Origin of the sequence: Candidatus Phyllobacterium onerii, assembly GCF_028331445.1 — a bacterium.
In the GTDB taxonomy this organism is placed as follows: Bacteria; Pseudomonadota; Alphaproteobacteria; order Rhizobiales; family Rhizobiaceae; genus Phyllobacterium; species Phyllobacterium onerii.
The window spans coordinates 112,712-227,360 of the sequence record NZ_JAQMHX010000009.1 but is presented as its reverse complement, the minus strand read 5'-3'; the positions used below and the strand labels follow the sequence as shown (position 1 = coordinate 227,360).

The 114,649-nt window shown below is 57.1% G+C and carries 106 protein-coding genes, 2 pseudogenes and 1 riboswitch (2 of these 109 cut by a window edge); of the genes and pseudogenes, 50 read left to right on the top strand and 58 right to left on the bottom strand.

What is annotated here, in order from left to right:
• Together PHA01_RS20830 and PHA01_RS20825 are read right to left on the bottom strand one after the other, a co-directional pair.
• On the bottom strand, positions 1-873 hold the 5' portion of the coding sequence (locus PHA01_RS20830; RefSeq protein ID WP_271898261.1) for an SGNH/GDSL hydrolase family protein. The gene continues 378 nt to the left of window position 1, outside the view; only the first 873 of its 1,251 coding nucleotides appear in the window; its start codon is at positions 871-873; its stop codon lies beyond the left edge, outside the window.
• 86 nt (positions 874-959) lie between these two features.
• Positions 960-2,198: a lytic murein transglycosylase gene (locus tag PHA01_RS20825; RefSeq protein ID WP_417020996.1), complete on the bottom strand. Its 1,239-nt coding sequence runs from the start codon at positions 2,196-2,198 to the stop codon at positions 960-962.
• Between the two features lie 205 nt (positions 2,199-2,403).
• Between PHA01_RS20825 and galU the strand changes: the two genes are divergently transcribed.
• Positions 2,404-3,306, top strand: a complete 903-nt coding sequence (gene galU, locus PHA01_RS20820; protein ID WP_112531715.1) for a UTP--glucose-1-phosphate uridylyltransferase GalU — start codon at positions 2,404-2,406, stop codon at positions 3,304-3,306.
• 425 nt (positions 3,307-3,731) lie between these two features.
• Positions 3,732-5,318 carry an arylsulfatase gene (locus PHA01_RS20815; protein ID WP_271898258.1) on the top strand — a complete coding sequence of 529 codons (1,587 nt, stop codon included), beginning with the start codon at positions 3,732-3,734 and terminating at the stop codon, positions 5,316-5,318.
• Positions 5,319-5,322: 4 nt separating this feature from the next.
• On the opposite strand, the gene PHA01_RS20810 is transcribed toward PHA01_RS20815, so the two are convergent.
• Positions 5,323-7,008, bottom strand: coding sequence for an outer membrane beta-barrel protein (locus PHA01_RS20810; RefSeq protein WP_271898257.1), 1,686 nt, complete (start codon positions 7,006-7,008; stop codon positions 5,323-5,325).
• A gap of 214 nt (positions 7,009-7,222) precedes the next feature.
• Here PHA01_RS20810 and PHA01_RS20805 point away from each other — a divergent pair, with 214 nt between their 5' ends.
• A complete protein-coding gene (locus PHA01_RS20805; RefSeq protein ID WP_271898256.1) occupies positions 7,223-8,218 on the top strand; it encodes a KpsF/GutQ family sugar-phosphate isomerase in 996 nt (331 codons plus the stop codon).
• 12 nt (positions 8,219-8,230) lie between these two features.
• Here PHA01_RS20805 and PHA01_RS20800 read toward each other — a convergent pair whose 3' ends face one another.
• From PHA01_RS20800 to hemH, 5 genes are all read right to left on the bottom strand, one after another.
• On the bottom strand, positions 8,231-8,428 hold the full coding sequence (locus PHA01_RS20800; protein WP_271898254.1) for a type II toxin-antitoxin system HicA family toxin: 198 nt from the start codon (positions 8,426-8,428) through the stop codon (positions 8,231-8,233).
• On the bottom strand, positions 8,385-8,633 hold the full coding sequence (locus tag PHA01_RS20795; RefSeq protein ID WP_271898253.1) for a DUF1902 domain-containing protein: 249 nt from the start codon (positions 8,631-8,633) through the stop codon (positions 8,385-8,387). Before PHA01_RS20795 ends, PHA01_RS20800 begins: the two co-directional genes overlap by 44 nt.
• A 60-nt stretch (positions 8,634-8,693) precedes the next feature.
• On the bottom strand, positions 8,694-9,152 hold the full coding sequence (locus PHA01_RS20790; protein ID WP_271898252.1) for an NfeD family protein: 459 nt from the start codon (positions 9,150-9,152) through the stop codon (positions 8,694-8,696).
• 23 nt (positions 9,153-9,175) lie between these two features.
• A complete protein-coding gene (locus PHA01_RS20785; RefSeq protein ID WP_271898251.1) occupies positions 9,176-10,168 on the bottom strand; it encodes an SPFH domain-containing protein in 993 nt (330 codons plus the stop codon).
• A gap of 118 nt (positions 10,169-10,286) precedes the next feature.
• Positions 10,287-11,336 carry a ferrochelatase gene (hemH, locus tag PHA01_RS20780; protein ID WP_271898250.1) on the bottom strand — a complete coding sequence of 350 codons (1,050 nt, stop codon included), beginning with the start codon at positions 11,334-11,336 and terminating at the stop codon, positions 10,287-10,289.
• Between the two features lie 253 nt (positions 11,337-11,589).
• Between hemH and PHA01_RS20775 the strand changes: the two genes are divergently transcribed.
• Entirely contained in the window at positions 11,590-13,065 is a 1,476-nt protein-coding gene (locus PHA01_RS20775) for an NCS1 family nucleobase:cation symporter-1 (RefSeq protein WP_271898249.1), read from the top strand.
• Between the two features lie 58 nt (positions 13,066-13,123).
• On the opposite strand, the gene PHA01_RS20770 is transcribed toward PHA01_RS20775, so the two are convergent.
• The 5 genes from PHA01_RS20770 to trhO all read right to left on the bottom strand — a co-directional run bounded on the left by PHA01_RS20770 (position 13,124) and on the right by trhO (position 17,669).
• Positions 13,124-15,004 carry a 5'-nucleotidase C-terminal domain-containing protein gene (locus PHA01_RS20770; protein ID WP_271898248.1) on the bottom strand — a complete coding sequence of 627 codons (1,881 nt, stop codon included), beginning with the start codon at positions 15,002-15,004 and terminating at the stop codon, positions 13,124-13,126.
• A gap of 159 nt (positions 15,005-15,163) precedes the next feature.
• Positions 15,164-15,553 carry an outer membrane lipoprotein Omp10 gene (locus PHA01_RS20765; protein WP_112531683.1) on the bottom strand — a complete coding sequence of 130 codons (390 nt, stop codon included), beginning with the start codon at positions 15,551-15,553 and terminating at the stop codon, positions 15,164-15,166.
• 45 nt (positions 15,554-15,598) lie between these two features.
• On the bottom strand, positions 15,599-15,865 hold the full coding sequence (locus PHA01_RS20760) for a hypothetical protein (protein WP_271898247.1): 267 nt from the start codon (positions 15,863-15,865) through the stop codon (positions 15,599-15,601).
• A gap of 69 nt (positions 15,866-15,934) precedes the next feature.
• Entirely contained in the window at positions 15,935-16,648 is a 714-nt protein-coding gene (locus PHA01_RS20755) for a tellurite resistance TerB family protein (RefSeq protein ID WP_271898246.1), read from the bottom strand.
• Positions 16,649-16,739: 91 nt separating this feature from the next.
• The gene (gene trhO / locus PHA01_RS20750; protein WP_271898245.1) at positions 16,740-17,669 is read right to left on the bottom strand and encodes an oxygen-dependent tRNA uridine(34) hydroxylase TrhO; all 930 of its coding nucleotides are present in this window, start codon (positions 17,667-17,669) and stop codon (positions 16,740-16,742) included.
• A 157-nt stretch (positions 17,670-17,826) separates the two neighbouring features.
• Between trhO and PHA01_RS20745 the strand changes: the two genes are divergently transcribed.
• The gene (locus PHA01_RS20745; protein ID WP_271898244.1) at positions 17,827-18,465 is read left to right on the top strand and encodes a 2-dehydro-3-deoxy-phosphogluconate aldolase; all 639 of its coding nucleotides are present in this window, start codon (positions 17,827-17,829) and stop codon (positions 18,463-18,465) included.
• Between the two features lie 215 nt (positions 18,466-18,680).
• Here the strand turns inward: PHA01_RS20745 and PHA01_RS20740 are convergent, their stop codons facing one another.
• On the bottom strand, positions 18,681-18,770 hold the full coding sequence (locus tag PHA01_RS20740) for a DUF559 domain-containing protein (protein WP_271898243.1): 90 nt from the start codon (positions 18,768-18,770) through the stop codon (positions 18,681-18,683).
• A gap of 267 nt (positions 18,771-19,037) precedes the next feature.
• Positions 19,038-20,912, bottom strand: a complete 1,875-nt coding sequence (locus PHA01_RS20735) for a peptidoglycan L,D-endopeptidase MepK (RefSeq protein WP_465248740.1) — start codon at positions 20,910-20,912, stop codon at positions 19,038-19,040.
• Positions 20,913-21,321: 409 nt separating this feature from the next.
• Between PHA01_RS20735 and PHA01_RS20730 the strand changes: the two genes are divergently transcribed.
• The 3 genes from PHA01_RS20730 (at position 21,322) to PHA01_RS20720 (ending at position 25,698) form a co-directional block, all read left to right on the top strand.
• Entirely contained in the window at positions 21,322-23,199 is a 1,878-nt protein-coding gene (locus PHA01_RS20730; protein WP_271898242.1) for a M3 family oligoendopeptidase, read from the top strand.
• Positions 23,199-24,101 (top strand): heme-dependent oxidative N-demethylase family protein, encoded by a 903-nt coding sequence (locus PHA01_RS20725; protein WP_271898241.1) that lies wholly within the window; start codon positions 23,199-23,201, stop codon positions 24,099-24,101. Before PHA01_RS20730 ends, PHA01_RS20725 begins: the two co-directional genes overlap by 1 nt.
• 151 nt (positions 24,102-24,252) lie before the next feature.
• Positions 24,253-25,698 carry a homospermidine synthase gene (locus tag PHA01_RS20720; RefSeq protein WP_271898240.1) on the top strand — a complete coding sequence of 482 codons (1,446 nt, stop codon included), beginning with the start codon at positions 24,253-24,255 and terminating at the stop codon, positions 25,696-25,698.
• 387 nt (positions 25,699-26,085) lie between these two features.
• Here the strand turns inward: PHA01_RS20720 and PHA01_RS20715 are convergent, their stop codons facing one another.
• The gene (locus PHA01_RS20715) at positions 26,086-26,802 is read right to left on the bottom strand and encodes a GntR family transcriptional regulator (RefSeq protein ID WP_271898239.1); all 717 of its coding nucleotides are present in this window, start codon (positions 26,800-26,802) and stop codon (positions 26,086-26,088) included.
• Positions 26,803-27,080: 278 nt separating this feature from the next.
• Here PHA01_RS20715 and PHA01_RS20710 point away from each other — a divergent pair, with 278 nt between their 5' ends.
• Together PHA01_RS20710 and PHA01_RS20705 are read left to right on the top strand one after the other, a co-directional pair.
• Positions 27,081-27,926, top strand: a complete 846-nt coding sequence (locus PHA01_RS20710; RefSeq protein WP_271898238.1) for a sugar phosphate isomerase/epimerase family protein — start codon at positions 27,081-27,083, stop codon at positions 27,924-27,926.
• Between the two features lie 44 nt (positions 27,927-27,970).
• Positions 27,971-29,152, top strand: coding sequence for a M24 family metallopeptidase (locus PHA01_RS20705; protein ID WP_271898237.1), 1,182 nt, complete (start codon positions 27,971-27,973; stop codon positions 29,150-29,152).
• A 14-nt stretch (positions 29,153-29,166) separates the two neighbouring features.
• Here the strand turns inward: PHA01_RS20705 and PHA01_RS20700 are convergent, their stop codons facing one another.
• The 3 genes from PHA01_RS20700 to PHA01_RS20690 all read right to left on the bottom strand — a co-directional run bounded on the left by PHA01_RS20700 (position 29,167) and on the right by PHA01_RS20690 (position 31,559).
• Positions 29,167-29,880, bottom strand: coding sequence for a GntR family transcriptional regulator (locus tag PHA01_RS20700; RefSeq protein ID WP_224513805.1), 714 nt, complete (start codon positions 29,878-29,880; stop codon positions 29,167-29,169).
• A gap of 111 nt (positions 29,881-29,991) precedes the next feature.
• Positions 29,992-30,810 (bottom strand): sugar phosphate isomerase/epimerase family protein, encoded by an 819-nt coding sequence (locus PHA01_RS20695; protein WP_271898236.1) that lies wholly within the window; start codon positions 30,808-30,810, stop codon positions 29,992-29,994.
• A gap of 8 nt (positions 30,811-30,818) precedes the next feature.
• Positions 30,819-31,559, bottom strand: a complete 741-nt coding sequence (locus PHA01_RS20690; protein ID WP_271898235.1) for an SDR family NAD(P)-dependent oxidoreductase — start codon at positions 31,557-31,559, stop codon at positions 30,819-30,821.
• 154 nt (positions 31,560-31,713) lie between these two features.
• Between PHA01_RS20690 and PHA01_RS20685 the strand changes: the two genes are divergently transcribed.
• The 12 genes from PHA01_RS20685 to aroQ all read left to right on the top strand — a co-directional run bounded on the left by PHA01_RS20685 (position 31,714) and on the right by aroQ (position 43,193).
• Complete coding sequence (locus tag PHA01_RS20685; RefSeq protein WP_271898234.1) at positions 31,714-32,412, top strand: hypothetical protein; 699 nt, start codon at positions 31,714-31,716, stop codon at positions 32,410-32,412.
• Positions 32,409-33,314 (top strand): NAD-dependent epimerase/dehydratase family protein, encoded by a 906-nt coding sequence (locus PHA01_RS20680; RefSeq protein WP_271898233.1) that lies wholly within the window; start codon positions 32,409-32,411, stop codon positions 33,312-33,314. Before PHA01_RS20685 ends, PHA01_RS20680 begins: the two co-directional genes overlap by 4 nt.
• 207 nt (positions 33,315-33,521) lie before the next feature.
• Positions 33,522-34,352, top strand: a complete 831-nt coding sequence (locus tag PHA01_RS20675; RefSeq protein WP_271898232.1) for a transporter substrate-binding domain-containing protein — start codon at positions 33,522-33,524, stop codon at positions 34,350-34,352.
• A gap of 92 nt (positions 34,353-34,444) precedes the next feature.
• Entirely contained in the window at positions 34,445-34,879 is a 435-nt protein-coding gene (locus PHA01_RS20670; RefSeq protein WP_271898231.1) for a type II 3-dehydroquinate dehydratase, read from the top strand.
• A complete protein-coding gene (locus tag PHA01_RS20665; protein ID WP_271898230.1) occupies positions 34,876-35,937 on the top strand; it encodes a Gfo/Idh/MocA family protein in 1,062 nt (353 codons plus the stop codon). The genes PHA01_RS20670 and PHA01_RS20665 overlap by 4 nt, the downstream gene beginning before the upstream one ends.
• Positions 35,938-36,055: 118 nt before the next feature.
• Entirely contained in the window at positions 36,056-36,871 is an 816-nt protein-coding gene (locus tag PHA01_RS20660) for an aldo/keto reductase (protein ID WP_271898229.1), read from the top strand.
• 23 nt (positions 36,872-36,894) lie between these two features.
• Complete coding sequence (locus PHA01_RS20655; protein ID WP_112531664.1) at positions 36,895-37,557, top strand: amino acid ABC transporter permease; 663 nt, start codon at positions 36,895-36,897, stop codon at positions 37,555-37,557.
• Positions 37,558-37,567: 10 nt separating this feature from the next.
• Positions 37,568-38,212, top strand: a complete 645-nt coding sequence (locus tag PHA01_RS20650) for an amino acid ABC transporter permease (RefSeq protein ID WP_271898228.1) — start codon at positions 37,568-37,570, stop codon at positions 38,210-38,212.
• A 77-nt stretch (positions 38,213-38,289) separates the two neighbouring features.
• Positions 38,290-39,012, top strand: coding sequence for an amino acid ABC transporter ATP-binding protein (locus tag PHA01_RS20645; RefSeq protein ID WP_271898304.1), 723 nt, complete (start codon positions 38,290-38,292; stop codon positions 39,010-39,012).
• 34 nt (positions 39,013-39,046) lie between these two features.
• Positions 39,047-40,816 (top strand): FAD-dependent oxidoreductase, encoded by a 1,770-nt coding sequence (locus PHA01_RS20640; protein ID WP_271898227.1) that lies wholly within the window; start codon positions 39,047-39,049, stop codon positions 40,814-40,816.
• A gap of 11 nt (positions 40,817-40,827) precedes the next feature.
• The gene (locus PHA01_RS20635; RefSeq protein WP_271898226.1) at positions 40,828-42,714 is read left to right on the top strand and encodes a bifunctional sugar phosphate isomerase/epimerase/4-hydroxyphenylpyruvate dioxygenase family protein; all 1,887 of its coding nucleotides are present in this window, start codon (positions 40,828-40,830) and stop codon (positions 42,712-42,714) included.
• 29 nt (positions 42,715-42,743) lie between these two features.
• The gene (gene aroQ / locus PHA01_RS20630) at positions 42,744-43,193 is read left to right on the top strand and encodes a type II 3-dehydroquinate dehydratase (RefSeq protein ID WP_271898225.1); all 450 of its coding nucleotides are present in this window, start codon (positions 42,744-42,746) and stop codon (positions 43,191-43,193) included.
• A gap of 37 nt (positions 43,194-43,230) precedes the next feature.
• Here the strand turns inward: aroQ and PHA01_RS20625 are convergent, their stop codons facing one another.
• From PHA01_RS20625 to PHA01_RS20615, 3 genes are all read right to left on the bottom strand, one after another.
• On the bottom strand, positions 43,231-44,694 hold the full coding sequence (locus PHA01_RS20625) for an MDR family MFS transporter (protein ID WP_271898224.1): 1,464 nt from the start codon (positions 44,692-44,694) through the stop codon (positions 43,231-43,233).
• Positions 44,695-44,816: 122 nt separating this feature from the next.
• Complete coding sequence (locus PHA01_RS20620) at positions 44,817-45,170, bottom strand: DUF2200 domain-containing protein (RefSeq protein WP_271898223.1); 354 nt, start codon at positions 45,168-45,170, stop codon at positions 44,817-44,819.
• A gap of 70 nt (positions 45,171-45,240) precedes the next feature.
• Entirely contained in the window at positions 45,241-46,410 is a 1,170-nt protein-coding gene (locus PHA01_RS20615; RefSeq protein ID WP_271898222.1) for a pyridoxal phosphate-dependent aminotransferase, read from the bottom strand.
• A gap of 93 nt (positions 46,411-46,503) precedes the next feature.
• Here PHA01_RS20615 and PHA01_RS20610 point away from each other — a divergent pair, with 93 nt between their 5' ends.
• Entirely contained in the window at positions 46,504-47,181 is a 678-nt protein-coding gene (locus PHA01_RS20610) for a GNAT family N-acetyltransferase (protein ID WP_271898221.1), read from the top strand.
• Between the two features lie 232 nt (positions 47,182-47,413).
• A complete protein-coding gene (locus PHA01_RS20605; protein ID WP_271898220.1) occupies positions 47,414-47,626 on the top strand; it encodes a hypothetical protein in 213 nt (70 codons plus the stop codon).
• Here the strand turns inward: PHA01_RS20605 and PHA01_RS20600 are convergent.
• The 4 genes from PHA01_RS20600 to PHA01_RS20585 form a co-directional block, all read right to left on the bottom strand.
• Positions 47,623-48,687 (bottom strand): nickel/cobalt transporter, encoded by a 1,065-nt coding sequence (locus PHA01_RS20600; RefSeq protein WP_271898219.1) that lies wholly within the window; start codon positions 48,685-48,687, stop codon positions 47,623-47,625. The two genes, PHA01_RS20605 and PHA01_RS20600, sit on opposite strands and share 4 nt — an antisense overlap.
• A 9-nt stretch (positions 48,688-48,696) precedes the next feature.
• Positions 48,697-49,356 carry a DUF1007 family protein gene (locus tag PHA01_RS20595; protein ID WP_271898218.1) on the bottom strand — a complete coding sequence of 220 codons (660 nt, stop codon included), beginning with the start codon at positions 49,354-49,356 and terminating at the stop codon, positions 48,697-48,699.
• Positions 49,357-49,436: 80 nt separating this feature from the next.
• Positions 49,437-50,336, bottom strand: a complete 900-nt coding sequence (locus PHA01_RS20590; RefSeq protein WP_271898217.1) for a LysR family transcriptional regulator — start codon at positions 50,334-50,336, stop codon at positions 49,437-49,439.
• Entirely contained in the window at positions 50,336-51,526 is a 1,191-nt protein-coding gene (locus PHA01_RS20585; RefSeq protein WP_271898216.1) for an amidase, read from the bottom strand. The genes PHA01_RS20590 and PHA01_RS20585 overlap by 1 nt, the downstream gene beginning before the upstream one ends.
• A 538-nt stretch (positions 51,527-52,064) precedes the next feature.
• On the opposite strand from PHA01_RS20585, the gene odc2 reads away from it, so the two are divergent.
• Positions 52,065-53,198 carry an ornithine/lysine decarboxylase gene (gene odc2, locus PHA01_RS20580; RefSeq protein ID WP_271898215.1) on the top strand — a complete coding sequence of 378 codons (1,134 nt, stop codon included), beginning with the start codon at positions 52,065-52,067 and terminating at the stop codon, positions 53,196-53,198.
• A gap of 79 nt (positions 53,199-53,277) precedes the next feature.
• Complete coding sequence (locus PHA01_RS20575; RefSeq protein WP_271898214.1) at positions 53,278-53,892, top strand: GNAT family N-acetyltransferase; 615 nt, start codon at positions 53,278-53,280, stop codon at positions 53,890-53,892.
• A gap of 30 nt (positions 53,893-53,922) precedes the next feature.
• Here PHA01_RS20575 and PHA01_RS20570 read toward each other — a convergent pair whose 3' ends face one another.
• The 3 genes from PHA01_RS20570 to PHA01_RS20560 form a co-directional block, all read right to left on the bottom strand.
• Positions 53,923-54,543 carry an alpha/beta hydrolase gene (locus tag PHA01_RS20570; RefSeq protein WP_271898213.1) on the bottom strand — a complete coding sequence of 207 codons (621 nt, stop codon included), beginning with the start codon at positions 54,541-54,543 and terminating at the stop codon, positions 53,923-53,925.
• Between the two features lie 144 nt (positions 54,544-54,687).
• On the bottom strand, positions 54,688-56,106 hold the full coding sequence (gene gndA / locus PHA01_RS20565) for an NADP-dependent phosphogluconate dehydrogenase (RefSeq protein ID WP_271898212.1): 1,419 nt from the start codon (positions 56,104-56,106) through the stop codon (positions 54,688-54,690).
• 102 nt (positions 56,107-56,208) lie between these two features.
• Complete coding sequence (locus PHA01_RS20560) at positions 56,209-57,060, bottom strand: MurR/RpiR family transcriptional regulator (RefSeq protein WP_271898211.1); 852 nt, start codon at positions 57,058-57,060, stop codon at positions 56,209-56,211.
• Between the two features lie 123 nt (positions 57,061-57,183).
• On the opposite strand from PHA01_RS20560, the gene PHA01_RS20555 reads away from it, so the two are divergent.
• The 5 genes from PHA01_RS20555 to PHA01_RS20535 all read left to right on the top strand — a co-directional run bounded on the left by PHA01_RS20555 (position 57,184) and on the right by PHA01_RS20535 (position 63,909).
• A complete protein-coding gene (locus PHA01_RS20555; protein WP_271898210.1) occupies positions 57,184-58,008 on the top strand; it encodes an N-formylglutamate amidohydrolase in 825 nt (274 codons plus the stop codon).
• Positions 58,009-58,137: 129 nt separating this feature from the next.
• Positions 58,138-59,691, top strand: a complete 1,554-nt coding sequence (locus PHA01_RS20550; protein WP_271898209.1) for an amino acid permease — start codon at positions 58,138-58,140, stop codon at positions 59,689-59,691.
• 79 nt (positions 59,692-59,770) lie between these two features.
• Positions 59,771-61,141: a glutamine synthetase family protein gene (locus PHA01_RS20545; protein ID WP_271898208.1), complete on the top strand. Its 1,371-nt coding sequence runs from the start codon at positions 59,771-59,773 to the stop codon at positions 61,139-61,141.
• 205 nt (positions 61,142-61,346) lie between these two features.
• The gene (locus PHA01_RS20540; RefSeq protein WP_271898207.1) at positions 61,347-62,732 is read left to right on the top strand and encodes an aldehyde dehydrogenase family protein; all 1,386 of its coding nucleotides are present in this window, start codon (positions 61,347-61,349) and stop codon (positions 62,730-62,732) included.
• Positions 62,733-62,742: 10 nt separating this feature from the next.
• Positions 62,743-63,909 carry an iron-containing alcohol dehydrogenase gene (locus PHA01_RS20535; protein ID WP_271898206.1) on the top strand — a complete coding sequence of 389 codons (1,167 nt, stop codon included), beginning with the start codon at positions 62,743-62,745 and terminating at the stop codon, positions 63,907-63,909.
• Between the two features lie 73 nt (positions 63,910-63,982).
• Here the strand turns inward: PHA01_RS20535 and PHA01_RS20530 are convergent, their stop codons facing one another.
• The 6 genes from PHA01_RS20530 to PHA01_RS20505 all read right to left on the bottom strand — a co-directional run bounded on the left by PHA01_RS20530 (position 63,983) and on the right by PHA01_RS20505 (position 71,236).
• Positions 63,983-65,050, bottom strand: a complete 1,068-nt coding sequence (locus PHA01_RS20530) for an ABC transporter ATP-binding protein (RefSeq protein ID WP_112531643.1) — start codon at positions 65,048-65,050, stop codon at positions 63,983-63,985.
• Positions 65,051-65,064: 14 nt separating this feature from the next.
• Positions 65,065-65,856 carry an ABC transporter permease gene (locus PHA01_RS20525; protein ID WP_224513884.1) on the bottom strand — a complete coding sequence of 264 codons (792 nt, stop codon included), beginning with the start codon at positions 65,854-65,856 and terminating at the stop codon, positions 65,065-65,067.
• Positions 65,853-66,758: an ABC transporter permease gene (locus tag PHA01_RS20520; RefSeq protein WP_271898205.1), complete on the bottom strand. Its 906-nt coding sequence runs from the start codon at positions 66,756-66,758 to the stop codon at positions 65,853-65,855. Before PHA01_RS20520 ends, PHA01_RS20525 begins: the two co-directional genes overlap by 4 nt.
• A 171-nt stretch (positions 66,759-66,929) precedes the next feature.
• A complete protein-coding gene (locus PHA01_RS20515; protein ID WP_271898204.1) occupies positions 66,930-68,033 on the bottom strand; it encodes an ABC transporter substrate-binding protein in 1,104 nt (367 codons plus the stop codon).
• 393 nt (positions 68,034-68,426) lie between these two features.
• On the bottom strand, positions 68,427-70,016 hold the full coding sequence (locus PHA01_RS20510; protein ID WP_271898203.1) for a DHA2 family efflux MFS transporter permease subunit: 1,590 nt from the start codon (positions 70,014-70,016) through the stop codon (positions 68,427-68,429).
• Between the two features lie 26 nt (positions 70,017-70,042).
• Positions 70,043-71,236: an HlyD family secretion protein gene (locus PHA01_RS20505; RefSeq protein WP_271898202.1), complete on the bottom strand. Its 1,194-nt coding sequence runs from the start codon at positions 71,234-71,236 to the stop codon at positions 70,043-70,045.
• A 145-nt stretch (positions 71,237-71,381) separates the two neighbouring features.
• On the opposite strand from PHA01_RS20505, the gene PHA01_RS20500 reads away from it, so the two are divergent.
• Entirely contained in the window at positions 71,382-72,080 is a 699-nt protein-coding gene (locus PHA01_RS20500) for a TetR/AcrR family transcriptional regulator (RefSeq protein WP_271898201.1), read from the top strand.
• 5 nt (positions 72,081-72,085) lie between these two features.
• Here the strand turns inward: PHA01_RS20500 and PHA01_RS20495 are convergent, their stop codons facing one another.
• Positions 72,086-72,490, bottom strand: a complete 405-nt coding sequence (locus PHA01_RS20495; protein WP_271898200.1) for a Fur family transcriptional regulator — start codon at positions 72,488-72,490, stop codon at positions 72,086-72,088.
• 157 nt (positions 72,491-72,647) lie between these two features.
• Here PHA01_RS20495 and aztA point away from each other — a divergent pair, with 157 nt between their 5' ends.
• From aztA to aztC, 3 genes are read left to right on the top strand one after another with little or no spacing between them, the layout of a single operon-like run.
• Positions 72,648-73,487, top strand: a complete 840-nt coding sequence (aztA, locus tag PHA01_RS20490; protein WP_271898199.1) for a zinc ABC transporter ATP-binding protein AztA — start codon at positions 72,648-72,650, stop codon at positions 73,485-73,487.
• Between the two features lie 2 nt (positions 73,488-73,489).
• On the top strand, positions 73,490-74,356 hold the full coding sequence (gene aztB / locus PHA01_RS20485; protein ID WP_271898303.1) for a zinc ABC transporter permease AztB: 867 nt from the start codon (positions 73,490-73,492) through the stop codon (positions 74,354-74,356).
• Positions 74,357-74,373: 17 nt separating this feature from the next.
• Positions 74,374-75,312 (top strand): zinc ABC transporter substrate-binding protein AztC, encoded by a 939-nt coding sequence (gene aztC / locus PHA01_RS20480; protein WP_271898198.1) that lies wholly within the window; start codon positions 74,374-74,376, stop codon positions 75,310-75,312.
• A gap of 259 nt (positions 75,313-75,571) precedes the next feature.
• Here aztC and PHA01_RS20475 read toward each other — a convergent pair whose 3' ends face one another.
• From PHA01_RS20475 to PHA01_RS20460, 4 genes and pseudogenes are all read right to left on the bottom strand, one after another.
• Positions 75,572-76,303 (bottom strand): HlyD family secretion protein, encoded by a 732-nt coding sequence (locus tag PHA01_RS20475; protein ID WP_271898197.1) that lies wholly within the window; start codon positions 76,301-76,303, stop codon positions 75,572-75,574.
• A gap of 115 nt (positions 76,304-76,418) precedes the next feature.
• Entirely contained in the window at positions 76,419-77,690 is a 1,272-nt protein-coding gene (locus PHA01_RS20470; protein WP_271898196.1) for a glycosyltransferase family 2 protein, read from the bottom strand.
• Positions 77,687-79,084 (bottom strand): TackOD1 domain-containing metal-binding protein, encoded by a 1,398-nt coding sequence (locus tag PHA01_RS20465; RefSeq protein WP_271898195.1) that lies wholly within the window; start codon positions 79,082-79,084, stop codon positions 77,687-77,689. The genes PHA01_RS20470 and PHA01_RS20465 overlap by 4 nt, the downstream gene beginning before the upstream one ends.
• A 299-nt stretch (positions 79,085-79,383) precedes the next feature.
• Positions 79,384-80,488 (bottom strand): annotated as a pseudogene (locus tag PHA01_RS20460) (alpha-hydroxy acid oxidase).
• Here PHA01_RS20460 and PHA01_RS20455 point away from each other — a divergent pair.
• Both PHA01_RS20455 and PHA01_RS20450 read left to right on the top strand, forming a co-directional pair.
• A pseudogene (locus tag PHA01_RS20455) lies at positions 80,425-81,143 on the top strand (RraA family protein). The pseudogenes PHA01_RS20460 and PHA01_RS20455 overlap by 64 nt on opposite strands.
• Before the next feature lie 162 nt (positions 81,144-81,305).
• On the top strand, positions 81,306-82,148 hold the full coding sequence (locus tag PHA01_RS20450; protein ID WP_271898194.1) for a MipA/OmpV family protein: 843 nt from the start codon (positions 81,306-81,308) through the stop codon (positions 82,146-82,148).
• Positions 82,149-82,155: 7 nt separating this feature from the next.
• Here the strand turns inward: PHA01_RS20450 and PHA01_RS20445 are convergent, their stop codons facing one another.
• From PHA01_RS20445 to PHA01_RS20390, 12 genes are all read right to left on the bottom strand, one after another.
• The gene (locus tag PHA01_RS20445) at positions 82,156-83,454 is read right to left on the bottom strand and encodes a cyclopropane-fatty-acyl-phospholipid synthase family protein (protein ID WP_334312044.1); all 1,299 of its coding nucleotides are present in this window, start codon (positions 83,452-83,454) and stop codon (positions 82,156-82,158) included.
• Positions 83,451-83,876, bottom strand: coding sequence for an EamA family transporter (locus PHA01_RS20440; protein WP_271898193.1), 426 nt, complete (start codon positions 83,874-83,876; stop codon positions 83,451-83,453). The genes PHA01_RS20445 and PHA01_RS20440 overlap by 4 nt, the downstream gene beginning before the upstream one ends.
• On the bottom strand, positions 83,873-85,051 hold the full coding sequence (locus PHA01_RS20435) for a peptidogalycan biosysnthesis protein (RefSeq protein ID WP_271898192.1): 1,179 nt from the start codon (positions 85,049-85,051) through the stop codon (positions 83,873-83,875). Before PHA01_RS20435 ends, PHA01_RS20440 begins: the two co-directional genes overlap by 4 nt.
• Positions 85,032-85,850, bottom strand: coding sequence for an alpha/beta hydrolase (locus tag PHA01_RS20430; RefSeq protein ID WP_271898191.1), 819 nt, complete (start codon positions 85,848-85,850; stop codon positions 85,032-85,034). Before PHA01_RS20430 ends, PHA01_RS20435 begins: the two co-directional genes overlap by 20 nt.
• Positions 85,837-86,712 (bottom strand): fatty acid desaturase family protein, encoded by an 876-nt coding sequence (locus tag PHA01_RS20425; protein ID WP_271898190.1) that lies wholly within the window; start codon positions 86,710-86,712, stop codon positions 85,837-85,839. Before PHA01_RS20425 ends, PHA01_RS20430 begins: the two co-directional genes overlap by 14 nt.
• Complete coding sequence (locus tag PHA01_RS20420; RefSeq protein ID WP_262291572.1) at positions 86,709-87,062, bottom strand: DMT family transporter; 354 nt, start codon at positions 87,060-87,062, stop codon at positions 86,709-86,711. Before PHA01_RS20420 ends, PHA01_RS20425 begins: the two co-directional genes overlap by 4 nt.
• On the bottom strand, positions 87,059-88,009 hold the full coding sequence (locus PHA01_RS20415; RefSeq protein ID WP_271898189.1) for an arginase family protein: 951 nt from the start codon (positions 88,007-88,009) through the stop codon (positions 87,059-87,061). The genes PHA01_RS20420 and PHA01_RS20415 overlap by 4 nt, the downstream gene beginning before the upstream one ends.
• A 4-nt stretch (positions 88,010-88,013) precedes the next feature.
• A complete protein-coding gene (locus PHA01_RS20410; RefSeq protein WP_271898188.1) occupies positions 88,014-89,435 on the bottom strand; it encodes an aspartate aminotransferase family protein in 1,422 nt (473 codons plus the stop codon).
• A 19-nt stretch (positions 89,436-89,454) separates the two neighbouring features.
• The gene (locus PHA01_RS20405; RefSeq protein ID WP_271898187.1) at positions 89,455-90,138 is read right to left on the bottom strand and encodes an MtnX-like HAD-IB family phosphatase; all 684 of its coding nucleotides are present in this window, start codon (positions 90,136-90,138) and stop codon (positions 89,455-89,457) included.
• 102 nt (positions 90,139-90,240) lie between these two features.
• The gene (locus PHA01_RS20400) at positions 90,241-91,617 is read right to left on the bottom strand and encodes a sensor histidine kinase (protein WP_271898186.1); all 1,377 of its coding nucleotides are present in this window, start codon (positions 91,615-91,617) and stop codon (positions 90,241-90,243) included.
• Positions 91,614-92,270 (bottom strand): response regulator transcription factor, encoded by a 657-nt coding sequence (locus PHA01_RS20395; protein ID WP_271898185.1) that lies wholly within the window; start codon positions 92,268-92,270, stop codon positions 91,614-91,616. Before PHA01_RS20395 ends, PHA01_RS20400 begins: the two co-directional genes overlap by 4 nt.
• A gap of 140 nt (positions 92,271-92,410) precedes the next feature.
• Entirely contained in the window at positions 92,411-93,982 is a 1,572-nt protein-coding gene (locus PHA01_RS20390; RefSeq protein ID WP_271898184.1) for a TerC family protein, read from the bottom strand.
• A gap of 532 nt (positions 93,983-94,514) precedes the next feature.
• On the opposite strand from PHA01_RS20390, the gene PHA01_RS20385 reads away from it, so the two are divergent.
• The gene (locus PHA01_RS20385; protein ID WP_271898183.1) at positions 94,515-96,314 is read left to right on the top strand and encodes a calcium-binding protein; all 1,800 of its coding nucleotides are present in this window, start codon (positions 94,515-94,517) and stop codon (positions 96,312-96,314) included.
• A gap of 33 nt (positions 96,315-96,347) precedes the next feature.
• On the opposite strand, the gene PHA01_RS20380 is transcribed toward PHA01_RS20385, so the two are convergent.
• The 4 genes from PHA01_RS20380 to PHA01_RS20365 all read right to left on the bottom strand — a co-directional run bounded on the left by PHA01_RS20380 (position 96,348) and on the right by PHA01_RS20365 (position 100,509).
• Entirely contained in the window at positions 96,348-96,899 is a 552-nt protein-coding gene (locus PHA01_RS20380) for a DUF924 family protein (RefSeq protein ID WP_271898182.1), read from the bottom strand.
• Between the two features lie 16 nt (positions 96,900-96,915).
• A complete protein-coding gene (locus PHA01_RS20375; protein ID WP_271898181.1) occupies positions 96,916-98,751 on the bottom strand; it encodes a monovalent cation:proton antiporter-2 (CPA2) family protein in 1,836 nt (611 codons plus the stop codon).
• A gap of 92 nt (positions 98,752-98,843) precedes the next feature.
• On the bottom strand, positions 98,844-99,695 hold the full coding sequence (locus tag PHA01_RS20370) for an amidohydrolase family protein (protein ID WP_271898180.1): 852 nt from the start codon (positions 99,693-99,695) through the stop codon (positions 98,844-98,846).
• A gap of 13 nt (positions 99,696-99,708) precedes the next feature.
• Positions 99,709-100,509 carry an IclR family transcriptional regulator gene (locus PHA01_RS20365; protein ID WP_271898302.1) on the bottom strand — a complete coding sequence of 267 codons (801 nt, stop codon included), beginning with the start codon at positions 100,507-100,509 and terminating at the stop codon, positions 99,709-99,711.
• Positions 100,510-100,686: 177 nt separating this feature from the next.
• Here PHA01_RS20365 and PHA01_RS20360 point away from each other — a divergent pair, with 177 nt between their 5' ends.
• The 12 genes from PHA01_RS20360 to PHA01_RS20305 all read left to right on the top strand — a co-directional run bounded on the left by PHA01_RS20360 (position 100,687) and on the right by PHA01_RS20305 (position 112,966).
• Entirely contained in the window at positions 100,687-102,003 is a 1,317-nt protein-coding gene (locus PHA01_RS20360) for a type 2 periplasmic-binding domain-containing protein (protein WP_271898179.1), read from the top strand.
• Positions 102,004-102,182: 179 nt separating this feature from the next.
• Positions 102,183-103,079, top strand: a complete 897-nt coding sequence (locus PHA01_RS20355) for a carbohydrate ABC transporter permease (RefSeq protein ID WP_271898178.1) — start codon at positions 102,183-102,185, stop codon at positions 103,077-103,079.
• Between the two features lies 1 nt (position 103,080).
• Complete coding sequence (locus PHA01_RS20350; RefSeq protein ID WP_224514334.1) at positions 103,081-103,947, top strand: carbohydrate ABC transporter permease; 867 nt, start codon at positions 103,081-103,083, stop codon at positions 103,945-103,947.
• Positions 103,948-103,953: 6 nt separating this feature from the next.
• Positions 103,954-105,051 (top strand): ABC transporter ATP-binding protein, encoded by a 1,098-nt coding sequence (locus tag PHA01_RS20345; RefSeq protein ID WP_271898177.1) that lies wholly within the window; start codon positions 103,954-103,956, stop codon positions 105,049-105,051.
• Positions 105,052-105,056: 5 nt separating this feature from the next.
• Complete coding sequence (locus tag PHA01_RS20340) at positions 105,057-106,169, top strand: mandelate racemase/muconate lactonizing enzyme family protein (protein ID WP_271898176.1); 1,113 nt, start codon at positions 105,057-105,059, stop codon at positions 106,167-106,169.
• Positions 106,170-106,173: 4 nt separating this feature from the next.
• Positions 106,174-106,503, top strand: a complete 330-nt coding sequence (locus PHA01_RS20335) for an L-rhamnose mutarotase (protein ID WP_271898175.1) — start codon at positions 106,174-106,176, stop codon at positions 106,501-106,503.
• A 10-nt stretch (positions 106,504-106,513) separates the two neighbouring features.
• Complete coding sequence (locus PHA01_RS20330) at positions 106,514-107,587, top strand: Gfo/Idh/MocA family protein (RefSeq protein ID WP_271898174.1); 1,074 nt, start codon at positions 106,514-106,516, stop codon at positions 107,585-107,587.
• On the top strand, positions 107,588-108,043 hold the full coding sequence (locus tag PHA01_RS20325; RefSeq protein ID WP_271898173.1) for a MaoC/PaaZ C-terminal domain-containing protein: 456 nt from the start codon (positions 107,588-107,590) through the stop codon (positions 108,041-108,043).
• An 18-nt stretch (positions 108,044-108,061) separates the two neighbouring features.
• A complete protein-coding gene (locus PHA01_RS20320) occupies positions 108,062-108,796 on the top strand; it encodes an SDR family oxidoreductase (RefSeq protein ID WP_271898172.1) in 735 nt (244 codons plus the stop codon).
• Positions 108,797-108,950: 154 nt separating this feature from the next.
• On the top strand, positions 108,951-110,228 hold the full coding sequence (locus PHA01_RS20315; protein ID WP_271898171.1) for an L-fuconate dehydratase: 1,278 nt from the start codon (positions 108,951-108,953) through the stop codon (positions 110,226-110,228).
• An 80-nt stretch (positions 110,229-110,308) separates the two neighbouring features.
• A riboswitch (cobalamin riboswitch) is annotated at positions 110,309-110,513 on the top strand.
• Between the two features lie 120 nt (positions 110,514-110,633).
• Positions 110,634-111,875 carry an aromatic ring-hydroxylating oxygenase subunit alpha gene (locus tag PHA01_RS20310; RefSeq protein WP_271898170.1) on the top strand — a complete coding sequence of 414 codons (1,242 nt, stop codon included), beginning with the start codon at positions 110,634-110,636 and terminating at the stop codon, positions 111,873-111,875.
• Positions 111,875-112,966: an FAD-binding oxidoreductase gene (locus PHA01_RS20305; protein WP_271898300.1), complete on the top strand. Its 1,092-nt coding sequence runs from the start codon at positions 111,875-111,877 to the stop codon at positions 112,964-112,966. Before PHA01_RS20310 ends, PHA01_RS20305 begins: the two co-directional genes overlap by 1 nt.
• A 16-nt stretch (positions 112,967-112,982) precedes the next feature.
• Here PHA01_RS20305 and PHA01_RS20300 read toward each other — a convergent pair whose 3' ends face one another.
• On the bottom strand, positions 112,983-113,777 hold the full coding sequence (locus tag PHA01_RS20300) for a 3-methyl-2-oxobutanoate hydroxymethyltransferase (protein ID WP_271898169.1): 795 nt from the start codon (positions 113,775-113,777) through the stop codon (positions 112,983-112,985).
• 1 nt (position 113,778) lies between these two features.
• Positions 113,779-114,649, bottom strand: partial view of an NAD(P)/FAD-dependent oxidoreductase gene (locus PHA01_RS20295; protein ID WP_271898168.1) — the 3' portion only. It continues 368 nt past the right edge of the window; the window shows 871 of its 1,239 coding nt (coding positions 369-1,239); its start codon lies beyond the right edge, outside the window; the stop codon is at positions 113,779-113,781.

Here is a 114,649-nt window from a genome sequence, read left to right as displayed (position 1 = left end):
GTCATTGTTACGCAGCCGCGCCGTCTGGCCGGACATGTCAAAACCAGACAGAGTGAAATTGCCGCTCTGATCAACGAACCCGTCCCAGACGTCGACAAATGTGCCACCGGCTTTCTCGGCCGCATTACGATAGATTTCGTTGAAGGCCAGCACATCATTGGTCATGCTCTTGGTCTTGTAGGAGAGCTGGCCGACCCACACGACCGGACGACCGGTTTTCTTGACGGCTTCGAGGAAGGCGTTGATCCTCGCCTGATATTCCTTGTCCCACTCGTCGCTCAACAGCGTCTGGCCGTCGGCAAATTGCTGGCGATCATTTGCACCCGCCATCATGACGACGACCGCAGGCTTTTCGGCTTCGATAACAGCGCCGATCGTTGCCGGCCAATCGCGATGATCATCGCGGACAAAGCCAGAGGAACCATCGCTTTTATCAACGACGCGAACGCCGGGTGAATCGATGAATGCTTCATCGAGACCCTCCGCAAGGCCCTTTGCCATGAAGTCGCCGACAATGAGGACTGTCTTGGCGTCCGGCAATTTCTCCGGGATACCGGCTTCTTTCACTGTGGTGCTCGGCCGGGCAGAGGCTTGCGGGGCCGCGGAACGCGGGCGTGCGCGCTTGATCGGGCGGTTCCGGGCGGGCGGGCGAACCCTCCTGCCGTTCCCATCTTCAATGAGCCGGTCCGTATCTTCGCGATAGATCTGGCGCGGTCCGAACAGCATGTCGAGGATTGTGCGGGCAGAGGCGGTTTCGGTGAAGATGAGGGTGGCAGCAAGGGCGAGAACCAATGAAAGCAACGGGGGTGCGCGGCGGATCGGCCTAAAACGCTCCCCTCTGTCCTGCCGGACACCGAATTGATTGCAATCCATAAGTCTATCCTGCGACCTTCGAGATTTGCACCGACGACGCCGGAGCTTCTCTCCCACAAGGGAGAGATAATCGGCATCGACTGCTCCTACTTCTTCCTTATCACCGTCAGCACTTCCATGCTCGGGTGGCCGTCGGGATCCAGGCCCATCTGCTTCTGAAACGCCTGGATCGCATTGCGCGAACCATCACCGATCTTGCCGTCGACCTTTCCGTCATAATAGCCGAGTTCGCGAAGGTGATTTTGCAATTCTTCGCGCTCTTTCATCGTAATGGGCGTGAAAGGACGATTCCAGTCTTTGCGCAACCCGGAAGAGCCACCGATCTGGTCGGCCAGAAGGCCGACGCCAAGCGCATATTTATCCGCGTTGTTGTAGTTCTTCAGGACGTAGAAATTGCGCGTCATCAGGAACGCGGGGCCTCCGCGACCATCCGGGACCTTCAACGTTGCCTTTTCGCCACCACGTGGAAAGGCTTTGCCGTTGGCGCGAACAACGCCAATGCTTTGCCATTCCGCAATTGTGCGTGAACCGGCCGGGAATTTGCGGCCAGCCGGCAGAACAACTTCATAACCCCATGTCTGACCGGGCTGCCAGCCATTCTTGTGCAAGAGATTGGCGGCGGTGGCCAATGCGTCAGGCACAGAATTCCAGATGTCGCGCTTGCCATTGCCGTCCATATCGACCGCGTAGGCGAGGTAGCTTGTCGGGATGAACTGGGTGTGTCCGAGGGCGCCCGCCCAGGAGCCGGTCAAATGGCTGCGATCGATATCGCCTTTCTGCAGGATCTTCATCGCGGCGATCAACTGCGTGCGAGCATATTTGGCCCGGCGCGGATCGGCATAGGCGAGGGTGGCGAGCGAGCGGACGGCGTCACGCATCACATCGTCGCGTTTCATGATCTCGCCGAAATTGGTTTCCATCGACCAGATGGCGAGAAGGATATTGCGATCGACGCCAAACGACTTTTCGATAGCGCCAAGCCAGCGGCTATACTTGCGTGACATCTCGCGGCCGGTGGTGATGGATTGTTCGTTGACGCGATTGTCGAGATAGCCCCAGACAGGCTCGGTGAATTCCGGTTGGGACTGGGCCTTCTGCAGGACTTCCGGATCGATTTCGGTGACGCCGGCAAAGGCACGGTTAAACGTGGACGCCGAAACGCCGCTGTTCAGTGCAGTGCCACGGAAATCCGCGATCCAGTTCTGGAACTTTGCATCGGCAGCCGCATTATTGATCGCACCTGCAAAAGCGATGCCAGCTGCCGCGGCAACGATCAGCGCGTGTTTCGAAAACGTTGCTAAACCTCCGATCATGTCTTTCCTCATTTCCGTCATTTGGGTCAAAGGATAAATTACGCACGTCAAAGTTAGGAATTGGTTTACCATGCATGGGCAAACGCACCGCCATTGCCTACATTAACACCGGCAACGATTATTTATTTTACAGACCTGTGCATTTTGGGTCTTTGGGACGAAAAAGTCTATCGAGGAAATTCCCGCAATATCAATCGTAATCAGTAACGAGGTAATGATGTCCGAAGCCAAGAAGATACGTAAGGCCGTCTTTCCAGTTGCGGGCTTTGGCACCCGTGTTCTTCCAGCTACAAAATCCATTCCGAAAGAAATGCTGACGGTCGTCGACAAGCCGGTCATTCAGTATGTGGTGGACGAGGCACGCGAGGCCGGTATCGAGCATTTCATTTTCGTAACCGGCCGCAACAAGGCGGTCATCGAAGATTATTTCGATGTTCAGTACGAGCTCTATCAAACCCTGTCGGAACGCGGCAAGACCGCTCTGCTGGATGAGTTGCAGGGAATCCAGCCTGGTCCCGGAACGACGAGTTTTACCCGCCAGCAGGTGCCGATGGGTCTCGGCCATGCGGTCTGGTGCGCACGCGACATTGTCGGTGACGAACCTTTCGCGCTGCTTTTGCCGGACATGATCATGCAGCCGGAAAAGAATGGCTGTCTCGCGGACATGGTGGAGCTCTATAATCAATCGGGCGGCAATATCGTCGCTGTGCAGGAATGCGATCCGGCAGAGACGCACAAATACGGCATCGTCGGGCAGGGCAAACCTGTCGGCAACGGTTTCGAACTGACGCAGATGGTTGAGAAACCGGCCAAAGGCACGGCGCCCTCAAATCTCTATATCAATGGCCGCTATATCTTGCAGCCGGAGATTTTCAGCATCCTCGAAAACCAGGAACGCGGCGCCGGCAATGAAATCCAGCTGACCGACGCGATGCTGAAGCTGACCAAAGAGCAGGATTTCTTCGGCTATCATTTCAAGGGCCGTACTTATGACACCGGCTCCAAGGAAGGCTTTGTCGAGGCGAACGTTGCATTTGCACTGTGGCGGGAGGATATCCGCAATGGTGTCATCGACAATATCGGCAATATGCTGAAGACGATCCAGCCAAAGAAGGGCTGAGGATTGACGGAAACACTATCTCCCCGTCACAGGGGAGATAGTGGAAGAGCGGAGCTGGTAAGTCAGTTCTTGGCTAGTCCCCCTGTGCGTGGTTCGACAAGCTCACCATGAGGGAGGCGGGTGGGTTGCAAGAAGTCAAGATTTGCAAGGTTGGCGACTATCGTTGCAATCCTCAACCTCCCTCATGGTGAGCTTGTCGAACCACGCACAGCTCGTTCCTTTAAGAGCGGATCGATCCTACCGCTGCAGCGTCACGCCCATAAAAATGCTGGTTTTATTGGTCTGGCGCAATTCAACTTCGCTGCGGGTGAATTCACGCCGCGCCGACGCTCAAGGCACCGGTTTACCGTAACGTACTTTCGTAGCATCGATCCTTATGAGCAGTTGAGCGAACAATTGCGGGATCAAGCGGGAGTCCATCAGTCATGAAGCAACTTTACACCCTCTTGTTGCATGTGATCATGTTTTTGGCGCTTACGACCTTGGCAATGGGCCAATCGGTCCTGTCCAAGGCCGAACGTACGAGTGAGAGCATGGAACCTGCGCTGGTTCACCCCATGCAAAGAGATGCAGCCCAGCAGAAACTTGACGATCTCCTCGCAAGGATCGGAAGACGTCCAAACATCGTCTGGCTCGTTGTTGACGATATGGGCTACGGCGACCCCGGTGCCTTTGGTGGTGGCGCAGCAGTGGGTGCCGCCACGCCCAATATCGATCGGTTGGCGGCTGAGGGTTTGAAGCTGACTTCAACTTATTCACAAGCAACCTGCACGCCCACGCGTTCAGCCATCCTGACTGGACGTCTGCCGGTGCGCACGGGCCTGACACGGCCCATTCTGGCCGGGGACAAGATCACCAAGAATCCCTGGGCGGATGAAATTTCCCTACCAAAACTTCTCGGTAATGCTGGCTATAAATCTGTCCTGTCCGGCAAGTGGCACGTCGGAGAGAGCGAGGGTATGCGTCCCCATGATGTCGGCTTCGACGAGTTTTACGGCTTCTACGAGGCGGAGAAGGAAATCACTCAGGGTGTCGACAAGCGCCGATATCCCGACCTGGTGCTTAACCCCGAGCGTCTCGAGATGCTGCGTCGGACAGGATCGAGCAACGCACTTGTGCATGGTTTCAAAAACGGCGACACGAAAGACGTCGAGGTTATCGACAGCATCGACAAGATGGCCGAGGGCGACAAACTTCTCAAGGAGTTCAGTGTCAGCAAGATCAAGGAGCTCGCGCAAGGCTCGCAGCCTTTCTTCCTTGAACATGCTTTCATGAAGGTTCATGCGGACAATTTCGCCAGCAAGGAATTCGAGGGCAAGAGCGCCAGCAAATATCCCTACAAGGATGACGTAGTCGAGGTCGATGCCTATATCGGCGAGATCGTAAAGGCGCTTGACGATGCAGGCGTCCTCGACAACACGTTTGTCTTTGTGACGTCCGACAACGGTCCGCAGCTCGATAGCTGGCCCGACGCCGGCTATACTCCCTTTCGCGGAGCGAAAGGCTCGGCTTGGGAAGGCGGAGTTCGTGTTCCCGGCATCGCCTATTGGCGTGGCGTAATAAAGCCTGGGCGCCAAAGCGATGACCTCTTTGACCTGATGGATATTTTCAACACATCACTGCATCTTGCCGGCGCAACGAGCATGATACCCACGGACCGTTATATCGACGGCATCGACCAAACGTCGTTTCTCCTCGCCGACGATGGCCAATCCAATCGTGAAAAGGTCTACATCTGGAACGAACATGATTTCATGGCGATGCGCATGTACGAATACAAAATTCATGTCAAAGTCGTGCAAGAGCAGGCCCAGTGGTTGAACATCGACATGACCACCGTCAGCGATGTCGGTCTCGCCCCGTGGCTTTTCAATCTTTATATAGATCCGAAGGAACAGTATCCGGTAGGCCATCGCATGAATGCCTTTCTCGCCTCGATGGCCGCCGAAATGAAAGCGCATGCAGCGACGTTCAAGAAATATCCGCCCAAGAATATTGGCCTGGGGCAGTGATGCGCTACCGCTGCAGCGTCACGCCCATGAAAATGCTGGTTTCATTGGTCTGGCGCGATTCAACCTCGCTGCGGGTGAATTCATGCCGGGCGCTGACATCAAAGCCGAAGAAACGATTGAACCAGTAAGTCGCGCCGATTTCAGCGCCAAAGCCCTTGTCCCAGCCCGATCCGTCCTTGTTGTCACGCAGTGAAGCAATCAGCGTTGCCTTGAGATCGAGATTGGCGCGCGCCTGCCGCTTGATGCCGACCGTGCCTTCGTAGAAAATCGAGCCGCTGTCGCCGGGTGCCGTGGCGCCTTCGACGCGGGTAAGGAGGCCGATATCCACATCGGTTCCGCGCTGCGGTGACCATTTGAGGGCGCCGTCGATGCTAAGCCCATCCACCGGCGAAAGCCGGTCGTCGTCTATGCCCTGGCGCAGATAACCAAGCGCGAATTCTCCCGCCAGCTTCTCGGCAAAGTCGACCTCGACGCCGCCGCGCAGGCCCGTGCGAACGCCGGAGCGCTGGAAGCCGTTCGAATCCTCCTTCTCGTCATACATCAACTTGCCGATTTCAACCTCGGCGAAAGGCTTGATGGCTGGGGACATTTCGAAGCCACCCCGCAATGCAATGCTGGCAAAAGTGTTGTTGCGGTCTTTCTGGCTGACGACGGAGCCATCGGAGAATTCCGCATTGCCATAGACGGTGCGATCGACATTGCCTTTCACATCCGCGAAGAACTTGCCGAATTCCTTGCGGACACCCAGACTCCCATCGAGCTCCTGCACCGCAGGCCGGTTCGAGGTTCCGATAATGGTTGTCGGTGCGCTTGGATCTTCCTGCCGGTAGCGATAACCTGCCTCGCCCTTTACGGTGGTGCGTTCGCCAAGGTCGAGCTGCATTCCGCCGCGCAGGCCGACATTCGGGGCGGAATATTCCTCGCCTGAAATTGTCTTGTCATAGGTGCCATCGAAATCGAGCCAGGCGGAGTGGCGCGCCCAATCCGTGGTGGCGCGGGCGCGAAGGCGGGTTTCCGACAAGAGCGCGGCGCTGCCGTCCGAGCTGCCATCGGCATTGGTGGTGGCGCGCAATCCGGTGCTGATCGAGGGGCGGAGTGTCACGATACCTGCCCTGATACCGAGCGGCGCGAAGGGCTCCGGATCTGGCCGGATGATGCGGCGTTCAAGCGCCGGTTCCGGAAGATTGTCGCGATCGGTGCGCCCTGCCGGCGGGTTGGCTTCCCTGTTTTGCTCGATCGGGCCGTTGTCGAACGTGTCTGCGCGTTCTTCGTCCAGCAGCGATCGCTCGCCGGGACGAAGACGCAGCGGGCGCGCAGCGGGTACAGGCGCGGTCTCGGCGGCGGGCAGGGCGGCAGAATCCGGGTTCAGGCCGCCGCTGTTGTCGGCAGGACCGGCGGGCGGCGAACCATCGTCCAGCGGAACGCCGAGCAGGCCGAGATTGCCGTTGTCATCATCAGGCGGCAGAGCACCTGGACTGATTGGCTCGTAGCGTCGTGACGGTATGCCGCTATCCGTTGGCGAAGGGGTGGCATTTGGTGGATTGGCTGTTGGCGAGCCATTGGAATCATTGTTATTTTGCGCCTGAACCTGCACAGAATTGTCCTGCAGGGTGCCGCGTAGCGGTGTTGTTTGCTGGGCATGGGCCAAGGGCGGGAAAGCAAACACGGTGCTGCTGAGCAATGCTGCCATCAGACAGACATTGACTGCAGTCCTGAAGCTGCCGCCGCCTGATGGCGGTGCTTCCAAGCGTGGTTGAGAAATGTGCGTCAATAGGTTTGCCAGTGTTCGAACGTTAAGGATGGTAAAGAGCCATGGTTAACGACTGGCTAAGAGGTGCGGCTGTATGGTGCTGCGACGAACAAATATTGGACAGCGGCGAGCGGAGGCGTTAACGGTTGCGGCCATGCAGGCAATAAACGATACCGAACTGGATAAAACCGCAGCCGTCGATTCGGCAAAGCGGACAATTTCAACCGAGAAAGACGGACTGGCCGCGCTGAGCAGTGCGCTGGAAGGTCCCTTGGCCGAGGCTTTTTGCAAGGCGATCGAAATGATTGCCGGAGTGCGCGGACGCATCATCGTCACCGGCGTCGGCAAGAGCGGCCATATCGGCTCGAAAATCGCCGCGACCTTCGCCTCGACGGGTACGCCGGCTTTCTTCGTGCATCCCTCCGAGGCCAATCACGGCGATCTCGGCATGATTGCCGTCGACGATGCCATTCTCGCCATTTCCTGGTCTGGAGACACGGCGGAGCTCAAAGGTATCGTCAGCTATTCACGGCGTTTCCGTATTCCCTTGATCGCGGTCACCGCCGGCGAGAATTCGGCGCTCGCGACCGCGGCAGACGTGGTGCTTTTGATGCCTCGGGTGACTGAAGCCTGTCCGCACGGGCTGGCGCCGACGACGTCGACGCTGATGCAGCTCGCCATGGGTGATGCGGTTGCCGTGGCGCTCCTCGAGGCGCGGGGCTTCACGGCGGGCGATTTCAAGACATTCCACCCGGGCGGATCGCTCGGCGCAAGTCTCACCCATGTGCGCGAGATCATGCATCGTGGAGACCAGCTTCCGCTGGTGCCGCTCGGCATGCCGATGCCCGAGGCGATGAAGGTGCTGGCAGACAAGCGCTTTGGCTGCGTGGCCGTGCTCAATGACGAGGGTACGCTCGCCGGGATCATCACCGACGGCGACCTTTCACGCAATCTGCACCGCAATCTGGCGACGATGACCGTCGACGAGATCATGACCCGACAACCCAAGACGGTGCCGCCGACGATGCTGGCAAGCGCGGCGCTGGCGCTGCTCAACGATCACAATATCGGCGCGCTGATCGTGACCGAAAAGAACGTTCCGGTCGGGATCGTGCACTTCCATGATCTGTTGCGGATAGGGGCTGCTTGACTTTGTTAGTGCTCAGAATGCTTTAGGCAGGCCAGCTTGTTTTAAAACGGCGTTGGCTGTGTGGCGTTTTTCGATGTTTGAGGGAACGACAAAGAACCGGTTTGTAATCGGACTGCTCCAGTATTCGTGGCTACCCTTAGCCTGGCGCACGAATTTGCATCCGGCTTTACTCGGTAGATCGGTGAGTTCCCGATAAAGACTTGCACCCACGTATTAGAGTGCTTTTGCGAAGCTTCTTTGGATCGCTTACCCAGCCGTTCAGAACGGCAATCTCCGGTGCAATCTTCCAGACCCTTTCGAGTAGCTCACCATAGCTTGGTGCTTCCGTGGCAATCGGCAAGTCGTCGTTGACGCCGATCCAGACGCTATCGTCCTCGAAAACAGAGATAACAAAGCTTGGTGTTTTGTTCTTCATTGCCAATCATATCACAGGCGTGAAGGGTACAGCAAACAAGACAATAGTCTTATAGCCAGCCTAAGCCGCCTCCACCACGAGCGTTCCACGATCAATACCGGTGATGCGTACGCGCGTTCCCGCTGCCAGATCGGGTCCTGTCACGCGCCACAGGCTGTCGCCAACGCGGGCCCGGCCACGGCCATTGATCGTTGCCTCTTCGAGCGTCACCACTTGTCCGATCAGCTGTTCGCCGCGCCGGTTGAGCAGCGGTTCGTCCGATTCCACGTCCGTTGCGCCGATCAGCCTGCGACCGATGAAGACGGCGATGACGGAGAGGATCAGGAACAGGATGACCTGAATTTGCCAGTGCATCCATGCGGTCTCGCCAAACAGGATGGCGATTCCGCCAACGATGAGCGCGGCGATACCGAACCACAGGAAGAATATCCCCGGCGCTGCTACTTCAAGGATCATCAGGACCAGCCCGAGGACCACCCAGCTCCAGGGTCCAAGCTCGGAAAACAGGCGTTCCAGCATCTAAGCGCCTCCTCTCGCCAGGATCATGAATTTGACCCGGTGCCCGGAACGCTGCGGCCGCGCGCCGGCGGCGTTGATGGGTTTGTCGGGGTTGTCGCAACGTTGTCGCCAAACACCTCACGGGCAATCGCGCCGATACCGCCGAGCGAGCCGATGAGAGCGGACGCCTCCATCGGCATCAGGATGACCTTCTGGTTGGGACTGTTGGCGAACTTGCCAAAGGCCTCGGTATATTTCTGTGCCACGAAATAGTTGAGCGCCTGGACGTTGCCGCCGCTGATGGCTGCAGAAACGAATTCCGTCGCCTTGGCTTCGGCCTCCGCAAGGCGCTCGCGGCCTTCGGCTTCGCGATAGGCGGCTTCGCGCTTGCCCTCGGCCTCGAGGATCTGCGCCTGTTTCAGGCCTTCGGCGCGCAGGATCTGCGCCGCCCTTGTGCCTTCCGCTTCAAGAACGACGGCGCGTTTGTCGCGCTCCGCCTTCATCTGGCGTCCCATCGAGTCGAGGAGGTCCTGCGGCGGATTGATATCCTTGATCTCGACGCGCGTCATCTTGATGCCCCAGGAATGCGCCGCTTCGTCGACGACGCGCAACAGGCGGTCATTGATCGTATCGCGGTTCGACAGAAGTTCGTCGAGAACCATGGAGCCCATGACGGTACGGATATTGGTCATGGTCAGGTTCAGAATGGCATTCTGCAGTCCGCTGACCTGATAGGCCGCCTGCGGCGCATTGAGGATCTGATAGAAGGCGATACCATCGACGGCGATGTTGGCGTTGTCCTTGGTGATGACTTCCTGGGTCGGAACGTTCAGCACCTGCTCCATCATGTTCAGCTTGGCGCCGATGCGGTCGAAGAACGGCACGATGAGATTGAGGCCGGGCGCAAGGGTGCGCGTGTATTTGCCGAAGCGTTCGATCGTATAGTTGTAGCCTTGCGGCACAGTCTTGACGCCCGCAAAAAGAACCACAAGCACAAGAACGACAAGTACTGGTATCGTGAAGTCAAAACCGCTCATCTATGGCCTCCCCTGGCTGACCTTATGGGCAGCGTCAATAATCACAACTCGCCGGCGCGTGCACGATAGACGATAGTTCTGATTCTCGCGAGGGTTTGCGGAACCAATGTTTTGGAGGTTATACCCAGCCCTGCAGTTCGCGGCGCACAAGCGTCTCGATGACCTTCATGCCTTCGTCGCTGTCGTTGAGGCAGGGAATATGGGTGAAGTTGACGCCGCCATTGTGATGGAAGATTTCGGCACCTGCGACCGCGATTTCCTCGAGCGTTTCCAGACAATCCGAAACGAAACCCGGGTTGAAGACAGCAACGGATTTGACGCCTTCTTTTGCGAGTTTTTCCAATGTCTTGTCCGCATAGGGCTGCATCCATTCTTCCGGGCCGAAACGCGACTGGAAACAGGTGATCAGCTTGTCCTCGCTCCAGCCGAGCCGTTCGCGCAATAGCCGCGTCGTCTTCCAGCAATGGCAGGGGTAGGGATCGCCGCGCTTGAAATAGCTTTGCGGAATGCCGTGATAGGAGGCGATCAACAACTCCGGTTCGAAATCGAGGGTCGCGTAGTGCTTTTCGATGGAGGTCGCGAGGGCATCGATATAGACGGCTTCGTCCTGATAGGAGGGAACCGTGCGCGTCGCCGGCATGAAGCGCATCTTGATCAGTGCTTCGAAAAACTTGTCGTTGACCGTTGCGGTCGTCGTCGCCGAATACTGCGGATAGAGCGGAAACATCAGGATGCGCTTGCAGCCCTCCTTGTCCAGCCGCTCCAGCACCTGCTCGATCGAAGGCTGGCCGTAGCGCATACCCCAATCGACGATAATCTCAGAATGAGAGGCAAGCGCCGCGCCGAGCTTTTCACCCTGCGAGCGGGTGTAGGTGCGCAAGGGGGATTCGTTACGCTCCCGATTCCAGATCTTGTCGTAAAGTGCGCCGGATTTTTTCGGGCGGGTGTTGAGCACGATGCCGTAGAGCACCGGCAGCCAGATGGAACGAGGCCACTCGATGACGCGTTTGTCCGACAAAAATTCCTTCAGATAGCGCCGCATCGAGGTCTTGTCGGTGCCGTCCGGCGTGCCGAGATTGACGAGGAGGACGCCGATCTTCGATGTTTCGATGCGTGGGTGATCTTCCGGCTTTGTGACCGCTTTCAACGTCTCGCCAGAAATTGCCATATCTACCAACTCCACTTCCTGGCGTGGAACCTAGTCAGCACGGGGCCGATTGCAAGAGTGCGAAAGGCCGCATGTTGAGTGGGTGGGTCAAGATTAGAGCTCGCTCTAAGTCGTCAAAACAGCAACATGCTGAATTCGCAGGCACAGACACAGCACTTTTGCCGTCTTTGCCGGCTCACAGACAGCTTTCAACTGGCACAGAACTTGCGTTGAATTATTCGTTCATGTTCATCAGACGAAGGAAGCGATTTCCATGGCCAGCAATTCGCACGCGACACCCCCCACCCTCGTCATCACCGGCGCTCACCCGCAACTTTACAGCCAGGATCTGGCACCCACCGCACCGGAAGGGCGCACCTGGGGCGCCTTCAGCCTGTTCGCGATGTGGATGTCGGACGTCCACTCGGTCGGCGGCTATACGTTTGCCGCAAGCCTGTTCTTTCTTGGATTAACTGGCTGGGAAGTGCTGATTTCGATGATCATCGGTATTACAGCGGTCTACTTTCTGATGAATCTCATAGGCCGGCCATCGCTGAAATACGGAATCCCGTTCCCGGTCGCCGCGCGTATGTCCTTTGGCGTCATGGGTGCAAATCTTGCTGCCGTTTTGCGCGGCATTGTCGGGATCGTCTGGTATGGCGTGCAAACATATTTTGCCTCCAAGGCGGTCCAGGCTCTGGCAATAACGCTTTACCCCGCGGCGGCGGATTATACGCACAACGACATATTTGGCCTATCGACGCTCGGTTGGCTCAGTTTCCTGTTTATGTGGATATTCCAGCTTCTGATCTTTCTAAGGGGCATGGAATCGATCCGCAAATTCATCGATTTCTGCGGGCCCGTCGTCTATGTCGTGATGTTCGCGCTCGCACTCTGGATCCTCTCGCAAACCGGTTTTTCCAGTCTTTCGCTGCAGCTTGCACCACCGGCAGAAGGCTCATCGCTGACCCACATGGCGAATGCGTCGATGCTGATCGTGGCATATTTCGCGGCTCTGCTGCTTAACTTCGGCGACTTCTCCCGGTTCTCGCGCGACGAAAAGGCCATGAAGGTCGGCAATTTCCTTGGGCTTCCGGTAAACTTCATCGTGTTCGCCGTCATCGTCGTGATCGTCACTGCAGGAACGGTGCAGGTTTTCGGCGAAGCGATCCTCGATCCGGTGGCGATTGTCGAGCGCATCAACAATCCGTGGGTTGTCATTCTTGGCTCGATTACCTTCATCGTGGCAACGATGGGCATCAATATCGTCGCCAATTTTGTCTCGCCGGCCTATGATATCGCCAATCTCTTTCCCGAGAAGATCAATTTCCGTCTCGGAGGACTGATTACATCGATCCTTTCGGTGCTGGTCTGCCCTTGGCTGTTCGTATCCAGCCCACACGCGATCACCATCTTCGTCAGCATTTTCGGCGCGGTGCTCGGTCCGATCTTCGGCATCATGATTGCCGATTATTACCTGGTGAAGCGGCAGCAGGTCGTGCTCGAGGACCTCTATACCATGTCGCCGGAAGGCTCGCTCTATTTCGACGGCGGCTGGAACAGCAGGGCGCTGATTGCGCTGGCGATCTCCAGCCTATTCTCGATCGGACTTTCGGTGTTTGGTGCGACCGGTGTCATTCCCAACGGGGGCGACTGGGGCTGGCTACTCGGTGCCTTGGCAGGAGGAGCCGTGCATTACGCGTTGATGCGCAAGGTGCCTGGAACTGTTGCGGTCGCGGCCAACGCCTGAGCGGAGCGTGCGAGGGGGCGAGCCACTGGTCTCGCCCCCTTGGCGCGAACTATTGGCTCTAGATCGCCGGTACTTTCATCTGGGCGCCGATCGGCAGTTTCATCACTTTCATGTCCGGATTGGCTCCGGCCAGCTTCTTCCATTCGCTACCCTTGCCGTAGACCTCTTCCGCAATGTCCCAGAAATTGTCACCGCGCTTGATCGTATAAGAATCAGGATGGTGGTTCGCTGCTGAAGCGGCAGCCGCTGTTTCAGCAGGCTTGGCGGCCTCCGGAGGCTTCGGAGTTGTTGCGGGTTCCGAAGATTTGGCTTCAGCCGAAGCGCCGGGTGCCAGAACGGTAATGCGCCCGTCCGTGTATGGCTTGTATGGCGTGTTCTTCCCCAAATAATCGGCAAGGACGAGTTCGAGACCCGGACCGTAGTCATAGGCGTTGACGGCGTTTGTCGAGAAGATCTTATAGCCGTCGCCGCCAGCACGCATGTAATTGTTGGAGACCACGCCATAGGTGGCCTCGACGTCGATCGGCCGCCAGATTTCACCCTGCTTCACCTGAACGTCCGATATGCGGCTGCCCACCGGTTTCGATACGTCGAAGGCATATTTCAACCCTGCGACCTGCGGGAAGCGCCCGGCGCCCTGATCGATCTGGCTCACGCCGTTTTCCAGCGCTGCGACGACATCGGAGCCGCGCAGCTGAAACGTCGCAAGTGTGTTCTGGAACGGCAGTACCGTCAGGACTTCGCCCATGGTGACGTCGCCCGCATCGATGGAAGCGCGCAAGCCGCCGCCATTGATGATGGCAATGGTGACGCCTTGTCCCTTTACACGGTCGAGCATGGCATCGGCGACAGCGTCTCCCATGCTGCATTCCTTGAAGCGGCAAACTTCACGCGCCGCTTCGAGGACGCCGGTGGATTCGCCCACTTTGCGCGATTTCAGTTCTTCGAGCGGCTTGGCAAGTTCCTTGACGCGGGCGACGAAGGCCGGGTCCGGTGTGACGGAGGAATCGAGAAGGATCGGCGCGCCTTCGCTCTTCGTCACATTGCCATCATCGTCGAAGGTCACTTTGAGTTCGCCGAGGTATTTCGAATAGGATTTCGCCTGGACGATAGGTACATCGCGGCCGGAGGGATTCTTGACCAGTGTCGGGTAGGGGCCAAGCGCTTCTGGATCGGTGTTGGACAGAAGCGTATGGCTGTGGCCGCCGACGATCACGTCGATGCCATCGACTTTGGCGGCGAGTTCCTTGTCCCTGAGATAGCCGTAATGGTTGACTGCGATGATCTTGTTGACGCCTTCGGCCTTCAGTGTCTCAACGAGCTTTTTCAACGCCTCGACTTCGTCGGCAAATTTGACATCGGGGCCAGGGCTGGAGATTTCAGCCGTGTCGGTGGTGAGGGCGGAGATGATACCGATTTTCTGGCCGCCGATTTCCTTGATGAGATAGGGCTTGTACTTGCCGGCGATAGGTGAATTCGGCGCGGCTTCCGTGTTGCTGGAAATGACCGGGAATTGCACTTTGTCGAGGAATTTGGCCAGCGTGACCGGCGTATCGTCGAACTCATGATTGCCGAGCGCCATGGCATCGAAACCCATCTGATTCATGAACTCAGCGGTGTCGTCGCCCTTGTAGGTTGTATAGAACAGCGAACCCTGGAACTCGTCGCCTGCGTCAAGCACTATGACGTTGCCGCCATCCTTGGACAGAGCCGCGCGACGTTCATCGATCTTGGCCTTGACGCGGGCAATGCCGCCGAAACACTCGTTCTTGCTCTCTTCTTCGGCCGAACAGGTGGAATCATATTTGTTGATCGGCTCGATGCGCGAATGCTGATCGTTGATGTGCAGGATATTCAGCGTGTAATCCGCCATCGCCGCGCCCGCTGTCATGCCAATGGCTGAGGTCGCTAGCAGAATTGTGGCTATTATTCTTGGCATGGATAGCTCCGTCGTTTTGAGCGTGATGCTGTCATGGCTACTTGGCGCCATTGTGACAAGGCAATGGTTTCATCACTTCACGGGAATGCCGCCGTCCGAGTCAAGCCCGGGTGGAGAAGAAGGAGGCACTCGACATGTGGAGACTGCGACTACCTGGATTTAACCCACTTGCGGGGAGCGGCGCGTCAGCGAGAATTGCTGACCCGATGACGACGTGCAATTGAGCTGAGCAGCGTTAACGAGAGCGCAATTGACCTTGGACTGAGTGCCACGGGCGAGCGAACGCAGGTTGATCTCGATCAGATTGGCAGAGGCGAAACGATAATTGCCCTCGGCCAACTTTTCCTTGGTATCGTTGGCGCGCGTTTCGAACGCCCCGTTGTTGAAATTGGAGAAAGCAACTCCCGACGTGTCGAACCATTGACCCTGCACGGCGTCGGTCGGACGCGTCGTCTGCGCAGGACCACCCTCCTGAACACCGCCGCTCATGCAGCCGGAAAGGATCAGGGCCAGTGTTGCTGTGCCGGTGGCAACCGAAAAGCGTTTCATCCAGACAATCTCCCAATGGATCTCGCTCTTTAAATGCCGTGAAAATCAAGCAAAAACAAGACCTAAGTTTAATTGTAAATTCGAAGGATCAATGTTCCATTGGAACATTGGCATAAGTCGCGGGGAACCATCTTGACCGAGGAAACCGATGGTCTCGAACCAGACAGCGATATTTCGAAAAAGATAAGGGAGCTCAGCGCGACAGACAATACTGACCAACGAACTCGCGAAATATAAAGCCGCTGCATCCGACCGAATGTCCACGGCGGCTATATCAATCGGATTTTTCAGCCCAGCAGCAGCGATCATCATAAATCCCAGCTCAATGACTGGCCTAGATTACGATCGAGGGTTATCGCCCGGAACCGTTTCCGAAAGGTTTCAGGCGGGCGATGTAACCTTCACGTCAGCCACAGTCGCTTCAATATGATCGATGAGATTGTCCGGCAGTTTCAGGCGCCCTGCAAGCAGGTCGAGATAGCCGCGCTCGGCCCGCGTTTGCGGATCGATAGCCAGACGCGAAGCGGTATAGAGCTCGACCTTCTGCGCATCGGTAACCGCAGCCGCGACCAGTCCGTCCACATCGACAGGCGAATTCAGCTCATTCGCCAGGAATGCCTGGGTATCGCTGTTGATGCCGGAGAGTGACAGTTTCTCGATGATGCGCGCCTTTTCGGTCTCGTCCACCATGCCATCGGCACGGGCAGCTGCGATCATCGCGCGTACCAGCACCAGTGCAAACTCATGCTCACCCTGTGGCGCGGTTTCGGGACGGAAGCTTGAATCGTCCGGCGGCGGCGCAAGCTCGCCAGTCGAAGCTTCCGTTGCTTCTGCGGGAGCCTTGCCCGACTGGTAGTTCTGATAGGCCTTGTAGGCGAGCCCGGCGACGGCGGCGAGACCGCCAAGTTTCAGGGCACTGCCAGCCACCTCGCGGCCAGTGCCGGTACCGAGAAGAATCGCAGCGAGCGCGCCAGTGGCGAGCGGATTGTCCTTGGCAAGTTGCGTCGCCTTGCCGGCCGTGTCGCGAACCGATGTTCCAACTCCGGGAATATTGCTTCCCAGGAAATCATCGAGAATCTTCTTCGGATCAAGCATGCGTCTCTCCTCATGGCTGCATGAATTGGCTCCGCTTAGTTAGGACCGGGTTCATGGCATTGCAATGACAGCAGAGGAATTTGTCAGACGCTCAGGAACCTATGTGAGCCTTCTCGCCACGCTCTTTGGCCAAGCGCACCTGCTTCTGCCGCTCGGCAAAACGGGCACGATCTTCGTCCGTACGCTCGTGGTAGCAATTGGGACAGGAGACGCCCTCTTCGAACAACGGCGAGAGTTTGTCCTCCGGCGCAATCGGGTTGCGGCAGGCGTGGCAAAGTTCCGCCTCACCCTCGACAAGGCCGTGGCCCACGGATACCCGCTCGTCGAAGACGAAGCATTCGCCCTCCCAGCGGCTTTCCTCCGCTGGTACGTCCTCGAGATATCTGAGAATCCCGCCCTTCAGATGAAACACGTCATCGAAGCCGAGGCCTTTGACATAGGCCGTCGCCTTCTCGCAGCGGATACCGCCAGTGCAGAACATGGCGATCTTCTTGCCTTCCAGTTCCTCGCGGTGGGTCTCCACCCACTGCGGAAACTCGCGAAACGTCTTGGTCTGCGGATCGACGGCGCCTTGAAACGTCCCGATCGCCGTCTCGTAGTCGTTACGCGTGTCGATGACGATCGTATCCGGATCGGAGATCAGCGCATTCCAGTCTGTCGCGGGTACATAGGTGCCTACGCTTTGCAGCGGGTCGATGTCGTCGACACCCATAGTGACGATTTCCTTTTTCAGCCGCACCTTCATGCGTTTGAAAGGCATCTCGCTCGCGTAGGAATATTTCAGCTCCATCCCGGCAATGGCCGGCTCGAACTCAAGAAAATCAACGAGCATCTTGATCGCCGCAGATGTTCCGGCGACAGTGCCGTTGATACCCTCTGCGGCCAAAAGCAATGTACCCTTGATCCCCTGCCCGCAGCAAAGCTTCGCCAGCGGCTCCTGCAGCGACTGGTAGTGATCCAGCCGGGCAAAGCGATAGAGCGCTGCCACCGTAAAGGGCATATTTGAGGTATGGTCTGTCATGATCGCATCCAACTACTGCGCTAGAGCGTCAAATTCAAGGGTTTTGCGAGGAGACCGTAAGTGGCGCCTCCATTGTGCCCGATCCACGAAATCCAGGGTAGACAAACCGGATGCACACTACTAAATCGATTGAAGTTCCTGTCAGCGGAGAATTGAGATGACCCAGAAGACCGATCTGCTCTTACCCGTCCTCAAGGGCCAGCCGGTTATTCCGGTCATTCTCATCCAGAATCTCGCCGATGCCGTTCCGTTGGCGCGGGCGCTTGCCAAGGGCGGCTTGCCGGCAATCGAGATCACGCTGCGCACTGCTGCAGCTCTCGATGCCATCCGTGCCGTCGCCAATGAAGTGCCGGAGGCCATCGTCGGCGCCGGAACCATTCTCAATGCCCGTCAGTATGACGAGGCTGTCAACGCAGGCTCCCGTTTCATCGTCAGCCCCGGAGCGACACCGCAGCTCATCGAAGCCGCGCGCGACAGCAAGGTACCGCTGCTGCCAGGCGCCATCACGCCGGGCGAGATCATGTCCTTGCGCGAAGAAGGCTACACGATGCTGAAGTTTTTCCCCGCCGAACAGGCCGGCGGCGCAGCTTTCCTGAAATCCTTGTCGTCGCCGCTGGCCGGCACGCTGTTCTGCCCGACCGGAGGCGTCAGCATCGCCAACGCCAAAACCTATCTCAACCTGCCGAACGTCGTTTGCGTGGGCGGATCATGGGTTGCCCCGGAAGAGCTGGTAAAGGCCGGAAAGTGGGACGAGATCACGCAGCTCGCGGCTGAGGCAGTGAAGCTCGCGGGCTGACGCCGGTTATGAGAGTGCCGGGATGAGGCGTGTTTGCAGCGCTGCCCCAATTTCGAGGTAAACTGCCTCTTCAGAAAAAATGATATCGCTGTTATCGAAGCGAATTACGTGGAAGCCTGACCGCGCAAAAATGTATCACGGTCCTGATCGTGCCGGATACCACTGGCGGTTGCATGCGTATCGCCGTCCACCTCAATGATGATGCGTGCTGATAGTCAGGCAAAATCAGCGATATATGGCCCGATCGGTGTCTCGCGGCGAAATCGGGCCCCGCGACCACGGAAACACCGCAGTATGTCCCACATTCGCCGTTCCGCCTTGGTCAGCTCGCGGCGGAGCGTCTTGGCGCGAATTCTAGTTTTTGCCCGAATGTTGCTATGTGGCAGAAGGGCCCCTCCCTGTCGCTTCGCTCCGTCCCTCCCCACAAGGGGGAGGGTAAGGCGCTCAATTCTGCAGTATTTTCAAACGCCGGAATATAGGACTTTAGCGTAACGACAGGCGCGACGGTCTTACCCTCCCCCTTGTGGGGAGGGAGGCTGCGTAGCAGCAGGGAGGGGTTTTTCTTGCCGCCGTTACGATCCGTGCGTCGGATTGAACTTGGCGATCTGCAGGAATGTAACCGCCTTGCCGGTGAACTTGTTGGCGTTGGCGACCGGCAGGCTCTGCTGGAACCCGGCGGTATAGACCGTCGTCGGAGCCGTTCGCATTTCTGCATTGCGCAGGACTGCCGGTGTCACTGCAGGCGCTGTCTCCGCGACCTGCTCGGTCGAAAGAGCGCGGTCCGGAACCTCCGAGGAGACCTGGATCGCTTTCGGAGCCTGGCCCTGTGCGGCCTGCTTGCGCGGCTTGGCGCCCTTGGCCGTCGTGATGACGCCATTATTAAGCGCGGCAACCGGGTCGCCAGAGGCCTGAGCGTCGAGCATGGTCCGGCGTAGCGATGGCTGCGTTTCAATCGACGCCATCTGCGTATTCTGCTGTGCAGCCGGTTTCACACGCCCACCAGTTGTTCCCGGCAATGTCGGCATCTCTGGCGTCGGCTGCGAAGCGGAAATAACATTTCCATGTTCGCCGTCGGCCTGCTTGATAATCGCCTGCAGATCATCATCCGGCGCTGGAATAACCTCTTCGGCGGCCGCAGTTGCCTGAATTGCTTCGGTGGCGGGACGCTGGTCGGGCACGAGCGATGCAACCATCATGTCATTGCGCTTGGGCTTGTCGAAAGGTACCGGAACGAGCGCATTGGCCATTTCGGGCTGCGCCGTATCGGCGCTCGCATTGTTAGGATTGGCCGCGATCATCTCACGAATAGCACTGGCGCTATCCTGCGGCTCCGGCCGCGGCATCGGCAAGGCGGCGATCACAGTCGATTGATCTTCAGCGAGCGCATTGAGCGTTGAAGGTTCTTCTGGTGCCGGCGTCGGCGAATAGTCAGGACGACGCAGCGGTACGGGAACCGCAAAGGCCAAGGCCCGGTTGTCTTCCGGCGATGTCGCAAGCGGCGCGTCAGGTCGCGGCGCGGTCAAAGGCGCAGGTGCACCGCGCACTGGCAGGTCCGGAGCGATCTGCTGCTCTTCGGGTTGAGGCTGGGCACGTGTAGCGACAGCCGGCGCGGCCGGTGCAGCGGTCTCTCCTCCATCCGCGTCTTCGGCTATCGCGGCTGGCTTGGTCGAAAGCGTCTTCGAAGGCTTGGAAGCACTAGCGACAGCAGTTGTGCTCTCGCTGGAATCCTCTTCTTCATCAGCGCCGCCGCCAAAGATCATGCCAAACAGTGTCTTGCCACTGCGGCTCGAACCGGAAGCACTCGCGACCTGAATTGCGCTGCCACCACTGCGCTTGCGGGATTCGTAGGCAGCGACCGCCTGGTCATAGCCGGGTAATGGCTTGCCATCGGAAGGAATATGCATGGTCTTGCCGTCCGGGAATACGGCCAGCAGTTCCCTGCGGCTCATGCGTGGCCAGTGACGGACATTGCCGACGTCCGTATGGACGAAAGGAGAGCCGGAGGTCGGATAGTAGCCAACGCCGCCAGCCTGGAATTTCATCGCCGTGACGCGAAGTGTGGAAAGCTTCACACCCGGCAGATACCAATCCATGGCCTTGCCCAGCATGTGCTGGCTTGTTTTCGCCACACCGCGCGAACGGGAGCGCAGCATGGAATTCGTGGCGGGAGAGCGATAGGCAGATACCACATTGATGTAGTCCCTGCCGCCGACGTTCTGATAAATCTGCCAGACCAGATCGAAGAGGCGGGGGTCCATCTTCGTCGGCTCGTTGCGGCGCCAGTCACGCAGGAACTTGTTGAGTTTGTTCAGACCATCCTGCTGGTATCGGCCATTTCTCTTGAACGTGATCTCGGCACGCTCCTTGGTATGGATGAAATAAAGCCTGAGAGTCCTCGTCTCGGCGGAAGCCTGTGCGGATGCGAACAACATCGGCACAAAGACCATGAGGAACACAAACCAGCCGGCGCGCACAATAGAACTCGCCCACGATCTGTTGTTCTGTGCATGAATCATGTTTGACAATTTCGTCCCCAACCTTGACCGTCTTTTCCAACCCCCGAATAGCTGGATTGTCCGATTTAATGGTTAATGGTCGCTTTACTGAAGAACAAATACGTTGAGAGCATGGCGAAAACGCATATCGAATCCAGTGTTTTGTGACATGGTCAACGGGTTGTTAACAGCAGGATTAAGGCTTTTTTTCAAATGAATCCACCCCTCAAAAGTCTAAAAGTTACTACAAAGTGGGACAAGCAAGACGGAACTGGATCAATTGCCAACCGACTCTTAAGGTTTAGCTCCTTTATCGAGGGCCTCTGATTCGCCCTCCAAACTTCAATATTCTGGTGCCAAAATGCGTTCAAAAATCAATAAATACTCGCTTGATACCGTGGTCACGGCTCCCTCCAAATCGGGCAGCACTGCTGCCGTGAAAGCCGATCAGGCTGCGCTCGGCCTGCTGCCTGAATGGAACCTTGCCGATCTCTATCCATCCACGGAAAGCAGCGAGCTCAAGGCCGATCTCAAAAAGGCCGACGAACTCGCCGCCAAATTCGAGCTGCGCTGGAAGGGTAATCTCGCCTCCGAGGCGGCCAAACCGAAGGGCGGAGAGTTTGCTCAATCTATCCGGGAATTCGAAGCGCTCGAGGAACTGATCGGCAAGATCGTCTCCTTCGCCGGGCTGGTCTATGCCGGCGACACGTCCGATCCCAAGCGCGCCAAGCTTTACGGCGATATCCAGCAGAAGATGACCGATGCGAGCACGCATCTGATCTTCTACAGCCTCGAACTCAACCGCATCGATGATGCGATCATTGAAAAAGCCATGGCCGAAAACCCGACCATCGCCCACTATCGCCCATGGCTGGTGGACCTGCGCAAGGACAAGCCCTACCAGCTCGACGACAAGATCGAGCAGCTTTTCCACGAAAAGTCGATTACCGGACGTGGCGCCTGGAACCGTCTGTTTGACGAAACCATGACGGCGCTGCGCTTTGAAGTGAATGGCGAGGAACTGGCGCTCGAGCCGACTTTGAACCTCTTGCAGGATGCCGATGCATCCCAGCGTAAAGCCGGTTTTGAAGCACTGGCCAAGACCTTCAGGGAAAACCTGCGCGTTTTCACGCTCATCACCAATACGCTGGCCAAGGACAAGGAAATCTCCGATCGCTGGCGTGGCTTTGAGGACATCGCTGATAGCCGCCACTTGGCCAACCGCGTCGAGCGCGAGGTGGTCGACGCACTTTCCGAAGCCGTGCAGGCCGCCTATCCGCGCTTGTCGCATCGATATTATGCGCTCAAGGCCAAATGGCTTGGCCTTGAATACCTGAACAACTGGGACCGCAATGCTCCCCTGCCCGAAACGCCGCAGGCGATCATTTCATGGACGGACGCGCGCGAAACCGTGCTTTCCGCCTATAATGGCTTTGCGCCGGAAATGGCCGAAATCGCCAAGGCGTTCTTCGACAAAAACTGGATCGACGCGCCGACCCGCCCCGGCAAATCGCCCGGCGCCTTCGCCCATCCGACCGTTCCCTCGGTGCATCCCTATGTGCTTCTGAACTACATGGGCAAGCCGCGCGATGTGATGACCCTCGCGCACGAACTTGGCCACGGCGTGCATCAGGTGCTTGCCGGCGATCAGGGCGCGCTCATGGCCTCGACGCCATTGACCCTCGCTGAAACTGCTTCCGTCTTCGGCGAAATGCTCACCTTCCAATCTCTGCTCGAAAAGACCCGCGACAAGCGCGAGCGCAAGGCCATGCTGGCGCAAAAGGCCGAAGACATGATCAACACGGTCGTACGGCAGATCGCATTCTACCAGTTCGAGCGCCGGGTTCACGCCGAGCGCAACAACGGTGAACTCACCTCGGACCGTATCGGCGAGATCTGGCTGGATGTGCAGAAGGAAAGCCTCGGACCAGCGGTGCATTTCGGTCCAGGCTACGAAACCTTCTGGACCTATATCCCGCATTTCGTCCACTCGCCATTCTATGTCTACGCCTATGCCTTTGGCGATTGCCTGGTGAACTCGCTCTATGCGGTCTATCAGAATGCCGAAGCGGGATTCCAGGAGAAGTATTTCGACATGTTGAAGGCCGGCGGCACCAAGCATCATTCTGAATTGCTTGCGCCCTTCGGCCTCGATGCGACGGACCCCGCCTTCTGGCAAAAGGGCCTTTCCGTTATCGAGGGGATCATCGACGAGCTGGAGGCGATGGACGCCGCATAATGACGACTCCCGCCCCCGTGCACACGCCCTATGATGGCTCGGCGCAACCCTTCACCATAGGGTTGCAGCAGCTCGACCTGAAAGACTGGATCGAGATCGACAGCAATCTTCTCGCCTATCTCGCTGAGAAAGAACGGCTTTTTGCACTCTACGGCGACAGGATTTTTGTCGAGGAGCCCGGAACAGAAGCTGCCCAGAAGGAAGTGCTGGAACTTCTCAGCACCCATCTCGTCGAGCACTATCCTGATATCTATTCCAGCGACGGCGGGAACGTCAAAATTGCGGGATGGAACAAACCCATATCGCTCGGCGAAACCGGTATCCCCACCCTGCATCGCGCCGCCAGCCTGGTTCAGGAAGACCTTGTGTTGATGCGCAAAGACGAGACCCGGGGCTGGCATCTCGCCGCCGCGTCGTTATCGTTTCCGTCCTCCTGGACGCTTCTGGAAAAGTTCGGCCGCTCGATGGATGATATCCACGCCCCCGTGCCCGATTTTGGCGCAGGCACCCGCAATGCCGGGCTGATCACCCGCATGTTCGACAATCTGCGCCCGGATCGCTCGGTTCAGCGGATGAATTGGTCGCTGCAGCCCGACGGCAATCTCTATCATCCGCTCGCCAGTCACCAGAAGGGCGCGCGCTACACCGACGAGGATATTGCAGCCCAAAGCTATGTTCGCGTCGAGCGGCAGACGCTGCGCAAATTACCTCTCTCCGGCGATATTCTTTTCACCATCCGCATTTATCTCGATCCTATAAGTGCCCTCAAGAAACACCCCGAATGCCGTAATTTAGCGGAAGCTTTTGCGCGCCAGCTCGAAGCGCTAAATCCTGCGCAACTGCACTACAAAGGTATTATGACAATCCGCGACCGGCTTATCGACGCACTGAAACGGCTATAGCCGCGTTTTAATTAACAGTAGTTCGGAATTTCACCATAAAAGAGCAACTGGTTGTTTGCTCTTTGTCATGTCTATGCTCTATGGTTTCTTTGAAGCGGATTTTAGTCCGCCGCCCTCATTGATGGAGATCAAAATTAGGAGCAACAAACAAATGGCGAAGGCTCAATGGCCTGTACATGGAGAAATTACCGGTCCGATCGTGATGATTGGTTTCGGGTCCATCGGACGGGGTACCCTGCCCCTCATCGAACGCCACTTCAAATACGATAAATCCCGCCTGATCGTTATCGATCCCAGCGATGCCAACAAGAAACTGCTCGACGAGCGCGGCATCCGCTTCATTCAGGAAGCCGTCACAAAAGAAAATTACAAGACGCTGCTCAAGCCGCTTCTCACCGAAGGCGGCGGACAAGGCTTCTGCGTCAATCTTTCCGTCGATACCTCCTCGGTCGATATTCTACGCCTGTGCCGCAAAGTCGGCGCGCTCTATATCGATACGGTCATTGAACCTTGGCCGGGCTTCTATTATGCCAACGACCTCGATAATGCCGACCGCACCAATTACGCCCTGCGCCAGACTCTGCTCGCCGAGAAGAAGAAGCATCCAGGCGGTCCGACTGCGGTTTCGTGCTGCGGCGCCAACCCCGGCATGGTCTCTTGGTTCGTCAAGCAGGCTGTACTTGACCTTGCCAGAGACCTGAACGTCGACCACAAAGAGCCCGCCCGCACGGATCGCGAGAGCTGGGCGCGCCTGATGGACAAGGTCGGCGTCAAGGGCATCCATATTGCCGAGCGCGATACGCAGCGCGCCGGCGAGCCGAAGCCTTTTGGCGCCTTCTGGAACACGTGGTCTGTCGAAGGTTTCATTTCAGAAGGCCTGCAGCCGGCCGAACTCGGCTGGGGCACCCACGAAAAGTGGATGCCGAAAAATGCCCGCAAGCAGAAGAGGGGCAACAAGGCCGCGATCTTTCTCGAGCAGCCCGGCGCCGATACCCGCATCCGCACATGGTGCCCGACCGAGGGTGCACAGTTCGGCCTGCTGGTCACGCACAATGAGGCAATCTCGATCGCGGATTTCTTCACGGTGTTCGACAAGAAGGGCAAGGCCGCCTACCGGCTCACATGCCACTACGCCTATCACCCCGCCAACGTAGCGACACTATCGCTCGATGAGATGTTCGGTGCAGCAGGCCAGCCTCAGGCGATCCAGCATGTGCTCGACGAATCCGAGATCGTCGACGGCGCGGATGAACTTGGCGTGCTGCTCTATGGCCACGACAAGAATGCCTACTGGTATGGTTCGCAGTTGACGATCGAGGAAGCACGCAAGCTTGCTCCCTATCAGAACGCGACAGGCCTGCAGGTCTCGTCGGCGGTCATGGCGGGCATGGTCTGGGCGCTGGAAAACCCGGATGCCGGTATCGTCGAAACCGACGAGATGGATTTCCGCCGCTGCCTTGAAGTCCAGACACCCTATCTCGGCCCGCTCAAAGGCCACTATACCGACTGGACTCCCCTGGAGAACCGGCCGGGCCTGTTCAAGGAAAACCTGGATCTTGAGGACCCCTGGCAGTTCCGCAACATCCTGGTGCGGTAATAGCAGCAGCGATGAGCTACACAAGGAAACGGCAGCCCCTTCGGCTGCCGTTTCATCTTAAGGGCCATCCCTCAATTTGCTCTAGTGGGCCGGAGTCCTGCCACCTTTTCGCATTTCATCGATTTTCTTCTGAAATTCCACGCGGCGTTGTTGAGACTTTTTAACGTCATATATGGCATATATCCAAGCGCCACCGCCGACGGCGAGACAGATGACGAAAGAGTAGATTGCATATTGAAGCATCAGATCAGCTCTTTCCTCAAAACATACCGACCCAGATTATGTAACGCCAAGGATAGCACGAACCAGTTGCACGTCGCAAACATCAGCAATATTGTGGAGGCAATTCCTGGCCAGACACACGTCCGGGTCGGTCCGCCCATACGGCTAAAGGATTGCCAGTGCACTAGCGTAATTCGGCTCCATCGCCTGGATATGCACCTGAAGCAGCTCGCGTAAAGTCGAGATATCTTGCCGTTTGACCGCCTCCGCCATCTGCTGATGTTCTTCGAAGGTTTTCTGCCGATGTAGTCCAAGCTGCTCGGAAAGATGGGCGCGAAGTGCCGCGATGCGACCAGCGGCGATTTCGAAGGCTTCGGTGAACAGGGGGTTGCCGCAGTGTTCGAATATGGCATCGTGGAAGCGGGTATCGGCCTCGGCATAGGCCAACGCATCGTCGGCAGCGCGGGCTTTCTCCATCGCGGCTATCGCATCCATCATCGCGCTGTGCAGCGCCTTGGGCGCCCGCTCAACGGCCAAGCCAGCCGCCAACATCTCGAGATGGAGGCGATATTCCACGAGTGAATGAAGCTCCTCGCGATTCGGCTTGAAGACGAAGCTGCCACGGCGGGCCAGGATGACAATCAGTCCTTGCAATTGCAGAATCGTCAACGCTTCGCGTACAGGCGTCCGGCTGACATCCATGGCGGCGGCGATCTTTTCCTCCGAAAGGGCCTCACCGAGAGACAGTTCACGATTGAGAATCGACGCCTTGAGTTTGTCGGCCACGATGGCAGCAAGCGACTGCTGCCGGCTGATCGGGCTCTTCTTCATCGGATTGATGTTCTTGTTGGCCTTGATGCCTGCGTGTTCCTGTTCGCTCATGGTTTTGTTGTACCCTAAATACCGCGGGCGTCCAGACCGTCAATTCGTCAGTCCTAGTTTAGCGGCATCGACCTCTCCACGATCGATGCCGGACGATAATCTGTGTTTCCCTTTTCCAGATACACCAGCGTTTTGATCGGATTTACCTCCAAACCTGTCCACGATGCTTGTCAAATGAGGTACTGTATGTCAACACTATCGCAGAAGGCGGTATGGAGTGCGGGCACGTATGCGACCGCTGGCAACGCCCCATAGACATCAATCAAAGGACTAAATGCATGAACAGGCTGTATTCGCTTTCGTACATGACGCTCGAGACCAGCCCGCCGAAGATGATCGAATTCGCTGCCGAGGCAGGATACGATCTGGCCGGCATCCGCATGATGCCTACTCTGCCGGGAGGCCAAGCCTTTCCGTTGATGAACGATCCAGCCATGCTTCGCGAAACGCTGATGCGCATCGACGATACAGGCGTCAAGGTGCTGGATGTCGAGATTGCCCGCATTGATGGAGTGTCGGAGGTCGAGCTTTGGCTTCCCATGCTGGAAGCGTCGGCAAAGGTCGGTGCCCGGACCATCGTTGTAGCTGGCGACGATCCGGATGAGGCGCGGATGACAGAAACCTACGGCTTGCTTTGTGATGCAGCAGCGCCATTCGGCCTGACCATCAATCTCGAATTCACACCATGGACGACGCTGAACAATGCGGCCACGACCAGCCGTATCGTCTCCGAGGCCGCGCGCCCGAACGGCGAGATGCTGATCGACATTATCCACGTGGCACGGTCGAAGACAACACTCGCCGACATCCGCGCGATCGATCCCGCCCGCATGAGCTATTTCCAGATTTGTGATGCGCCGCCCGGAATTCCCACGACCAAGGAGGAACTGCTGTTCACCGCAAGGCAGGAGCGGCTTTTACCGGGCGAGGGCGGCGTCGATGTCGCCGGCATCATAGGCGCGCTGCCCGACAACTTGATCGTCAGTGTCGAGGTGCCGAGTCATTCCAGGCTTGCGACCGTGGGGCCGGCGGAGTGGAGCAGGCAGACGCTGGAAACCTCCCGGGCATACATGGACGAATTTGACGCTGCACGAACGACCCGGTCCACACGCGCTGCAGGTTGAAGCCGCCATATTGCGGGTCGCCCAGGCGGAAAAGAATGGAGGGAATGATGACTGCTTCACGGGCGGCGGCGATGCCGCCTTTCGACACGGCGTTGCTTGATCTGTTGATGCAGGAGAAGGGTCTTGACGTGCTTCTCGTGTCGTCGAAACACAATGTCCAGTACATGCTCGGCGGCTATCGTTTTTTCATGTTCGACTACATGGACGCGACCGGCCTCAGTCGCTATCTGCCGATCCTGATCTATCCCAGAGGTCGTCCCGATCTTGCCGCCTATATCGGCAATCCCAACGAAGGTTACGAGCGTGATCTCGGTCGTTTCTGGCCGGGCACCCTCGACCTGAACGCACGGGGATCGGTCGATTCGATGCAATACTGCCTCGAACGGATAGCAGCGTCCGGAATTCCGGTATCCACAATCGGAGTGGAACTGGGTTTCCTGCCGGCTGACGCATTTCAGGTCCTTCGCGCGGGTTTGCCGCATGCTGCGATTTCGGATTGCGTCGAAACTCTGGAATCGCTGCGGGCGGTGAAGACCCCAGCAGAACTCGATGATCTCCGGCAGGCATCGGAGCGCGTGGTCGACGCCATTACGGCGACGTTTTCCCGGATAGAACCCGGCCAGACCAAGCACGATGTCGTCGAGATACTGCGCCGGGAGGAAGTGCAGCGCGATCTGGTGTTCGAATATTGCCTGATTACGGCGGGGACGAGCCTCAACCGTGCCCCCTCGAATCAACGTTTGCAGGAAGGCGATATCATATCGCTCGATTCGGGCGGAAACTATCGCGGCTACATTGGCGATCTTTGTCGCATGGGCATCCTCGGCCGGCCTTCGCCGGAGCTAGAGGATGCGCTGGCAGTCATCGAAGAGGTACAGCAAGCAGCCAGACGACCGATACGCAGTGGGGCCATCGGCCAGGACATCTTCGCGGCAACCGCGCCGCTCCTGTCAGCGAAACGGGACGGACGCATGAGTTTCGTTGCACATGGGATGGGGCTGGTTTCCCATGAGGCACCGCGGCTTCTCGATGACGGGCCGATCCCGTATCCAGCGACGCATCGTGGTCTGGCGCTTGAGACGGGAATGGTGTTGTCGATCGAAACGACCTGGCAGCATCCGCGGCTCGGCTTCATAAAGCTGGAGGATACGGTTGCGGTAACGGCAGACGGTTGCGAAGCCTTCGGCGACGCGGGCAGGGGCTGGAACCGCTGCGGCCGTCGATGAAACGTAGTGGCCGCTCAGTCGAGAAGCGGCCCGATATGGTCCAGTGTCGGGCTGCGGGCGGCCCGGCTTCCCGAGCTTCGCGCAGGCTCTGTCCCTATGCCGTATCGCTTCGACATCATCAGAATATGCGTGCTGAGCAATTCGAGTGCCTTTACCATATCTCCGGCCTCCAGCATTGCGACGATGGCAAGATGCTCGCCACTCGCCTGTTTGCGCGTTGGGAGCGTCGAGCGGTGTGAGCGTAGTGCGGCTACTTTGCTCGATACCAGCCGGTAGGCATTGATGAGGTAGGGATTTCCGCAATGCTCGAGCGAAGCGTCGTGGAAGCGGCCGTCGGCGCGCGCGCTGTTCAGGTTGTCGCCGGCTTCACAGGCGGCGTTCATGTCGTCCGCTGCGGTACGCATGGCCGCCAGGGTTTCGTCGCGCCGGCTCTGCATTGCAAGACGCAGCGCCTCGATTTCAATCATCTTGCGGAATTCGCAGAGGTTCACCGTGTCCTCATGTGTCGGCAGGAAGACGAAGCTGCCTCTTTGGGGACGAACGTCGAGCAATCCTTCCTGTTCGAGCGTCGCAAAGGCCTCCTTGACCGGGCTTCTGCTGACGCCGAGCGTGGTAGCCAGCTTGTCTTCCGACAAGGCGTCGCCCAGTTCGATTTCACCATCGAGGATAGCCCGCCGCAATCTCTCGGTCACCCGAACGCCCAGCGAGGATCGTGGCCTTTGATCCATTCCTACGGTCCTCCCAATGTTCGCCGGTACCCATCCATCGTGCAGAAGAATGCTAGTCCTCTATGACGCAGGCCGCGACGAAAGCAATAGTCTTCAATAACTCCGTTGCCATCAGCTATCGAGCGCGTCAAGAAAACGGCGTGTGGCCGCCATGCCCTTTTCGGCCCGCTCGGCGAAACCTAACGTCGAATCGCCCTTGTGGGGTGTCTCGATGCTGATGGTAATGTCGCGGGGCAGGACGGACATCAGCTCGTTCAGCCACAGTCCGCCATCGCCTGGAAACATTCGCCCAGTTCTTGCTTCCGCGATACAGGCGGCATTATCGGCTGGCTGCCTCGCTGGAGCATCGCAGAGCTGAAGGTAAAGAACCTGGCCCGCTGGCAAAGCAGCGACATCGGCAGGACTTCCACCGGACCGCGACAGATGCAGGGCGTCGAGGAGAATCCCCACATTGTCGCGTCCCGATGCAGCGGCAAGGCGGGCCGCATCCTGGATCGTTGCGGTGGAGCGCCAGCGCATGAATTCGATGGCCATTTTCATGCCGTGCTGTGCTGCAGCGTCTGCGATCCGGCCAAGGTTGTCGCTCGCCCGGGAAAGGTCAGGGTCTTCGCAGGTGATCTGCATCACAGGCATGCCGAATTCAGCTGCTACCTCGATCACAGGCAACCAGCTTTCGACATCGGTCTCCGGTAGCAGCGTGAACACTTCGCCGTCGTAGAAGGATATCCCGAGATCGGCGGCCGTTGTTTTGATTTCTCGGATCAGAGGCGTGTTTCCGACGATAGGATGGGCGAGTTCCAGGCCATGCGGAGCGATGAGCCGCAGCCCAGCCATATCGTAGCCGGACTGGGCGGCTGCCTTCACGTGCTCAAGTGGCGGGCAGCCCTGTACAGTGAGGAAGGCGAGTGAAAGTGGATATTGCTTGTACATGTCAGGCCTCAATACGTCGCACGGCCGCCGGAGACGTCAAAGACTGCCCCCGTCGAGAACGAACATTCCTCCGAAGCCAGCCACGAGACGAGCGCTGCGACCTCATCGGCCTGGCCCAGCCGGCCGACAGGAATTTTCGCGGTCACATAGGCCCGGAATTCCGGCGTCAGCTGGTTCATCATCTCGGTTTCGATTGCCGCAGGCGTGACGCAGTTCACCCGGATCTCGGTGGTCGCGAGCTCCTTGCCCACCGATTTGGTCAGGGCGATGACGCCTCCCTTGGATGCGGAATAGGCCACTGCATTGGGATTGCCCTCCTTGCCGGCGATCGAGGCGATGTTGACGATTCGGCCATAGCCGGTCTTCAGCATTTCGCGGACCGCTGCCTGGCAGCAGATAAAAACCGCGTCGAGGTTGAGCGACATGACAAACCGCCAGCCGTCCAACGGGTATTTCGCGAAGCTTTCGACTGGGCCGTTATGCCCTGCACCGGTGACGAGAATGCCAAGCGGCCCCATGTCGGCCACGACATCTTTCATTGCCGCATCGACGGCCGCTGCGTCCGTCACGTCGACGACATAACCTTTCGCGCCCGGCAGTTTCGCCGCCGCTTCCTCGACGCTCTCGCGATTGATATCCCAAAGGGCGACCTTGTGGCCCTTGGCTGCCAGACGTGCTGCGATCGGAAATCCGAGACCGCCTGCTCCTCCCGTTACGACTGCAACGCGTGGTGTTTCTTTTTCCGTCATTTGGTCTCCCAATCTTGTCCCTGCACGTCTGTTTGGCAAAAAGTGGCGCTTGACATTTGCAACATACTAACATTCTAGTAGCCTACATGGGTCGGAAACGACCTGCTTGTCAAGCGGGAGCAGCAACGGACAGGCGAATGGGAGGAGAAAAAGAATGGGACTGAAGGGCTCTGCCTTTCTCGTTATGTGGCATGACATCGCCGAGGGCGCTGTTGGCGACTACATTGAGTGGCATACGCGCGAACATATGCCGGAACGCTTGTCCATCCCTGGTTTTACCACGGGCAAGCGTTTGCACGCGCCCAATGCGTCCCGCTACGCCTTCGGTACGATCTATGCAGGCGAAAGCCTCGAAACCTTCCGATCGCCCGATTATCTCGAGCGCCTCAACAACCCGACGTCGTGGACGGCCACTATCGCGCCGAGCTTCCAGAATTTCCTGCGCGTTGCCTGCGAGACGATCGCGACAGCCGGCAATGGCGATGGCGGCAGCATGGCGACGATCCGCGTCGACCTCGCAGGCGACGATGGCGAAAAGCAGTTGAAGGAAAAGGCGCAGTTGCTTGCCGAAGCCATTCTGGCCGTGCGTGGCGTCTCCAGCGTTCACATCGGTGTTTCCCGCACCGAGGTTTCCAGCGTGCGCACACGCGAAACCGAGTTGCGCAAGGACATGCGCGAGACTGGATTTGATGTCGTGATCCTGATCGAGGGCTCGTCCAGCCCAGGTTTGCAATCCGCCTTGCCCGAGGTCGAGCGGCTGGCGCTTGCCGGCGGCGTTTTAGCCGGCCCTGTCAGCAATATCTATGAAACGGCATTTTCCCTCACGGCAGAAGACATGAGGGCTCGCTCATGACACGGATATTAGTCACCGGCGGTGCGGGTTTCCTGGGCGGCTGGATCCTCAAGGCGCTGACCGCGCAGGGCCATGCGGTCCGCATTTTCGACCGCGCGACCGATCGCCGTATCCTGCGGGAGATCGCCGGCGAACAGGCTGATCGCGTCGAGTGGTTCCAAGGCGACATCACCGATGGAGATGCTCTGAACGAGGCGGCGCGTGACTGTTCGTCTATCATTCACCTGGCGGCCTTGCTGACCCCGCCTTGCAAGAACGATCCCGTTCTTGGCGCCAAGGTCAATCTGATCGGGACGCTGAACGTCTTCGAAGCAGCTAAGACCAATGGAATCCGGCGTGTTGCGTATGCGAGCAGTGCGGCGGTGTTCGGTCCCGATGACGGCGCCACGCCCTATCCAGTTACGCAATATGGAGCTTTCAAGCTCGCCTGTGAAGGCAGCGCGCGCGCCTATTGGCATGATGCCGGCATTGCCAGCATCGGTCTGCGCCCGACAGTCGTTTATGGCCCCGGCCGCGAGGTCGGGCTTACGGCCGGCCCAACGATCGCCTGCCGCGAAGCAGTTGCGGGCAATGCCTATACGATCGGCTATTCCGGTCCGCAGGATCTGGTTTTTGTTGCAGACGTGGCGGCTGCCTTTGCCGCAGCGGCAACGCGGCCATTTGAAGGCGCCCACGCGGTTTCACTGGGCGGCGCTACAGAAGATGTGCCCGATGTGATCGCCGCGATCGTGGCGGAGGTTCCAGAAGCAAGGATCGATTTCGCCGGAGCGGCCGTTCCGATGGCGTCAAACATCGCTCCGACCGACAATCGCACGCTGCTTGGAGCAATGCCTTTTACGCCATTGCGCGAAGGCATTTCGCATACTGTTTCCCATTACCGGTCGATGGCAGCGAGGTCCTGATGTCCATGCGGAGCAAGATATCGCAGTATGATCCCGGTCGTCGTCTTGAGGCGGTGGGGCACGTAGGTGAACCCGAGGGCCGAAACAGAAATATCAAGATCGAGCGGGTCGACGCTCCGGAAAACGCCTTTGGCGACGCCAAATGGCTAAAGAGGAGTTTTGCCACTCCAAAAAATTTGACCAACGGCAACAAGAGGAGGACTTTTCATGTTGGGTAATTTTTCATTTCGGACCACTGCACTTGCGATGGTGGCGGGTGTCACCATGGCGCTCGCTGCGTCCAACGCCCATGCGCAGGCGCTGGAAAAGATCAAGGAAGCCGGCGTCATCCGCGTCGGCGTCATGGGTGAACAGGCGCCCTGGGGCTCCATCGATGCCGGCGGCCAAAACATCGGCTACGATGTAGACGTGGCGAAGCTCATCGGGGAAGAAATGGGCGTGAAGGTCGAATTCGTACCGAACGCCGTTGCTGCCCGTATTCCAAACCTTTTGACCGGCAAGGTCGACCTGCAGATGGCCGTCATGGGCATGTATCCCGATCGCGCCAAGGCAGTACAATTCACAAAGCCCTATGCCGGCTTGAAGATCATTCTTCTGTCCAGCGCAAAGAACAAGATCACGACCATTCAGGACGCCAAGGACCTTCGTATCGGCGTGCCACGTGGGGCGGCGCAGGACAAGGCGATTACGGCAGCGCTCGGTGACGTTCCGAACATCCGCCGCTTCGACGATGACAGCTCCAATATGCAGGCGCTTGTATCCGGCCAGGTCGATGCAATCGGCGGCAACACCACCTACAAGATCAACCTGGACAAAGCTGCTCCCGGAAACGATTTCGAGCAGAAGGTCGTTTTCAACGAGCAATGGATGGGCGTCACGACCAAGCTCGGCGACAAGGAAATCAATGACTGGCTCAACCAGTTCATCGACAAGATCCGCGCTGACGGCCGCCTGGCGGCCATCAATAAAAAGTGGCTCGGTGAGGACTTGCCGAACTTCCCTGAAAAGCTCGAGGGTGTTCCGTTCACCGTACAATAACGGCTGCAACGATCTTCATTGACGTGATGACGCAATGGGAGCGCGGCCGTTCTACGCAGCCGCGCTTCCGATCAGCCGCAGGGAACTTTGATATGCGTAATATTTTCATTCTGAATGGGCCGAATCTCAACCTTCTCGGTGAGCGCGAGCCCGATATATATGGCCATACCACACTGGACGATATCCGCAGCTGGTGCATGGCGGATGCGGCCGAGCTCGGACTGACCATCGACTTTCGGCAGTCGAACTTTGAAGGCGAAATCATCGAGTCGATCCATTCGGCCCGTCATGAGGCGGCCGGGATCATCATCAATCCGGCCGGTTTTAGCTTTTCGTCGATTGCCATCCTCGATGCATTGAAGACCTTCACCGGTCCAAAGATCGAGCTGCATATTTCCAACATACATCAGCGCGAAGCGATCTATCACAAGTCGCTCGTATCGACGACTGCGACGGCTGTGATGGCCGGCTTCGGTGCCTACGGTTACCGGCTCGCTTTGCGCGCCATAGCGGAGATGACAACATGACACGCATTGCCCTGATGGGTGCCGGCCTCATCGGCCGCGAGCATGCCGAACTGCTGGTATCGAATTCGACCGCGCAGATTGCAGCGATCTGTGATCCGTCGCCGGAAGCGGCGCAGCTGGCTGCTCGCCTGTCCGTTCCCCATTGGGTCGACTACAACACGATGCTGGACGAAGCCAAACCTGACGGCGCGATCATAGCGCTGCCGAACCGCCTCCATGCGCCGGCGGCACTGGCCTGCATCGAGCGTGGCGTGCCCAGCTTGATCGAGAAGCCGATTGCGGAAAGCCTTTCGGCTGCTGCCCGCATCGTCGAGGCTTCCGAACGGTCAGGCGTCCCGGTTCTGGTTGGCCATCAGCGTCGCCATAGTCCAGATATCCGCGCGGCGAAACGCGCGATCGACGCGGGTGAACTGGGACCGCTCGTTGCCGTCAACGGCATGACGCTGTTCGACAAGCCAGACGATTATTTCAATACGGAATGGCGAAAGAAGATCGGCGGCGGAGTGCTTCTCATCAACCTGATTCACGACATCGACGTCCTTCGGTATCTGGTTGGCGAGATCGAAAGCATCCGCGCTTTCACCTCGTCCGCGCGGCGCGGATTCGAGGTCGAGGATACGGCCAGTATCTCGATCCGCTTCGTCAACGGCGTCCTTGGCACATTCCTGATTTCGGACGGAGCGGTCAGCCCCTGGGCCTGGGAATATACATCCGGCCAAGCGCTCTATCATCCGACGCAGCCCGGACCGTGCCTGTTCCTGGCAGGACGCAAGGCGGCTCTTTCGGTCTCCGACATGTATCTCTGGCGTCATGCCAACGAGAACGATCACTGGCAGCATCCACTGGTTCGCGAACACCGCCCGGGCGATGGATCTCTGACCTATGTGAATCAGCTCGACCATTTCGTCGCTGTCATTCGCGGTGAGGCGAAACCGCTCATCACCGCCCGCGATGGCATGTCGACGCTTGCCGCGACCCTTGCGGTCGATGTTGCAGCTCGCGAGGACCGAACGGTGACGCTGTCAGAAATGCTGGCTGAGGGCAGGGCCGCGGCATGACGAGGAAGCTGTCACCAGCCGGCCGGATTGTCGCCGGCGTTTGGGCGGAACGGGCGAAGCAGGCCTCGTTGAATGTCTTGAAACCCGTATTTGCCGAGCGCGCCTGATGAGCGATCTGATGACCAAGACAATTCAAGGCGAAACGGTACCGGTGCTCGGCTTCGGCACATTCGAGCTGAAGGGCCCAGAAGGCGAGGCGGCGATCCGCACAGCGATCGAACTCGGCTATCGCCAGATCGATACGGCGATCCGCTACGGCAACGAGGTAGACGTCGGCCGCGCCGTCCGGACCAGCGGCGTGCCAAGAAATGAACTCTTTGTCACGACCAAGATCTGGTTCGACGACCTGGCGCCGGAAACCGTCGCACGCCGTGTCGATGAAAGCCTCGACAGGCTCGGCTTCGATCAGGTCGAGCTGCTTCTGGTTCACTGGCCCGCCAAGGACATTCCACTCGGCGAGACACTTGCCGCATTCGCCGACGCGAAGGCGCAAGGAAAAACCCGGCTGATCGGTGTCAGCAATTTTACCGTCGCTCTTTTGGACGAAGCACTCGACGTGCACAAGGCAGAGCTGTTCTGCAATCAGGTCGAGTATCATCCGTTTCTGTCGCAAGAGAAATTGCTCGCGCGGATGCGCCAGGCCGACATGCTGCTGAATGCCTATCAGCCGATAGCGCGCGGCAAGGTCTTTGCGTCGGATCTCCTCAATGATCTTGGCCGCAGATACGGCAAGTCGGCGAGCCAGATCACACTGCGATGGCATATCCAGCAGAAGAATGTCGGGGCGATTCCGCGCTCTTCCAAGCTTGAGAACATTATCGCCAATCGGGACCTTTTCGATTTCGAACTATCGCCCGAGGATATGGCCGCCATCCACGGCCTTGCTCGTGGCGAACGTTATACCCGCTTCGATTGGGAACCCGATTGGGACTGAGGCGCAACGCAGGGAGGTAGAGAATGACACTTGATTTCAGCGTGGTCACCGATGCGTGGCAAAGTTTGGCGTTCGGGGCGTTAGGAACCCTGTTCCTCGCCATCGCCGGCATGTCCATCGCCACAGTCATCGGTGTGCTGGGCGTTGCGATCCTCAGAGCCCAGATGCGCGTGCCGTCCTTTCTGGTCACGGCGTTTGTCGAGGTTATCCGCAATACCCCGTTCCTGGTCCAGATTTACTTCATTTTCTTCGCCCTGCCTCTGGCTGGCGTCAGGCTCAACCCTACCATCACCGCCATTCTCGCCCTCGGCTTGAACGGCGGCGCCTACGCCATAGAAATCATTCGTGGTGGCGTCGAAAGCATTCCCACGGGGCAAACGGAAGCTGGACTCGCACTCGGTCTGCACAAACATGAAGTCTTCCGCTTCATCGTTCTGAAGCCCGCAATTCGCGCGATCTATCCGTCGTTGTCCAGCCAGTTCATCCTTCTAACGTTGACAACCTCGATTTGCACTTCGATCTCCGCCTATGAGCTTACGTCCGTCGGACAGCGTATCGAGGCGGAGACCTTCCGCAGTTTTGAAACCTATTTCACGCTGACCGGAATCTATCTGGTGATCTCGCTGGCCACGATGTGGCTCCTGGCTGAAATAGGCCGCCGCGCCTTCAATTACCCGCAACGTTGAGGAGGACGAAATGGGACCGCAAGAGTTTGCCTACCTGTTACAAGGCCTCGCCTGGACGCTTGTTCTGACAGCTATGGGATTTGTTGGCGGAATCGCCTTCGGCATCATCGTGGCGCTTATGCGCGTATCGCAGGTGACGTGGATCCGCATGATCGCGATCGGCTGGATCGGACTTTTCCAGGGCACGCCGCTGCTGATGCAGCTGTTCGTCGCGTATTTCGGCCTGCCGTTGCTCGGCTTCAACCTACCGGCCTGGGCCGCCGTCGGCATCGCGCTTACCGCCCACGCCTCGGCTTTCCTCGGTGATATCTGGCGCGGCGCAATACAGGCAGTTCCGAGGGGGCAGACGGAGGCAGCCATGGCACTTGGCCTTCATACCCGCAGCCTCATGATCGACGTGATCATGCCGCAGGCATTCAAGCTCTCTCTTCCAGCGACGGTTGGCTTCCTGGTGCAACTCCTGAAGGGGACTTCGCTTGCGGCGATTGTCGGCTTCATCGAATTGACCCGGGCGGGATCGATCGTCTCCAATCAGATTTACAGGCCGCTTCTCGTCTTTGGAGTTGTGGGCGCGATGTATTTCGCCATGTGCTGGCCCCTCTCGCTCTGGGGTCGAAACATTGAGCGGCGCATGTCAGCCGGCGCCTCCAGGTAGAAAGGAACAGAACCGTGACACATCCGAACGAGACCATCACGTCCCGCCAACAGAACGACGCTCAGCCCATGGTAATGATGCGAGACGTGGAAAAATATTACGGCACTTTTCACGCGCTCAAGAACATCAATCTGACGGTTGCAAAAGGTGAGAAGATCGTGCTTTGCGGGCCATCCGGGTCAGGAAAGTCAACGTTGATCCGCTGCATCAATGCGCTGGAAGTCAGCCATGGCGGCGAGATCGTCGTGGCAGGACACAGCCTGCATAACGACCAAAAAGCCATTGATGCCGTGCGCCGCGTGGTCGGCATGGTGTTTCAGCAATTCAACCTGTTCCCGCACAAAACGGTTCTGGAAAACTGCATTCTCGCTCCGATGCGCGTGCGCAAACTGTCGCGCGCCGAAGCTGAAGCCACGGCCCGCAAATATCTTGAGCGGGTTCGCATCGGCGATCAGGCCGCCAAATACCCGGCGCAGCTTTCCGGCGGCCAGCAGCAGCGTGTGGCGATCGCCCGGGCGCTCTGCATGGAGCCAAAGGCCATGCTTTTCGATGAGCCGACCTCGGCACTTGATCCGGAAATGGTCAAGGAAGTTCTCGACACCATGGTGTCGCTCGCCCGCGACGGAATGACGATGATCTGTGTGACCCATGAAATGGGCTTTGCGCGACAGGTCGCCGATCGCGTGATCTTCATGGCCGACGGTGAGATTGTCGAAGAGAACGATCCCGAAAACTTCTTCCGTGCCCCCAAGCATCAACGCACACGGGCATTTTTGGGTGAAATTCTGGCTCATCACTGAGTATTCGCCGCCTGAAAACGCGGGAGGCAATGGCATGCACCGGACATTGAGCGAATCCAGTCAAACCTATGACGTGGCTGTCCTCGGGGCGGGCGCAGGAGGGCTGTCGGCGGCGATTTTCGCGGCGCTTGAAGGGGCACGAGTGCTTTTGGTCGAAAGATGCGCGCATCTTGGAGGCACGTCTGCCTTTTCCGCGGGAACGACATGGATTCCTCTGACACGCCATTCGACCGCGCTGGGGGCAGACGACAGCTATGAAAAAGCCTCGCGGTTTCTGGACCACGCCGTCGGAAATCAAAGTTCGGCCGCGCTTCGCGATACATTTCTTGCTGCCGGGCCGGGTGTTATCGATACTCTTGAAGACAAGACGGACGTAAAGTTTCGTGCTCGCCCCTTTCACCCGGATTACATGTACGAACTGGAGGGGGCTTCGAGTTTCGGACGGGCACTGGAGCCATTGCCGTTCGAGGCGGCGTCGCTTGGCGATGACCTGAAGCTGATCCGCCCGCCGATACCGGAATTCACTGTGCTCGGCGGCATGATGGTTGATCGCGATGACATCTCCCATCTGATGAAACTCGGGAAATCCCTGAGTTCGGCGAGCTATTCGGCGAAACTGATCGCCCGTTATTACCTCGGAAAGATGCGCCATGGTCGCGGCACCAGGCTCGTCATGGGCAATGCGTTGATCGGACGGATGCTGATGGCGGCCCTGAAACTCGACGTGACCATCCTGACGGAGACCGAAACGACCTCGCTTGTCATGAATGGGACGAGTGTGACCGGAGTGAGATTGCGGCAGAAGGGCATCGAGCGACAGATTGATGTTGCGGGCGGCGTCATCCTGGCATCCGGCGGCTTTGCCCAGCACAAGCGTCTGCGGCCGGAAAAGCTGCCGCATCCATTACCGGAATTCTCTCCGTCCGCTCCAGGCAGCACCGGCGCTTTGCATGACCTGGCCTTCGCTGTCGGAGCTTTCCATGGCGAGACTGCATCGCAGCCGTGCTTCTGGGCTCCGGTTTCCCGCCGCCGCCGCAAGGACGGATCCATGGCAGTCTTCCCGCATTTCGTCTTCGATCGCGCAAAGCCCGGTATCATTTCTGTCGGACGTGACGGTCGCCGGTTCGTCAATGAAAGCACGAGCTATCACCGTTTCGTCTCGGCCATGTACGCTGTCAACAACGGGGATAGCCACATGCCGGTCTACCTGGTTGCAGATGCGCGTGCGCTGAAGAGATATGGATTGGGCATGATCCGGCCGGGCGGTGCAGGTATCCGGCCTTTCCTGGCGGACGGTTATCTTAGCGAAGGAAAAACGCCGGAAGAGCTGGCCGCCAAGCTCGGCATCTATGCCGAAGGTCTCAAGGACAGCCTGGCGCGTATGAGTTCCTATGGGAAAACGGGTGTCGATGCCGATTTCGCGCGCGGCACGACGGTTTATGAAAGGGCTAATGGCGATCCGGCGCATGGCCCCAATCCCAGCCTTGGTGCGCTGGACACGCCTCCCTTTTACGCCATCCGGCTTTGGCCGGGTGACATCGGTTCGGCAACCGGTCTGGTGGGGGATGAGCATGGACGTCTTGTGCGCCGTGACGGGTCGGTAATCGAGGGCCTCTATGCCTGTGGCAACGACCTGCAGTCGATCATGGGTGGCGCGTATCCGGGGCCGGGAATCACCATCGGCCCGGCCATCGTGTTCGGCGCGTTGAGCGGGCGTCATTCGGCTCGGCGCAAGGTTGCATCAGGTTCCACCCGCCAAGGTTTTTCGCCCGAACGCACAATCGGGGTCCGGGCACACAGATAAGGAGGTTCGTGATGAAGACATCCATTGCAACAGTGTCACTCAGCGGAGATTTGAAACAAAAGCTTGAGGCGATCGCGACCGCCGGATTCGACGGGGTGGAAATCTTCGAAAACGATTTCCTGGCCTTCGATGAAAGTCCGGCCCAGGTTGGCCAGATGATCCGGGAACACGGGTTGGAAATCACTCTCTTTCAGCCATTTCGCGATTTCGAAGGCATGCCTGAACCTCTTCGCTCGCGCACATTCGATCGAGCCGAGCGCAAATTCGATATCATGCAGGAAATGGGCACCGATCTCGTGCTTGTTTGTTCGAATGTCTCATCGGTTGCAATTGGCGGACTGGATCGCGCTGCTGCCGATTTTCATGAGTTGGGCGAGAGGGCAGCAAAACGCGGTCTGCGCGTTGGTTATGAAGCGCTTGCCTGGGGTCGCCATATAAACGATCACCGTGACGCCTGGGAAATCGTGCGCCGGGCCGATCACCCGAACATCGGTCTTATCCTCGACAGCTTCCATACGCTTTCCCGCAAAATCGATGTCAATTCGATCCGCTCAATCCCCAAGGAGAAGATCTTCATCGTTCAGCTGGCCGATGCGCCGCTGATAGACATGGATTTGCTTTATTGGAGCCGACATTTCCGGAACATGCCAGGCGAGGGTGATCTACCCGTGCTCGAATTCATGAAGGCTGTCGCCGCCACTGGATATGACGGGTATTTGTCGCTCGAGATTTTCAACGATCAATTTCGCGGCGGTTCCCCAAGAGCAATTGCCGTCGATGGTCACCGGTCCCTTGTCTATCTGGAAGACCAGGTGAAACGTGCTGAACCAGAAAAGAGGTCAGCCGTCCCTATGATGCCACCACGCGGTGCAGTGGAACGCGTTGCATTTGTGGAATTTACGATCGACAGCGCAGAAGCACCACAGCTTCAGGCATTGATTGCATGTCTCGGCTTCAAGGAAGTTGCCAAACACAAGACCAAACAGGTATCGGTTTTTCGGCAAGGGGATATCAACCTTGTCATCAATACCGAGAAGAAAGGTTTTGCCAGCTCGTCCTATGCGGTCCACGGCACGTCGGCCTACGCCATGGGACTGATGGTCAACGACGCACATGCTGTTGTCGAGCGTGCCATAGCGCTGGGAGCCGAACGGTTCGAACAGCCGCTTGATACCGGCGAGATCGAGATGCCGGCCGTTCGCGGAGTCGGCGGTGGCATTGTCTATTTCCTTGATCACAAGTCACCGCTCGACCGTATCTGGGAAATCGAGTTCAACAAATTTGATGGTGATGTAACCCAGCCGGCAGGCCTTCGGGCTTTCGATCATATAGCGCAGACAATGCGGTATGAAGAACTGCCTACATGGCTCCTCTTCTATACGTCGATATTGCAGGCCCACAAGACGCCTATGGTCGACATCATCGATCCCGCCGGCATCGTGCGCAGCCAGGTCGTGGAAAACGATGCGGGCTCTCTTCGGATCACTCTCAACGGAGCAGAGAACAAAAATACGCTGGCCGGACATTTCATAACGGAGACGTTGGGCTCCGGCATTCAGCATCTGGCTTTTACCACCGACGATATTTTTGCTACCGCAGAAGCTCTCAAGGCGAATGGCTTCGTACCACTCAGTATCTCGCCCAATTATTACGACGATCTGGAGGCGCGTTTCGGTCTCGACCCGGACATGACGGACCGGCTTAAAGGTCATAATATTCTCTATGACCGCGACGAAAACGGCGAGTATTTCCAGCTCTACAGCCCGACCTATGGGGAAGGGTTTTTCTTTGAGATTGTGCAGCGAACGGGCTATCGAGGCTATGGAGCCGCAAATGCCATTTTCCGGATCGCAGCACTTCGAAAGTATTTGCGTCCGGCAGGAATGCCTCACGCATAGCCCCGATTTGTTGGCCCAAGGAGATCTCCGTGAAAACCATCTACATCATCAATGGACCTAATTTGAATTTGCTCGGAAAGCGTCAACCGGAGATTTATGGGTTCGAAACGCTTTCAGATGTTGAAACACAATGCGTGGAACTCGCTACCGAATTGGGTGGGTCAATCCGATTTCTCCAGAGCAACCGTGAATATGAAATCATTGACTGGATTCACCAAGCGCGTGGCACGGCTGCCGGCATTATAATCAATGCTGGAGCATTCACGCATACTTCGATCGCAATTCTGGACGCCTTGAACACCTTCGAGGGGACCGTCATGGAAGTTCACATTTCAAACATCCACAAGCGCGAAAGTTTCCGGCACCATTCTCATATTTCCACGCGTGCGGATGGAGTGATCGTGGGGTGCGGGACGGAAGGGTATCAGCTTGCCTTGCGCAGGTTGATGTCACTGGCGAAAACAGTCCCCCCGGCATAGCGTCGGGAACCGGAGCCCAAGCCGCGCCGGCGGCAGTTCACGCTTCCTGGGTCTCCCGATGCACTTGGGGGCGAGGCACAAGCAGGCAGGTTGGCACGATCAACAGGGCAATGAGAAGCATCGCAATGAAGGTCGCGTGTAGCGCGTGCTGGAGGGCAAGACGGATCTCTTCTGCGCCACTGACCACGGCACTGGTGCCATTCAAAAGGCCGCGTAGCTGCTCCGGCGTTATGGAATGGCCGCTGGCGGTATTGGCCAGCCCGTAAGACAGTACCGCACCAAGCAATGCTGCGCCGAGCGTGCTGCCCAAGTTGCGCGAAAATACATTCGAGGCGGTGGCACTGCCGCGCTCATGCGCGCTTACACTTTCCTGTGTCAGGATCAATGCGCCGATATTGAGCAGGCCCATGCCGAAACCCATGACAAGAGAACCGGCACCGGCCAATACGGCTGAACTTGAGGGGTTGAGCAGGACGAACAGACATGTCCCGGCCGGGATGCAGATACTGCCGGCGACCATGAGAGGTCGCAGACCGAGGCGTGCAAACTGCCGGGAGGCGATCGTCGCGCCCAGGGGCCAGCCCAACAACAGCATCGTCAAGGCGAATCCCGCAACGAGCGGCGAGCGGTTAAGCACCGTTTGTACGTACATTGGCAAGAAGGTCGTCAGGCCCATAATCGACATGCTGGCGAAAAAGACCGCCAGGTTTGCGAAGGCTATCGGCCGTTTCAGCCACAGGTCGGGGGCAACCATAGGCGCTTCGGCACGCCGCTCCTGCCAGATGAAGGCCACAAGCGTGACAATGAAGACCAACAGCGCGGCGATAGCCTCGCCGGATACTGCGCTTTCCATTTCGGTCAGGGCAATCATCAGCGAGGAAATAGAAATGGCAAAAAGTGCGGCGCCTAGTATATCGATGGAGACGACCCGGGCCCGTTTTTCCTCGTGGAGATAAAGCACAAACCCCAGTGCTGCGAAAAGCCCGACCGGAACATTGATCCAGAATATCCATGCCCAGGGAAGGTTGTGGATGATGATGCTGCCGAGCAGGGGTCCAACGACGGCCGACAAAGCCCATACGCTTGCCAAATAACCCTGCACCTTGCCACGCTGGTTTCCGGGAAAAAGATCGGCAACCACAGTCATGGCGACGGGTTGAATTGCCCCGGCACCGATACCCTGCAGTAGCCTGAAAGCGATCATCGACGGCATCGACCATGCGAAGCCGGCAAGCACCGAGGCGAACAAAAAGATGGCAATGCCGACAAGTATCATAGGCTTGCGACCATAAATATCCGCCAGCTTTCCAAACACCACGGTTGTCGCGGTCAGGGTCAGCAAAAACGAGGAAAAAACCCAGGAATAAAGATTGATTTGCCCCAGCTGGGCAGCGATTTGCGGCATCGCCGTTGAAACGATCGTCGCTTCGATGGCGATCATCGCCATGCTTGCCATGATCGCGACTACAACGGGCGCGCGACGGGTAGTTTGCTCTGTCATGGATGGCTTTCAGACCAAACGGCGCGACTCAAGGATCGGCGTTCGGCGCAGATGGGAATAACGATAAGGACCTATCTAATCCTCGACGCTCGCGCGTCAAGCAGCAATTTATCCCGCGGAAATCAAATCTTCGGCAGAATTCTATCCATGGCTTTTCCCCGGGCCACCTCGTCGATGAGCTTATCCAAGTAGCGGATTTCTCGCATAGTCGGCTCTTCGATATCCTCTACCCGAACGCCGCAAACCATGCCTTTGATCAGGATTCTCAAAGGGTTGAGTTTGGGAGCCTCGGCAAAAAACGTCTCAAAATCAGTTTTTTGTTCAAGCTGGGTTTGTAACCCTTTCTCATCGTAGCCTGTCAGCCAGCAAATAATCTGATCGACCTCTGTTTTTGTGCGCCCCTTTTTCTCTGCTTTCGCAACGGAATGTGGATAGACGCTTGCGAAGCTGGTCGTATAGATCCTGTGCTTTGCCATAGACTTCTGCTCCTCGGCTCGATCAGCCCGTCGCCTCGATGCCTTGCCTTCAGCCGCCACGTCCGGCCGACTACTTCGTCAGGAACTTATCCATACGTTCGATGGCGCGGAGGATGTTTTCCTCTGAATTCGCGTAGGACAACCGGATATAGCCTTCGCCAAGAATGCCGAAATCAGGTCCGCCGATCAGTGCAACACCCGCTTCGTCCAGTAACGCCGTAGCCAGTTGTTTTGCCGCCCAGCCAGTCTCCTTGACGTTGGGAAAGGCATAGAACGCGCCCTTTGGCGTGGCGCAGCGGATACCGGGCAGGCTGTTGAGGCCATCGACGACGACCTTGCGGCGGTTGTCGAAAGCCTTGCACATTTTGATCACATCATCCTGCGGCCCATCGATGGCGGCGATGCCGGCAAACTGGCTCGGCGCGTTGACGCAGGACCAGCAATTGACCGCGAGCTTGCGCACCTTGTCATAGAGCTGATTTGGCCAAATCGACCAGCCCATGCGCCAGCCGGTCATCGCCCAGGTCTTCGACCAACCGTTGAGGATGATCAACCGGTCGCGAATTTCCGGGAAGGTGAGCAGCGAGCAATGCTCTTCGCCATCATAGGTCATGACGTCGTATATCTCGTCGGACATGATCGCCACATGCGGATGGGCTTCGAGACCTTTCACCAGCTTCTCGACCTCGGATTTCGGCGTGACGCCGCCGGTCGGATTGGCAGGGGAATTCAGGATCAGGAGCCGTGTCTGGGGCCTGATCAACGCAAGGGTCTCTTCCGCTGAGAAGGCAAAGCCGTTTTCTTCCCGGATAGGTACAGGAATTGGCTTGGCGCCGGTAAATTCGATCATCGAGCGGTAGATCGGGAAGCCCGGGTCCGGATACAGGATTTCGGCACCCGGCTCTCCAAAGATCAGGATCGCGGCGAACATCGTGACCTTGCCGCCGGGAACGATCATGACGTTTTCCGGTGAGACCTCGACACCTGTCGTTGTGAGCGTGCGGCGCGCCACCGCCTCGCGGGCGGCGAGCAGGCCGTTTGCTGGCGTATAGCCATGATGGCCGTCCTTCAGCGCCTTGATCGCCGCCTCCACGATGTGGCCGGGTGTTTTGAAATCCGGCTGACCAATGCCGAGATTGATGATGTCCTTGCCCTCGGCGGCGAGAGCGGTAGCCCGGGCGAGGACGGCAAAGGCATTTTCTTCGCCGATACGGTCGAAACCAGCAATGGTACGCAGCATTTTCTTGTCTCACATACAATTTTCAACTTCTGCTTTGTGTGCGGAGTGGCATAACAAGTCAAATACTCTCAATTTCAGCGAGCAGATTTCACCATGACCGATCTGAAAGACTGGACGCCACGCCCACTCCCGGCCCGAGAACCGCTCGAGGGCCGCTACGTGCGGCTGGAGCCGCTCGACGCCGCCAAACATGGCGACGGGCTCTACAAGGCATCGTCGGTTGCAGACGCAGGCGAACGGTTCAAGTTCCTGTTTGAAAATCCGGCGGAGGATCGCGAAGCATTCGGGGCGTGGCTGGAAAAGGTCGAAGCGAGCAAGGACCCGCTGTTCTTCGCGGTGATCGACAAGGCGAGCGGCAAGGTCGCGGGGCGCCAGACGCTGATGCGTATCGACCCGGCATTCGGGGTTATCGAGATTGGCAATATCTATTGGGGACCGCTGATTTCGCGCAAACCTGCAGCAACGGAAGCACAGTTCCTGTTCATGAAATATGCCTTTGAGCTCGGATACCGGCGTTATGAGTGGAAATGCAACAATGCCAACGAGCCTTCGAAACGGGCGGCGGAGCGGTTCGGTTTCAAGTTCGAGGGCGTATTCCGCCAGCACATGGTGCAGAAGGGCAAGAACCGCGATACGGCGTGGTATTCTGTCATCGACGGCGAATGGCCCGCGCTGAAGGCCGCTTACGAAGCCTGGCTTTCGCCGGATAATTTCGATGCCGATGGCAAGCAGATCAAGCGGCTGGAAGAGTTTCGGGTCGTCAGCGCCTAATTGGCTGGCGCGACTGCTGTGCGTGGTTCGACAGGCTCACCATGAGGGAACTGGTGGGTTGCAGGGAGCCAGGCTCTACACCGTTAGCAATTAAGACGAAGCCCACTACCTCCCTCATGGTGAGCCTGTCGAACCACGCACAATGGTGTTGCATTCAAAAATACCCCTGCACTTGCATAAAACCGCCACGCGGTTACAAACGCGCTGAGATGCATTGAATGAAAGCAACAGCGTGACCGATCCGAAAACCCGAAATGCGGCCATTGCCGCCGCCTGTATCATGCTTGGCTTTGGCTTCGTCGCCTATTGGATGCCGACTCTGATGCTGGCGCTCGGCGAACGATCGACACTCGCGGCAGGCGTTTTTGCCGTGGTCTTTGTCGCGGGTTTCTTTTTCGTCTTCTGGCTGCGCGCCAGGAAACAGCATGAGAATGACCAGCCTTAATATTGCAGCGAGGCGGTCAGCAGCAGGACGCCAAAGAGCACGATGAACAGTGCGCCGCCGATCTCTATGATGTTTTGAACGCGGCCTGAAAGCGCGGAAGCGCCGGAAACGCGTAGCGCGACATTCTTTGCGGTCACAGCCAGCGTTGCCAATATGGCGACGGTAATGAACGTGCCGAGCGCCATGGCGAAGACCGAGAGAACGCCGCCGAGGACGAGGCCATTCAGCAGCGAGAAGGTCAGGACGATCAGTGCGCCGGAGCAGGGGCGAAGGCCAACCGCGATGATTGCCGACCATGCGGTTTTCCAGTTGAAATCACCGGCGATCATCGCAGGATCCGGCGCATGCGAATGGCCGCAAGTTTCGCAGACTTCACCCACCGCGTGATTGTGATGATGGCCGTGGTCATGGTGATCATGGCTGTGGGCGCCGTGCGAATGACCGTGATCGTGGTGGTGATGGTCGTGGTCATGATGGTGATCGTGACCCGCCACGATCTTTTCAGGCATCAGGTGCGCGACACGCGGGCTGAAAAGCACCGGCACCTTGCGCCATAGCAGCGACAGGCCAAAGGCGATGATCAGAATGAAGCTCGCCATCTCCATATAATGCGTGGCATCGTCCATCGAGACGGTAGTGCCGCGCAGCACGAGGAAGGTGAGGCCGATGATAAAGATCGCGGTGAAAGCCTGCAGCATGGACGACGCGAAAGAGAGGACGATACCGCGCTTCAGCGTCGTTTCATTGGCCAGCATATAGGACGAAATTACCGCCTTGCCGTGGCCAGGGCCGACAGCATGCAAAATACCATAAAGGAATGACAGGCCAACCAGGATAGACGCCTGCCATGGGTCTTCGCGCATGCCTTTGAGTGCATGCGTCATGGCAAGATAGAAACTGCGCTGCTGCATGTTGATCCAGAGGATGATTTCCGCGAACGGGCCCGTCGGTTGCATGGCAACCTCGTTCATGCCGATGCCAAGTGAAGTCTTCTGCGCCAGCGCATGGCCACCGCAAAACAATGCGAGGGCAAGTGCGCCGAACAGGGTTCTTTTCCGCATGTTATCGTCCTAACTCTTCGCCGGGCATTCGATTTCAAGCCGCGTCGCGAATATCTTCGACATGTTGGTGCCTGTGGGATCGTTGAAAAAACTATCGGTCAGCGTTGCCTGGTTTTGGGCGATCGCCTGATCTGGATCGGGGCGCACGACCTTCTGGGTGCAGCCTTCCGGGACGCCGGTGACGTGGATGTCGCTATCATTCACATAGTCGATGGCGGTGTAGAATGTAGGGTCATAGACGCCGAAACTTGTCTTCTTGCCGAGCTTCAGCGGCTGTTTCGGCTTGCTTTCGAAGATGATCAGCAACTGATTGTTCTGGAAATCGGCGATCAGACGTTCTGGCGCTGCCATGATGATGGTCTTGCCATTGAGTTGCACCGTCTGGAAATAATCAAACTCGGAAACGGATTCGTTGATGGTGCTGGCCAGATCGGCGAGTTCCTTGTCATCCAGTTTCAAATCGCCGTTCTTGTCGAATTCGACAAGGACAGTGCTGGAGAACAAATCGTCGAAGCGCCAGACATGACCCAGCTTCTCGACGGTGCCGTCCGGCTTGATTGTGATATCCAGCCGCGCTTCGGCAAAGACATGCGGGTGCACATACGCCGGCGTGGCGAAGGTCAATCCCGCCGCCAGTGCGCCGATGAAAACCCCGTATCGTTGGTGCATGGAGTTGCCCTTAATGGTTAGTGCAGAGGACTATGCGAAATTGGCGAAATTGGGACGATATATTATTACGGCATGATTGCTTAAGCGCGGCGATTGTCCTTGAACCACTTGGTCAGATAATCGACAAGAACCCGCACTTTCGCCGGCAGGTAACGACGATGCGGATAGACCGCATAAATTCCGGCGTCATGCATGACAAATTCTTCAAGAACCGCGACAAGTCTGCCGCTCTCGATATCTGGCTGAGCAATGAAATCAGGTAGCAGGGCAAAGCCCAACCCGGCGAGCGCCGCGCGGCGGGTTGCGAGCGGGCTGTTGATTTCCATTGGACCGGATAGCTGGACGGAAATCGACGGCCCATTCTCTTTCTGGAACTGCCAGGTATTGCGGGAGCGATTGTTGGTATCCACGATACATGGCAGGGAGGACAGCTGCTCCGGCCGTTCCGGTTTTCCAACACGCTCGATCAACTCACGTGCGCCGCAAGCGATGACCCGAAAGGGGGCGAGCCGCTTGGCAATGAGAGACGAGTCTTGCATGCGGGTGATGCGTATGGCGAGATCGAAACCTTCCTCGACAAGATCGACAAAGCGGTCGTCCAATCGCACATCGAGAATGATATCGGGCTGCTCGGCGCAGAAATCGATGAGGCATTGGCCGATGTCCGCATCAGCAAAGGATCGCGAGGCAGAGATCTTGATGCGGCCTCTGATATCGCTGCTCGATTCGCGCACCGTTTCCTGCAGGCTCTCGACCTCGCGCAGGATTTCACTGGCGCGCTGATAGTAAGTGTGGCCCGCCTCGGTCAGGGAAAACTGCCTCGTGGTGCGGTTGAGGAGCAACGCACCGAGTTCATCTTCCAGTTCGCGCACATATTTGGACAGGAGAGCCTTGGAGCGCCCGATCTTCCGCGCTGCCGCCGAGAAACCTTCCGCTTCCACTACGTCGATAAATGCGCGCATGCGGGTGAGCGTGTCCATCAGGTTCTTTCGATACCGCTGAGAATAGCGCGGCCAAGCTTGATCAGGGCACGGTCGCTGCCTCTCGGCCCAATCAGCGAAATGCCGAAGGGTGCGCCATGTACTTCGCCGAGCGGCAGGGTGATCTGAGGGAAACCGGAAAGGCAGGAAAGACAGAACAACCGGACGCAGCGCTCGCGATAGGCCTGGCTATCTTCGAACGACGTACTGACGAGCGGCGCTGCACCAGGGACTGTCGGCAGGACCATAATACCGTCGTCCTTCAACAGGCCGGCCAACTCACTGCGGAACAGATCGCGGCGCGTCATTTGCCGCTGGTAGGTTTCAAGATCGATGGTCGAGCCATAGTCGAAACGTTCCTTGACGGCAGGACCGAGATTGCGCTCTTTCGCCGAAATCCATGCGCCATGTTCGCTCCATGCTTCAAACGCCTGGACCTGGCGCAAACATAAATAGAGATCGTCCATGGATGCTGTCGGCTGACGCGCCGAGCGGGCATGGCCGAGATGGCCGCTGACGATCGCATACATGTTCCGGTAGGCCGTATCTTCCGCTTCGCCAAGCAGGAGGTGTTCTAGCAGGGGAAAGAAGATCGGACGGTTGAGTTTGAAATCAGAAGCGTCCGGGCCAAGCAAAACAGCGCCTACCTTTTCATAGAGCGCAATGTCCTTGGCGAACCAGCCGAACGTATCAAGCGAATGCGCGAGCGGCATGGCTCCTTCGAGGGAGATGCGTCCGTGGGTCGTGCGAAGCCCTACCAAGCCGCTGAAACTCGCCGGAGCACGGATCGATCCGCCCGTGTCGGAACCCACTGCAATGGTGGCCAGACCGCCCGCTACCGCCGAGACTGAGCCGGAAGACGAGCCGCCGGTCACGCGGTCAGGAGCCTTTGGGTTTACGGGATAGGGAAAATGCGTGTTCTGGCCCATCATCGAGAAGGCGAGTTCATCTGTTTGCGTCTTACCGATGAAGCGGGCACCAGCATCGAGAAGGTTTTGAACCGCAGGCGCCGTTCGGCTTGCAGGCGCTGATTCGTCATATTTCTGCAGATTTCCGCAACCGGTACGCATGCCGGCAACGTCAAATATGTCTTTGACGCCGAGTGTTTCGCCGTTCAGCGGGCCATCGCCCGATGAAAGGTTAACCAAGGGTAAATCAAGAAGGGCATTTAGCGGGGGAATTGTGCTCATCGTTCAATGATTCTAGGGCATTTATCCCCCGTTGTTCAATGAATAAAAAATTTTACGTTGCCCCATTATTTTCATTGATTGGACACAACTTTCCTCTTATATGCCCCTTGCCCAAAGTCGCACGTGCCCATGGGTGTCCGCCGATCTTCATTATGGTGAGGAAACGGTATGGTACCTGGAACTAACCCCTCCAGTCAGTTTGTCGGCCTACCGCCAAGCTGAGGACATCTGAAGCAACGACGGTGCGGGCCTTTCTGGTGTCTTTCGGCTGTCCATAAGCCGGAATTACTGAAGAGGCACACCTTCATTGCCGGTAGTGCGGATGGGTTCATCCAAGCCAAGGCAGACAAAGCGGACCGACGCTGACTTTAGCGTTGATCCATCGCCGCATGACCATTCGCGTGTTCCAGCATCTCCAAAGGCTGGCTTCACGAGGGACGGATTCATGCACTTTGTCCTTGCGATTTTTCAGGGCGCGTCCCGTGAAATCGCGATTGCTTGAGCGGCCATACCAGCCGCTATGGAATTGGAGCTTAACATGGCTACGCAGCGCATTATCGATTTCATCAACACCCGACGTCCGAACGGCCCTTGCATGGTGCTCGATCTGGAAGTGGTGCGCGAGAATTATCATAATTTCGAGATGGCTTTGCCGGAATCGAAGATATTCTACGCGGTGAAGGCCAATCCTGCGCCGGAAATCCTTCGCCTGCTCGCGTCGCTCGGCTCCAATTTCGACACGGCCTCCGTCGCCGAAGCCGAAATGGCGCTTGACGCCGGCGCGACGGCTGACCGTATCTCTTTCGGCAATACGATCAAGAAGGAGCGCGATATCGCGCGCGCTTTCGAGCTCGGCATCCGCCTGTTCGCCGTCGATTGCATCGAGGAAGTCGAGAAGGTAGCCCGCGCTGCTCCCGGTTCCCGTATATTCTGCCGCGTTTTGACTGATGGTGCCGGCGCCGAATGGCCGCTGTCGCGCAAGTTCGGCTGCGTGCCGGCAATGGCCGTCGATGTTCTCCTCGCTGCGCAGAAACTCGGCCTCGACAGCTATGGCGTTTCGTTCCATGTCGGTTCGCAGCAGACGGACCTTTCTGCCTGGGACCGCGCTCTCGGCGATGCGAAGTACGTCTTCGACAAGCTCGCAATGGAAGGCATCACGTTGAAGATGGTCAATATGGGCGGCGGTTTCCCGACCCGTTACCTCAAGGACGTGCCAACCGCCCAGGCCTATGGCCAGGCGATCTTCCAGGCATTGAGCAAGCATTTCGGCAATCGCCTACCGGAGACCATCATCGAGCCAGGCCGCGGCATGGTCGGCAATGCCGGTGTGATCAAGGCTGAAGTCGTGCTCGTCTCGAAGAAGGCTGCCAATGACAATGTTCGCTGGGTCTATCTCGACATCGGTAAGTTCGGTGGTCTTGCCGAGACGATGGACGAGGCGATCCGCTACCAGATCACCACGCCGCGCGATGGCGACCTCGCCGAGCCTTGCGTCCTTGCGGGCCCGACCTGCGACAGCGCCGACGTGATGTACGAAAAGAACCCCTATCCGCTGCCGATCTCGCTGACCATTGGCGACGAAGTGCTGATCGAGGGAACAGGTGCTTATACGACTACGTATTCTGCCGTCGCTTTCAACGGGTTTGAACCGCTCCGATCATACGTCATCTAACCGGGCTTTCCCGGTTGTGGACTGCTGTCCGGCTTGCCGGACAGCGATGACGCACCCTTATGATTGATTGGTCAAGACAATGAGCGCAGTAGAATTCATCGAACAAAATCTGCATCCGGACGGATCGCAGGCCTTTATCATACGCAATGAGACGGCGCTGGACGAACGTGCCCGCGAAGCTTTGCTCGACCGTGCCATGGGCGAGGGACGCCGCCGCAAGTCGTCGGAAAAGCTGCGCCGCGGCCGGCTGCCCTCCGAGGGACTGGCATTCGTCGCACGCGGGATCAATGGTGCGCTGCTCGGCACAGTGCGGCTGTGGGACATCCAGGCTGGACATGATGCGGCAGGCAAGCCGGTACGGGCATTGTTGCTTGGACCGCTTGCTGTGGAACCCTCACTGAAGGGCAAGGGCATCGGTGTGGCATTGATGCGGCACGCGACGGCGGAGGCTGCACGGCTCGGCCATGGTGCTGTCATTCTGGTGGGCGATCCGGAATATTACGAGCGCTTCGGCTTCAGTGGTACGAAGACGACAGACCTTGCCATGCCTGGTCCGGTGGAACGCCGGCGCTTTCTGGCGTTGGAACTGAAGCCGGGCCATCTTGAAGGGTGCCATGGGTTGCTGACGCCAAGGGGTCGCCGCTCATCGCATTCGATGAGGGTGTTGCCGGTTTCGCTGCGGTTCTCGCGATAGGACAAAAGCCGGCCCTTTCGGGCCGGTTTTTCATTTTAACACCGTAGCGCGAACGAAACGTTCTATGGCGGTGACTTCGCTTTGCTGGATTTCGTGACCGCCGGAATGCCAGACGAGATCAGTCTCGACCCCTTGCTCAATCAGATAGTCTGCTAAGGTCTGCGTCAGAACCGGCGGACAGATCGTATCCAATCTTCCTGCTGTGATCAGAGCGCGCTTGCCGGCAAGGCCGAGCTGCGGCTCAGGCGTCCATGGAACAAGCGGATGCATCAGAACGGTTTCATCGAAAAGCTCGGGATGGGAAAGCATGACGGAGGCGATCATGTTTGCTCCGTTGGAATAGCCAAGCGCCACCGTTTTCGATGGCTTCGCCTTGTCTTTGTGCGCGCGAACAAACTTCGCCATGGCGCTCGTACGCGCGGCAAGATCGTCCATATCATAGACGCCTTCGCGCGTTCGGCGGAAGAAGCGCGCGGCGCCATGCTCGGAGACATCGCCGCGGGGTGAGACAATTCCAGCTTCCGGCAGTAATTGTCTGCCAAAATCGAAGAACTGGTTTTCGTCACCGCCGGTGCCGTGGAACACGAAAAGCAACGGGCTTCCCGGCCGTTCAGCAGAATAAACACGATGTTGGTAAGTGTTGGTCGACATGTCTAACCTTTCAGTGCGGCGTCTTCGTCCGCTTGGCTATTTGGTTGGGTTTGCATGCCCCACAGATGTGGCGGGAGCCAGGGCGGTTAAACCCGGCTCCCGTTTGATGCACTGTCGCTGTCCCATAGACAATCCGATTGACGATTAATCTGCTTCCGCCCAGGGGCCATGAAAATCGCCTTCCTCACCAATCCTTTTAAAGCCGTGCGCGCCGAAGAAATCGCGCTGAGCCTGGATGAGGTTAGCTGTACCGCGCGCCTGCCGGAAGCTATCAAAATAGCTTAGCGCGGCCGCGAGCGCCGGGGTCGGCAGACCTGCGAGAGCGGCTTCAGCGACGATCTTGCGCAACGATTGCGATCCGGTTTTCATCCGTTCGACGAAAGCAGGCACGAGCAGCAGATTCTTACCTTCGCTGCCTTCAAAGGCAGCAGCGATCTGATCGAGGAACTGCGAGCGGATGATGCAGCCGGCGCGCCAGATGCGTGCCGTGGTGGCCAGCGGTACATTCCAGCCATGTTCTTTCGAGGCGCCCGCCATGACGTCGAAGCCTTGGGCATAGGCCGCGATCTTTCCAGCGAGCAAACCCTCTTCCAGTGCATCGATGAATGCCTGGCCGCCATCTAAAAGATTGGCGGTGCCGAGGTCGCCATAAGCTTTTGACGCTTCGCTCCGCTCCTTGACCAGCGACGAGATCGAGCGAGCGGCGACGGCTGCTTCGATAGCGGTTGCCGGAATGCCGAGCATCTGCGCTTCGATCGCGGCCCAGCGTCCGGTTCCCTTCTGGCCAGCGCTATCTAGAATGACGTCGACTGCGGGTTTTCCAGTCTTCTTGTCTGTCGCGAGCAGCACTTTTGCGGTGATCTCGATGAGATAGGAATTCAGCGGGCCGTTATTCCATTTTTCGAAAATCCTGCCGATTGCCTCAGGTGTCAGTCCGAGCCCGTCGCGCAGCACACCGTAGACTTCTGCAATCATCTGCATGTCGGCATATTCGATGCCGTTGTGGATGGTCTTGACGAAATGGCCGGCACCATCAGGACCGAGCAGGGCGGAGCAGGATTCGCCCTGGTACTTCGCGGAAATTGCCGTCAGCACCGGCTCGATGCGGGCATAGGATTCAGGTGAGCCGCCGACCATGATCGACGGGCCATGCCGCGCGCCTTCTTCACCGCCGGAAACGCCCATGCCGACAAAAGTCGGATCGTTGGGCCCGAGTTCGGCAAGACGCCGTACGGTGTCGTGGAAGTTGGCATTGCCGGCATCGATGATGATGTCTTCCTTGGCGAGAAATGGCTTCAGCGCAGCAATCTGCTCGTCGACGGCTTCTCCGGCCTTGACCATCAAGATGATCGGCCGCGGCGCGCGGATGTTCTTCGCCAAGTCTTCGAGGGTCTCACAAGGGATGATCTGGTCTTTCAGGCTACCAGCATCTTCGTAGAACTCGTGAGTCTTTGCCACTGTCCTGTTGAAAACCGCGACGCGATAGCCGTTTTCAGCGATATTGAGTGCCAGATTGGCGCCCATGACGCCAAGGCCGATCAACCCGATGTCAGCTTGCTGCATGATTTTTGTCCTTGCTTATTTCGATGCTTGGGCTCGAAGGGACGTCTTCGATCCGGAATGAGCATCTGTATATCAACGGCAGGGACTGGTTGCATTCACAATCTAATTATCACGCAGCTTTTCCATATCACGGATGCGATCGGCGCCGCTCTTTTCGAGCTTGCGGGTCACTTCCGCGATCAGGGTCTCGGCCACAAGGAAAAGCGTCGCAGACGAATCCCAGGGCGAGGGCACGGCCGTGCGGCCGGCGATGACATGACGGGCGAAGCGGGCGATGGGCGAGAGCCATTGGTCGGTTATCAGGACAATCTCCACTCCGCGTGCCTGTGCCTTTTCAGCGAAGTGGATCAGGCTCTGCTGGTAGCGGCGGATATCGAATATGACGAGGACATCCTTCTTTCCCATGTCGATCAGGTGGTCGCGCCAGTGGCTTTCCTGGCCAGTGAGGTGAGTCACGCCCGGTCGGGTGATCTTGAGATGCGCGGCCATGTATCTGGCAATCGGATCGGTGAAGCGGCCTCCCAGAAGATAGATACGCGCGCGGTTGCGGCTGATGGCATCGGTCACATCGTCCAATTGTTGGGCCGAAAGATGCTGGAAGGTCTCGCGAATATTCTCGATTGCGGCCTCCATGAGAGGGAATGTTGATTTGAGAGGAAGAATTGGGCCGCCCTTCGCGGTCTGGATCGTGCTCGCGCGGTTCCATGGCGATTGCACCTGGGCGGCCAGTTCCTCCTGCAACGCTCCCTGAAAATCCGGGTAGCTCTGGAAGCCAAGACGGGAAACAAAACGGAGAATCGTCGGCGAACTTACGCCGGCCTGAGTCGAAAACTCGGCCACAGTGCGCAAGCCGATCAGTGGATAATTGGCGATCAGCGTCTGCGCGGCCTTGCGTTCCGATGCGGGCATCGCGTCGATTTTCTCAGCTATCAGCTCGGAAATGCTGGTCGTCATCGATGTTTCCCCACGAAATCCGGTTTTCGGATTTGACAATCTTGCCTGTTATGTATCAAATCATACGAGAGTGGAAATAAAAACAGAAAATGTAACGTAAGATACAGTTGTCAAAGAGGGTAGATGGGCCAACGCCTTTCTCACAGGACGCCGCGGACAGTGGCGCATGACTGGAGTCCGGTCCGGGTATCGAACCCTGACGGGCACTCACAATTTGTCATCCTTTGCGACCATGCCTCCAACTATATCCCTGATGGCTTTGGCACGCTTGGCCTCGATCCGGATGACTTGCAGAAGCATATCGCGTGGGATCCCGGCGCACTGGGCGTTAGCCAGATATTGAGCCGGGAGCTCGACGCTCCACTGGTTGAATCCTGCTTGTCGCGTCTCATCATCGATTGCAACCGCCCGCTCGCTGCGCCGGACCTGGTGCCCTCGTTAAGTGAAGTGACGACGATTCCCGGCAATGTGGATCTGGATGAAGCAGCGAAATCGCAGCGTGCAGCACTTTCGCACAAGCCATATCATGCGGCCATCGAGATGCTGGCCCATGAGCGGGCAAGCAAAGGCTTGCCTGATCCGATCTACGTGGCGGTGCATTCCTATACGCCGGTCTATCGCGGAGTTGAGCGCCCCTGGCACGTCGGCATCATCCATGATGACGATGACCGGGTCGCCGCGCCATTGATTGCCGGGCTGCAGATATTGAAGCAGTTCAATGTCGGCATCAACCAACCTTATTCACCGGCAGACCGTGTCTATTACACACTGGAGCGACACGCTTCTGCCTTTGGATTGCCGGCTGTGATGATCGAGATTCGAAACGATCTGATTGCCACACCATCAGAAGAACGAGCGTGGGGCGTCATGCTTTCCAGGCTGCTGAGGGAGAACGTGGAACCCGTCGCGTTCGAAAGCAATGGGTTCGCCAAGAAGGGGACTGCATAAACAAAACTAGAACATTGTTACGCAATTCCGGACGGAAAACCGCTTCAGACTTTTCCTGGAATTGCTTCACGGAGTAACGCTCTCGCGAGTATCTGACGTTGCAACTTACCAGAATAATAGGGGAACGTGATGACACAGCAAGACTATACTGAGACAGATAAATCGGAGGACATAAAGGTCCTCCACAGCATGGGTTATGCCCAGGAACTGGAGCGGCGGCTGAGCCGCTTTTCGAACTTCGCCGTATCCTTCTCAATCATCTGCATCCTTTCCGGCGGCATCAACTCGCTGGCGCAGGCGACCTCCGGCGCCGGCGGCATCGGTATCGGCATCGGCTGGCTGGTCGGTTGTTTCGTTTCGCTGACCTTCGCCGTCGCCATGTCGCAGATCAGTTCGGCCTATCCAACTGCCGGCGGGCTCTATCACTGGGGTTCGATCCTCGGCAATCGGGGCACCGGCTGGGTTACGGCTTGGCTGAACCTACTCGGTCTCATCACCGTTCTCGGTGCCATCAATGTCGGCACCTGGACGTTCTTCGTAGGTGCTTTCGGTCCGACCCTTGGCATCGAGAACACACTGACGACGCAAACGATCTTCCTGATCATCATCACCGGTGCTCAGGCACTGATCAACCATCTCGGCATCAAGCTGACGGCCAAGCTCACGGATTTTTCCGGTTACCTGATCTTCTTTGGCTCGATTCTGATTGCGGTCGTCTGCCTGTTCGCAGCCGAAACGTGGGATTTCAGCCGCCTGTTCACCTTCCATAACTACTCCGGTGAGGCGGGCGGCAATGTATGGCCTGCCGTTTCGAACTGGTGGGTGGTTGCGCTTGGCCTCTTGCTGCCGATCTATACGATCACCGGCTATGACGCTTCGGCCCATACATCGGAGGAAACGATCAAGGCCGCACATTCAGTACCGCGCGCCATGGTCATGTCGGTCGTTTGGTCAGCGATTTTCGGCTACCTGTTCCTTGCCGCATTCATCCTGATGATCCCGAACATGGACGAAGCCGCCAAGCAGGGCTGGAACGTCTTCTTCTGGGCCTTCGACCAACGCGTTGGGACCGGTCTCAAGGAATTCGTCTACCTCGTCGTTTTCCTTGCGCAGCTGCTTTGCGGTCTCGCGACCGTGACATCGGCCTCGCGCATGATCTTCGCCTTCTCGCGTGATGGCGGCCTGCCAGGATCCGCTGCACTCGCCAAGGTGAGCCCGACGTATCGCACGCCGGTCGCGGCCATCTGGACGTCGGCGGTTCTCTCAGTGCTTTTCGTCTGGGGCTCGTCGGTCGTCTCTGTCGCCGGCACCTCGGCCTATACGATCGTCGTATCCTGCACGGTCATCTTCCTGTTCCTCTCGTTCACAGTGCCGATCGTGCTCGGCCTGCTTGCCTGGGGAACGCCGAAATGGGACAAGATGGGTCCATGGAACATGGGGCGCGGCGTCTTCACGCTGTTCGCGATCCTCTCCGTCCTTTCGATGATCCTGATCTTCATCATCGGTATCCAGCCACCCAACGACTGGGCGCTCTACATCACGGTCGGCTTCTTCATCCTGACTGCGATCATCTGGTTCGCATTCGAGAAACGCCGGTTCCAGGGACCGCCGCTCGGCGAAATCATTGCTGCGCGTCAGGCTGCGATTAAGGCAGCGGAGCAGGCCGTCGGCGAACGAACCTGATTTCAAGCAAAGGGGCGACCGGTTAGGCGCCGGTCGCCCCTTTTATTTTGACCCGCAGTGATATTTCAAAGGAAAGAATATGCCCGGACATTGGAGTTTCGACGACCTAAAGCGCCGTGTGAACAATGGCGAGATTGATACGGTTCTTGCCTGCTTCGTCGACATGCAGGGCCGGCTGATCGGCAAGCGGTTCCACGCTACGTATTTCGTCGAGTCCGCCCACGACGAAACTCATGGCTGCAATTACCTGCTCGCCAACGACATCGATATGGAGCCTGTCCCGGGCTACAAGGCTGCGAGCTGGAAACAGGGCTATGGCGATTTCGTCATCAAGCCGGACCTCTCGACGATCCGCCATATTCCATGGCTGGAAAAATGTGCATTGGTATTGTGCGATATTCTGGACCATCACCATCATGAGGATCTCGCGCATTCGCCGCGCAGTATCCTGAAGCGCCAGCTGGCCCGGCTGAAGGAGCGCGGTTACCTCGCTTATTTCGCATCGGAGCTCGAGTTCTACCTCTTCGACGAGACCTACGAGACCGCCCGTGGCAAGCACTGGAAGGGCATGAATACGGCTTCGCCCTATATCCAGGATTATGTGATCCAGATGACCACCAAGGAAGACGCAGTAATGCGGGCTATCCGCAACGGGCTGTTCGACGCCGGTATTTCCGTTGAGAATTCCAAGGGCGAATGGGGACCGGGTCAGGAAGAGATCAACGTCCGTTACGCCGAAGCGCTGGAAATGGCCGACCGTCACGTCGTCATGAAGAACGGCTGCAAGGAAATCGCCACCCAGATGGGCAAGGCGATCACCTTCATGGCAAAGTACGATTATTCACTGGCAGGAAGCTCCAGCCATGTCCACAACTCGCTGTGGAGCGCCGATGGCAAGACGCCGCTGTTTTATGACAAGAAGGCCGAACACACGATGTCGCCGCTGATGCGGCAGTGGGTGGCCGGGCAGCTGAAATATGCCGACGATTTCACCTATTTCCTCGCGCCCTACATCAACTCCTACAAGCGCTTCCAGGCGGGCACCTTCGCCCCGACCAAGAATGTGTGGAGTCTGGACAATCGCACTGCCGGTTTCCGTCTCTGCGGTGAAGGCACGAAAGGGATTCGTATCGAGTGCCGCATCGGCGGTGCCGATCTCAACCCCTATCTCGCGTTTGCCGGGCTAATCGCTTCAGGTCTTGCCGGTATCGACGAGAAGCTGGAACTTGGCAAGCCATTCCAGGGCGATGCCTATGGCGGGGCGCGCCTGAGGGAAATCCCGAAGACGCTGCGCGAGGCAACAGATACGCTCGGTCGCTCGAAAATGCTGAAAGAAGCGCTCGGTGAAGACGTGGTTGAGCACTATGTGCACACGGCCAAGTGGGAACAATTCGAATATGATCGCCGGGTGACCGACTGGGAGTTGCATCGCGGCTTCGAACGGTATTGAAACTATGGAACTATAAGAATACCCCTCCCTGCTGCTGCGCAGCCTCCCTCCCCGCAAGGGGGAGGGTAAATGGAGCCAAGCCTGAGATACTTTCAAGCTTGACGATTGCAGTTGTGACAGGTGCGCCGGTTCACCCTCCCCCTTGTGGGGAGGGGCGGAGCGAAGCGACGGGGAGGGGATCCTAAAACAAACAAGAGGTTTTGCCATGACCGAGACGGTCAAACTGATTACGCCTATCGACGGCTCCGTTTATGCGGAACGTCCTGTCGCTACCGATAAGGCTGTAGACGCGGCCGTAGAATCCACAAAACAGGCGCAGGCGGACTGGGCACAGACAAGCATTGCGGAACGGGGCCGTTTATGCTTGGCGGCGCTTGACGCATTGCTCGCCATGAATGACGAGATCGTGCCGGAGATCGCCTGGCAGATGGGCCGTCCGGTACGCTATGGCGGCGAAAAGGGCGGTGTGGAAGAACGCACGCGTTACATGGTCAAGATCGCCGAAACGGCTCTGGCTCCAGTCGTCGAAAACGACAGGCCGGGGTTCCGCCGCTACATCAAACACGTGCCGCTGGGTGTGGTGATGGTCATCGCGCCGTGGAACTACCCCTATCTCACTGCGGTCAATACGATCATTCCGGCACTGATGGCGGGCAACAGCGTGATCCTGAAGCATGCGGCGCAGACATTGCTTGTCGGCGAGCGCTTTGCCCAGGCTTTTGCCAAGGCGGGCCTCCCGAAGGGCGTCTTCCAGAACATCGTTCTCAGTCACGCACAAACGGAAAAGCTGCTCGGCTCCGGCCGTATCGACCATGTGAACTTCACGGGCTCCGTCGGTGGTGGTCGCGCCATCGAGAAAGCAGCGGCCGGTACATTCATGACACTCGGGCTCGAACTTGGTGGCAAGGACCCGGCCTATGTACTGCCAGACGTCAACCTCGACCATGCGGTTGCCAATCTCGTCGATGGCGCCTTCTTCAATTCCGGCCAGTGCTGCTGCGGCATCGAGCGCATCTATGTGCACGAGAACGTCTATGACCGGTTTGTTGATGGTTTCATCGATCTGACGAAGCAATATGCCGTCGGTAATCCGCTCGATGCTGCAACGACCATGGGGCCGATGGCACAGACGCGCTTTGCCGATCTCGTACGCGAGCAGAAGGCTGAGGCCCTGCGCAAGGGTGCAAAAGCGCATGTGAATATGACCGTCGCCAATGACAAGGCGGGTTCGCCTTACCTTGCGCCGGAAGTGCTGACCGGTGTCGACCATCAGATGAGTGTCATGCGCGAGGAAAGCTTTGGTCCGATCGTTGGCATCATGAAGGTGCGCAACGATGAGGAAGCCGTAGCGCTGATGAATGACAGCCAGTATGGACTGACGGCCTCGCTGTGGACGACCGACACGGATCACGCGGCGGATATCGGCGACCGGATCGAAACCGGCACGGTATTCATGAACCGCTGCGACTACATCGACCCGGCGCTGGTCTGGACCGGCGTCAAGGAGACGGGCAAGGGCGCGGCGATGTCGGCTATCGGCTATGGCAATTTGACTAGACCCAAATCCTATCACCTCCGCGAAGCAATTTGAGAGACATGACATGAGCCAGCTTTTTTCCAAATGGAACTATCCGACCACTGTGCGTTTTGGGGCGGGACGCATCAAGGAATTGCCGGAAGTTCTGGAAGCGACGGGGATCAAGAACCCGCTTTTCGTCACCGATCCCGGCCTCGCCAAGCTGCCGGTAGTGGCGAGTACGTTGAAAATCCTGGACGATGCCAAAGTGCCGTACGGCGTGTTCTCTGAGGTAAAACCCAATCCCATCGAGTCCAACCTGACGGCTGGTATTGCGGTCTTCAAGAAGGGCAAACATGACGGCGTCATTGCTTTCGGTGGTGGGTCGGCCCTCGATCTTGGCAAGCTGATCGCGTTTCAGGCGGGTCAAACGCGCCCGGTATGGGATTTCGAGGATGTCGATGATTGGTGGACTCGCGCCAACAGTGACGCGATCGCGCCGATCATCGCCGTGCCGACAACGGCCGGAACCGGCTCGGAAGTCGGCCGTGCGGGGGTCATCACCAATGAGGAAACCCATACGAAGAAGGTGATCTTCCATCCGAAGCTGCTGCCGGCGATTGTCATCGCTGACCCGGAGCTTTCAGTCGGCATGCCAGGTTTCATAACGGCGGGTACGGGAATGGATGCTCTCGCACATTGCCTGGAAGCCTACTGCGCTCCTGGCTACCACCCGATGGCGGATGGCATTGCTGTTGAAGGTATTCGGCTGGTGTTCGAGAACCTGCCTAAAGCCTATGCCAATGGCAAGGATCTGACGGCGCGAGCCCATATGATGAGCGCAGCTGCAATGGGAGCGACCGCGTTTCAGAAGGGTCTGGGCGCGATCCACTCCCTGTCGCATCCGATCGGCGCGATCTATGACACGCATCACGGCATGACTAATGCGGTGTTCATGCCCTATGTGCTGGCTTTCAACCGCGATGCGGTGGAGGAACGTATCGCGAGACTTGCCAGCTATGTCGGCATCAAGGGCGGTTTCGACGGTTTCGCCAAAGCTGTGCTCAAGCTGCGAAAGGAGCTGAAGGTGCCCCACACGCTGCCAGGGCTGATTACCGACCTCGACATGACCAAGAAGCAGAAAGAACTCATTGCCGACATGGCTATCGTTGACCCGACTGCGGGCGGCAATCCAGTGAAACTGACCAAGAAGGCCGCGCTGAAGCTACTGAACGAAGCGATCGAGGGGTAGTTCCTGTAACCCTGGCCGAACGAAAAGGGCGCTCCAATCGGCGCCCTTTTCTTTAGATGCATGATCGCAGCGGCTAATGCCCCAGAACCAGCAGGTCCTTGGCAGCCAGGCTAACCTTGACGTTCTCGCCTGGAGACGGTGGCGGGGCGCTCGGGTTGTTGAATGTGTCGAACGACACGGTGTTCTCGCCCAACGAGGCCCGGATGCGGATGACCGAGCCGAGAAAATGTACGCTGTTGATCTTGCCGTCGAGCGTCGTTTCGCGCTTGTCGGTGGCTTCGCCAAGGCTGACAGCCTCCGGGCGAACCGCGAGCGAAATCTTGTCGCCGGTCTTGTGGCCGTTAAGGCGTGTCCGGTCGATTGCAATATCCTTGCCATCAATCGTAATCGTGCCTGACCCTGCATCGCGAACAACGGCGTCGAGCGTATTGAGTGTTCCAACGAACGAGGCCACGAAACGCGAAGCTGGTTGATTGTAAATCTCGAAGGGGGCGCCAACCTGCTCGGCGTTGCCCTCATACATCACAACGATGCGGTCGGATATCGAGAGTGCTTCTTCCTGGTCATGGGTGACGAAAATCGTGGTGATGCCAAGTTTGCGCTGGATCGCCCGGATTTCTTCGCGCAACGATACGCGGATCTTCGCATCGAGCGCCGAGAGCGGCTCATCGAGCAGCAGCACTTGCGGCTTCGTGGCCAGGGCTCGTGCAAGCGCCACGCGCTGTTGCTGACCGCCCGAGAGCTGGTACGGATAGCGCTCGGCAAGGTGATCCAGTTTGATCAGCGAAAGCATTTCATGCACCGTCGCGTCGATTTCGGCTTGTGGCCGCTTGGCCACTTTGAGGCCAAAGGCAACATTCTGCGCGACGGTCATGTTGGGAAACAGTGCGTATGCCTGGAAAACCATGCCGATATTGCGCTGGTTCGGCTTCAGATTGACAACGTCCTTTCCGCCGATGCTGATCACGCCGGAAGTCGGCGTTTCAAAACCGGCTACCATACGCAGCACAGTCGTTTTCCCGCAGCCGCTGGGTCCGAGAAAGGAGATGAACTCGCCCTTCTCGATGTTCAGATTGAAATCATGAACAACGGTCGTGGCGCCGAAGCTCTTTTTCAAATGGCTGATGGTTAAGAATGACATTGTATGACTTCCGTTCAGCGCTTGGTCGCAGCGAGTGATTTGTTGAAGCGGGTAACGACCTGGATCAGGCCCATGCAGATCCAGGTAATGGCGAAGGCGATAACGGCAAGAGCCGCAGGCTCATAGGCGCGGTTGGCGCCGATAAGCTGCAGGAACGGACCGAACGCGGGCCTGTTGAGCAGAGCCGCCATGGTAAATTCGCCGATGACGATCGCGAATGTCAGGAATGCGCCGGAGAGCACTGCCACGAGGACATTGGGAAGGATGATGTTCGCCATGATGGTGATGCGGCTCGCACCAAGGCTCTCGGCGGCTTCCGTCAAGGTTCTGATGTCGATGGAGCCCAGGCCCGTGTCCACCGCCCGGTACATGTAAGGCAGTGCCAGCATCGTATAACCGAAGGCGAGCAGGATATTCGTTCCCATGGCCGAACCGGTCAATGGCAGGATCGAGGCGGTGTTGTAGAGGCGGATATAGCCAAACACGACAACGATGGCCGGAATGACCAGCGGAAGCAGGGTGATGAATTCAAGAACGGGACGCCATGCCGGCAAGCGCAGACGCACCCAATATGCTGTCGGTACGACAAGAACGATACCGATGATGATCGTCACGATCGCCATGACGATCGAATAGCCGAACGTCTGCTGGAAACGCGGATCACTGAGGATCACCCAATAGGCATCGAGCGAATAGGCGCCGCGCCGCATGCGCAAGGAGAACTCAAGCGTGCCGAGCAGCGGTACGACAAAATAGATGATGCCGAAAGCGAGCGCGAGCCAGGACCAGATGCGGTTCGTTTTCATTTTAGCCACTTCTCGCTGCGGGCGCGCATCCAGATGTAGATTGCGTTGGAAACGCCGGTAATGACGATCATGCCGAAGGCAAGTGCATAGCCGAGGTGTGGATCCTGCAGCACATCACCGCGGATTTGCGCGAAGAGTACGATGGGGACGATGCTGAGAGACGATCCTGTCAGCGCGTAGGCTGTCGCGATGGCACCGAAGGAATTTGCAAAAAGCAGAAGGATTGTTCCAAGCAATGCCGGCCACAGGATCGGGAATGCGACCATGCGCCAATATTGCGGGCCGGTTGCGCCAAGAATGAGTGCAGCCTCTTTCCATTCCCGCTTGAGCCCGTCGAGCGCTGGCGTGATGATCAGGATCATCAAGGGAATCTGGAAGTAGAGATATGTGATCGTCAGGCCCCAGAAGCTCAGAAGATTGAAGCCGTGGGCGTAAAGGTTGAAGCCGAACACGTTGAACAGCAACGAGGTGACAAGGCCGGTTCGTCCTAGGGTTGCAAGGAAGGCAAAAGCCAAAGGAACGCCGGCAAAGTTTGATGCCACACCGGAAAACGTCATCAACGGCGAACGGATCCAAGCGGGAAGTCCACCCAGCGTGATTGCGGCCGCGATGCAAAAGCCAATCAATGCACCGAGCAGTGCCGAGGCGAGCGAAATCTTGATCGATATCCAGTAGGCCGCCATGATCGACGGCTGGAAGAGATTGGCGATGTTGGCGAGGGTGAGGTTACCCTCATTGTCTTGAAACGCACCGGCGATGAGATAGATCGTCGGCCATATCAAAAACAACACGGCGAAGATAATGAACGGCATGACGCCAAGCCAGTCGAGCGACATGCGTCTGCGCTCGGTTGCCGGGACGGGGACCGGAGGCAATGCGCCGGGTTCTGAAATCGCACTCATCGTTTTCGCTACCGCATTCTTGCGTAAGATATAGCTGCCGCCGGCAAACTGCCAGGCAATCAATCCGGAAGCGGCTTGTCACGTCAGGTCGTCAATTTTGTTGCGCGCAATGCGCCTCTGACAGAACCAGATCCCCGCGGCGAGTGCCACGGGGATCCGATCGATCAGGATTTACTTGACGTTGGCGCCAACAACCTTGTCCCAATCCTTGGTGATGACTTCCTTGGCGGCAGCCTGTTCATCGAGGGTCGGGAAGATCGCCTTTTCATAGGCAGCTGCAGGAGGCAGCTTGTCGAGCAGTTCCTTCGGGATCTTGTTGTTCTTGGCAAGATCGTTGAAGCGGATCGGGTGGCAATAACCCTTGAGCCAGGTCAGCTGACCTTCATCCGAGTAGAGATATTCCATCCAGAGCTTTGCTGCATTTGGATGCGGCGCAAAAGCACTGATTGCCTGAACGTACACACCGGCCACAACGCCGGACGCCGGTACCACAACCTCAACCGGAGGATTACCCTTCAGCGTGTCGCGGCCCGAAAGTGCGTTGTAATCCCAATTGATTATGATCGGGGTTGCACCCTGGGCAAGCGTACCGGACTTGCCAATGACCGGAACGAAATTACCGGCCTTGTTCATGTCGGCGAAGTACTTCAAGCCGGCAGTCCCGGCATCGGCACCTGCCTTGGCACCAGTTGATGCACCGGCAGCTGCAACGGCAAGAATGGCTTGGTTCGAAGCGCGGGGATCACCTGCGAGAGCAACGGTGTTTGCATATTCCGGCTTGAGCAGATCAGCCCAATCCTTCGGTACGTTCTTGACGATATCGGTGTTTACCTGGAACGACAGAACACCATAATAGTCGCCATACCAATGGCCGTCGGCATCCTTGACGTTGTCCGGGATCGAGTCCCAGGTCGATACCTTGTAAGGCATCGTCAGGCCGTCTTTCTTGGCCGATGGACCGAAAGCAAAGCCAACATCGATAACGTCAGGCGCCTGTGGGCCCTTGTTATCCTTGTTTGCCTTGATTGCTTCGATCTCGTCGCCCGAACCGGCATCCGGATTGAGTTCGTTTACCTCAAGGCCATACTTGGCCTTGAAACCAGCTACGACATCGCCGTAAGCGCACCAGTCATGTGGCAGCGCGATCGTTGTCAGTGAGCCTTCTTTCTTTGCAGCAGCAACCAGCTCGGCCGGTGCGTCCGCGAATGAAATTGTCGTGCCCGCGAACAGCACAGCTGTCGACAGCGCAAGCAAGCGTTTTGAGTAACCAACCATTTTGAAAACCCCTATTGAGCGATACGTCATTGGCTCTGTTTCGACGTTCAGCAACCCCGATATAGGTGTCTCGTGTCAGTTGGATGACAGACCCGTGACGTGCTGATGAACAGACTTTTCCTGAGCAGTAAGGGGAAGTGAACCACTTTTTTGGCGGCTTAGCAATTCAACCAAATGGTAAATCTGCACCGAGTGCGACGGTTGCAGCCATTGGCCCAATAACGACAAAAATAGAGCTGGTCGCGGCAGTCCGGCGGATTGCATCTGTCGTATTTTGCTGGCTGCGACATTGGTGTCTGGAAGAACGAACGTAGATGACTACGATAGAGATTAGGGGGCTAAGCGTTTCGGGCAGAATCTTGCAAAATGACTACGGCGCGCGGCGTCACATCCTTAGTGGCCGCCACCACCGCCTCCAGCTGGAGCACCCGGCTTGCGCATCATCACAGCGAAGACCGCGAGCGAAGCAAACAATATGGTCAGGATGTAGAAAACATCCATGAACGAGAGCAGCGATGCCTGCAGGTGAACCATGCCGGAAATCTTGGCAAGGGCCGTCGCACTGCCATCAAGCCCATGCGACGCGAAATTCTTGCTCATCGACGCCATCATGTCTTCCGCTTCCGGATTGCCCCAATGAACGCTTTCAGAAAGACGGGCATAGTGCATGGCGCCGCGATCCGTGAGGATCTGGTTGATCACAGCCAAGCCGACTGCACCGCCGAGATTGCGCATCAGGTTGAACAGGCCGGAGGCATTCTTCAGCCGGGCAGGAGGAAGGGTGCCGAGCGCAAGGTTGTTGATGGGTACCATGCACAGCATCAATGACACGCCGCGCAAGATTTGCGGGATAAGCAGTTCGTTAAAATCCCAGTCCGCCGTCAGATGGGTCATGGTCCAGGTGCCGGCGCCAAAGCCAAGGAAGCCGATCATGATCATGATGCGCGGATCCATGCGGCCGGACAGGAAGCCGGCTACCGGTGCTGTCAGGAACATGCAGAGACCGCTGACGAAGAGCGCTTCGCCGATCATCAGGGCATCGTAACCCCTGACCTGGCCGAGATAGACCGGATAGACGTATGTCAGTCCGTAAAGGCCAATGCCGAGCACGAAAGAAAACGCCGAACCAAACGCAAAGTTTAGGTTCTTGAACGCAAAGAGATCAACGATCGGCTGTTCCGCGGTGAAGGCACGGTAGAAGAAAGTGATACCGCCGATGACCATGACGATGGCGCAATAGTAAACAGCGGTGTCCTGCAGCCAGTCATTGCGCGGTCCTTCTTCGAGAACGTATTCGAGCGAGCCTAGAAAGGCTGCCATGGCGGCGAGACCCCACCAGTCGAACTTGTTGAGAAGCGAGCGGTCGCCCTTGTCGAAATCGATCAACTTCCATGCGGCGATCGCCACAATGATGCCGGGGATGACATTGACGAGAAAGAGCCAGTGCCAGGAGAAGGCGTTGCTCAGATAGCCGCCGACAGTCGGTCCGATTGTCGGGGCGAGCGTTGCCACGAGGCCGATCATCGGCGAGACGATCGAGCGTTTCGATGGCGGGAAGATCGTGAATGCCGCGGCGAAAACGCTCGGGATCATGCCGCCGCCGATGAAGCCTTGAATGGCGCGGTAGACAATCATCTGATCGATGTTCGTTGCCGTGGCACAAAGTACGCTGGCGGCAGTGAAACCAGCCGCCGAAACGGAAAAGAGGATGCGTGTCGAAACCAGTCGGCCGAGGAAGCCAGACAGGGGGATCATGATGACTTCGGCGATCAGATAGGATGTCTGAACCCACGAGATCTCATCGGAACTTGCGCTCAACCCTGCCTGGATCTCGGCGAGCGACGCCGAGACGATCTGGATGTCGAGAATGGCCATGAACATGCCGAACACCATTGCCAGAAAGGCAAAGGCCTTCTTCGGATCGATATGTTCGTCCGGAACAGCGGGTGCCCCGGGACCTCCGATTGTGGTGGCTTTCGACATGACCTTCGACCCGTCAGGAGTTCGGACTACAGCTTGGGTGTCGTGCGGGTATCAACATCGACAACCACGCTCAGGCCCGCCTGAAGCTTGCCACTTGCCAGGGCGTCGGCGGGCAGGGCGATACGAACCGGCACACGTTGCACGACTTTGGTGAAGTTACCCGTAGCGTTTTCGGGCGGAAGCAACGAGAAGACAGCGCCTGAAGCCGGGGCAATGGACGCGACAGTGCCTTCGAACTTGTCGCCGGACAGGGCATCGACCGTTACCTGAACTTTCTGGCCAACAACGATGTCGCGCAGCTGCGTCTCCTTATAGTTCGCGTCGATATAGAGCGCGTTCACAGGAACAAGTGCGGCTAGACGTTGGCCGGGGCTGACGAGGTCGCCTGTCTTGGCTGCCAGATTGCCGATAACCCCATCGACAGGCGCGCGGATAACGGTGAACCCGAGATCGCGCGCTGCCTTGTCCTTGGCGAGTTCAAGCGACCGAATGGAACCTTCGGCTTCCTTGTACTGCGCCTCGAGCACGCCGACATTTGCATCAGCGGCAGCAATCTGTGCATCGGCGGAGGCTATATTGGCCTTCGCCTGATCGAGAGCCGCTGTTGCATCATCGAGTTGCGACTGCGAGGCGAAGCTTGTTGCGTGGAGTTGCTTGGCGCGGACAGACCCAGCCTGCGCATTGGTCAAGACGGCTTGCGCGTTGAGCTTGCCGGCTTGTGCCTGCTGCAGCGAAGCTTTGGCGGCAACGATCTGCGCATTGATCCGATCGAGTGAGAGCTTTTCCGTCGCGATTTGGGCCTCAGCCTGCTCTTCGGCGATCGTATAGTCGCCATTATCCAGCGCTACCAGCGGATCGCCAGCTTTAACGCGTTGATTGGCAACCACATCGATCCTGTCGATATAGCCGGTGACTTTCGGTGCGATCGCCGTGATGTCACCCTGGATATATGCATCATCGGTTGAAATCATGAAGCGGCCTGTGGTCCAGTATTCATAGCCATACCAGCCGCCGGCGCCTATCGCCGCGACAATCAATGTGGGCAATACAAAGCGCTTGGCCGAGCGCTTGGGTTTGGCAGGTGCTTGGGCGGCAACTTCAGGCTGCGGTGCTTCTGTTACAGGAGCATCGGGCTTTGCTGGTGCTTCCGCTTTTGAAGCAGGAGCCGGGGCTGGAAACTGACGGATTTCAGCTTCATTCTTGGCGTTCGACGCGGACATGTGAGGCTCTTTCTAAAGATGTTCACTCTGGAAAGTGATAGAACCAATCGGTTCGATGATTGACATAGCGCAAATGAGAGCGCATAGCAAGTGGATCGAACCGGTTGGTTCGAAAAAGAATCCAAAATGAGGAAACGAGATTAAAATGTCATCTACGAAGGCGTCCCATTTGTCATCGATGGAGGCAGCTGCCTTGGAAGCGGTGATACGTGTCGACGAGCGGCAGGGCAGATTGGCAGCAGGCCAAGATCCGGCCAAGCGCCAGCAAATCCTGGAAGGCGCCGACCGCGTTTTCTCGCAGATGGGCTTCGATGCCGCGAGCATGAACGACATAACGCGTGAAGCCGGCGTGTCGAAGGGGACGATTTATGTCTATTTCGATAGCAAGGAAGAACTGTTCATGGAGCTCTGCTTTGCCTATCGCGACAAGCTGTTCAGCGGCATTTATTCTGCGCTGGAAGGCGACCATAACTTGCGTGACGCGCTTATTGCTTTTGGTACGGCATTGTCAGTCAAGGTCACGTCCGATGTTGTCATTCGGGCGCAACGGGTGGTTATCAGCGTTGCCGAACGCATGCCTTCGATGAGCCAGAGCTTTTATGAGAATGGTCCAAAGCGCGGACAGGCTTTGTTGAGGGCGTTTCTAGACAAACATGTTGCTGCGGGCGATCTCGATATTGAAGACACCGAACTTGCTACCTACCAGCTATCCGACCTGATGGTGACGGGTATGCTGAGACGCAGGCTGTTTGGATGCATGGATAATCCGCCATCGGAAGAGCAGATACGCAAGACCGTAACGTCTGGCGTAGACATGTTCCTTAAGGCCTACAAGAAACAGTAAACTCGTCAGGCCGTGCCACAATTGGCACAGACACCGCGGATTTCAATCGTCGTCTTTGATTGCTTGAAACCATTGCTGTTGGTCCATTCACGGACGCGGCCGGTGATTATATCATCCGAGAATTCCGAGACCTGGCCGCATTTTTCGCAGATGGCAAAGGCGATCATCCCGTGGCCGTGGCTATGGCTGTGAGGATGCGCACAGGCGACAAAAGCGTTGATGCTTTCGAGCCGGTGAATCATGCCGTAGTCGAGCAACTTGTCGAGGGCGCGATAGACCTGCAGCGGGGCGCGGAAGCCATCATTTCGCAATTGGTCGAGGATCGTATAGGCGCTGAGCGGCCCATCGGCGCGAGCCAACGCATTGAAAACCAGCGATTGGTTTTTTGTCAGCTCTTGCGTAGCAGTCATTGCCCGATAGGCTCCTCGTTGATCCATAACACATAGGAAAGATTTGTCTTTTCCGCCAGTGGATACATTAATTTTCCCAGTTTCTCCATTTCGCCATTGTTGACAAATGTAATAACATCACATATCGAAATGCTCAACTCCAAGATGCGACTGTCCGATGACCGAACCCTGCCTGACCTTTCACGATCTGACGCTTGGCTATCACAGGCATCCGGCCGTTCATCACTTAAGCGGCGGAGTTCGCCGTGGCTCGCTGACGGCGGTCGTCGGCTCCAATGGATCGGGCAAGTCGACGCTGATGAAGGGGATTGTCGGCGTTCTCAAGCCGATGTCAGGCTCGTGCGTTTTCGAAAAAAATGTGCGGATCGCCTACCTGCCGCAACAATCCGAACTCGACCGGTCTTTCCCGGCGCGCGTGATCGACCTTGTATCGCTCGGGCTTTGGCCGAAGCGTGGCCTGCTTGGCAGATTCACAGCGGAAGATCGCGAGAATGTCTCGAAGGCACTGATGAGTGTTGGATTGGCAGGCTTTGAAAAGCGCCCGGTTGACACGTTGTCCGGCGGGCAATTGCAGCGCGCTTTGTTTGCGCGGGTGCTGGTGCAGGATGCGGATCTCATTCTGCTCGATGAGCCATTCAACGCGATCGATGCCAAGACCGTCAGCGACCTGATCGATCTGATCAAGCGCTGGCACGGCGAGAACCGTACGATCATGGTCGTCGTGCACGATCTTGATCTCGTTCGCGAGCATTTCCCGGAAACGCTGCTGCTGGCGCGCAAGCCGATTGCCTGGGGAGCGTCACGCGAGACGCTCCGCCCCGACAACCTGTTACAGGCCAGGCAATTTCACGAAGCTTGGGAAGAGGGCGCGCCCTGGTGCGAGGATGATGCCGCCCACGGCCATGCTCACGATCACGCTCATCCGCATGTCCATCATCATGACGCCGACGATCATCACAATGGGCCCCAAACTTCACTGAAGAGGGGGGCGGCTTGACCATGTACGAGTATCTCATCGCGCCCTTTGTCGACTACAGCTTTATGCAACGCGCGCTTGTTGGTTCGCTGGCGCTGTCGCTCGGTTCCTGCCCGGTTGGCGTTTTCCTGATGCTGCGGCGAATGAGTTTGACCGGGGACGCGATGGCGCATGCCATCCTGCCGGGCGCGGCGGTGGGTTTTTTGCTTTACGGGCTGCAGATCGTGCCGATGACCATTGGCGGACTGGTCGCCGGTGTCATCGTCGCGCTTGGCGCGGGTGCGGTATCGCGCTTCACGATCCAGAAGGAAGATGCCTCCATGGCGGCCTTCTACCTGATATCGCTGGCGCTCGGCGTTTTAATCGTGTCGTTGCGCGGATCGAATGTCGATCTGATGCATGTGCTGTTCGGGACAGTACTCGCGCTCAACAATGAAGCGCTGAGCCTGATCGGCATGATCTCGGCGATCAGTGTTGTTACCTTCGCGATTTTCTGGCGCGGCCTTGTCGCGGAATGTCTCGACCCGTTGTTCCTGCGCTCGGTGAGCCGCATTGGCACGCCTGTGCACTTCATCTTTCTGGCGCTGGTGGTGATCAACCTCGTTGGCGGGTTCCAGGCACTCGGCACTTTGCTTGCCGTCGGGCTAATGATGCTCCCCGCGGCGGCAGCGCGTTTCTGGACGTCGCGGGTCGGGCCGATGTGCGCGCTGGCCATCGTCATCGGCTGCGTATCCTGCGTGGGCGGGCTGCTGATCTCCTACCACTATTCAGTGCCTTCCGGACCGGCAATCATCCTGTCCGCCGGGGCCATCTATCTCGGATCGATCCTCGTCGGGACACGCGGCATCGTCAACAGCCGGCTGCGCCCCTATCGCCACAGAACAGCTTAGCACAGAAGGAAAACGCTATGATGAAGGCCCTTAAACTCGCCACGGGATTGAACGTTATACTATTACTCGCCGCCAGTTATTCCCCGGCTTCGGCTGAAGCCTTGAAGGTTGTCTCCAGTTTCACGGTCATATCCGACTTTGCCAAAAATGTTGGCGGCGACAAGATTTCACTGACGACGCTGGTTGGGCCGGACGGCGACGCTCACGTCTATGAACCGAAGCCGTCCGATGCGGCAGCGGTGGCCGGGGCAGATGTGGTGCTGGTCAATGGCCTGCACTTCGAAGGGTTCCTGCCGCGTCTCGTGGAAGCGAGCGCCACAAAGGCTCCTATCGTCGAGTTGACCAAGGGCGTCGAGCCGATCAAGAGCGCCGAGGAGGATCATAATCACGGAGCCGGTGAAGCTTCGGCAACCGAGGAGCACGGCGCATACGACCCGCACGCCTTCCAGTCGATCCGCAATGCCAAGATCTATGTCCAGAATATCGTTGACGCCTTCTGCACGGCGGACGCAACCAACTGCGACACCTACAAGGCCAATGCGGCGGCTTATACAAAGAAGCTCGACGCCACGGAGGCGGAAGTAAAGGCAGCCATCGCCTCGATCCCGGAGTCGAAACGCCTGATTATCACGTCGCATGACGCATTCGGCTATTTCCAGCATGAATATGGCCTGAAATTCTTGGCTCCCGAGGGAATCTCGACTGACTCGGAAGCATCCGCTGCCGACATCGTTGCACTGATCAAACAGGTGAAGGAAGACAAGGCATCGGCAATCTTTGTTGAGAACATCACCAATCCGCGCCTGATCGAGCAGATCGCCAGCGAAACCAAGCTAAACGTCGGTGGCACGCTGTTCTCGGATGCACTTTCCAAGCCCGACGAAGGTGCAGCAACCTATATCGAGATGATGCACCACAATATCGCGACGTTCAAAAAGGCCATTCTCGGCAGCTAACCAATGCCCGGTGGCGGCCGATACCAAACCATCGGCCTTCACTCAACCTGGTCACATGCTAATGCGTTTTGCGACAGATCCTTTCAAATGCTATCGAACCCAACACCAACCGAACACGCACCCTCTGATGACGACCTTCTGGGTTACGGCAAAGGGATGGTCTTCCGGCAGCGCAATTCGGATCAGCCGAGATCGATCGCGTGGCCGCAGCAAATTCTGAAACTCCGCTGGCAGAGCGTCGGCGATCGGCAACACTTTTTCAACTGTTCCCGTCGCGTGCTCGCTCCCGCCGCTCACCTGAACCTTCATGCCTTTGGTGACAGGAAAAAGATACCCATCCGGCAAGTAAGCGATAGGCCTTCCCCCCGTTTATTTGCAGCATTTCATCACCCAGACGTACAACTTGACCGGGAACAGGAATTTTTGAACCCACAATACCTGTGACCGCCGCAGTTACCTTACCCTCTCCATAAATTGCTTTCATTTTGTGAACCGCGTCAGCTGCAACCTGTCGCGACGCTTCTACAACTCGGAGTTCGTTTGCGGTGACTTGCGACTCGGCCCGCAATTGGGCATAGCGCTCCGCGGCCTGGTAGTTGGCCGTCAAGGCCTCGTCTCTTCGGTTTGCAAGAACAAGGCCTCGCGTCGAGACCCGGTCAAGACGCAAAATAGCACTGTTGCTTTCATTTGCTGAACGCTCTGCCAGAGGTAAGAGTGCCGTATTCGTCGCCACCTTTCCCTGCAGCTCTCCCTCTCGCACCGCAAGTTCACTTGTCCGTACCGAAAGTTCTGCGATCTCCTTCACCATATCGAACGATGTGAGCTGGAGGAGCGGTGTTCCTTGGGTGACGCTATCGCCCTCGCTGACCAGCACTTTGTCGACGGTCGCCGGATAGCCGGCAGATACGATGTACCGCTGCGCCAGTACAATGCCGTCGGCTGACAGGATGAACATTCCGCCGACAAGATAGTTCGCAAGCGAAACGATCAACGCTCCGAGTATCAGGAGATAGATCGATCTGCTCAGGCGGCCGGACCCCTTTCTCTGTTGCCGATCGAGATTATCTATGCGAGGGCGTTTACGGATATACTTCATTTACTTAACCTCACCACGCACGCTCATGACGCACTTTTTCCGGCGTATAGTTGTCGCGATGAGACCCGCGAAAAAACCACTCATCGATATAAGCCAGCAAGCGTACCAACCGCATCCCGTACGACATGAAGATGGAGTAGCCAGGAACGAACAACAAATTACGCCAGAAATTGGCGCGGCCTGTTGTCCAGCAAGCCAGGGCAAGCATAAGCACATCCAGAACCAGCAACGCGATCTGCATCGCTATCAGAACCGGGATGGCGAGCGCGCCGAAGTTGATTGCTAGCCACGATATGTAGATTGGGAAGATGACGGCACCGGCAACACTGAATGCCAGAAAATCCCACTGGTGAAAAGCTTCCGCAGGTCTGAAGTTGCGGTCAAACGGATTGAGAAGGCGCCGGTGTTTACGGAAGCGGATCCATACTGCATCACGCTCCCAACGCAGCCGCTGCCTGATGTAGGCGTAAAAGGTCGTTGGTACGTCCGTGTAGCACACGGCATTCGGAACATATCCGATGTGCCAGCCCGCCCGGCGCAGCCGCAGCGTCACATCGAGGTCTTCTCCACCGCCGACGTCAAGCCCACCCACCTCATCGAGCGCGGTCCGGCGAAAAGCGCTGAACGCACCGGATGCACATGTTATTTGGCCAATCGCTGCGCTGAACCGCTTACCGACGGAAATAGACTCCAGATATTCGATCTCCTGAAACTGTGAAACAAGGCTCACATCGGCGTTGCGTGGCGCGATATCCCCGCATGCTGCTCCGACGCGCTTATCGGCAAAGGGTGCCAGGAGACGTTCAATCGCAAATCGGTCAAACGAACAATCGCAGTCAATATTAATGATGATGTCACCGCGTGCGATTTCGCATGCCAGATTAGTCCCGCTCGCCTTGCCACCCCGAACCCCTGTAGAAAGGATACAGGATCCCAGCCCTTTTCGAACCATCTCTCTGGCAACTTTGTTCATTCCGTCCGTTGAGCCGTCGCTGACTATAACGATCTCGAAATCCAAAAATGACTGTTCCATCAGGGAATTAACGCATGCGCCAATTGAATCGGCCTCGTTATGGCCGATAAGAACGATGCTCACGCTTGGAGATTGGGAATTGCGACGAGTGCCGTTGTCCTTCTGCATGTGTCGCAAACTCATCGCGGCTATTACAAACGGCACGAGGTATCTTGGAACATCGAATATCAGCGTGTACCAAAAGACGGTGACTAAACTCGAGCCCGTTTGCGCCAGAAGAAATGACAGGCCGAAATCAAGGTCGTTCACGACAGCGCTTTTTCGCGTGTGCCCCACAAAACCAGCAAAGTGGGGTTCAGTTTGTCGGATAGAACAGATTCGGAATGATGAAGTGCCTCCTGCAAGTAGGCCGTGAAACCTGCTTCGTCGCGCCCAAGAAAGAGGACGTACTCCCGCTCAAGAGACGAATGTACTGATGCGACATCTCCAAGAATGCCCTGAAGATTGTCTGCAAGTAGTTTCCGCATTGAAATGAAGTTGGCTTCACCTCGAGTTTTAAGCACTTGTTCGCGGCCACCATATTGCAGCTCAACCAGGAGGAAATCGGATGCCGCCCCGGTAGAGGAAGAAAGCAGCGTAATCTTCCTTTGGAGTTCTTCCGGAAGATAACGAAGTTGAGCAAGCGGAAATCGCTCTACGCTCGCAACATCGTTGGCAAGCAGAGTATTGGCCTGATCGGACAGGGAATAGGAAAACACGTCCGATACGCTCGCTGCATCCCCGCCGACATGCATTCCACAGTCCTGGCATAGAAAACCAATGATGGGCTCGGACGTGGTATTTTTGCACTGGGCGCACACCTGAATGCGGCCCGGCTTGTCATAGTCCTTGCCGTAATGGCGCAGTTGCTTGCTGCACTTGGGGCAAATGAGTGCCGATCCGCGACGGAAGGTCGCCTCGGGACTCAATTGCGCGCAGCTGTAGTGGTGTATCAGGTCCACTTCTGACAGCTGCGGCGACTGGCATGCCGGACATTCTTCTCTGACCGTCAATCGATGAGATTGGCATCCGGCACATTTATGGTACCTGTCGAAAAAACTGCGTTCGAGCCAGCCCTTATTGGCAAGGGCTTCGGCAACCATTGTCGCGGATGCTGTATTCGGAAAACCTTTGTATCCGAAATAGTACGGGGAATTCGGCTGCCTGACAGGGGTGAGATCTTCCCCGGAAACGAACAAATAAGCCATCATTCGCACGGCTGGAGAAGTAGGAGATAGAAATCTGCTCGACAACCGGCCTCGGCGCTCGCGGAATTTTCTGATGCAACTCGCGGTCTCCACCCATGATTTGGGATTCTTCAGGCTAAAATCGACATCGGCGGCCACGCTCGGCTTCCCGGAAACGTTCACAACCGGCACGAGAAACAGATCTCTTGCGCTGCGGAACTTTTCCAACCCGAATGATTGCCTTTCGTTAGTCAGTAAAACCGCATCGATGTCATCATTGTCGACGACCGAGAACACTTCGCGAAGGTAACGGGAGTGAGGGATGATCGTATCGGGATAGAATGCTATCTGAGGGGTGCGCAAGTTAAACTGACGCCATACTGATTGACATTGCTCGACTACGGGATGGCGATCTGTAAATGTCCGGTTATCAATCGGAGCAGTATTTTCTAGCAGTGATACATTGCTGTTTGACACGATACACCTTTTCAGACTCTGGTGAGCCGGAGACAAGTACAAATCTAAGTTACGAAAAGCGTTTATTCTCTGTTTGTTTTGGAACAGGATAAACGCCGCGCAAAAAGCGGTGTCAAGCAACTTGTGGGTGGGTTAATATATTTGTGGATCGGTCGTAGTACTTAAGGCGTAGCCGATTATCTGACTAGATATCTGGTGCGTTTTCCAAAGTCGGGCAGCAGCGTTATTTCACATGGCACATGGCAGGGACAGTTGGAGCTATCCGGGTACGCCACCAATAATATGCATGCCAGTGAGCCTTAGACTTCGGCTATAAGATCGGACGTAATTTCCTCGATGGAATTAACACCCAACAACGCCATATTCCGGTGCAACTCGGTCTTGAGAATATCGGCGGCCATCAGGACACCCGGCTGGCCACCAACTGCAGCAGCATACAGAAACGGTCGGCCGACAAAAATAAACTTTGCCCCGAGCGCGAGCGCCTTGATAATGTCCGTACCGCGGCGAATGCCGCCATCCAACATAACCACCGTTTCTGTGCCCACGTGATCAGCGATCGAGGGCAGAACTTTGAGCGGTGACAATGTCCCATCAAGTTGCCGACCTCCGTGGTTGGAGACAACGATGCCGTCCGCGCCGTGCCCAACTGCAATTGCCGCATCTTCTTCATGCATGATCCCCTTGATTATCAGCCTTCCGTGCCAACGATCGCGTATTCGCTGAAAGTGGCTCCAATTGAGGTGGTCGCGTTTTCCGAAGTCGCGCATGACATTGGCTGAAACGACAGGTGCTCCGCGGGTCGCGTACGAGTTCTCAAAATGTGGTATGCCATGAAAAAGCAGCGTTCGGGCGAATGTGCCGATACTCCGTGCTGGGTGAGAAATTCCGTGCCAGGCTAAGCGGGCATTCGGGCGGAGCGGCGTCGAAAATCCGGCCCGAATGTTGTTTTCCCGGTTGGCGAGGGCAGCGGTATCAACAGTCAATAGCAGAGTTTGATAGCCTGCGGCAGCGACCCGATCGACCAACGCATCGATTCTGTTTGGTTCGCCGGGAAGGTATGCCTGAAACCAGGATTGGGGCGCAGCTTTGGCCACCTCCTCAAGCCGGATCAGGGATGATCCGCTCATCACCATAGGTATGCCGGTTTCCGCCGCCGCGGTCGCGAGCACGAGATCGCCGCATAAGCCATGAGAGCACTGATGCCCATCGGGGCGATGCCAAAAGGTGCTGCGTTCCAAACAAGTTTGTCGCGGTCGTTCGCGCCGAGACGTCAGTCAGCACGCGCGGCCGAAATCCATACTTCTGAAACTCCTCGGCATTGTGGCGGAGAGAGGCATTTGTTTCACTGGCTCCAGCGATATAACCAAAAAGGGGCTTCGGCAGGTGTCGTTTCGCGCGGATTTCGTAAGCGGCAGCGCAAGGTTGACAGCACCTGGGTTAACAAATTTTCTGATTTGCCAGTAGCAAACGTAAGCGACGTGATGTCCCGCATGGCTGCTGGAGGCGCATCGCTACGCCCCTATTAGCGGGGTGCGCGGATGGTGGGCCCAGCGATCACCGTTAAATCCCGCCCGGGGGACAATCTGATGGTTCATAAGGCGCTGGATATCGCTGAGCCTGGCGACATCGTTGTCGTGGACGCGAGTGGAGATCTTACTAATGCGATCATCGGCGAATTGATGGTCGCGCACGCAATTCAACGCCGCCTTGGCGGCATCGTCATATTTGGAGCCATTCGCGATAGTGAGGAATTAAGCGCGGGTTCGTTCCCTGTCTTTGCTGCGGGAGTCACTCATCGCGGACCATACAAGGACGGCCGGGCGAGGTAAACGTTCCCATCGCCATTGGTGGTATGGTGATCCAACCCGGTGACCTTGTCTGCGGCGATGCCGACGGAATGACATCGGTGCCACTCGAGTCGGTCGAAGAAGTGTTCGCTGCAGCGACCAAAAAACATGCGGCGGAGACGCGTCAGATGGAAGCGATCAAGACGGGCGACAATGATCGTGCCTGGGTCGACGCTGGAACGCTTGGGATGCTTTGTCGAATGATTTGAACACACCCAGAATGCGCTGCAGCGCCGGCGGACAATGTTCGGATTCAAATCGACTGCGACTGCCGGATCATTGCTAATCTTGACGCGTTCGCCCGTTGGTGACACTAAAGTCTCGTCTGATGCAAATTCGTGGGGCGGCAGCATGTCGGATGGGGAAGTATAATGACGCTACCTGTCGGTCGGGCGCGCGTCAGGCTGCCAAGCACGCTGGATCTTGCTCTGTTAGCAATATTCTCGTCAGCAACCGCCTCCGTAGCTGCGGATAAGCCGGAGGCCACAACCGTCGAGGAGAATCCGGGCTGGATTGTAACCTTGGGTGCCGGAACCGAATACGGGCCGACGTTTGAGGGGTCGGGAGACAATGACTTTAGCTTTGTGCCGAATTTCGATATCCGCCGTGCCAACGAACCTGCAGGTTTGAGCGCGCCCGACGACAACATAGATTTCTCCTTGATAGAGCTTGGCGGCGTCGAGCTCGGGCCTGTCGCCAGTATCAGAGGCAACCGTTCGAAGTCTGACGTACCTGGTGTGCACGAAATCGACTGGAGCGTCGACGTTGGTGCCTTTGGACAGTATTGGCTTATCGACAACCGGCTGCGCGTAAGAGCCGAAGCCCGGCAGGGCGTTCAGAGCGATGACGGCTTTGTCGCGGATTTTGCGGTCGATTGGTTCCAGCCGTTTGGCGACAAGTTTCTGCTATCGGCAGGTCCCCGGGCCTCGTTCGCCGATGCGACGTACATGGAAAACAGTTTCGGCGTAAGTAGTGCCGAAGCGTTGGACAACGGTAGCCTGAGCGCATTCTCGCCGGACGCAGGGTTCAAATCCGTTGGCTTTGTTGTTGGTGCGACCTATCAGATCAATCCCAAAACGAGTTTGCTGGTCTACGATAAATTCGACAGGCTGGTCGGTGATGCTGCCGACAGCCCGATTGTTACCGACATTGGATCGCCAAACCAGAATACGATCGGCATTGTTCTGAGCCGTTCCTTCCATATCGGATTTTGATTCCGTGTCACGGTGCCGGGAAAAGCGCTTGAAGATTCCTCGCTGCATTTAGCTCGTCGTCACGAATGTAGTTCCTCGTTATGGGAACAGCAGTATTGCGCTTGGCTATCTGAATCTGGAATACGACAAGATCCTCATATCGGAACGCTGCCTCGGCTGCAGCCAGATAAAACTCCCACATCCGGCAGAACCGTTCGTCATAAAGCGCTTTCGCCGCCTCGCGCCTCGCCATGAAACGCTCGCGCCAGATTTTGAGCGTGGAGGCATAGTGGAGCCTCAGTACCTCCACATCGGTGACGATCAATCCGGCTTTTTCGATGTGCGGAACAATTTCGGAGAGCGAGGGAACATACCCACCCGGGAAAATATACTTGTTTAGCCACGGTGTGGTGAAGCCAGGCGTGGAGGAACAGCCGATCGTGTGGAGAACCATGACCCCATCGTCATCAAGCAGTCTTGCGCATGTTTTGAAGAATGTCGCGTATGACGCGGCGCCGACATGTTCGAACATGCCTACCGAAACAATTCTGTCGAACCGGCCTTTCAGGTGGCGATAGTCCTGCAGCTCGAATGAAACACGACCGTCCATCTGGTCCAACGATGATTGCGCATATGCAAGCTGTTCTTCGGACAGGGTTATTCCCACTACTGCACCCTTCGTCACCCTTGCACCGATATGCTGCGCAAGACCGCCCCAACCGCAGCCGATATCCAGAACCCGCTGATGCGGTTCGAGCAGGAGTTTGGCTGCCAGATGCCGCTTCTTCGCCAATTGTGCTTCTTCAAGCGACTGATCGGGGTGTTCGAAATAAGCGCAGGAATATTGGCGGTCCACGTCAAGAAACAGCTCGTAAAGCCGCTCGTCGAGATCATAGTGATGTGCGACGTTCCGCTTCGATCGGCCGGGCAAGTTGGGCTGCTTCAGCTTGCGGAACCTGGCGCGCAGAGCGTCCATGAAACGCGCTGGCCAAGGATGAGTGGTGTTCTGGGCTTCCCGCAACAGCAATGCGATGAAGTCATAGATGGAGCCCTCATCGACGACAAGACGGCCATCCATGAAAAGCTCACCAAGCCTCATATCTGCGTCGGCCAAAAAGGCCCATTGCGCCCGGCTATCGGTAAACCTCACCGATACCGCGGGCCCGCTCCCATCTCCGAATGACAATCTTTTGTTCCTGGCAGTCGTGACATTCAGGCGACCCGTGCTGACGATGCGAAGCAGCGCGGCATGCAATGCACGATCGCCAAGCGCCGATGGCGTTGTGTGTCTGCGGGAAGTGGAGTTTTGGAACTGAACCTGGGTCATCGTCTGGCTCGCATTGTCGTAACTGGAGGGAACTTGATTTCATGCGTGTTTTGCCGGGGGCTGCTGCGTCCGGAGGCTGTCCCGATCAGCCACACTCCGCCAAGTATGAGCGCGCTTCCAATCAACTGAAGTGCGGTGATCTGTTCCCGGAAATAAAGCCAGCTCGACAGGAGGACCAGCACGTAACTTAAAGCAGAAAGCGGAAACGCCTTGCTCAGATCAAGCTCTGACAGCACCTGCATCCAGATTAGGAAACAGGCGATTTCAACTGCAATGGCCGCAAGGAACCAGGGCGATGCGAGCGATCCGGAAAACCATCCACTGGTATGACCAGTCACCGCATCGGCAGCAAGCTTGATGAAAATCTGAAACAACGTGTTCAGCACCGGAATGGCGAACCAGGAAAGGCGCTGGCCGTTCATGAAGCGGCTCCCGGAGGCTCGTCCACGCCAAACATCGGCGATACAAGCCTCAGCAACCATTGGACGGCCCTGTTCCGGTGCTTGAAGTACATTGTGTTTGCGGTGAGCTTGCTGCCGAGCCGCAGTTTGTTTTCGTAATAGGCCTGGCCGCTCTGATAGCGGGCAATGCGGTGGTCGATGCAATAACGCAGATTGGCGAACCAGCTTAGATAATAAAGGTCGTAGGCACGCCCTTCCTCTCCGTCCATGCAGAAGAACTTGTCGATCAGCGTGCTTTCGTTGTGAACGAGAATGTTAGCCGCCAGCAGCTTGTCTTCTGCAAAATACAAGGTGCAGAATGACTTCCCGGACATACGGTCGAGGATGCCGGCAAAATATCCGGCGGTCAGAGCTTCGAACTGCCATTCACTCCGGCTTCGTGTCGCATTATAAAGAGCCAAGACGCGCGGCATGACGTCTGCCAGTTCGGTTCGTGTCTCGATCCGGATGCGATCAAACGATTTCAGTTTCCGGCGCATGTCCTTGCGGGTTCCAGGGGACAAGCGGCTCAGATAGCTTTCGATGGAGTGAAAATCGATATCAAGACAAGCTGTCGGAAGCCCGGGAATGGAGGCGAAACCCGATTGCGCGAATACCGGTGCAAACGCCGACGCACAAGGTTCAGGAATATCCTTTACGCCCCGCAGGGAACAACCTTCATCGTCCGCGTGCTTCTCGAACCCGGCAATAAGTCGTGCCAGCAAATCAGGCTGGCGTTCCGGCGGAACGTTGGCACAAAAGCCTGGCTTGCCAGTTTCCGTACAGGGGGAGCCAAGACACGCGAGCTTCAACGTGAGGATACCGGGAAGGAAGCCGCGCATCCGACGAATGAAGCGGCGTAGAGGTCCTGCTTCCAACGTCGTCTCAAGCTGGTAACTGGTAATGAACGCCGGCATCGCGGCGACTACGGTCCCGTTTTCAATTACCGTTACATAGCGCCAGGCGAAACCTTCGATCCCGGCTTCTTCGATTGCTAGAATGCAATCGAAATCTTCGACCTCATCTTCGAAGCAGGCGTTCCACGCTTGCTTGCCGACTTCCCGGATGGAATTCACAACGCGCGTTTGTATGAGCGGGTTGTCTTTCGCCGGTAACCTTGTCCCGCGGAGCGTCGATTCAGAGACGGTCTGAAACATGGCTCACTCCAAAATAATCGGCAGTAAGATCCGCGACCTGCCTGTGCTGCCGATCGAGATGGATCATGTGATAGCTGTCATTGATCCAGCGGAGCTCGTTCGGGGCCCCGATATGGTCACTGATATAGCGGGCATGGGCAGGGCTGCTGAGATCATCCTCCCTTGAATGCAGAATGAGCGTTGGCGTCATCATATGCGGCAGCTCGTGCTTGAGCGCTCTTCCAAGGCGATACATCTCGACCAGGCCTTTGCCAGGGAATTTCTCGATTACGCCCTCTTTGGTCATGTTTTCCATCATCCGGCGCATACGCTGGTCTTTGACGCCGAGTGCCGAAGTCTCGTTGAAATTCAGGCGATCCAAGAATGGGACATGAGCCAACCAGGTGATGTTGCGCGACAGCAGCGGGTAATAGAACGGCACATTCCAGCCGTCATAGAGGAAGCATGGAGAGTAAATCGCCACGGCCTTGAGCATTCCGGGCTGCTCGTGGGCAGCCAGAAGCGCCAGCTTGCCACCGACGCAGATGCCGGCAGCAAATATCTCGTTCGTATAGGCGGTCAACTGCTCCACGGCCTGCTCGACGCTTCCCAGCCAATCCTGCCAACGCGTGCCGCGCAACCTGCGGACATCGCCACCATGACCGGCGAGAAGCGGTGCATAGACCGTATAGCCCCGACGATTCAGTTGTCGCGCCACAAGCCGCATTTCCGTGGGTGCACCAGTCAGACCATGCACAAGAAGGACACCCTTACCGTTGGTGCCCTCCATGAAATATCCAAAAGGGTCAGCGATCTGCATTCGATATTTCCAACGCGCGGTTTTCCTTGGCCATGAATCCCAGCGCGTGACACGTGCTGATGACGTGGACACCAGCGTCTTCTTGCTGGTCCGCGATCTGTTCGTGGAAGGAGCGGAGTTTTGTCCAATGTGTGCGCGGACGATAATGATGCTCTGCGTGGTAACCGTTGCCGAACCACAGCCAGTTGTAGAAACGATTGTGGCTGCTAACGCCCCAGGCTATCGGTTCTTCCGGATCACCGTGAAGATGCTCGTAATAGCCGTTGAGCGACGACAGGCAATTGCCAAAATAGTAGAATGGCACGAAGAACAGGACAGCCCGCCAGTCATAGATCAAAGCCAGACCGACCACACCAAAGAACGCGTAAAGCTCGAAGCGGCCCCATTTCGCGTCGAACGGCCGAGTGCGGGCAACACCTCTGGGAATGTCGCCGATATCATCGCGAAAAAAGCTGAGGAACGTGTAGCTCCAAACGTTCTCCGGTTCGCCGTTTTTGCCGTGTCTGTAAATCGACAACCAATCGATTGTCTCACCCTTTTCATTCGGCTTGTCGCTGTTACCGGAATGATGGCGCATATGAATCCAGTGATAGTAGGTCTGCGAAAAACCGATCGTGATAGATTCCAGCAGACTGAAGGCATAGTTCAGCGGGCGAGCGGCAAAATAGGGCGTGTGAATGAAATTGTGGGAGATGCTGTTGATATTCCACGAGATCGAGACAGCATAAACGCAGCCCAGAATAACGGACAACCACAACGGGCGACCGTGAAATCCGGCGATGAGGTAGACATTGAAGAGTAGGTGAGCGACTGCCGCGATAACGGGAGCGGCATCCCATTTGGTGTGTTTGAAGAGTTTCATAGTCCTGTTGCTCCAACACACGTCACGCCGGCCGTGATGAGAAGAACTCCGGCCGCGTGACGCAGATTGACGTGTTCCTTGAAAAAGCAGGCTCCGGCGACAACGATGACGACATAGCTCAGCGCCATCATTGGAAAGGCGATAGACAGCGGCACGTGTTCGAGCACCATCATCCATGCGAACAGTTCCACCGCCCAAAAGACAATTCCCACCCAGGTGGCGGGTTTCACCAATGCCTGGCGAAGCGTCGAAGCGTGCGCGGCCTGTTTGAAGCAGACCTCACGCGCCATTTCCGCAAGAATGCAAAAACTGATCAGCGCCAGCATTGGCAGGGTCAAAGTGCCGCTCATGACATGGCCTGCGCAAGAATTTCGAGAAGGGCGTGATTGCCTGCGGAGTTGATGTTGGTCGCAAGACGCGCATCCGAGGGCCGTCGGGGCTGATCCAGCAGGATCTCGCCGTGCTTCATCAGCATTGTCCATAACCCGCCGCCATAGGCGGGAAACGAGTAGTCGCCGGTGACATCTGCACCGACGATGCGGTGTCGGCAGCCTATCTCACTTATCAAAGTCAGAAGATATGGCAGCCTCATGCTGCCTTGATCCCAATTCGTGATCGCATCAGTGTGAGCCAGCACATCCTTGTCGATCGTCAGATAGACGGCTTCGGTCTCAATCCGTGACAAGAGGTGATCGACGAAATTTTGCTCACCAATAGCGGCAATGGTGTTCCAGCTGAGCGAGCCGGAATCTTGCTGGTAGCTCGACCCCGACCCATATTCCTTTTTGACCCTGCTCGGTGGATGATCGTAGGGATAGAGCTCAAGCTTGCCTTTTTTGAGCAGCGAAAGATTTGCTCCCTTCCGTTCAGGCTTCTTCAGGTCATCGCTGCATACGCCGACAGTGATGACCTTGCGAACGTGGGAATGTTCCAATGCCCTGTTGACCCATGAACCGCAATGGATGCCATCCTTGAAATGAACCCAATCGGGATGGTTGTCGAAATGGATTACCGTGGCCGGCTTTCCATCCTTTTCGAGGGCAACGTCGAGCAGCAGCGCCGTGACGTGATGAAAATCACCCGACCCCATGAAACACAGGTGCGCATCCTTTCTCCGCAGCATCCTGCGCGCGAGCTTGGTCCGAACGGCATGCAGATCAGGGTTTTTGCCCCAAAGCCTGATCGCCCGCCCTTCATTCTCAGCCTGTAACTCGTACGCGCCAGCGTTCAGGCAGGCGCGAATGAAGTCGGGCTGCAATTCAAGCGCATCATCGAGATGGAGGAGCAGGAGTTGCATCAGCCTATCGTTTCGAAACTCTGATAAAAAGCTGATCCAGCAGCGTCAGGGCAAGATCTATCTCTTCGCGGCTGATCAGGAGGTTGGGGGCAAGGGTGATGACATTCTTGTGGTAACCGCCAACATCCAGCACGAGACCGTACATGTTCGTGCCGACACTTAGATCACCCTTCATCCCCTCGTCGCAAAGCCAGTCCATCGTCGACTTGTCCGGGGTGAACCCATCCTCAGTGCATATTTCGACGCGCAAGGCCAGGCCCAGGCCATCCACATCGCCGATGATCCGGTGGCGTTTCTGCAGTTCCTTCAGTCCGTCGAGAAAGTAAGCGCCTTTCTCGATGATGACCGCACCGAAATCCTCTTCCTTGAGCATTTTCATGGTTTCCAGTGCTACGGCGGTTCCCATCGGGTTGCTGGCGAACGTAGAATGCGTTGAACCTGGAGGGAAAATACCTGGGTTGATTATTTCTTCCTTCGCCCAGACGCCCGAAAGCGGATTGAGACCATTGGTGATTGCCTTGCCGAAGACGAGGATGTCCGGGCTGACACCGAAATGTTCGATCGACCACATCTTGCCCGTCCGGTAGACGCCCATCTGGATTTCATCGACGACAAGCAGGATCCCATGCTGATCGAGCACCTGCTTCAGTTCCTTGAAGAAGTTCATGGGAGGAATGACATAGCCGCCAGTGCCCTGGATGGGTTCAACATAGAAGGCGGCAAACTCCGCCTTGCCCGCCTTGGGATCCCAGACGCCGTTATATTCGCTCTCGAACAGGCGGGCGAACTTCTGCACGCATTGGTGGCCGTATTCTTCTTTGCTCATGCCTTTCGGGCCACGGAAATGATAGGGAAATTCAATAAACTGCGCGCGCTCGCCGAAGTGCCCGTAACGACGACGGTAGCGATAGCTCGACGTGATCGCCGAGGCGCCAAGCGTGCGCCCATGATATCCACCCTCGAAGGCAAACATCAGGCTCTTTCCGCCTGAGTAGTTGCGCACGAGCTTCAGCGAATCCTCGATGGCCTGCGAGCCGCCGACATTGAAATGAACCCGTCCTTTCGTGCCGAATTTCCGCTCTGCGTCTTGAGCAATCATGGCCGCTAGTTCGACCTTTTCCCTGTGCAGATATTGCGATGCCACCTGGGGCAGGGTGTCCAGCTGCCGGTGTGCGGCGGCGTTCAGGCGCTCGTTGCGGTAGCCAAAATTAACCGCCGAATACCACATCTGCAGATCGAGGAACGGCGTACCCTTGCTGTCGTAAAGGTACGAGCCTTCGCACGATTCGAAAAAGCTCGGCTCCTGGGCGTAATGGACCGTATCGCCGTGAGAACAATAGGTTTCCTCAAGCAGACGCAATTCGAGTTCCGAGTTCGGCAGCGGAGATACGAGCTCGGGCTGCTTCAGGATAAAATTTGTGTTCATTCAGGTTCTCGCTTGTTGGTTATGCGGCGGCGTGGCGCGGAGTGCTGAGAGCATTGGTCGATAGGCCTGGAACAGCGCTCTTGAGGCTGTGGGTGAGATCGGCAAAGGTCTCGTACGCAATGAAGGGTATATCCTCGGCAAAACAGTAGTCAGCCAGTTCCCCCTTTGCGAAGACCAACTCCGGTTGATGTGAAACGCAGAAATCCGAGCGGCCGTCACCGACGTAGACCCGCAAGTCACGCGGTGTCAGCGATCTGCACTTGCAAACCCCTGCTGCTGACAAACAATCCGGATCGGAATGGGGAGAAGCCAGATGGTAGGATGGCTTTCCTTCCGGATTGACGATCGTCAGCTTGTTGGCGATTACCGGAATATGGCCGAGGTTGGAGCGCACCAGGATTTGTTTGATGAAATAATCGACGCCGTCACTCACGATCGTAAGCGGCATAGCGTGTCGACTGCAGAAATCTGCGAAGGCCGGAAACGTCGGGTCAATAACGACATCTTCAAGCACATCGTCGAGTTCATGTTGTTTGGCGCGAATCAGGGCGACCTGGCGGCGCATGCATTCGGCAGAACCGATCTCGCCGTCCAGCCATTCTTGTTCTATGGCTTCCCATGCGGGATCAGCCAAATTTGAGAGCACAAAATCGGTCGCATCCTCGACCGAAATCGTTCCATCGAAATCGCAATACACGTGCATTCAAAAAACTCCTTGCACAATCGTGCGGGGGTTCTATCAGCCGTGCCTGAGTGCAGAATTATGCCAAAATGAATTGAAACTGAAATCGCCTGAAGACGCGCGCTATGCTCTCGGCATCAGCACGTCTACGCTCAAACCTCGGCCCGATCGTGCAGCGTTCAATGCGATAGTGGCAGAGAAACGGTCAATTATGTCGGCGACGATCGCCAATCCCAATCCCGACCCCTCGGCATGTGGCGTATCGACCCGGTAGAAGCGCCGAAACACGGCTTCGCGATGTTGTGCCGCTATTCCTGGCCCGCTGTCGCTGATGGATAGCAGCCAAGACTCGTTGTTGGGTGTGATCGATGCTTCGATGGTTCCGCCGACGGGCGAGTATTTGATTGCATTGTCTACGAGGTTGGCAATCATCAGGCGAAGGAGAGGCTCGTCGGCATTGACCTGCGCATCTTCATCGCCGTGCAGCGACACCTCAAGTCTCTTGAGATGAATCATGTTGCCGAACTCGCCTATGACCGAAGCCACGGTGTTATATAACGAAACGCTTCTCAACAGCATCGGCTGATGGCTAACACGAGCGGCGCGAAGCAGTTGCTCGATCAGGTGCATCGCCTTTTCATTACTCGCCACGAGGTCGCCGATGATAGCCTTGCGCTCCTGCTCACTCTCGGCATTCGCCAGCATTTGGAGCAATAACTTGAGCGATGTCTGAGGAGTTCGCAGTTGATGGGCAGCGTGATCGGCGAAACGCCTCTCAGCCGTCAGTGAGCGGTCAAGCTTGTCGAGAAGCTGATTTATCGATCTGCCGAGGGGAGAAAGGTCCCTCGGCAACGTATCGACGGGAATGACAGACAGGTCATCCGGGGAACGACTGCGGATTTGGCGCACCAATCCATGCATCGCGCTGAGCCCGCTCCTGATCCCGAACCAGATCAAGACTGCGATGAGCGGGAAGAGGACCAGCAATGGAAAAGACAGGTTCAGGAGAATATTTGACACAAGCGATTTGCGAAGGGCAAGCTTTTCTCCAACTTCCACGGTAATCGTCGTTTGCGGAATGGGCAGCGCGTACACCCGCCAGTTTTCGCCGCCGTAATTCACGTCCGTAAAACCCGCTCGCTGCTCGGGAACCGCCTTCGGGAATGCTGTGCTCGAGAAAACCTCAATCTCCCCGTCCTTCCATGCACGGAACATATGGGCGTCGGCATAATCATCCGCATCCTCGTTTATTGCCAGCTGGTTGCCCATCGCCAGATCAATATCATTGACCTGCTTGGATTTATGAATGCCAGGCTTTTCAACTTGGCGTTCCAGCAGCGTCCAAAGAACATTCGCGTCGTTGATCAATTGTGCATCATAGATATTGTTGATTTCGCGCGTGGCGCTGCGGAAGGCGAACGCCCCGATCAGGGCGATGGTAATCAGAATTGTCGGCGCAATCCTGAAAAACAGTTTGCGTGTCAGCGTCGATCTGATCATTGCTCGACCATGTATCCCACGCCGCGGATCGACTTGATGAAGTCGCTGCCAAGTTTCTTCCGCAGATTGTAGATCACGACTTCCGTCGTATTGCTCTCTACAGCGCTGTCAGCACTGTAGAGAGCGTATTCTATATCGCTTTTTGTTACGTACTTGCCGGCGCGTTCCATGAGGAGTTTCAGCATCTGAAACTCTTTGGCCGTCATCGCTACTTGCCCCGATGTGCTGCGCACCACCATGGCGGCAGGATCGACTTCAATATCTCCGCACTTCAGGACCATATCCGAACGTCCGTCCCGCCTCCTAATCAGCGCTCTAAGTCGTGCTAGCAGCTCATCGAGATCAAAGGGCTTGACGAGATAATCGTCAGCGCCGCTATCAAGGCCTTCAACCTTCTGTAGCGGAGTGTCCCGCGCAGTAAGCAGCAAGATCGGAACCATGTTCTTTTTTTGCCGCGCCGCTCTCAGCACATTGATTCCGTCGAGCTTCGGCAAATTGACATCGAGTACGACGACGCTGAAGATCAGGTCTTCGAGCGCGGCAAGCCCGGATTCCCCATCCTGCATCCAATCCACGCCGTAGGCATGTTTCTCCAGCGCTTTCTTCAACGACGATCCAAGGATCACGTCATCTTCGATCAGTAACAGGCGCATTTGTATCGAACCTTCCGAGGATATCAGGTCGCGCTCAGCATCGCTTGCTGGCTCGAACCCCGAAAGATGCGAATTAGAGACAACATCCCGGCTTTTTGCGGGCGGCACATTGGTTCGCAACTTTTCAATGAAACTGATGCCTAAATGAACGCTGCCGTTTGCGTGGGCGAAATCCGTACCTTGCCGATATTGCGGCCATCCATCTCGACGATCTCATATTCGAGATCGTCGACGGTGAGCCTCTCGCCTTCGCCCGGGATGTGGCCGAGGTTCCATAAAATATAGCCGGCAAGTGTCGTATAGCGGTCACCCTCATCGACCAGATCGCGATCGATCAACCCACCAAGACGACGGATGTCGATATAGGCGTCAACCACCATGCTGCCGTCTTCCGAACGTTGAAGGATCGGGCTTTCCTCGCCTTCTTCAGGGAAGTCACCAGCGATGGCTTCGAGGATATCCGTTGGTGTGACCACCCCTTCGAACGAGCCATGCTCATCGAGGATCACGCCCATCTGCACCGATGAACCCCGCAACTGTTCCATGACGCGAAGCACATTGGCGTTTTCATGGAAGATAAGCGGCTGACGGGTGACCTTTTCCCAATCGATCTTGCCACCGTCGAGAATGGCGAAGAGCAGATCCTTGGTGAGCGCCACGCCGACGAATTCATCGACGCGGCCGCGGGCAAGCACAACACGGCTGTGGGCGAGGGTGCGGATTTCGGCGAGCAGCTCTTCGTTGGTTTCGTCGAGATCCAGCCATTCCACTTCATTGCGTGGCGACATGATCGAACGGACCGGGCGCTCAACGAGATCGAGCACGCCGCGGATCATTTCCTTTTCTTCGGGATGGAAGACATCACCTGCCGCACTTTGTTCGGCAATTACGTCGAGCGTATCGGAGTGCGGGGCATCGCTGCGGCCGCCGCCGAGCAGCCGCAGGACCGCACCCGCGGTGCGATCACGCAGATCCATGGTCGTGATGCGTTTTTCGCGATTGTGACGTCCAACCTGGTTGGCGGCTTCGACAAGGACCGAGAAGCCGATGGCGGCGTAGAGGTAGCCCTTCGGGATGTGGAAGCCGAAGCCTTCGACGATCAGGCTGAAACCGATCATCATCAGGAAGCCGAGGCAGAGAATGACGACAGTTGGATGCTTGTTGACGAAGGTCATGAGCGGCCTGGATGCCAGCATCATCACGCCAACGGCGATTACCACGGCGATCATCATGACCTCGAGGTATTTCACCATGCCGACGGCAGTGATGACGCTGTCGAGCGAGAAGACGGCATCGAGGACGACAATCTGGGCAATGACCTGCCAGAAAACCGCATGGGCTACATTGCTCTCCTTGGCGGACATATGGCCTTCCAGCCGCTCATGCAGTTCCATCGTGCCTTTGAAGAGGAGAAAAACGCCGCCGAAGATGAGAATGATGTCCCTTCCAGCAAAGTCGATATCACCGACGCTGAACAGCGGCGTGGTCAGCTGGATAACCCAAGAAATGGAGGCGAGCAACAGAAGCCGCATGACCAGGGCCAGCGAGAGGCCGACAAGCCGGGCACGATTGCGTTGATGCGGAGGCAGTTTGTCGGCAAGGATTGCTATGAAAACGAGATTGTCGATGCCGAGCACGATCTCCAGCACGATAAGCGTGGCAAGACCAATCCAGGCGTTGGGGTCGGCAATCCAGTCCAGTGTCCAGTCCATAGGGCTGTCGGGTCCTTAATAGATCTAGCGTGCAGCGCCGCAAGCGGATGACGCTGCGGCGCAGGTAAAATGAGGGGATGGGGAAATCACAGGAACTTTTTGCTGACGCCGCATATGCAGGGTCAGCATGCTTCGCAAGTCCGGACTTGGAGGCTCTTCAGATTGATCGTCCGGCATCGATGCGCGGTCAGTCCCTGTTTGACTGGCTGTCATTGTGAAAATTAAGGTGCCAGATGTTGACATAATGGCAGTCCGCAGGCTGCCATTCAAGGGGCGGATGAGAATTTGCCGTTGGCAATCATTCGGAGCCTTGCGTGTAATATTTCCAAAACGGCAACGTTTTCAATAGTTAACGTACAGTCTTTCTCTAAGAAATATAGTTCTTTTGTGTTACACATTTCGAGTAAAAGCAATTTCTATAAGTATCTTTATTTAATCCATAGTAAGGCGTATGATGTAGTCCGCAGTTGTGAGGGGGTGAGGGGCCCCGAAACGATGGTCTTCCCCGCACAGCGCGAACGGGAGGACTATCATGGCAATCAATCTACCAATCGGGCTGCTCAAGCTTTTGGATGTGGTCGACAGCCCACTGATCAATCTCAGCAATGGCAATGACGTTTTTACCAGCGTCGGTAACATAAACCAGCACATACTCGCCTTGGGCGGCAATGATGCGGTCAAGGCGGGCGGGGGATCGGATATCATCGAAGGAGGCGCAGGCAACGATGCCCTCAAGGGCGAGGAAGGCAATGACTATATCGAAGGTGGCGCTGGCAATGACGCGATGGATGGTGGTAACGAGCCACATGGCACTAAAGGCAGCGACACGCTGGGCTACTCGCAATCTACCGGGGGCGTGACGATCACGCTTAACAAAGACGGTGCAGGTACGGGCTCTGGTGGCGACGCGCAGGGCGATTCCTACACAGGTTTTGAGAATGTCGTCGGTTCGTTGTTTGCCGATACGATCAAGGGCAATAATTCGGTGAATGTGCTGGCGGGACTTGCCGGCAACGACAAGCTATATGGCATGGGCGGTAATGACATTCTCATTGGTGGTATTGGGGCCGATGTACTCGACGGCGGCACCGGAACGGATACGGCCGATTATTCCACCAGCGTAAATCCAGTGCATCTCCTGCTTGGCGGGGTCAGCAGCGGCGGCGATGCGCAGGGCGATACATTCATCTCCATCGAGAAATTCGTCGGCACGGCCGGCGCTGATGTCTTCGACGGCTCGGCCAGTCTTACCGGCTTTTCCGCCGATGGCGGCGGCGGCGGGGACACGATGATCGGCGGCCATGGCGATGATGTCTTGAGCCTTGGCGCAGCAGCTGCGGTTGCCAGTTTTGCCGCGCTTGCGGGGGAAGAGAGCGGTTCGGCCGATGGCGGCCCCGGAAATGATACCGTCAACGGCGACGACGGCAATAACGTCATTGTCGGTAGACCAAATGATGGAAATGATGTGGTTAACGCCGGCGCAGGCGATGACCTGATCGGTATGGGTGGAGGGGTCGATCAGTACAATGGCGGCCCTGGTAACGATGGCTTCAATGGCAACAACAATGTCGAAACTGGCAGTCTCGTCGAGAATGTAGATGCCGATACTATGCCCGATAACGGCACTCAATTTAACGGCGGTGAGGGCGTCGATAACTGGGACATTTCTAATCGCAATGACAGAGTGAACATTGCGCTTGGGCAGTCTTCGGCGTCGCTGGCAGCCATTGAAGGCAGTCCGTATCAAATGGACGTGACATTTGAAGATGGGACGACACTCAGTTACTTTCTCGACAGTATCGAGGATTTTACCTTGACGGAGGCCGACAACAGTTTCTTCGGCAATGAATACGATAACAGAGTATTTGGACTAGGCGGCAACGACTTCATTAACGGCGGCGGTGGCAACGACACTCTCGTGGGTGGCGACGGCAATGATTTCCTGTATGCCGGGTTTGGTGTGACCGGTGGGAACGAAACTCTCTATGGGGGATTAGGGGAGGATCAATTTGCGTTCGCTTCCGTTGAAGAGTTGTCGTCCGCGTCTACGTTCATACAAGACTTTGTCCGCGGCGATGGCGATATAATCGATCTCTCCCTGATTGACGCTAATACCACCAGAGAGGACAGCGACGCATTTGTTTGGGTTGGGTCCATAGAGAACCTCACCGGCGCACCCGGCGAGCTGGCTTTCCTCCCCGGAGGGGGAGATTTGGAGGGTTACAGTGTCATTTTTGGCGATGTGAACGGCGACGACCAAGAGGGAGGCAATTTTTCCTTCTATGTGAGCAATTTATTCGGAGACCCGACCGCCGAGTTCTTCGTCCTTTAAGCGGAAATGCAATAAGGGGGCGGTTCCCGCCCTCTATCCCGAAAATCCGCCGCCATCGAGAAAGCCCTGCTCTTCCTCGGTGGTGGTGCGGCCAAGAATGGCGTTGCGGTGAGGGAAGCGGCCGAAGCGCTGGATGATCTCATAGTGATCATGCGCGTATTCCACATTGGACGGAGAGCCCTCGGTGCAGAGGTCTACGCATCGGCGCTGATCGTCTAGATGCTCCGAGTGCATGTAGGGCAGATAGAAAAATACCCGCAAACCAGCTTCCGTTGAAATATCATGGGCTTGCTCCAGCGCTCGGCCGGCATACATGCGCGCAAGTTCGTCCGTGGCATACATATGTGCTGTGCCACGGAAGAAATTACGCGGAAACTGGTCGAGCAGGATCATCAGGGCCAGTGCACCTTCGGGCGTTTCGACCCAGCTTTCATATTCGCGGCGAGCTGCGGCGAAATGATCCTCGAGAAAGCGCTGGCGGCAAATCTCGTCGAATTCCTCGTCTTTGACGTACCATTTGTCTTCACCCGCCTCTCGCCAGAAATTGACGATGCCGGTGATGGTCGTTTGCTCGATCTCAGGCATGACTGTTTCCCCCGTCCTAATTGGCGTCGGCATTTTGTGCGGCGGGCAGCACGCTCGCAGTCTCTTCGTTGAGAGCCCGGCCCGTCTGCCGCGGCTTGATCAGCGGACCAGGAACCGGCGCGTTGCCCCTCATCAAATCGGCGCCGGCGCGAATGCCACCCGCAAGCTGCAGGTCAAGACGCTCGGCGTCGCGGCGGCGCACGTCTGCCGTAATATCTGCGGCCTCCTGCCGGTCCACACCCAGGCCGACCAGGGTATTTTCGCCGAAGATCAATGCGGATTCGAAAGTCTCGCGCATCTGGAAATCGACGCCGAGTTTGATGAGTTCGATGGTATTGCCGCGATCATAGGCCCGTGCATAGATCTGGACCATCGGGAACTCCGCCTTGATCAGGTTGGCGATTGTGAGGATTGTTTCAGCCTTGTCGACGCAGATGAGGACTGCCTGCGCCCGGCCGGCCCCGGCTGCGTGGAGGATATCGAGCCGCGTGCCGTCGCCATAATAGACCTTGAACCCGAACTGTGATGCAGCCTGGATCATCTCCACGTCGTTATCGATGATCGAGATATCGACGCCGCGTATCAGCAGAGGCTGGCAGGAAATCTGACCGAACCGGCCAAAGCCGATGATAAGGGCATTTCCGGTCAGGCCCTCCGCAATGTCGACCTCCTGGAGGTCCTGTTTTTCCTCGGGCATGAGATATCGCAAGGCGACCAGGAGAAGCGGTGTCAGCACCATCGAGAAGATGATGATCGCCGTCAAAATGGCATTGGCTTCGCCGTCGAGTATGCCGACCGCCGTGGCAGCGGCGTAGAGCACAAAGGCGAATTCGCCGCCTTGTGCCATGATGACTGCACGCTCCAGCGCTTCACGATTGGACGAGCGGAGCAGCCGGGCGACGATGTATATCCCGGCACCCTTAACCAGCTTGAACGCGACGACGTAAAACAGCACCATCTTCCAGTTGGCTGCGACGACGCTCAGATCAAGTGACATGCCGACGGCAAGAAAGAACAATCCAAGCAGAATGCCGCGGAAAGGTTCGATGTCGGCTTCGAGCTGGTGGCGGAAGGTCGATTCGGACAGAAGCACGCCAGCAAGAAATGCGCCCATGGCCATGGAGAGGCCGCTAAACTGCATGATCAGGGCAGCGCCGAGAACGACCAGCAGAGCAGCTGCAGTCATGACTTCACGGGCACGCGACTGCGCGAGGAACCTGAATAGCGGATTGAGCAGGTATTTACCGGCGAGAATGAGGCCAGCTATCGCGCCAATGCCTATGCCGATGTTGGTCCAGCGCAATCCTCCAGCCGTTTCGGCGCTCATTGGCGCAAGGAATGCTACCAATGCCAAAAGCGGAACGATGGTGAGGTCTTCAAACAACAAGATCGAAACCATGCGCTGGCCCTGCGGTGTGGCGATTTCGCCGCGCTCTTCCAGCAATTGCATGACGATTGCCGTTGAGGTCAGGACGAAACCAGCACCCGCGACGAATGACTGGGCAACCGGGAAACCCGTGGCAATGCCGAGGCCGGTTAGCAGCAGTGCGCAAACGCCGACCTGCAACGCGCCGAGGCCGAAAATGCTTTTGCGCAATCCCCATAATCTGGACGGCTGCATTTCGAGGCCGATGAGAAAGAGGAACATGACAACGCCGAGTTCCGCGACATGCAGGATCGTCTGCGGGTCAGAGAAGAACTTGAGGCCAAAGGGGCCTATGACCAGGCCGGCGGCGAGGTAGCCGAGAACAGAGCCGAGGCCGAGCCGCTTGAACAGCGGCACGGCCACGACGCCAGCCCCAAGCAGCACGACTACACTTAGAAGGTCAGGTCCGCTTATTTCCGCCGCCATTGTTTCTCCGCATCGTTGGTTTGAGCTTCAGAGGTAAAGCGGGAGATAGCAGCAGGCAAGCCCATTCAGACAGTCCGGCCATTTTCTGGGTTCTACTTCAAATTCCAGATCCGGCGGGCATTTCCCGAAAACAGCTTGGTCTTTTCCTCCTGGCTGCAGCCTGAAAGCAGAGCATGGGTTGCAGCAAGCCAGGTGGCGAGGCCCCCGCCAAGGGTACAGACGGGCCAGTCGCTGCCCCATACCAGTCTGTCCCAACCGAAATTTTCTATGACGTAATTGACGTAAGGTGCCAGCGTTTCAACGCGCCAGGTTTCTGTATCGGCATAGGCTACCACCCCGGAAATCTTGGCGGTAACATTCGGACGCTTCGCAATATCGCTGATCTTGCCGCGCCATTCGTCGAGGGCCCCGGCCTTGATGTCCGGAACGCCGCAATGGTCGAGGATGAATTGCACGTCTGGCGCGAGATCAACGAGGGCGATCGCCCTGTCGATTTGTCTCGGTAAGACACAAAGGTCGAAAGTAAGTCCCGTGCCGCCAAGCTTTTGGATATTTTCGCGGAAAAGTGGATCTTCCGAAAGGTTGTCGGGCATGACATGCAGCACGCGGCGGAAGCCCTTTACCAAGGGATTTATCTGTTGACGCTCCAGGAACACCCTAAAACCATGTTCCTCCGGGCGGCAGGAAGAGATTGCACCGGCAATGAGGTTGCCGCTACGCTTCGCGAGAGATGCAATGTAATCCGTCTCCGCCTGTATGTCCGTCGGAGCGACATCGACCTCCATGTGCAACGCATGGGTAATGCCGACGCGATGAGCCTGCAGCGCATATTTCTCATAGAGAAAGTTGCGGTTCAGTGCCTCGGTACCGGACAGCCAGGGATAGGACAGCACCGATTGGTCAATGAGATGCAGATGGGTGTCGATCAAAGGCATGGCTGTCATGGGTTCTCCTCCACTACGCCTGTCGCAATACGCTCGAATGGACGACATCCGCCCCGGCAAGCTCCGAGAGTTTCTGCGCCGTGGCTACCAGCATTTTGCGGGCATCTTCGACGCCCGGCGCATCCGGGATATTCAGCAACTGAATATAAGGACAGGTCAACGCGGCAATCGCCCTTCCATCAGGGCCGAGCACAGGCGCGGAAACGTTGAAGACCCCTGCCGTCTGCGCGCTCGGCATGATCTCGTAGCCGCGCTCGCGGATCTGGTTGAGCCGCTCGCGGAAATCAGGTGGTTGGGCGATATCGTCCGCATGCTGCTCGTACTCGGCGATCATCAAGGCGCGCTCCTCATTGGAGCGGAATGCCAGAAGCACATGACCGGAACCGGTGTTGAACAGGCTGATGTGGGAGCCAACCCGGATCGAAATGCCCCAATAGTCCGGCGCTTCCTGCTGGGCGACGACAACGGCTGCGCCGCGGTCGAAAACGCTGAGCTGATTGGCCTGTTTCGACATTACTGCGAGTTCGCGCATCAGGGGTGTCGCATAGGAAGCAAGGCGGCGGACAGGCGCGTGCAACTGGGCAAGCCCGAACAGTTTCAACGTCAACGAATAGCGATCACCCTCAAGCCGGGTCACATATCCGCGGCGTACGAGGCGATCGAGCATGCGGTAGAATTCATTGGGGCTTCTGCCCAGGAATTTCGCGATCTCTGCTTGCGTGAGGCCACCATCGATACCGGAAAGAAGCTCAAGAATGTCCAGACCCTTATCAAGCGCAGGCGCGCGATAACGATCGCTTTCGTCGTCCTCTATCATGACCAAGTCTCCCCTCGCTCCCTACTCATATACGAAGACGATATTCGTAGGAAAGCAGTTTCCATGCTTGACGGTCAAGCGCATAAATGTTTGTATATGAATGAAGCACTCATATGTGGGTGTTGCAAAATTGCGAGAGCCGGGGAGCGGCCGCTCGATTTACGGGAGGGAACCATGAAAAATCTGTTGGCCAGTGTTTCGGCTGGCGTCATCGCAATTTTCAGCGTGCAAGCTGCATTTGGTGCAGATCTGCCGGGAAAGTTCGACGGCGTAACGATCGATGCCAAGCTTATAGGCGGACAGCAATATGAGCCGCTTTACGAGCGTATCGGCGAATGGGAAAAGCTGACCGGCGCCAAGGTCAACATCCTGTCGAAGAAGAACCATTTCGAACTCGACAAGGAGATAAAGTCAGATATCGCTTCAGGCAGCCTCAATTGGTGTGTTGGCTCAAACCATTCATCATTCGCGCCGCAATATCCCGATATTTATACCGACCTGAACAAACTGCTTCCGGCGGAAGAAATTGCCGCTTTCGTCCCGACGAACATCAAGTCATCAACGCTGGACGGCAAACTGGTCATGCTGCCGCGCGCACAGTTCGACGTTTCCGCACTCTATTACCAGAAGAGCATTTATGCCGACGAGGCCAACAAGAAGGCTTTCAAGGAAAAGTACGGCTACGATCTGACGCCGCCCGATACATGGCAGCAGGTCAGCGATCAGGCCATCTTCTTCACCAAAGCACCGGATTTCTACGGCACGCAATTTGCCGGCAAGGAAGAGGCGATCAACGGCCGTTTCTACGAAATGCTGATCGCAGACGGCGGCGAGTATATCGACAAGGACGGCAAGCCGGCTTTCAACTCCGAAGCCGGCGTCAAGGCGCTCGACTGGTTCGTCAATCTTTACAAGGCCAAGGCTGTTCCGGCAGGTACCACCAACTATCTCTGGGATGATCTCGGCCAGGGTTTTGCGTCAGGGTCGATCGCCATCAATCTTGACTGGCCAGGCTGGGCGAGCTTCTTCAACGATCCCAAATCCTCGAAAGTTGCCGGTAATGTCGGCGTGAAGGTGGCGCCCGCCGGTTCTTCCGGCAAGCGTACTGGCTGGTCGGGTCATCATGGCTTCTCGGTGACAGAAGCCTGCGCCCACAAGGACGCTGCGGCCTCGCTCGTCTGGTGGCTTACCAACGAGGACAGCCAGAAGCTCGAGGCGAAAGCCGGCCCCTTGCCGACGCGCACGGCGGTATGGGAATGGGACATCGAGCAGGCCAAGGGCGATCCATACAAGACCGAAGTGCTGAACGCCTTCCAGGAAGAAGCAAAGAACGCATTCCCGGTTCCGCCATTGGCTGAATGGATCGAGATTTCCAACGCCGTCTATCCGGAACTGCAATCGGCCATCCTTGGCGACAAGACGTCCAAGGAAGCGCTCGACACTGCGGCGAAAAAGGCGACCGAAATCCTTCAGGATGCTGGCAAGCTTTAGTGGCAAGCGCTGTGGTCCCTCTCTCTTGTGGGGAGGGAGGGACCGCAGGTCCGGGAAGAGGCTTTTCGATCAACACAACATGAGAAACGGGTAGTGCCCCTCCCGGCTGCTTTGCAGCCACCCTCCTCACAAGGGGAGGCTGAAGTGGAAATGCAGAGTTCAGAAGGCCAATATTTCAAATGAAATTTCCCAAACTATCAGCGCCGACGCTTCTGCTGCTGCCTGCCATCATTGTTCTTGCCGCCGTTATCGTGCTGCCATTGCTGTTCTCGCTCTATTCGAGCTTCACGCCATTTCGGCTGACCAAGCCTGAATCGATCTGGGTATTCATCGGCGTCCGCAACTACGTGAGCGTTCTGACCAATTACGAGTTCTGGGCAGCATTTGGCCGTACGGTCTTGCTCCTGACCATCGCCCTAAATGCCGAGATGTTCCTTGGCCTTGGCCTTGCCATGCTGGTCAACAAGGCGACGCGCGGTCAACGCATCTTGCGGACATTGATGATGTTTCCGATGATGTTCTCGCCGGTACTGGTCGGCTTCCAGTTCAAGTTCCTGTTCAACGACAATATCGGTTTCGTCAACAATGCGCTGCAGTCGCTCGGGCTGACCACCAATGCGATACCTTGGTTGATCGATGGCAATCTGGCGCTGTTTTCAATCATCATTGCCGAGGTGTGGTCTTCAACGTCCGTCTTTGCCATCCTGATCCTGGCTGGACTGCTGGCGATGCCTCAGGAACCGGTAGAAGCGGCACGGGTCGATGGCTGCACGCCCTGGCAGACATTCCGCTACGTCACCTGGCCCTACCTAATGCCTTTTGCCTTTATCGCTATGACGATCCGATCGCTGGACGTGGCGCGCGCCTATGACATCGTGAAGATCATGACCGATGGCGGGCCGGCCAAACGCACCGAACTCCTGTGGACGCTGGTCGGACGCACGGCCTATAGCGACGCACGCATGGGTCTTGCCAATGCGATGGCATATATCTCCATCCTGCTCTCGATCCTGTTCACCGTATATTTCTTCAGAAAGCTCGCTGCCGCGCGCCATCAAATCGGAGCGGAGTGGTAAGATGGACAAGAACAGTTCGCATCGTCTGAAACGCCGCTGGCTCAAAGTCGCGCATTTTATCGGCCTGTTCCTGGCGATGCTCGTTATCTGCTTGCCGGGCCTCTGGATCGTCTTGAGTTCGCTGCGACCGACAGTCGAGATCATGGCGAAGCCACCGGTCTGGATACCGCGCGACATCTCGCTCGATGCCTATCGCGCCATGTTTGGCGGTGCGGGGCAGGGCGGCATTCCGGTGTGGGAATATTTCCGCAATTCCCTGATCATTTCGATCACCTCGACAATCATTGCGCTAATCATCGGCATGGCGGGCGGATATGCTTTTGCCCGTTACAAGTTCAAGGGAAAATCGGGTGTGTTCCTCGGCTTCATGCTGACGCGCGCTGTCCCAGGTATTGCACTGTCGCTACCGCTGTTCATGATCTTTGCCCGTGTCGGCATCATCGACACGCATTTCGCGATGATCCTCATCTACGTGGCGCTGAACGTGCCGTTCACGATCTGGCTCATCGACGGTTTCTTCCGGCAGGTGCCGAAGGATCTGGCGGAAGCCGCACAGATCGACGGCTGCACGCGCTGGCAGGCTTTCTGGCAGGTGGAATTTCCATTGGCGGGACCAGGTATCGCGTCGGCAGGCATCTTCGCCTTTCTCACCTCGTGGAATGAATATGCGCTGGCCTCGCAGATCACCCGTTCGGTCAACTCAAAGACACTGCCGGTCGGCCTTCTCGACTATACATCGGAGTTCACCATCGACTGGCGGGGCATGTGCGCGCTTGCGGTAGTGATGATCATCCCGGCGCTTACTTTAACGTTCATCATTCAGAAGCATCTCGTATCCGGACTGACATTCGGCGCGGTGAAAGGTTAACTTGTCATGGCTCCCGTAACACTCAAAAAGCTCGTCAAGAGTTATGGCAACGTCGATGTGGTCCATGGCATCGACCTTGAGGTCAATGACCGCGAATTCATCGCGCTGGTTGGCCCCTCCGGCTGTGGAAAATCCACGACATTGCGCATGATCGCCGGGCTCGAGGACATCAGTGGCGGCGTCGTTGAAATTGGCGGCAAGCCGGTGAACGACCTCCCGCCGCGTGCGCGCAACATCTCCATGGTCTTTCAGTCCTACGCGCTCTATCCGCATATGACGGTGCGCGAGAACATGGGCTTCTCGCTGAAGATCGGCAAAGTCGCGCAAGCCGAGATCGATACGCGGGTCAATGAGGCTGCGGCAATCCTCGATCTCGACAAGTATATGGACCGCCGCCCGTCGCAACTTTCCGGCGGTCAGCGCCAGCGCGTGGCCATGGGCCGGGCGATCGTGCGCAAGCCGGACGTATTCCTGTTCGACGAACCTCTCTCCAACCTCGATGCAAAATTGCGCACACAGGTGCGTACCGAGATCAAGCGTCTGCATGCGAGGGTGCAGGCGACCATGATCTATGTGACGCATGACCAGGTTGAAGCGATGACGCTATCCGACCGTATCGTCATCATGCGCGACGGCTATATCGAGCAGGTCGGCACTCCTGAGGAAGTGTTTAAACGGCCGGCGACGCGCTTCGTCGCAGGGTTTATCGGTTCTCCGCCCATGAACCTGAACGAAGCGACAATCGCCGATGGGAAGCTGGTATTTGCAGGCGGGCAGACCCTGCCGCTACCGGCCGAGTTCCGCAGCAAGGTTGCGGCCGGCGATAAGGTGATTTTTGGCCTGCGCCCCGATGACATTTACCCGACAGGGCATGGCATCAATTCCGGCGAAGCGACAGACGTGCACGAAATGGAACTGCCGGTATCGATCACGGAGCCGCTCGGCAACGAGACGCTGCTTTTCATCACCATGGCAGAGCGCGAATGGGTATCACGCATGCTCAATCCACGTCCCATGGGCGCCGGTGAAGTGGTAAAATTTAGTTTCGACCTGTCGCAGGCGCATCTGTTCTCGCCTGAAACCGGCAAAACGCTGCGGGGGTGATTCCAATGGCCAAGATCGAAAAAATTGAACTGCGTATGGTGGATCTGCCGCCGAAGGTGTTGCGCACCGACGCGATCCAGAGCTTTGTCAGCCAGGAAACACCGATCGTTACGATCACCGACAGCGATGGCGCGGTGGGGACAGGCTACAGCTATACGATTGGCACCGGCGGTTCATCCGTCATGCGGCTGCTGTCCGATCACCTGGCACCGCGTCTCCTCGGCAAGGATGCCGACCAGATCGAGGCAATCTGGCGCGATCTGGAATTCGCGACTCATGCGACGACTATCGGTGCGATCACCGCCATTGCTCTCGCGGCCGTCGATATCGCGCTCTGGGATTTGCGCGCGAAGAAGCAGGGCCTGCCGCTATGGAAACTGGCAGGTGGCGCGAAGGATCGCTGCCCGCTTTATACCACCGAGGGTGGCTGGCTGCATATCGAGAAGCAGGCGCTTGTCGACGACGCACTACAAGCGCAAGCCAAGGGCTTCAAGGGCGCCAAGGTCAAGATCGGCCGTCCGCATGGTTCCGAAGATCTGGACCGGCTATCGGCAGTTCGCGACGCGGTTGGTTCCGGTTTCGAGATCATGACCGACGCCAATCAGGGCTTTTCCCTCGATGAGGCCATTCGCCGTTCGCAGGTGCTGCGCGACATCGATCTTGCCTGGTTTGAAGAGCCGCTGCCGGCCGACGACATAGACGGTCACGTGCGGCTTTCGTCGTCAACACAAACGCCGATTGCCGTTGGCGAGTCGCTCTATTCGATCCGGCATTTCCGCGAATACATGCAGAAACGCGCCTGCTCCATCGTGCAGGTCGATGTTGGCCGCATTGGCGGCATCACGCCTTGGCTGAAAGTGGCACACACGGCAGAGGCGTTCGACATGCCGGTCTGCCCGCATTTCCTGATGGAGCTTCATGTAAGCCTGACCTGCGCTGTGCAGAACGGCAAATACGTCGAGTATATTCCGCAGCTGGATGACCTTACGCACACACAGATGCGTGTCGAGAATGGCTACGCGATCGCACCGTCAGAGCCGGGGATTGGCATCGACTGGGATTGGGATGCGATGAAAGGTCGAAGCGTCGACGAATTCACAACCGAGATACGGAGCTAGCACCATGCAACGTATGGGGATGATGATCGGGCTGAACGCCGACAAGATCGCTGAGTACAAGCGCCTACATGCCGCGGTGTGGCCGGAAATCCTCGAGTTGATCTCGAGCTGCAACATCCGCAACTATACGATTTTCCTGCGCGAACCGGAGAACATCCTGTTCGGCACATGGGAATATCATGGCACAGATTTCGCGGCAGATATGGAAAAAATGGCTGCCAATCCGAAGAACAAGGAATGGTGGGCTGTGTGCATGCCTTGCCAGGAGCCGCTTGATTCGCGGGCCGAAGGTGAATGGTGGGCGATGATGGAAGAAGTGTTCCATCTCGATTGAGGACCGCGTAATGAGTTTTGATCCCGTAACCTTGCAGCAGAGCTGGCCGCTTCCGGCGAAACCACGCCCGATCGTGACCTTCGGCGCGGGCAGCATCGTCGGCGATGCGCACTATCCAGCTTATAGAAAAGGCGGGTTTCCAATTGCCGGGCTGTTCGACCCGGATCAGGCGAAGGCAAGAAAGCTGGCCGACGAATGGGGCGTGACTGCCTATGCTTCGGTTGCCGAGGCGGCAGCCTTGGAAAATGCGATCTTCGATCTTGCTACGCCACCTTCACGTCATGCCGATATACTGAAGGCCCTGCCGGAGGGTTCCTTTGCGTTGATTCAGAAACCGATGGGCAGCGATCTTGCGGAAGCTTCCGAAATCCTTCGCATCTGCCGCGAGCGCAATATCACCGCAGCGGTCAATTTCCAGTTGCGTTTCGCTCCGATGATGCTCGCACTTAAGGACGCGATCCGGCAAGGCTGGCTGGGTGAAGTGATCGATTTCGATGCATGGCTCGCCTTGGACACGCCATGGTCTCTGTGGCCGTTCTTGAACGGCTTGCCGCGTGTCGAGATTGCCATGCACTCGATTCACTATATCGACCTGATCCGGCAGATCCTTGGTAACCCGCTTGGTGTCCACGCCAAGACACTGGGCCATCCCAACCACAAGGTAGCGCAGACGCGAACGAGTGCCATTCTCGACTACGGCAACAAGGTGCGTTGCTCGCTGTCGGTCAATCACGACCACAAATTCGGGCGCAAATTCCAGGCCTGCGAATTCCGCGTCAGTGGCACCGAAGGGGCAGCCTATGTGAAGCTCGGCGTTAATCTCGATTATCCGCGGGGTGAGCCGGACGAATTGATGATTTATCCGAAGGGCGGTTCCGATTGGATCAGCGTCCCCTTGCAGGGTGCTTGGTTTCCCGACGCTTTTGTTGGAAGGATGGCCAACCTGCAACGCTTCGCCAGCGGCGAGGACAAGGAACTCGTCAGTTCCGTCGAAGACGCATGGCACACCATGGCGCTGGTCGAAGCGGCCTATCAATCCAGTGCGACTCCGGCGACCCCGCTCGCACAGAAGCCGGAGCCCTGAATGTCCGAACAAGCCATCTATTTCGAGGACTATGAACTCGGGCATGTGCGTGTCACGACGGGACGCACCATTACCGAGACTGATTTCGTGGTCCACGCCGGCCATACGGGCGATTTCTTTCCGCATCACATGGATGCGGAATTTGCGAAGACCACCCCCTTCGGTCAGCGCGTTGCCCATGGCACGATGATCTTTTCAATCGGCGTCGGGCTGACCGCAAGCCTGATCAATCCGGTGGCGTTTTCCTATGGCTATGATCGCCTGCGCTTCGTCCGGCCGGTTTTCATTGGCGATACGATCCGCACACGCGTAACAATCAGCGCCAAGGATGATGATCCAAAGCGGCCCGGCAGTGGACGCGTTGTCGAACGCTGCGAGGTCATCAATCAACGCGACGAGGTCGTGCTTGCCGCCGACCATATTCTCATAGCCGAGCGCAAGGGCACGGCGACATAAAGCGATTGGAGATTTGCAATGACTGGTAAGCTTGAAGGCAAGCGGGTTTTGATCACAGCCGCGGGGCAGGGTATTGGCCGCGCCTCGGTGCTTGCGTTCGCCCGCGAAGGTGCAATCGTGCACGCGACGGATATCAACCAGCAACTGCTGGATGGGCTGCCGCAAGAGGCGGGGATCAAGCCGCGGAAGCTCGACGTGCTGAAGACGGACGAAGTCAATCAGGTGATCGGCGAACTCGGTGCAATCGATGTGCTGTTCAATTGCGCCGGGTTCGTCCACGGCGGTTCCATTCTCGAAATGCCGGATGCGGACCTGGACTTTGCGCTGGACCTCAATGTCCGCGCCATGATCCGGACGATCAGGGCTATTCTGCCGGGTATGATCGAGCGCAAGGATGGCGCGATCGTCAATATGTCGTCGGTCGCCAGCAGCGTTAAGGGCGTGCCGAACCGCTTTGCCTATGGTGTGACCAAAGCTGCCGTCTTGGGCCTGACCAAGGCTGTGGCTGCCGACTACATCACCCAGGGCATTCGCTGCAACGCCATCTGCCCGGGTACGGTCGAAAGCCCGTCGCTCGAACAGCGCATGCGTGCCGGTGGCGACTATGACGCGACGCGGGCATCTTTCATCGCGCGCCAGCCGATGGGGCGTCTCGGCTTGCCGGAAGAGATCGCTGACCTTGCCGTCTATCTCGCCGCCGCGACCTATACGACTGGCCAAGCATATAACATTGATGGCGGCTGGACCGTCTAGAGACCTTTGCCAATCCATCCTGATGGCCATCTGATGCGATTTTCTCCGCTTCCGGTGCTCATGGACCAAAATGTCCACTGCGCTCCGGTTCTCGAAAACCACACCAGCTGCCTCATCAAGCTGAATTCTCAAATGTCTCTATTGGAGTAACATTATGACCCGCATTACCGATCTTCGCGTTTTCGATATCCGGTTTCCCACGTCGCAAAGTCTCGATGGGTCGGATGCGATGAACCCGGATCCGGACTATTCGGCGGCCTATGTCGTGCTCGACACGGATGCGGATGGACTTGCCGGCCATGGCCTGACCTTCACCATAGGGCGCGGCAATGAAATCGTCTGTATGGCGATCGAGGCGCTGAAGCACCTCGTCATCGGGCTGGAACTGGATTGGGTGAAGGAAAATCCGGGTCGCTTCTGGCATTTCGTCACAGGCGACAGCCAGCTTCGCTGGATCGGACCGGACAAGGGCGCGATGCACCTCGCAACCGGTGCTGTCGTAAACGCCGTGTGGGACTTGCTGGCAAAGGAAGCCGGGAAACCGGTCTGGCAACTTGTCGGCGAAATGACTCCGGAAGAGATCGTCAGTATTGTCGATTTCCGCTATCTGACCGATGTACTGACACGGGATGAGGCGCTTGAAATTCTGCGCAAGGCGGAGAAGGGCAAGCAGGAGCGGATCGCTGATCTGAAAGCGACAGGTTATCCTTGCTATACAACCTCGGCGGGCTGGCTTGGCTATTCGGATGACAAGCTGCGTCGCCTTTGCCAGGAGGCTATCGACGCAGGTTTCAATCACATCAAGATGAAAGTCGGTCGCGATCTCGACGATGATATCCGCCGTCTGACTATTGCCCGCGAGGTGATCGGCGACGACCGCATCCTCATGATCGATGCCAATCAGGTGTGGGAGGTCAACGAGGCTATCGACTGGGTAAGCAAGCTCGCCTTCGTCAAACCGTTCTTCATCGAGGAGCCGACGAGTCCAGACGATGTTGCCGGGCATCGCAAGATTCGGCAGGCCATTCACCCGGTGAAGGTTGCGACAGGCGAGATGTGCCAGAACCGCATCATGTTCAAGCAGTTCATCGCCGAGGGCGCCATCGACGTGGTGCAGATCGATTCTTGCCGCATGGGTGGGCTCAACGAGGTGCTGGCTGTGCTGCTGATCGCGGCGAAGTATGATCTGCCGGTTTGGCCGCATGCAGGCGGTGTGGGCCTTTGCGAATATGTGCAGCATCTGTCGATGATCGACTATGTCGCGGTGTCGGGCACGAAAGAGGGCAGAGTCATCGAATATGTCGACCATCTGCATGAACATTTCGTCGATCCGTGCAACATCCAGAATGCCGCCTATATGCCGCCGTCATTGCCGGGTTTCTCGATCGAGATGAAGCCGGAGTCGATCAAACAGTATTTGTACAAAGCTTAAACTCGGGGGGTATTTCTTCCGTGTCGTCTTGCGTAAATGCGATGTCGTTTCCGCGCCTATTCTTTTGTTCTGCCGAGTGCTCTTATCGAGACACTTGAGGTGCCGCTTTCCAGGGAGAGAGCGGAGAATTGGGAAGCCGGTCAAAAAACCCGGCGCTGCCCCCGCAACGGTAGTGGAGTGGAAAACGCGGCAAAACAGCCACTGGGAGTGCACCCCGGGAAGGCGTCGCGAAGCCAGACAAGGCAACTCCAGAGCCCGGAAACCAGCCTCGAGTGACAAAACCGACTGATCGCGGTGGGCGATCAAGGAGCATGCTTTTGTGCGGTCGACATCCGTTGACTGTATGGACGTTCTTCTCCGTCACCACCAGTCAGTTCTTTGCAGCTTTTAGGGCGAGGACACGACATGGACATTCGTAACGAACTGCTCCGGAATCTCAGGAACCGGAAACCGGGCTACGGACTTGAACAGGCATTCTATTCCGATCCGGACTACTACCGCCTCGACATGGAGAATATTTTCTATCGCGATTGGCTGTTCATCGGCCATGATTGCGAGGTGGCCAAGCCGGGCAACTACTTCACGGTTCAGGTTGGCGACTATCCGGTCGTCATCGTACGCGACCGCCAAAAACAGATCCGCGCTTTCCACAATTCCTGCCGCCATCGCGGATCGCGTGTTTGTGCCGCTGAAAGGGGTACAGCGGCAAAGCTCGTCTGCCCCTACCATCAGTGGACCTATGAACTGGACGGCCGTTTGTTGTTCGCCCGCCAGATGGGCGACGATTTCGATGCTAGCCAGCACAGCCTGAAAACGGTGCATTGCGAAAGCGTGGGGGGCTACATCTTCATTTGCCTGGCGCCGGTCGCTCCGGATTTTGGCCCGACACGCGCACTGCTCGAACCCTATCTCGCGCCGCATCGCCTGACCGAGACCAAGGTGGCATTCCAGAGTTCGATTGTCGAAAAAGGCAACTGGAAGCTCGTCTGGGAAAACAATCGCGAATGCTACCACTGCGTCGCCAACCACCCGGAACTGTGCAAGACCTTCCCCGAAGCGCCAAGCGCTACCGGAATCCAGGGCTCCAAGGAGGATCCTGAAATGGTCGCGCATTGGGACAAGTGCGAGGCAGTTGGCCTCCCAAGTGTGTTCCGTATTGCAGAGGACGGGCAGTATCGCGCCACGCGCGTACCACTGCTCAGCGGTGCCGAGAGCTATACTATTAGTGGCAAGCGTGCGGTCGGCAGACAACTTAGTGATGACGTCAACGCGCAGCAGATCGGTTCGCTGCTGCTCTATCATTACCCGACCACGTGGAACCATGTTCTCGGCGACCAGGCGATTTCTTTCCGCGTGCTCCCGCTCGGACCGAACGAGACCGAGGTCACGACGAAGTGGCTCGTCCACAAGGATGCGGTTGAAGGTGTCGATTACAATCTCGAAGAACTGACGCATGTCTGGCTCGAAACCAACAATCAGGACCGCCGTATCGTGGAAGAAAATGCATTCGGTATCCGCTCGCCGGCCTATGAACCGGGGCCATATTCGGTCGAACACGAGGGCGGCGTGCTGCAATTCCTCGAATGGTACAGCAATTCCATGGAAACAAGGCTTTCCGGCAATAACAAGCTCAGCAAGGTAGCATGATGAATATGACGCTTCCTCAGACCTATCCACACCTCGATCAGATGCAGCCATGGAATGATCGGCTGCATCTGCTGGAGTGCCTGTCGGTCATCGAGGAAGCGCCCAATGTGAAAACTTTCACGTTCAAATCGGACAATCAGAACTGGTTTCGCTATGAGCCCGGCCAGTTCATGACGTTCGAATTGCCGGTGCAGCCGGAAGCCGCCTTGCGCACATTCACATTGTCCTCCAGTCCGTCCCGGCCATTCACCATTGCCGTGACAGTGAAAGCCCAGGACAGCAGTATAGGTGCACGGTGGATGCTCGACCATCTGACGCCGGGTGCGCGGTTGAAGGCATTCGGGCCGCTTGGCGATTTCTCCATGCGCAAGCATCCCGGCGAAAAGTACCTGTTCATCTCGGCGGGTTCTGGCATCACGCCGATGATGTCGATGACGCGCTGGATGCACGATTGCGCCCCGCAAAGCGACATCAATTTCGTGACCTGCGCACGCCGGCCGAGCGACATCATTTTTCGCAGGGAGCTTGAATATCTGACAAGCTGCATGCCGAACCTGAAGCTTGCCTTCCTTATAAAGGAACACGAGATGGGGCAGGTGTGGACCGGTATTCGCGGCCGTTTTGAAGAGGCGCGATTGCCGTTGCTTTCGCCGGACTTCAAATACAGAACAATTTTCTGTTGTGGGCCTGAAACCTTCATGCGCGATGTCCGCACCATGCTCGAAACATCCGGCTTCGACATGACGCATTACCACCAAGAGAGTTTCGGACCGGCCGCCGAACCGGTGTTGCCGATGATGGATGCGATATCAACAGAGGCCGTTGAGAGATCAGCGATGGTCAGTTTTTCCATGTCGGGCATGGAAGTGGCATGTGCCCCGGGCGAAACGATCCTGAAGGCCGCACGCGGCGCCGGTATTCGCATTGCGGCGGCTTGTGAATCGGGGCTCTGCGGCACCTGCAAGGTCATGAAAATTTCCGGCGAGGTCGAGATGGACCACAATGGCGGTATTCTCGACGATGAGATCGACGAGGGCTATGTGCTCGCGTGCTGTTCCAAGCCACTCGGCAATGTTGAAATTGAGGCTTGAAACGCCTTTAACTGCTTCAAAGTTCTTTTAGAAACCGATTCAACTCGTCTTGCCGGATTCCGACCGTATGTTCCGGGCCAGGATAGACTTGCGATTGAACATCGGCGACAAACTCCGCAAAGGCTGCGACCCTTTCCTGCTGCAGGCGGTCATATTCGGCGCTGAAGTTGCGATAGACCTTGGCGTGACGTGGATAATGGCCGCGATTCGAGCCAAGAACATCTTGCGCGAACAGGTACTGCGCATCACAGCCCGCGCCGGCGCCCATTGAAATCATAAACAGCGATGTGCGCTCGGAAATTGCTGTCGCAATCGGAACAGGGACGAGTTCTATTTCTGCTGCGAATGCGCCAGCATCTTCCAACGCTTTGGTCTGTCGCCATACCTCGAATGCGCTTTCGGCCGTTTTCCCTACAGCTTTGAAACCGCCGGTCCAAGTCGCCTGCGACGGGATTAGCCCTACGTGACCGCAAACAGGGATACCTTCGTTACGCATGCTCCGTACGGTGGCGAGGCTTGCGGCGCAATAAACCGCATCGCCGCCCGCCCTAAGCGCCTTCAACGCCGCGCGGATGTACTCTTCTGCGGTTACGAAATCACCATACTCCAACCCGGGCACCGCGAACACCGAGGGCGCAGCGTCGCGAAACTCGGGCGTAAGCAGTGATGGCGGGACAGATAGCATGTCTACGCCGGCGCGTTCGGCCGCCTGTGCTTCCTCCAACGTTTCCACGCGCAGCATCGTCAATTGACGCCGACCCTTCAGCGCGAGAATGTCGGCGACGGTGGGTCGTTGGCTTCTTGTGTTCATCCTAGGCTGCAAGCAGTGATTTGAGTTTCACGTCCGCTGTAGCGAGCTGGTGCGAATCCGGTCTCGCGCCACGGGCAATCAGCATCTCGGCAAGCCTTATGTCCTTCGCTACCGAATTGCCGGGGCCAATGCCGCTCGCGGCAATAAGACGGCCATCGGCAGCAAGGTGGAACAGAATGAAGGCGCCATCGCCGAGGTCGCGCCGGATCGTTTGCGTACCCTCGTCGGATAGGCCAGCGACCTGCAGTCCAAGCTCGTACTGATCCGACCAGAACCAGGGTACCGATTGATGCGGCTCCTGTGCACCGAGCATGTTGCGCGCAGCCAGTGTTCCTTGTTCCTGAGCATTGCGCCATGCTTCGAGCCGCACCCGGCGCCCGCCGTAAACAGCGAGCGGGAAGATACAGCAGTCGCCAGCCGCGTAAATATTCGGATCGCTGGTCTGCAACCAGTCATTGACCACAATACCGTTGCCGGTTTCGAGGCTGGACGCTTCGGCCAGCGCGGTGACCGGCGTCGCGCCTATGCCGATGATCGCGAGGTCCGCCACGATGACGTTTCCTGTCGAAAGCGTGATCGCAACGTTTTCTGCACTGTCAGCAAAGGAGACAATTCCGGTATCGCATAGGATGGTCACGCCTTCGTCGCGATGGCGCGTATCGATGACTTTGGCGATTTCCTCAGGGACGCCGCGCATCATGATGCGGCTTTGCGCCTCGATCACAGTGACCGACGCGCCGCGCTTGCGAGCACTAGCCGCAAGTTCAAGCCCGATGAATCCGCCGCCGACAATGACGATGCGTGCACCGGGCTGAAACCTTGCCCGGATGGCAAGCGCATCCTCAAAACTGCGCAGAGTGGTGCAATGCTTG

What these genes read in the sequence shown, in the direction of transcription:
- PHA01_RS20825 (WP_417020996.1), bottom strand. Translation starts at nt 2,198, where the DNA reads ATGAGGAAAGACATGATCGGAGGTTTAGCAACGTTTTCGAAACACGCG.
- galU (WP_112531715.1), top strand. Translation starts at nt 2,404, where the DNA reads ATGTCCGAAGCCAAGAAGATACGTAAGGCCGTCTTTCCAGTTGCGGGC.
- PHA01_RS20815 (WP_271898258.1), top strand. Translation starts at nt 3,732, where the DNA reads ATGAAGCAACTTTACACCCTCTTGTTGCATGTGATCATGTTTTTGGCG.
- PHA01_RS20810 (WP_271898257.1), bottom strand. Translation starts at nt 7,008, where the DNA reads ATGGCAGCATTGCTCAGCAGCACCGTGTTTGCTTTCCCGCCCTTGGCC.
- PHA01_RS20805 (WP_271898256.1), top strand. Translation starts at nt 7,223, where the DNA reads ATGCAGGCAATAAACGATACCGAACTGGATAAAACCGCAGCCGTCGAT.
- PHA01_RS20795 (WP_271898253.1), bottom strand. Translation starts at nt 8,633, where the DNA reads ATGAAGAACAAAACACCAAGCTTTGTTATCTCTGTTTTCGAGGACGAT.
- PHA01_RS20790 (WP_271898252.1), bottom strand. Translation starts at nt 9,152, where the DNA reads ATGCTGGAACGCCTGTTTTCCGAGCTTGGACCCTGGAGCTGGGTGGTC.
- PHA01_RS20785 (WP_271898251.1), bottom strand. Translation starts at nt 10,168, where the DNA reads ATGAGCGGTTTTGACTTCACGATACCAGTACTTGTCGTTCTTGTGCTT.
- hemH (WP_271898250.1), bottom strand. Translation starts at nt 11,336, where the DNA reads ATGGCAATTTCTGGCGAGACGTTGAAAGCGGTCACAAAGCCGGAAGAT.
- PHA01_RS20775 (WP_271898249.1), top strand. Translation starts at nt 11,590, where the DNA reads ATGGCCAGCAATTCGCACGCGACACCCCCCACCCTCGTCATCACCGGC.
- PHA01_RS20770 (WP_271898248.1), bottom strand. Translation starts at nt 15,004, where the DNA reads ATGCCAAGAATAATAGCCACAATTCTGCTAGCGACCTCAGCCATTGGC.
- PHA01_RS20765 (WP_112531683.1), bottom strand. Translation starts at nt 15,553, where the DNA reads ATGAAACGCTTTTCGGTTGCCACCGGCACAGCAACACTGGCCCTGATC.
- PHA01_RS20760 (WP_271898247.1), bottom strand. Translation starts at nt 15,865, where the DNA reads ATGATGATCGCTGCTGCTGGGCTGAAAAATCCGATTGATATAGCCGCC.
- PHA01_RS20755 (WP_271898246.1), bottom strand. Translation starts at nt 16,648, where the DNA reads ATGCTTGATCCGAAGAAGATTCTCGATGATTTCCTGGGAAGCAATATT.
- trhO (WP_271898245.1), bottom strand. Translation starts at nt 17,669, where the DNA reads ATGACAGACCATACCTCAAATATGCCCTTTACGGTGGCAGCGCTCTAT.
- PHA01_RS20745 (WP_271898244.1), top strand. Translation starts at nt 17,827, where the DNA reads ATGACCCAGAAGACCGATCTGCTCTTACCCGTCCTCAAGGGCCAGCCG.
- PHA01_RS20740 (WP_271898243.1), bottom strand. Translation starts at nt 18,770, where the DNA reads ATGTGGGACATACTGCGGTGTTTCCGTGGTCGCGGGGCCCGATTTCGC.
- PHA01_RS20735 (WP_465248740.1), bottom strand. Translation starts at nt 20,912, where the DNA reads ATGGTCTTTGTGCCGATGTTGTTCGCATCCGCACAGGCTTCCGCCGAG.
- PHA01_RS20730 (WP_271898242.1), top strand. Translation starts at nt 21,322, where the DNA reads ATGCGTTCAAAAATCAATAAATACTCGCTTGATACCGTGGTCACGGCT.
- PHA01_RS20725 (WP_271898241.1), top strand. Translation starts at nt 23,199, where the DNA reads ATGACGACTCCCGCCCCCGTGCACACGCCCTATGATGGCTCGGCGCAA.
- PHA01_RS20720 (WP_271898240.1), top strand. Translation starts at nt 24,253, where the DNA reads ATGGCGAAGGCTCAATGGCCTGTACATGGAGAAATTACCGGTCCGATC.
- PHA01_RS20715 (WP_271898239.1), bottom strand. Translation starts at nt 26,802, where the DNA reads ATGAGCGAACAGGAACACGCAGGCATCAAGGCCAACAAGAACATCAAT.
- PHA01_RS20710 (WP_271898238.1), top strand. Translation starts at nt 27,081, where the DNA reads ATGAACAGGCTGTATTCGCTTTCGTACATGACGCTCGAGACCAGCCCG.
- PHA01_RS20705 (WP_271898237.1), top strand. Translation starts at nt 27,971, where the DNA reads ATGATGACTGCTTCACGGGCGGCGGCGATGCCGCCTTTCGACACGGCG.
- PHA01_RS20700 (WP_224513805.1), bottom strand. Translation starts at nt 29,880, where the DNA reads ATGGATCAAAGGCCACGATCCTCGCTGGGCGTTCGGGTGACCGAGAGA.
- PHA01_RS20695 (WP_271898236.1), bottom strand. Translation starts at nt 30,810, where the DNA reads ATGTACAAGCAATATCCACTTTCACTCGCCTTCCTCACTGTACAGGGC.
- PHA01_RS20690 (WP_271898235.1), bottom strand. Translation starts at nt 31,559, where the DNA reads ATGACGGAAAAAGAAACACCACGCGTTGCAGTCGTAACGGGAGGAGCA.
- PHA01_RS20685 (WP_271898234.1), top strand. Translation starts at nt 31,714, where the DNA reads ATGGGACTGAAGGGCTCTGCCTTTCTCGTTATGTGGCATGACATCGCC.
- PHA01_RS20680 (WP_271898233.1), top strand. Translation starts at nt 32,409, where the DNA reads ATGACACGGATATTAGTCACCGGCGGTGCGGGTTTCCTGGGCGGCTGG.
- PHA01_RS20675 (WP_271898232.1), top strand. Translation starts at nt 33,522, where the DNA reads ATGTTGGGTAATTTTTCATTTCGGACCACTGCACTTGCGATGGTGGCG.
- PHA01_RS20670 (WP_271898231.1), top strand. Translation starts at nt 34,445, where the DNA reads ATGCGTAATATTTTCATTCTGAATGGGCCGAATCTCAACCTTCTCGGT.
- PHA01_RS20665 (WP_271898230.1), top strand. Translation starts at nt 34,876, where the DNA reads ATGACACGCATTGCCCTGATGGGTGCCGGCCTCATCGGCCGCGAGCAT.
- PHA01_RS20660 (WP_271898229.1), top strand. Translation starts at nt 36,056, where the DNA reads ATGACCAAGACAATTCAAGGCGAAACGGTACCGGTGCTCGGCTTCGGC.
- PHA01_RS20655 (WP_112531664.1), top strand. Translation starts at nt 36,895, where the DNA reads ATGACACTTGATTTCAGCGTGGTCACCGATGCGTGGCAAAGTTTGGCG.
- PHA01_RS20650 (WP_271898228.1), top strand. Translation starts at nt 37,568, where the DNA reads ATGGGACCGCAAGAGTTTGCCTACCTGTTACAAGGCCTCGCCTGGACG.
- PHA01_RS20645 (WP_271898304.1), top strand. Translation starts at nt 38,290, where the DNA reads ATGCGAGACGTGGAAAAATATTACGGCACTTTTCACGCGCTCAAGAAC.
- PHA01_RS20640 (WP_271898227.1), top strand. Translation starts at nt 39,047, where the DNA reads ATGCACCGGACATTGAGCGAATCCAGTCAAACCTATGACGTGGCTGTC.
- PHA01_RS20635 (WP_271898226.1), top strand. Translation starts at nt 40,828, where the DNA reads ATGAAGACATCCATTGCAACAGTGTCACTCAGCGGAGATTTGAAACAA.
- PHA01_RS20625 (WP_271898224.1), bottom strand. Translation starts at nt 44,694, where the DNA reads ATGACAGAGCAAACTACCCGTCGCGCGCCCGTTGTAGTCGCGATCATG.
- PHA01_RS20620 (WP_271898223.1), bottom strand. Translation starts at nt 45,170, where the DNA reads ATGGCAAAGCACAGGATCTATACGACCAGCTTCGCAAGCGTCTATCCA.
- PHA01_RS20615 (WP_271898222.1), bottom strand. Translation starts at nt 46,410, where the DNA reads ATGCTGCGTACCATTGCTGGTTTCGACCGTATCGGCGAAGAAAATGCC.
- PHA01_RS20610 (WP_271898221.1), top strand. Translation starts at nt 46,504, where the DNA reads ATGACCGATCTGAAAGACTGGACGCCACGCCCACTCCCGGCCCGAGAA.
- PHA01_RS20600 (WP_271898219.1), bottom strand. Translation starts at nt 48,687, where the DNA reads ATGCGGAAAAGAACCCTGTTCGGCGCACTTGCCCTCGCATTGTTTTGC.
- PHA01_RS20595 (WP_271898218.1), bottom strand. Translation starts at nt 49,356, where the DNA reads ATGCACCAACGATACGGGGTTTTCATCGGCGCACTGGCGGCGGGATTG.
- PHA01_RS20590 (WP_271898217.1), bottom strand. Translation starts at nt 50,336, where the DNA reads ATGGACACGCTCACCCGCATGCGCGCATTTATCGACGTAGTGGAAGCG.
- PHA01_RS20585 (WP_271898216.1), bottom strand. Translation starts at nt 51,526, where the DNA reads ATGAGCACAATTCCCCCGCTAAATGCCCTTCTTGATTTACCCTTGGTT.
- odc2 (WP_271898215.1), top strand. Translation starts at nt 52,065, where the DNA reads ATGGCTACGCAGCGCATTATCGATTTCATCAACACCCGACGTCCGAAC.
- PHA01_RS20575 (WP_271898214.1), top strand. Translation starts at nt 53,278, where the DNA reads ATGAGCGCAGTAGAATTCATCGAACAAAATCTGCATCCGGACGGATCG.
- PHA01_RS20570 (WP_271898213.1), bottom strand. Translation starts at nt 54,543, where the DNA reads ATGTCGACCAACACTTACCAACATCGTGTTTATTCTGCTGAACGGCCG.
- gndA (WP_271898212.1), bottom strand. Translation starts at nt 56,106, where the DNA reads ATGCAGCAAGCTGACATCGGGTTGATCGGCCTTGGCGTCATGGGCGCC.
- PHA01_RS20560 (WP_271898211.1), bottom strand. Translation starts at nt 57,060, where the DNA reads ATGACGACCAGCATTTCCGAGCTGATAGCTGAGAAAATCGACGCGATG.
- PHA01_RS20555 (WP_271898210.1), top strand. Translation starts at nt 57,184, where the DNA reads ATGGGCCAACGCCTTTCTCACAGGACGCCGCGGACAGTGGCGCATGAC.
- PHA01_RS20550 (WP_271898209.1), top strand. Translation starts at nt 58,138, where the DNA reads ATGACACAGCAAGACTATACTGAGACAGATAAATCGGAGGACATAAAG.
- PHA01_RS20545 (WP_271898208.1), top strand. Translation starts at nt 59,771, where the DNA reads ATGCCCGGACATTGGAGTTTCGACGACCTAAAGCGCCGTGTGAACAAT.
- PHA01_RS20540 (WP_271898207.1), top strand. Translation starts at nt 61,347, where the DNA reads ATGACCGAGACGGTCAAACTGATTACGCCTATCGACGGCTCCGTTTAT.
- PHA01_RS20535 (WP_271898206.1), top strand. Translation starts at nt 62,743, where the DNA reads ATGAGCCAGCTTTTTTCCAAATGGAACTATCCGACCACTGTGCGTTTT.
- PHA01_RS20530 (WP_112531643.1), bottom strand. Translation starts at nt 65,050, where the DNA reads ATGTCATTCTTAACCATCAGCCATTTGAAAAAGAGCTTCGGCGCCACG.
- PHA01_RS20525 (WP_224513884.1), bottom strand. Translation starts at nt 65,856, where the DNA reads ATGAAAACGAACCGCATCTGGTCCTGGCTCGCGCTCGCTTTCGGCATC.
- PHA01_RS20520 (WP_271898205.1), bottom strand. Translation starts at nt 66,758, where the DNA reads ATGAGTGCGATTTCAGAACCCGGCGCATTGCCTCCGGTCCCCGTCCCG.
- PHA01_RS20515 (WP_271898204.1), bottom strand. Translation starts at nt 68,033, where the DNA reads ATGGTTGGTTACTCAAAACGCTTGCTTGCGCTGTCGACAGCTGTGCTG.
- PHA01_RS20510 (WP_271898203.1), bottom strand. Translation starts at nt 70,016, where the DNA reads ATGTCGAAAGCCACCACAATCGGAGGTCCCGGGGCACCCGCTGTTCCG.
- PHA01_RS20505 (WP_271898202.1), bottom strand. Translation starts at nt 71,236, where the DNA reads ATGTCCGCGTCGAACGCCAAGAATGAAGCTGAAATCCGTCAGTTTCCA.
- PHA01_RS20500 (WP_271898201.1), top strand. Translation starts at nt 71,382, where the DNA reads ATGTCATCTACGAAGGCGTCCCATTTGTCATCGATGGAGGCAGCTGCC.
- PHA01_RS20495 (WP_271898200.1), bottom strand. Translation starts at nt 72,490, where the DNA reads ATGACTGCTACGCAAGAGCTGACAAAAAACCAATCGCTGGTTTTCAAT.
- aztA (WP_271898199.1), top strand. Translation starts at nt 72,648, where the DNA reads ATGACCGAACCCTGCCTGACCTTTCACGATCTGACGCTTGGCTATCAC.
- aztB (WP_271898303.1), top strand. Translation starts at nt 73,490, where the DNA reads ATGTACGAGTATCTCATCGCGCCCTTTGTCGACTACAGCTTTATGCAA.
- aztC (WP_271898198.1), top strand. Translation starts at nt 74,374, where the DNA reads ATGATGAAGGCCCTTAAACTCGCCACGGGATTGAACGTTATACTATTA.
- PHA01_RS20450 (WP_271898194.1), top strand. Translation starts at nt 81,306, where the DNA reads ATGACGCTACCTGTCGGTCGGGCGCGCGTCAGGCTGCCAAGCACGCTG.
- PHA01_RS20445 (WP_334312044.1), bottom strand. Translation starts at nt 83,454, where the DNA reads ATGACCCAGGTTCAGTTCCAAAACTCCACTTCCCGCAGACACACAACG.
- PHA01_RS20440 (WP_271898193.1), bottom strand. Translation starts at nt 83,876, where the DNA reads ATGAACGGCCAGCGCCTTTCCTGGTTCGCCATTCCGGTGCTGAACACG.
- PHA01_RS20435 (WP_271898192.1), bottom strand. Translation starts at nt 85,051, where the DNA reads ATGTTTCAGACCGTCTCTGAATCGACGCTCCGCGGGACAAGGTTACCG.
- PHA01_RS20430 (WP_271898191.1), bottom strand. Translation starts at nt 85,850, where the DNA reads ATGCAGATCGCTGACCCTTTTGGATATTTCATGGAGGGCACCAACGGT.
- PHA01_RS20425 (WP_271898190.1), bottom strand. Translation starts at nt 86,712, where the DNA reads ATGAAACTCTTCAAACACACCAAATGGGATGCCGCTCCCGTTATCGCG.
- PHA01_RS20420 (WP_262291572.1), bottom strand. Translation starts at nt 87,062, where the DNA reads ATGAGCGGCACTTTGACCCTGCCAATGCTGGCGCTGATCAGTTTTTGC.
- PHA01_RS20415 (WP_271898189.1), bottom strand. Translation starts at nt 88,009, where the DNA reads ATGCAACTCCTGCTCCTCCATCTCGATGATGCGCTTGAATTGCAGCCC.
- PHA01_RS20410 (WP_271898188.1), bottom strand. Translation starts at nt 89,435, where the DNA reads ATGAACACAAATTTTATCCTGAAGCAGCCCGAGCTCGTATCTCCGCTG.
- PHA01_RS20405 (WP_271898187.1), bottom strand. Translation starts at nt 90,138, where the DNA reads ATGCACGTGTATTGCGATTTCGATGGAACGATTTCGGTCGAGGATGCG.
- PHA01_RS20400 (WP_271898186.1), bottom strand. Translation starts at nt 91,617, where the DNA reads ATGATCAGATCGACGCTGACACGCAAACTGTTTTTCAGGATTGCGCCG.
- PHA01_RS20395 (WP_271898185.1), bottom strand. Translation starts at nt 92,270, where the DNA reads ATGCGCCTGTTACTGATCGAAGATGACGTGATCCTTGGATCGTCGTTG.
- PHA01_RS20390 (WP_271898184.1), bottom strand. Translation starts at nt 93,982, where the DNA reads ATGGACTGGACACTGGACTGGATTGCCGACCCCAACGCCTGGATTGGT.
- PHA01_RS20385 (WP_271898183.1), top strand. Translation starts at nt 94,515, where the DNA reads ATGGCAATCAATCTACCAATCGGGCTGCTCAAGCTTTTGGATGTGGTC.
- PHA01_RS20380 (WP_271898182.1), bottom strand. Translation starts at nt 96,899, where the DNA reads ATGCCTGAGATCGAGCAAACGACCATCACCGGCATCGTCAATTTCTGG.
- PHA01_RS20375 (WP_271898181.1), bottom strand. Translation starts at nt 98,751, where the DNA reads ATGGCGGCGGAAATAAGCGGACCTGACCTTCTAAGTGTAGTCGTGCTG.
- PHA01_RS20370 (WP_271898180.1), bottom strand. Translation starts at nt 99,695, where the DNA reads ATGACAGCCATGCCTTTGATCGACACCCATCTGCATCTCATTGACCAA.
- PHA01_RS20360 (WP_271898179.1), top strand. Translation starts at nt 100,687, where the DNA reads ATGAAAAATCTGTTGGCCAGTGTTTCGGCTGGCGTCATCGCAATTTTC.
- PHA01_RS20355 (WP_271898178.1), top strand. Translation starts at nt 102,183, where the DNA reads ATGAAATTTCCCAAACTATCAGCGCCGACGCTTCTGCTGCTGCCTGCC.
- PHA01_RS20350 (WP_224514334.1), top strand. Translation starts at nt 103,081, where the DNA reads ATGGACAAGAACAGTTCGCATCGTCTGAAACGCCGCTGGCTCAAAGTC.
- PHA01_RS20345 (WP_271898177.1), top strand. Translation starts at nt 103,954, where the DNA reads ATGGCTCCCGTAACACTCAAAAAGCTCGTCAAGAGTTATGGCAACGTC.
- PHA01_RS20340 (WP_271898176.1), top strand. Translation starts at nt 105,057, where the DNA reads ATGGCCAAGATCGAAAAAATTGAACTGCGTATGGTGGATCTGCCGCCG.
- PHA01_RS20335 (WP_271898175.1), top strand. Translation starts at nt 106,174, where the DNA reads ATGCAACGTATGGGGATGATGATCGGGCTGAACGCCGACAAGATCGCT.
- PHA01_RS20330 (WP_271898174.1), top strand. Translation starts at nt 106,514, where the DNA reads ATGAGTTTTGATCCCGTAACCTTGCAGCAGAGCTGGCCGCTTCCGGCG.
- PHA01_RS20325 (WP_271898173.1), top strand. Translation starts at nt 107,588, where the DNA reads ATGTCCGAACAAGCCATCTATTTCGAGGACTATGAACTCGGGCATGTG.
- PHA01_RS20320 (WP_271898172.1), top strand. Translation starts at nt 108,062, where the DNA reads ATGACTGGTAAGCTTGAAGGCAAGCGGGTTTTGATCACAGCCGCGGGG.
- PHA01_RS20315 (WP_271898171.1), top strand. Translation starts at nt 108,951, where the DNA reads ATGACCCGCATTACCGATCTTCGCGTTTTCGATATCCGGTTTCCCACG.
- PHA01_RS20310 (WP_271898170.1), top strand. Translation starts at nt 110,634, where the DNA reads ATGGACATTCGTAACGAACTGCTCCGGAATCTCAGGAACCGGAAACCG.
- PHA01_RS20305 (WP_271898300.1), top strand. Translation starts at nt 111,875, where the DNA reads ATGAATATGACGCTTCCTCAGACCTATCCACACCTCGATCAGATGCAG.
- PHA01_RS20300 (WP_271898169.1), bottom strand. Translation starts at nt 113,777, where the DNA reads ATGAACACAAGAAGCCAACGACCCACCGTCGCCGACATTCTCGCGCTG.